The 115,343-nt window shown below is 56.0% G+C and carries 94 protein-coding genes (1 of these 94 running past the window's edge); 70 read left to right on the forward strand and 24 right to left on the reverse strand.

The genetic code is table 11. The features are described 5' to 3' along the window. The 9 genes from ACFSW5_RS04955 to gyrA all read left to right on the forward strand — a co-directional run. On the forward strand, positions 1 to 1,848 hold a 1,848-nt coding region (locus ACFSW5_RS04955; protein ID WP_379270303.1), incomplete at its 5' end, for a dynamin family protein. 481 nt (positions 1,849 to 2,329) lie between these two features. Next, positions 2,330 to 4,126 (forward strand): ABC transporter ATP-binding protein, encoded by a 1,797-nt coding sequence (locus tag ACFSW5_RS04960; protein WP_379270304.1) that lies wholly within the window; start codon positions 2,330 to 2,332, stop codon positions 4,124 to 4,126. Continuing rightward, positions 4,123 to 5,976, forward strand: a complete 1,854-nt coding sequence (locus tag ACFSW5_RS04965) for an ABC transporter ATP-binding protein (RefSeq protein ID WP_379270305.1) — start codon at positions 4,123 to 4,125, stop codon at positions 5,974 to 5,976. The genes ACFSW5_RS04960 and ACFSW5_RS04965 overlap by 4 nt, the downstream gene beginning before the upstream one ends. A gap of 137 nt (positions 5,977 to 6,113) precedes the next feature. Further along, entirely contained in the window at positions 6,114 to 7,295 is a 1,182-nt protein-coding gene (gene purT, locus ACFSW5_RS04970; RefSeq protein WP_379270306.1) for a formate-dependent phosphoribosylglycinamide formyltransferase, read from the forward strand. Positions 7,296 to 7,807: 512 nt separating this feature from the next. Next, the gene (locus ACFSW5_RS04975; RefSeq protein WP_379270307.1) at positions 7,808 to 8,659 is read left to right on the forward strand and encodes a GDSL-type esterase/lipase family protein; all 852 of its coding nucleotides are present in this window, start codon (positions 7,808 to 7,810) and stop codon (positions 8,657 to 8,659) included. Positions 8,660 to 8,667: 8 nt separating this feature from the next. Then, the gene (locus ACFSW5_RS04980; protein ID WP_379270308.1) at positions 8,668 to 9,618 is read left to right on the forward strand and encodes an ABC transporter ATP-binding protein; all 951 of its coding nucleotides are present in this window, start codon (positions 8,668 to 8,670) and stop codon (positions 9,616 to 9,618) included. A gap of 16 nt (positions 9,619 to 9,634) precedes the next feature. Further along, positions 9,635 to 10,621 (forward strand): ABC transporter permease, encoded by a 987-nt coding sequence (locus ACFSW5_RS04985; RefSeq protein ID WP_379270309.1) that lies wholly within the window; start codon positions 9,635 to 9,637, stop codon positions 10,619 to 10,621. 72 nt (positions 10,622 to 10,693) lie between these two features. Beyond that, positions 10,694 to 12,664 (forward strand): DNA topoisomerase IV subunit B, encoded by a 1,971-nt coding sequence (parE, locus tag ACFSW5_RS04990; RefSeq protein ID WP_379270310.1) that lies wholly within the window; start codon positions 10,694 to 10,696, stop codon positions 12,662 to 12,664. Positions 12,665 to 12,676: 12 nt separating this feature from the next. Next, complete coding sequence (gene gyrA / locus ACFSW5_RS04995; RefSeq protein ID WP_379270311.1) at positions 12,677 to 15,109, forward strand: DNA gyrase subunit A; 2,433 nt, start codon at positions 12,677 to 12,679, stop codon at positions 15,107 to 15,109. 6 nt (positions 15,110 to 15,115) lie between these two features. Here gyrA and ACFSW5_RS05000 read toward each other — a convergent pair whose 3' ends face one another. Then, positions 15,116 to 15,277, reverse strand: a complete 162-nt coding sequence (locus ACFSW5_RS05000; protein WP_379270312.1) for a hypothetical protein — start codon at positions 15,275 to 15,277, stop codon at positions 15,116 to 15,118. A gap of 240 nt (positions 15,278 to 15,517) precedes the next feature. Between ACFSW5_RS05000 and ACFSW5_RS05005 the strand changes: the two genes are divergently transcribed. Further along, positions 15,518 to 15,922 (forward strand): MarR family transcriptional regulator, encoded by a 405-nt coding sequence (locus ACFSW5_RS05005; RefSeq protein ID WP_379270313.1) that lies wholly within the window; start codon positions 15,518 to 15,520, stop codon positions 15,920 to 15,922. Between the two features lie 96 nt (positions 15,923 to 16,018). Here the strand turns inward: ACFSW5_RS05005 and ACFSW5_RS05010 are convergent, their stop codons facing one another. From ACFSW5_RS05010 to ACFSW5_RS05020, 3 genes are all read right to left on the reverse strand, one after another. Then, a complete protein-coding gene (locus ACFSW5_RS05010; protein WP_379270314.1) occupies positions 16,019 to 16,753 on the reverse strand; it encodes an RluA family pseudouridine synthase in 735 nt (244 codons plus the stop codon). Then, complete coding sequence (locus ACFSW5_RS05015; RefSeq protein WP_379270315.1) at positions 16,753 to 17,619, reverse strand: class I SAM-dependent methyltransferase; 867 nt, start codon at positions 17,617 to 17,619, stop codon at positions 16,753 to 16,755. The genes ACFSW5_RS05010 and ACFSW5_RS05015 overlap by 1 nt, the downstream gene beginning before the upstream one ends. A gap of 496 nt (positions 17,620 to 18,115) precedes the next feature. Beyond that, complete coding sequence (locus tag ACFSW5_RS05020) at positions 18,116 to 18,445, reverse strand: helix-turn-helix domain-containing protein (protein WP_379270316.1); 330 nt, start codon at positions 18,443 to 18,445, stop codon at positions 18,116 to 18,118. A 244-nt stretch (positions 18,446 to 18,689) separates the two neighbouring features. On the opposite strand from ACFSW5_RS05020, the gene ACFSW5_RS05025 reads away from it, so the two are divergent. Together ACFSW5_RS05025 and ACFSW5_RS05030 are read left to right on the forward strand one after the other, a co-directional pair. Next, positions 18,690 to 18,890, forward strand: coding sequence for a hypothetical protein (locus ACFSW5_RS05025; protein ID WP_379270317.1), 201 nt, complete (start codon positions 18,690 to 18,692; stop codon positions 18,888 to 18,890). A gap of 266 nt (positions 18,891 to 19,156) precedes the next feature. Then, positions 19,157 to 19,855: a type 1 glutamine amidotransferase gene (locus ACFSW5_RS05030; RefSeq protein ID WP_379270318.1), complete on the forward strand. Its 699-nt coding sequence runs from the start codon at positions 19,157 to 19,159 to the stop codon at positions 19,853 to 19,855. A gap of 95 nt (positions 19,856 to 19,950) precedes the next feature. On the opposite strand, the gene ACFSW5_RS05035 is transcribed toward ACFSW5_RS05030, so the two are convergent. Both ACFSW5_RS05035 and ACFSW5_RS05040 read right to left on the reverse strand, forming a co-directional pair. After that, positions 19,951 to 21,225 (reverse strand): MFS transporter, encoded by a 1,275-nt coding sequence (locus ACFSW5_RS05035; RefSeq protein ID WP_379270319.1) that lies wholly within the window; start codon positions 21,223 to 21,225, stop codon positions 19,951 to 19,953. Further along, the gene (locus ACFSW5_RS05040) at positions 21,225 to 21,686 is read right to left on the reverse strand and encodes a MarR family winged helix-turn-helix transcriptional regulator (protein WP_379270320.1); all 462 of its coding nucleotides are present in this window, start codon (positions 21,684 to 21,686) and stop codon (positions 21,225 to 21,227) included. The genes ACFSW5_RS05035 and ACFSW5_RS05040 overlap by 1 nt, the downstream gene beginning before the upstream one ends. Positions 21,687 to 21,869: 183 nt before the next feature. Here ACFSW5_RS05040 and ACFSW5_RS05045 point away from each other — a divergent pair, with 183 nt between their 5' ends. Both ACFSW5_RS05045 and ACFSW5_RS05050 read left to right on the forward strand, forming a co-directional pair. Next, complete coding sequence (locus tag ACFSW5_RS05045) at positions 21,870 to 22,553, forward strand: Crp/Fnr family transcriptional regulator (protein WP_379270321.1); 684 nt, start codon at positions 21,870 to 21,872, stop codon at positions 22,551 to 22,553. Between the two features lie 28 nt (positions 22,554 to 22,581). Further along, positions 22,582 to 23,736: an MFS transporter gene (locus ACFSW5_RS05050; protein WP_379270322.1), complete on the forward strand. Its 1,155-nt coding sequence runs from the start codon at positions 22,582 to 22,584 to the stop codon at positions 23,734 to 23,736. A 57-nt stretch (positions 23,737 to 23,793) separates the two neighbouring features. On the opposite strand, the gene greA is transcribed toward ACFSW5_RS05050, so the two are convergent. Next, complete coding sequence (greA, locus tag ACFSW5_RS05055; RefSeq protein WP_379270323.1) at positions 23,794 to 24,273, reverse strand: transcription elongation factor GreA; 480 nt, start codon at positions 24,271 to 24,273, stop codon at positions 23,794 to 23,796. Between the two features lie 267 nt (positions 24,274 to 24,540). On the opposite strand from greA, the gene ACFSW5_RS05060 reads away from it, so the two are divergent. Further along, positions 24,541 to 24,963, forward strand: coding sequence for a VOC family protein (locus tag ACFSW5_RS05060; protein ID WP_379270324.1), 423 nt, complete (start codon positions 24,541 to 24,543; stop codon positions 24,961 to 24,963). Positions 24,964 to 25,024: 61 nt separating this feature from the next. Here ACFSW5_RS05060 and ACFSW5_RS05065 read toward each other — a convergent pair whose 3' ends face one another. Continuing rightward, a complete protein-coding gene (locus ACFSW5_RS05065; protein ID WP_379270325.1) occupies positions 25,025 to 25,249 on the reverse strand; it encodes a sulfurtransferase TusA family protein in 225 nt (74 codons plus the stop codon). Between the two features lie 13 nt (positions 25,250 to 25,262). Then, positions 25,263 to 26,339: a YeeE/YedE thiosulfate transporter family protein gene (locus tag ACFSW5_RS05070; RefSeq protein WP_379270326.1), complete on the reverse strand. Its 1,077-nt coding sequence runs from the start codon at positions 26,337 to 26,339 to the stop codon at positions 25,263 to 25,265. A gap of 331 nt (positions 26,340 to 26,670) precedes the next feature. Between ACFSW5_RS05070 and ACFSW5_RS05075 the strand changes: the two genes are divergently transcribed. From ACFSW5_RS05075 to ACFSW5_RS05085, 3 genes are all read left to right on the forward strand, one after another. Then, positions 26,671 to 28,098 (forward strand): FAD/NAD(P)-binding protein, encoded by a 1,428-nt coding sequence (locus ACFSW5_RS05075; RefSeq protein WP_379270327.1) that lies wholly within the window; start codon positions 26,671 to 26,673, stop codon positions 28,096 to 28,098. A 151-nt stretch (positions 28,099 to 28,249) separates the two neighbouring features. Beyond that, the gene (gene ybaK, locus ACFSW5_RS05080) at positions 28,250 to 28,750 is read left to right on the forward strand and encodes a Cys-tRNA(Pro) deacylase (protein WP_379270328.1); all 501 of its coding nucleotides are present in this window, start codon (positions 28,250 to 28,252) and stop codon (positions 28,748 to 28,750) included. A gap of 91 nt (positions 28,751 to 28,841) precedes the next feature. Further along, positions 28,842 to 30,830: a GTP-binding protein gene (locus ACFSW5_RS05085; RefSeq protein WP_379270329.1), complete on the forward strand. Its 1,989-nt coding sequence runs from the start codon at positions 28,842 to 28,844 to the stop codon at positions 30,828 to 30,830. A gap of 49 nt (positions 30,831 to 30,879) precedes the next feature. Here the strand turns inward: ACFSW5_RS05085 and ACFSW5_RS05090 are convergent, their stop codons facing one another. The 3 genes from ACFSW5_RS05090 to ACFSW5_RS05100 all read right to left on the reverse strand — a co-directional run bounded on the left by ACFSW5_RS05090 (position 30,880) and on the right by ACFSW5_RS05100 (position 35,551). Further along, positions 30,880 to 30,999, reverse strand: coding sequence for a sporulation protein YjcZ (locus tag ACFSW5_RS05090; RefSeq protein ID WP_379270330.1), 120 nt, complete (start codon positions 30,997 to 30,999; stop codon positions 30,880 to 30,882). 151 nt (positions 31,000 to 31,150) lie between these two features. Further along, on the reverse strand, positions 31,151 to 34,627 hold the full coding sequence (locus ACFSW5_RS05095; RefSeq protein ID WP_379270331.1) for a glycoside hydrolase family 2 TIM barrel-domain containing protein: 3,477 nt from the start codon (positions 34,625 to 34,627) through the stop codon (positions 31,151 to 31,153). Positions 34,628 to 34,675: 48 nt separating this feature from the next. After that, positions 34,676 to 35,551 (reverse strand): helix-turn-helix transcriptional regulator, encoded by an 876-nt coding sequence (locus ACFSW5_RS05100; protein WP_379270332.1) that lies wholly within the window; start codon positions 35,549 to 35,551, stop codon positions 34,676 to 34,678. Between the two features lie 233 nt (positions 35,552 to 35,784). Between ACFSW5_RS05100 and ACFSW5_RS05105 the strand changes: the two genes are divergently transcribed. The 3 genes from ACFSW5_RS05105 (at position 35,785) to ACFSW5_RS05115 (ending at position 39,396) form a co-directional block, all read left to right on the forward strand. After that, positions 35,785 to 36,714, forward strand: a complete 930-nt coding sequence (locus ACFSW5_RS05105; protein ID WP_379270333.1) for an ABC transporter permease — start codon at positions 35,785 to 35,787, stop codon at positions 36,712 to 36,714. A gap of 66 nt (positions 36,715 to 36,780) precedes the next feature. Further along, on the forward strand, positions 36,781 to 37,602 hold the full coding sequence (locus tag ACFSW5_RS05110) for a carbohydrate ABC transporter permease (RefSeq protein WP_379271009.1): 822 nt from the start codon (positions 36,781 to 36,783) through the stop codon (positions 37,600 to 37,602). A gap of 111 nt (positions 37,603 to 37,713) precedes the next feature. Then, the gene (locus ACFSW5_RS05115; RefSeq protein ID WP_379270334.1) at positions 37,714 to 39,396 is read left to right on the forward strand and encodes an ABC transporter substrate-binding protein; all 1,683 of its coding nucleotides are present in this window, start codon (positions 37,714 to 37,716) and stop codon (positions 39,394 to 39,396) included. A 58-nt stretch (positions 39,397 to 39,454) separates the two neighbouring features. On the opposite strand, the gene ACFSW5_RS05120 is transcribed toward ACFSW5_RS05115, so the two are convergent. Continuing rightward, positions 39,455 to 40,693, reverse strand: a complete 1,239-nt coding sequence (locus ACFSW5_RS05120; RefSeq protein WP_379270335.1) for an MFS transporter — start codon at positions 40,691 to 40,693, stop codon at positions 39,455 to 39,457. A gap of 542 nt (positions 40,694 to 41,235) precedes the next feature. On the opposite strand from ACFSW5_RS05120, the gene ACFSW5_RS05125 reads away from it, so the two are divergent. Next, positions 41,236 to 45,171, forward strand: a complete 3,936-nt coding sequence (locus tag ACFSW5_RS05125) for a S8 family serine peptidase (protein ID WP_379270336.1) — start codon at positions 41,236 to 41,238, stop codon at positions 45,169 to 45,171. A gap of 113 nt (positions 45,172 to 45,284) precedes the next feature. Beyond that, positions 45,285 to 46,523, forward strand: a complete 1,239-nt coding sequence (locus ACFSW5_RS05130; RefSeq protein WP_379270337.1) for an S-layer homology domain-containing protein — start codon at positions 45,285 to 45,287, stop codon at positions 46,521 to 46,523. A gap of 119 nt (positions 46,524 to 46,642) precedes the next feature. On the opposite strand, the gene ACFSW5_RS05135 is transcribed toward ACFSW5_RS05130, so the two are convergent. After that, the gene (locus ACFSW5_RS05135) at positions 46,643 to 48,565 is read right to left on the reverse strand and encodes a glycosyl hydrolase family 18 protein (RefSeq protein ID WP_379270338.1); all 1,923 of its coding nucleotides are present in this window, start codon (positions 48,563 to 48,565) and stop codon (positions 46,643 to 46,645) included. 206 nt (positions 48,566 to 48,771) lie between these two features. Here ACFSW5_RS05135 and ACFSW5_RS05140 point away from each other — a divergent pair, with 206 nt between their 5' ends. Genes ACFSW5_RS05140 through ACFSW5_RS05155 form a run of 4 tightly spaced genes read left to right on the forward strand, consistent with a single transcriptional unit; the run spans position 48,772 to position 52,358 of the window. Further along, complete coding sequence (locus ACFSW5_RS05140; protein ID WP_379270339.1) at positions 48,772 to 49,473, forward strand: methyltransferase domain-containing protein; 702 nt, start codon at positions 48,772 to 48,774, stop codon at positions 49,471 to 49,473. Continuing rightward, the gene (locus tag ACFSW5_RS05145; protein WP_379270340.1) at positions 49,466 to 50,626 is read left to right on the forward strand and encodes an NAD(P)/FAD-dependent oxidoreductase; all 1,161 of its coding nucleotides are present in this window, start codon (positions 49,466 to 49,468) and stop codon (positions 50,624 to 50,626) included. The genes ACFSW5_RS05140 and ACFSW5_RS05145 overlap by 8 nt, the downstream gene beginning before the upstream one ends. Before the next feature lie 23 nt (positions 50,627 to 50,649). Continuing rightward, on the forward strand, positions 50,650 to 51,150 hold the full coding sequence (locus ACFSW5_RS05150) for a hypothetical protein (RefSeq protein ID WP_379270341.1): 501 nt from the start codon (positions 50,650 to 50,652) through the stop codon (positions 51,148 to 51,150). Further along, positions 51,126 to 52,358 carry a beta-ketoacyl-[acyl-carrier-protein] synthase family protein gene (locus tag ACFSW5_RS05155; protein ID WP_379270342.1) on the forward strand — a complete coding sequence of 411 codons (1,233 nt, stop codon included), beginning with the start codon at positions 51,126 to 51,128 and terminating at the stop codon, positions 52,356 to 52,358. Before ACFSW5_RS05150 ends, ACFSW5_RS05155 begins: the two co-directional genes overlap by 25 nt. A gap of 360 nt (positions 52,359 to 52,718) precedes the next feature. On the opposite strand, the gene ACFSW5_RS05160 is transcribed toward ACFSW5_RS05155, so the two are convergent. Together ACFSW5_RS05160 and ACFSW5_RS05165 are read right to left on the reverse strand one after the other, a co-directional pair. After that, the gene (locus tag ACFSW5_RS05160; RefSeq protein ID WP_379270343.1) at positions 52,719 to 52,997 is read right to left on the reverse strand and encodes a YxcD family protein; all 279 of its coding nucleotides are present in this window, start codon (positions 52,995 to 52,997) and stop codon (positions 52,719 to 52,721) included. After that, a complete protein-coding gene (locus ACFSW5_RS05165) occupies positions 52,997 to 53,410 on the reverse strand; it encodes a hypothetical protein (protein WP_379270344.1) in 414 nt (137 codons plus the stop codon). Before ACFSW5_RS05165 ends, ACFSW5_RS05160 begins: the two co-directional genes overlap by 1 nt. A 240-nt stretch (positions 53,411 to 53,650) precedes the next feature. Between ACFSW5_RS05165 and ACFSW5_RS05170 the strand changes: the two genes are divergently transcribed. After that, positions 53,651 to 54,181 carry a DUF309 domain-containing protein gene (locus ACFSW5_RS05170; RefSeq protein ID WP_379270345.1) on the forward strand — a complete coding sequence of 177 codons (531 nt, stop codon included), beginning with the start codon at positions 53,651 to 53,653 and terminating at the stop codon, positions 54,179 to 54,181. 34 nt (positions 54,182 to 54,215) lie between these two features. Here the strand turns inward: ACFSW5_RS05170 and ACFSW5_RS05175 are convergent, their stop codons facing one another. Both ACFSW5_RS05175 and ACFSW5_RS05180 read right to left on the reverse strand, forming a co-directional pair. Further along, complete coding sequence (locus tag ACFSW5_RS05175) at positions 54,216 to 54,794, reverse strand: beta-class carbonic anhydrase (RefSeq protein WP_379270346.1); 579 nt, start codon at positions 54,792 to 54,794, stop codon at positions 54,216 to 54,218. Between the two features lie 64 nt (positions 54,795 to 54,858). After that, positions 54,859 to 55,197 (reverse strand): iron-sulfur cluster biosynthesis family protein, encoded by a 339-nt coding sequence (locus tag ACFSW5_RS05180; RefSeq protein ID WP_379270347.1) that lies wholly within the window; start codon positions 55,195 to 55,197, stop codon positions 54,859 to 54,861. Positions 55,198 to 55,374: 177 nt separating this feature from the next. Here ACFSW5_RS05180 and ACFSW5_RS05185 point away from each other — a divergent pair, with 177 nt between their 5' ends. Beyond that, on the forward strand, positions 55,375 to 56,886 hold the full coding sequence (locus tag ACFSW5_RS05185) for a carboxypeptidase M32 (RefSeq protein ID WP_379270348.1): 1,512 nt from the start codon (positions 55,375 to 55,377) through the stop codon (positions 56,884 to 56,886). An 88-nt stretch (positions 56,887 to 56,974) separates the two neighbouring features. On the opposite strand, the gene ACFSW5_RS05190 is transcribed toward ACFSW5_RS05185, so the two are convergent. Beyond that, positions 56,975 to 57,916 (reverse strand): helix-turn-helix domain-containing protein, encoded by a 942-nt coding sequence (locus ACFSW5_RS05190; RefSeq protein WP_379270349.1) that lies wholly within the window; start codon positions 57,914 to 57,916, stop codon positions 56,975 to 56,977. A gap of 185 nt (positions 57,917 to 58,101) precedes the next feature. Here ACFSW5_RS05190 and ACFSW5_RS05195 point away from each other — a divergent pair, with 185 nt between their 5' ends. The 21 genes from ACFSW5_RS05195 (at position 58,102) to ACFSW5_RS05295 (ending at position 87,317) form a co-directional block, all read left to right on the forward strand. Then, entirely contained in the window at positions 58,102 to 60,216 is a 2,115-nt protein-coding gene (locus tag ACFSW5_RS05195) for a glycoside hydrolase family 52 protein (RefSeq protein WP_379270350.1), read from the forward strand. Between the two features lie 207 nt (positions 60,217 to 60,423). After that, positions 60,424 to 61,407, forward strand: a complete 984-nt coding sequence (locus ACFSW5_RS05200; RefSeq protein WP_379270351.1) for a carbohydrate ABC transporter permease — start codon at positions 60,424 to 60,426, stop codon at positions 61,405 to 61,407. Next, positions 61,404 to 62,243, forward strand: coding sequence for a carbohydrate ABC transporter permease (locus ACFSW5_RS05205; protein WP_379270352.1), 840 nt, complete (start codon positions 61,404 to 61,406; stop codon positions 62,241 to 62,243). The genes ACFSW5_RS05200 and ACFSW5_RS05205 overlap by 4 nt, the downstream gene beginning before the upstream one ends. Before the next feature lie 116 nt (positions 62,244 to 62,359). Then, positions 62,360 to 64,132: a sensor histidine kinase gene (locus ACFSW5_RS05210; protein ID WP_379270353.1), complete on the forward strand. Its 1,773-nt coding sequence runs from the start codon at positions 62,360 to 62,362 to the stop codon at positions 64,130 to 64,132. 117 nt (positions 64,133 to 64,249) lie between these two features. Beyond that, the gene (locus ACFSW5_RS05215; RefSeq protein WP_379270354.1) at positions 64,250 to 65,560 is read left to right on the forward strand and encodes an ABC transporter substrate-binding protein; all 1,311 of its coding nucleotides are present in this window, start codon (positions 64,250 to 64,252) and stop codon (positions 65,558 to 65,560) included. A 109-nt stretch (positions 65,561 to 65,669) separates the two neighbouring features. Then, positions 65,670 to 67,292: a response regulator gene (locus tag ACFSW5_RS05220; protein WP_379270355.1), complete on the forward strand. Its 1,623-nt coding sequence runs from the start codon at positions 65,670 to 65,672 to the stop codon at positions 67,290 to 67,292. 304 nt (positions 67,293 to 67,596) lie between these two features. Beyond that, on the forward strand, positions 67,597 to 68,160 hold the full coding sequence (locus ACFSW5_RS05225; protein ID WP_379270356.1) for an outer spore coat protein CotE: 564 nt from the start codon (positions 67,597 to 67,599) through the stop codon (positions 68,158 to 68,160). A gap of 167 nt (positions 68,161 to 68,327) precedes the next feature. Continuing rightward, positions 68,328 to 69,788, forward strand: coding sequence for a putative amidoligase domain-containing protein (locus ACFSW5_RS05230; protein WP_379270357.1), 1,461 nt, complete (start codon positions 68,328 to 68,330; stop codon positions 69,786 to 69,788). Between the two features lie 164 nt (positions 69,789 to 69,952). Next, positions 69,953 to 72,793, forward strand: a complete 2,841-nt coding sequence (gene mutS, locus ACFSW5_RS05235; protein WP_379270358.1) for a DNA mismatch repair protein MutS — start codon at positions 69,953 to 69,955, stop codon at positions 72,791 to 72,793. 204 nt (positions 72,794 to 72,997) lie between these two features. After that, positions 72,998 to 75,295 carry a DNA mismatch repair endonuclease MutL gene (mutL, locus tag ACFSW5_RS05240; protein ID WP_379270359.1) on the forward strand — a complete coding sequence of 766 codons (2,298 nt, stop codon included), beginning with the start codon at positions 72,998 to 73,000 and terminating at the stop codon, positions 75,293 to 75,295. After that, positions 75,292 to 76,083, forward strand: coding sequence for a class I SAM-dependent methyltransferase (locus ACFSW5_RS05245; protein ID WP_379270360.1), 792 nt, complete (start codon positions 75,292 to 75,294; stop codon positions 76,081 to 76,083). The genes mutL and ACFSW5_RS05245 overlap by 4 nt, the downstream gene beginning before the upstream one ends. Next, the gene (miaA, locus tag ACFSW5_RS05250; protein WP_379270361.1) at positions 76,067 to 77,098 is read left to right on the forward strand and encodes a tRNA (adenosine(37)-N6)-dimethylallyltransferase MiaA; all 1,032 of its coding nucleotides are present in this window, start codon (positions 76,067 to 76,069) and stop codon (positions 77,096 to 77,098) included. The genes ACFSW5_RS05245 and miaA overlap by 17 nt, the downstream gene beginning before the upstream one ends. Further along, positions 77,095 to 77,340 carry an RNA chaperone Hfq gene (hfq, locus tag ACFSW5_RS05255; protein ID WP_379270362.1) on the forward strand — a complete coding sequence of 82 codons (246 nt, stop codon included), beginning with the start codon at positions 77,095 to 77,097 and terminating at the stop codon, positions 77,338 to 77,340. The genes miaA and hfq overlap by 4 nt, the downstream gene beginning before the upstream one ends. A gap of 154 nt (positions 77,341 to 77,494) precedes the next feature. Then, positions 77,495 to 80,014 carry a PBP1A family penicillin-binding protein gene (locus ACFSW5_RS05260; RefSeq protein ID WP_379270363.1) on the forward strand — a complete coding sequence of 840 codons (2,520 nt, stop codon included), beginning with the start codon at positions 77,495 to 77,497 and terminating at the stop codon, positions 80,012 to 80,014. Positions 80,015 to 80,433: 419 nt separating this feature from the next. Next, positions 80,434 to 80,991, forward strand: a complete 558-nt coding sequence (locus tag ACFSW5_RS05265; protein ID WP_379270364.1) for a DUF402 domain-containing protein — start codon at positions 80,434 to 80,436, stop codon at positions 80,989 to 80,991. Then, positions 80,988 to 81,644, forward strand: a complete 657-nt coding sequence (locus tag ACFSW5_RS05270) for a YdcF family protein (protein ID WP_379270365.1) — start codon at positions 80,988 to 80,990, stop codon at positions 81,642 to 81,644. The genes ACFSW5_RS05265 and ACFSW5_RS05270 overlap by 4 nt, the downstream gene beginning before the upstream one ends. Positions 81,645 to 81,792: 148 nt before the next feature. Beyond that, positions 81,793 to 82,794 (forward strand): AAA family ATPase, encoded by a 1,002-nt coding sequence (locus ACFSW5_RS05275; protein ID WP_379270366.1) that lies wholly within the window; start codon positions 81,793 to 81,795, stop codon positions 82,792 to 82,794. Between the two features lie 245 nt (positions 82,795 to 83,039). Next, positions 83,040 to 84,311: a methionine gamma-lyase family protein gene (locus ACFSW5_RS05280; RefSeq protein ID WP_379270367.1), complete on the forward strand. Its 1,272-nt coding sequence runs from the start codon at positions 83,040 to 83,042 to the stop codon at positions 84,309 to 84,311. Positions 84,312 to 84,394: 83 nt separating this feature from the next. Beyond that, on the forward strand, positions 84,395 to 84,808 hold the full coding sequence (locus ACFSW5_RS05285) for a MerR family transcriptional regulator (protein ID WP_379270368.1): 414 nt from the start codon (positions 84,395 to 84,397) through the stop codon (positions 84,806 to 84,808). A gap of 194 nt (positions 84,809 to 85,002) precedes the next feature. Beyond that, complete coding sequence (gene glnA / locus ACFSW5_RS05290) at positions 85,003 to 86,331, forward strand: type I glutamate--ammonia ligase (RefSeq protein ID WP_379270369.1); 1,329 nt, start codon at positions 85,003 to 85,005, stop codon at positions 86,329 to 86,331. 791 nt (positions 86,332 to 87,122) lie between these two features. Further along, a complete protein-coding gene (locus tag ACFSW5_RS05295) occupies positions 87,123 to 87,317 on the forward strand; it encodes a hypothetical protein (protein ID WP_379270370.1) in 195 nt (64 codons plus the stop codon). Between the two features lie 167 nt (positions 87,318 to 87,484). Here ACFSW5_RS05295 and lexA read toward each other — a convergent pair whose 3' ends face one another. Then, the gene (gene lexA, locus ACFSW5_RS05300; RefSeq protein ID WP_379270371.1) at positions 87,485 to 88,105 is read right to left on the reverse strand and encodes a transcriptional repressor LexA; all 621 of its coding nucleotides are present in this window, start codon (positions 88,103 to 88,105) and stop codon (positions 87,485 to 87,487) included. Positions 88,106 to 88,263: 158 nt separating this feature from the next. Between lexA and ACFSW5_RS05305 the strand changes: the two genes are divergently transcribed. The 4 genes from ACFSW5_RS05305 to ACFSW5_RS05320 all read left to right on the forward strand — a co-directional run bounded on the left by ACFSW5_RS05305 (position 88,264) and on the right by ACFSW5_RS05320 (position 90,489). Continuing rightward, positions 88,264 to 88,632: a LysM peptidoglycan-binding domain-containing protein gene (locus ACFSW5_RS05305; protein WP_379270372.1), complete on the forward strand. Its 369-nt coding sequence runs from the start codon at positions 88,264 to 88,266 to the stop codon at positions 88,630 to 88,632. 240 nt (positions 88,633 to 88,872) lie between these two features. Further along, positions 88,873 to 89,061, forward strand: coding sequence for a DUF896 domain-containing protein (locus ACFSW5_RS05310; RefSeq protein WP_379270373.1), 189 nt, complete (start codon positions 88,873 to 88,875; stop codon positions 89,059 to 89,061). Between the two features lie 171 nt (positions 89,062 to 89,232). After that, on the forward strand, positions 89,233 to 89,661 hold the full coding sequence (locus tag ACFSW5_RS05315) for a hypothetical protein (protein ID WP_379270374.1): 429 nt from the start codon (positions 89,233 to 89,235) through the stop codon (positions 89,659 to 89,661). A gap of 39 nt (positions 89,662 to 89,700) precedes the next feature. Then, positions 89,701 to 90,489 (forward strand): HAD family hydrolase, encoded by a 789-nt coding sequence (locus ACFSW5_RS05320; RefSeq protein WP_379270375.1) that lies wholly within the window; start codon positions 89,701 to 89,703, stop codon positions 90,487 to 90,489. 97 nt (positions 90,490 to 90,586) lie between these two features. Here the strand turns inward: ACFSW5_RS05320 and ACFSW5_RS05325 are convergent, their stop codons facing one another. Further along, positions 90,587 to 91,132, reverse strand: coding sequence for a 1,2-dihydroxy-3-keto-5-methylthiopentene dioxygenase (locus ACFSW5_RS05325; RefSeq protein WP_379270376.1), 546 nt, complete (start codon positions 91,130 to 91,132; stop codon positions 90,587 to 90,589). Between the two features lie 145 nt (positions 91,133 to 91,277). Here ACFSW5_RS05325 and metH point away from each other — a divergent pair, with 145 nt between their 5' ends. Together metH and rnz are read left to right on the forward strand one after the other, a co-directional pair. Beyond that, a complete protein-coding gene (gene metH / locus ACFSW5_RS05330; RefSeq protein WP_379270377.1) occupies positions 91,278 to 94,718 on the forward strand; it encodes a methionine synthase in 3,441 nt (1,146 codons plus the stop codon). A 184-nt stretch (positions 94,719 to 94,902) separates the two neighbouring features. After that, positions 94,903 to 95,838, forward strand: a complete 936-nt coding sequence (rnz, locus tag ACFSW5_RS05335) for a ribonuclease Z (RefSeq protein ID WP_379270378.1) — start codon at positions 94,903 to 94,905, stop codon at positions 95,836 to 95,838. A gap of 81 nt (positions 95,839 to 95,919) precedes the next feature. Here rnz and ACFSW5_RS05340 read toward each other — a convergent pair whose 3' ends face one another. Further along, on the reverse strand, positions 95,920 to 96,129 hold the full coding sequence (locus ACFSW5_RS05340; RefSeq protein ID WP_379270379.1) for a small acid-soluble spore protein Tlp: 210 nt from the start codon (positions 96,127 to 96,129) through the stop codon (positions 95,920 to 95,922). A gap of 346 nt (positions 96,130 to 96,475) precedes the next feature. Here ACFSW5_RS05340 and ACFSW5_RS05345 point away from each other — a divergent pair, with 346 nt between their 5' ends. After that, positions 96,476 to 99,382 (forward strand): family 10 glycosylhydrolase, encoded by a 2,907-nt coding sequence (locus tag ACFSW5_RS05345; RefSeq protein WP_379270380.1) that lies wholly within the window; start codon positions 96,476 to 96,478, stop codon positions 99,380 to 99,382. A 165-nt stretch (positions 99,383 to 99,547) separates the two neighbouring features. On the opposite strand, the gene ACFSW5_RS05350 is transcribed toward ACFSW5_RS05345, so the two are convergent. Both ACFSW5_RS05350 and ACFSW5_RS05355 read right to left on the reverse strand, forming a co-directional pair. Next, positions 99,548 to 100,183: an SdpI family protein gene (locus tag ACFSW5_RS05350; RefSeq protein ID WP_379270381.1), complete on the reverse strand. Its 636-nt coding sequence runs from the start codon at positions 100,181 to 100,183 to the stop codon at positions 99,548 to 99,550. After that, complete coding sequence (locus tag ACFSW5_RS05355; RefSeq protein ID WP_379271011.1) at positions 100,173 to 100,460, reverse strand: autorepressor SdpR family transcription factor; 288 nt, start codon at positions 100,458 to 100,460, stop codon at positions 100,173 to 100,175. The genes ACFSW5_RS05350 and ACFSW5_RS05355 overlap by 11 nt, the downstream gene beginning before the upstream one ends. Before the next feature lie 200 nt (positions 100,461 to 100,660). On the opposite strand from ACFSW5_RS05355, the gene ACFSW5_RS05360 reads away from it, so the two are divergent. The 13 genes from ACFSW5_RS05360 to ACFSW5_RS05420 form a co-directional block, all read left to right on the forward strand. Beyond that, positions 100,661 to 102,946: a DEAD/DEAH box helicase gene (locus ACFSW5_RS05360; protein ID WP_379270382.1), complete on the forward strand. Its 2,286-nt coding sequence runs from the start codon at positions 100,661 to 100,663 to the stop codon at positions 102,944 to 102,946. Beyond that, entirely contained in the window at positions 102,943 to 104,355 is a 1,413-nt protein-coding gene (locus ACFSW5_RS05365) for a ribonuclease H-like domain-containing protein (RefSeq protein ID WP_379270383.1), read from the forward strand. The genes ACFSW5_RS05360 and ACFSW5_RS05365 overlap by 4 nt, the downstream gene beginning before the upstream one ends. 1 nt (position 104,356) lies before the next feature. Further along, complete coding sequence (locus ACFSW5_RS05370; RefSeq protein WP_379270384.1) at positions 104,357 to 105,190, forward strand: TIGR01457 family HAD-type hydrolase; 834 nt, start codon at positions 104,357 to 104,359, stop codon at positions 105,188 to 105,190. 7 nt (positions 105,191 to 105,197) lie between these two features. Then, positions 105,198 to 106,010 carry a DNA-formamidopyrimidine glycosylase gene (gene mutM, locus ACFSW5_RS05375; protein WP_379270385.1) on the forward strand — a complete coding sequence of 271 codons (813 nt, stop codon included), beginning with the start codon at positions 105,198 to 105,200 and terminating at the stop codon, positions 106,008 to 106,010. 7 nt (positions 106,011 to 106,017) lie between these two features. Beyond that, the gene (locus tag ACFSW5_RS05380; RefSeq protein WP_379270386.1) at positions 106,018 to 106,851 is read left to right on the forward strand and encodes a deoxyribonuclease IV; all 834 of its coding nucleotides are present in this window, start codon (positions 106,018 to 106,020) and stop codon (positions 106,849 to 106,851) included. Between the two features lie 3 nt (positions 106,852 to 106,854). Further along, the gene (locus tag ACFSW5_RS05385) at positions 106,855 to 107,202 is read left to right on the forward strand and encodes a cyclic-phosphate processing receiver domain-containing protein (protein WP_379270387.1); all 348 of its coding nucleotides are present in this window, start codon (positions 106,855 to 106,857) and stop codon (positions 107,200 to 107,202) included. Between the two features lie 49 nt (positions 107,203 to 107,251). Then, on the forward strand, positions 107,252 to 108,265 hold the full coding sequence (locus tag ACFSW5_RS05390; protein ID WP_379271013.1) for an SAM-dependent methyltransferase: 1,014 nt from the start codon (positions 107,252 to 107,254) through the stop codon (positions 108,263 to 108,265). A 48-nt stretch (positions 108,266 to 108,313) separates the two neighbouring features. Further along, a complete protein-coding gene (locus tag ACFSW5_RS05395; RefSeq protein ID WP_379270388.1) occupies positions 108,314 to 110,074 on the forward strand; it encodes a sensor histidine kinase in 1,761 nt (586 codons plus the stop codon). Then, positions 110,067 to 111,626: a response regulator transcription factor gene (locus ACFSW5_RS05400; RefSeq protein WP_379270389.1), complete on the forward strand. Its 1,560-nt coding sequence runs from the start codon at positions 110,067 to 110,069 to the stop codon at positions 111,624 to 111,626. Before ACFSW5_RS05395 ends, ACFSW5_RS05400 begins: the two co-directional genes overlap by 8 nt. Positions 111,627 to 111,821: 195 nt before the next feature. Beyond that, positions 111,822 to 113,135, forward strand: a complete 1,314-nt coding sequence (locus ACFSW5_RS05405; protein WP_379270390.1) for an ABC transporter substrate-binding protein — start codon at positions 111,822 to 111,824, stop codon at positions 113,133 to 113,135. A gap of 99 nt (positions 113,136 to 113,234) precedes the next feature. Further along, on the forward strand, positions 113,235 to 114,128 hold the full coding sequence (locus ACFSW5_RS05410; protein WP_379270391.1) for a carbohydrate ABC transporter permease: 894 nt from the start codon (positions 113,235 to 113,237) through the stop codon (positions 114,126 to 114,128). Between the two features lies 1 nt (position 114,129). Further along, complete coding sequence (locus ACFSW5_RS05415) at positions 114,130 to 114,966, forward strand: carbohydrate ABC transporter permease (RefSeq protein WP_379270392.1); 837 nt, start codon at positions 114,130 to 114,132, stop codon at positions 114,964 to 114,966. A 42-nt stretch (positions 114,967 to 115,008) separates the two neighbouring features. Further along, positions 115,009 to 115,343 carry the 5' portion of a glycoside hydrolase family 88/105 protein gene (locus ACFSW5_RS05420; protein ID WP_379270393.1) on the forward strand. Its footprint extends 700 nt past the window's final position, so 335 of the gene's 1,035 nt are visible here — the first part of the coding sequence; it begins with the start codon at positions 115,009 to 115,011; its stop codon lies beyond the right edge, outside the window.

The raw sequence follows: 115,343 nt of genomic DNA on the forward strand, positions 1-115,343 counted from the left end.
GCCGCGCCGTATCCGCCGCTGGCGCAAGCGGCGGCGGCGATGGCGGACAAAGCGGCTCGGCTTGCGAGCAGCCGCTTTACGATCGCGCTGTTCGGGGCGTTCAGCGCGGGCAAGTCTTCGCTCGCCAACGCCCTGATCGGCGAGCCGGTGCTGCCGGTATCGCCGAATCCGACAACGGCGGCGATCAACCGGCTTGTTCCGCCGACGGCGGAGCGGCCGCACGGAACGGCCCGCGTCGTCATGAAAAGCCGCGAAGCGATGCTTTCCGATTTACGCTATTCGCTTACGATGCTTGGCGAAGACGCGTCGGAAGCGGCCATGCCGGATACGAACGCGTTGCTGAAAGCGATCGACAAGCTGTCGCCCGACGCGATCCGCGGAAGCGGCCGGCCGCATTACAGCTTCTTGCGGGCAGCCCGGGCCGGCTGGGAAGCATGCGGTCCGCTGCTGGGCAGCGAGCTTGACGTCCAGCAGCCGGAATACGAACGGTACGTGGCCGAGGAATCGCGGTCTTGCTTCGTCGGCGAGATCGAGCTGCATTACGCGTGCCCGCTTACCGACCAAGGCATCGTGCTTGTCGATACGCCGGGCGCCGATTCGGTGAACGCGCGCCATACGGGCGTTGCTTTCAACTATATAAAAAACGCGGACGCGGTATTGTTCGTCACTTATTACAATCATGCGTTCTCGCAAGCCGACCGTCAATTTTTGTCCCAGCTTGGACGGGTGAAGGACCAGTTTGAGCTCGACAAAATGTTTTTCCTCGTCAACGCGGCCGACCTCGCCGCCGATGAAGAGGAGCTGGACGGCGTTCTGAAGCATGTGGAGCAGCAGCTGCTGCAGCACGGCATTCGGAATCCGCGGCTGTTTCCGGTTTCCAGCCTTCAGGCGCTGGACGCCAAGCTGGAAGGGAACGACGAGCGGCTTGCCGCATCCGGGGTCGCGCAATTCGAGCGCTCCTTTCTGTCGTTCGTCCATAACGACCTCGGCCGTCTGGCCGTCGATGCGGCGGAGCGGGAAATCCGCCGCGCCGCCGCCGCCGTGCGCGGCTGGCTGCAAAGCGCCGAAGGCGATGCCGCCTCGCGGCAGGCGGAAGCGGAGCGGCTGAAGGAGCAAGCCGAGGAGGCGGCCGGACTTATCCGCGAATTCGGCGCCGCCGATACGCCTGCGCAGCTGCCGCAGGAGCTTGGCGAGCTGCTTTATTATGTAGCGCAGCGGCTGCAGTACCGTTTTGGCGAAATGTACAACTTGGCCTTTAATCCTTCTTCGCTACAGGACGACGGGCGGGATTTGCGCAAAGCGGTATGGACGGCGTGGCTGGAACTTACTCGGTATATCCGCGTGGAGCTCTCCCAGGAGCTGCAGGCTACGACGCTCCGCATGGAAAAAGCTTTGCACGGCCTGCTGGCCAAGCGTCATCAAGCGGCTGCCGAGCGGATCGAAGCGTTAATCGAAGGGTACGAAGCCGCCGCGTATGCAAGCGAACCGACGGCAATGCCCGATGAAGCTCCGGAATGGACGCCGGAAACGGTCGATGCCAAATGGCTGTGGAGCCGCTTCAAGTCTCCGCGCCAGTTTTTTGAAGGAGAAGGAAAAGGAAAGCTGCGCGGCGAGCTGGAAGCGATTGTCGGCCCTTCTTTGCAGGGATGGATGTCGGAACGGATTGCGGATTGGTCGGCTTTCTACTCCGGCATATGGAGCGACGCCGTCAAGGGGGCGGCATTGAAGCTGCAAGAGGACTTGTCCGCTTACGTTGACGGGAAGCTGGCATCGTTGTCCGACTCGGCCGACAAGGAGCAGCTCAGAAGCTTGCACGAACGGTTTCAACGTCTTCTCGCCCCGCAATAAAAGCTCTCGAATGGCATAAAGCTGTATACAACCGCGAAAGCCCGAATCGGAACTCATTCCGTTTCGGGCTTTTTTTCGAGCGCCGCTCCAGATGGGAAACGGAACGAATAGTTTAGGTTGAAACGTGCAAGAACAATTCCGGGCTTGAAATGCGGAGTAGCCGAGCGGAAGGGATACATAATGGAAGGTAGCGAAAACGGAAGGAAGCCCGGGACTATGCTTGTTCTGCATAGGAAGCTTTCACAAGCATCCGTTTTTTTGTTGAAAAAAAACTTGTGTGTTTTTGTGCAAAAATGGAGCAATTGCTTGAAGAGCGAGACGATTCGGGACTATTTAAAAGGGATTGCTATTATATATTTCCAATTCGCCCAATTCGGCTGTTAGGAACGGATATTCGGGTTTATCTCCCGATTGCTAGGCGAGGGGGATGCTGATAATATTCATTCATGCTTATAAATAATGGAACGGGAGTTGGAGAAAGTTGGACGTATTTAAGCAATTGAAACCGTTTTACTGGGTCGAGCGAAAGTACATGATCACTTCGATTTTGTGCCTGATGTGCGCGACGGCGCTTGGTCTCGTCTACCCGAACTTGCTGCGCTATCTGATCGATAACGTCATCTTGATCGAAGATTTCGGCAAGGTGCCGGCCCTGGCGTTAACGGTCGTCGGCGTCGTGGCGGTGAAGGCGTCTTTGCAGTTTTTGCACGGTTTTTTTGGCGGGCGGCTCGGCAACCGCGTCGCGTTCCGGCTGCGCAACGCGCTGTATGACAAGCTGCAAACGTTATCTTTCCAATATTACGACAAGGCGAAGACGGGCGACCTGATGTCGCGGCTGACGGCCGATCTCGAAGCGATCCGCAACTTTATCGGCTTCGGGTTCGCGCAAATATTGAATATGGTGCTGATGGTCGTGTTCGGCGCCTCGATGATGCTGTCGATCCATTGGCAGCTGACGCTCATCACCTTGGTGTCCATGCCTTTCCTGATGATCGCCGCGCTCCGGTTCGAGAAGCTGATCCACCCGGCGTTTCGCGAGATGCGCCAGGCGATGAGCAATTTGACGACGGCCGTTCAGGAAAATATTACGGGCGTGCGCACCGTCAAGTCGTTCGCCCGCGAGCCGCATGAGGTGAACAAGTTCCTTGTCCGCAGCGAGCAATACAAACAGAACCAGATCGGCGCCGCGTCGCTATGGGCCAAATATTTTCCGGTCATGGAGCTGCTGGCGAACTTGTGCATGGTGATCTTGCTTGCGATTGGCGGTTACCTCGTCATCCAGGAGTCGATCAGCCTCGGCGAATTCGTCGCGTTCTTCAGCATGATCGGCTATATTATCGGACCGATGTGGGGCGTCGGCTTCCATATCAACAACTATACGCAGTCGAAGGCTTCCGGCGAACGGGTGCTGGAGCTGCTGAACGAGCATGTGCACGTGCGCAATACCGATCATCCGATCGTGCTGGACGCGCAAACGACGAAAGGTCATGTCCGGTTCGAGAACGTGACGTTCAACTACCCGGACAAGGCTCCGGCTTTATACGATATCAATATCGACGCGCCGGCCGGCAGCGTTATCGGTCTGCTGGGCGCGACCGGCTCCGGCAAATCGACGATCATTCAATTGCTGATGCATGCGTACAACGTCAAGAACGGCCGCATTACGGTCGACGGCATCGATATCCGCGAGCTGGACGTGCAAAGCTTGCGCAGCCAGATCGCGCCGGTATTCCAGGAAACGTTCCTGTTCTCCTCTTCGATCCGCAACAATATCGCTTACGGGGTCAAGGACGTGACGCAGGAGGAAATCGAATACGCGGCGAAGCTGGCCAAAGCGCATGACTTCATTATGGAGCTGCCGCAAGGCTACGACACGATCGTCGGCGAGCGGGGGCTCGGGCTTTCCGGCGGCCAGAAGCAGCGGATCGCCATTGCCCGCGCATTGATCAAAAACCCGCGCATTCTCATCCTTGACGACGCGACAAGCGCCGTGGACATGGAGACGGAGCATGAAATCCAGGCCGGCTTCAAGGAGCTGATGGCCGGACGGACGACGTTCATTATCGCGCACCGCATTTCTTCGCTCCGCCACGCGGACGTAATTATCGTTCTGGATGAAGGGCGGATCGTGCAGCGGGGCACGCACGAGCAGCTCGTCCGGATGCCGGGACCGTACCGGCAAACGTACAATATTCAGTATGCCGACCGTCCTCATGTCGAGGCCGTAGATGAGCATGAAACCGAGGATCGTACGCTGCACAGGAGGGTTAGCCGATGAACAAGGATACAAGCCGGACGCAAGGGCAGAAGGCCGGCGCAATCAATAAAGGCGAGCGTTTCATTTACCAGGATGACGACGCGATCGAAAAGCCGTTTAACTGGGCGCAAATGCGAAGATTGTTTCATTATATGGCGCCTTACAAAAAAGAACTCGTTCCGATTATCGCGGCTATGGTCGTCGGCACGCTCACGCGGCTGACCGTTCCGGCGCTGTTCATCTGGGCCATCGATACGGCTATTCGTCCGCCGGAAGGAGAAGGAGAGCCAAGCGTTCCGCTGCTGTTTACGCTCGCCGGAGCGATGGTCGTGCTGTACCTAATCCAATGGGCGGCGAACAATTACCGGATTCGGCATACGAACGTGATCGGGCAAAAGGTGATCTACGACTTGCGGAAGCATCTGTTCAGCCATATTCAGCGTCTGTCGTTCCGCTTCTACGACAAGCGGCCCGCGGGCTCCGTGCTCGTCCGGGTAACGAACGACGTCAACGCGCTGCAGGACTTGTTCACGAACGGCGTCGTCAACCTGCTCATGGATTGCGTACAGCTGGTCGGCATCGTGCTTATCCTGCTCATCTGGAACTTCCAGCTTGGTCTGGCGGTCATGATTACCGTGCCGCTTATGTTTATCGTTTCGACCTCGCTTCGCAAACGGATCCGTTTCGCCTGGCAGGACGTGCGGATGAAGCAGTCCCGCATCAACTCGCATTTGAACGAAAGCATACAGGGCATGAAAGTGACGCAGGCTTACGTGCAGGAAAAGGACAACATGCGTTTCTTCAACAACATGAACGAAGTGAACATTAAGGCGTGGAACAAGGCGTCCGCGCTGAACCAGGCGTTCGGGCCGATCATTGAGCTGACGGCCGCCGTCGGCACGCTTATTTTGTTCTGGTACGGCTCTTACCTGATTCAAGCCGGTTTTATAACCGTCGGCATCCTGGTCGGCTTCGCGAACTATATCGGCAACTTCTGGGATCCGATCAACCGGCTTGGCCAGATGTATTCCCAATTGCTTGTCGCGATGGCTTCATCGGAACGGATCTTCGAGTTTATCGACGAGCAGCCGACGGTCGGCGAAGCGAAAAACGCGGCGCCGCTGCCGAGCATTCGCGGCGACGTGAAATTCGACAACGTCGTGTTCGAATACGAGCCGGGCCGTCCCGCGCTGAAAGGCATCAGCCTGAACGTGGAAGCCGGCCAATCGATTGCGCTTGTCGGCCATACCGGCTCGGGCAAAAGCACGATCATCAACTTGCTTTGCCGGTTCTACGATCCCGTCGAAGGAAAGGTGTCGATCGACGGCGTCGATATCCGCGACGTAACGATCGACAGCCTCCGTTCGCAGGTGGGAATCGTCTTGCAGGATACGTTTATTTTCTCCGGCACGATCCGGGACAATATTCGGTACGGCCGGCTGAACGCCACCGACGAGGAAATCGTCGAAGCCGCCAAAGCGGTGCACGCGCACGATTTCATCATGAGCTTGCCGGACGGCTATGACACGCAGGTCGAGGAGCGAGGCAACGTATTGTCGATGGGGCAGCGCCAGCTGCTCTCGTTCGCCCGGGCGCTGCTCGCCGATCCGCGCGTCCTCATATTGGACGAAGCGACGGCCAGCATCGATACGGAAACGGAGCTTAAAATCCAGGACGCGCTGAAGACGCTGCTTGCCGGACGAACTTCCTTTATGATCGCTCACCGTCTGTCCACGATCCGGAACGCCGATCTGATCGTGGTGCTCGACCACGGGAAAATCGTGGAGCAAGGAACCCACGACGAGCTGATCGCAAGCGGCGGCGTATATAACGGACTTATCGAAGCGCAATACCGCTTCCTGTCGGCTTAGCTTCGCCTGATAAAGAGGCAATCCCTTGATTTTTGCCTGAAGAACCTCCACAATGGAAGAAAAAGATAGACAGCCGCTACGCCCATTCGGCAAACGGAGTTGTAAGTCTATCGCTTCCGGGAGGTTCTTATTTTTTTATGTATGGTTCCCCACTATCTAAGCAGTCCCGTAAACTGTTGCTTCTAGGCTCCGGAGAGCTGGGCAAAGAGGTTGTGCTGGAAGCGCAGCGCCTCGGCGTCGAAACCGTTGCGGTCGACCGTTACGCGGGCGCCCCGGCCATGCAGGTCGCTCACCGCTTTTATGTAACGGACATGCTGGACGGCGCGTCGATCCGCAAAATTATTGAAGAGGAACGCCCGGACTATATCGTCCCGGAGATCGAAGCGATCGCGACCGACACGCTGCTCGAGCTGGAGCGGGAAGGCTTCAACGTCATCCCGACCGCCCGCGCCGCAAAGCTGACGATGGACCGGGAAGGCATTCGCAGGCTGGCGGCGGAAACGCTTGGGCTGCCGACGGCCCCTTACCGCTTCGCCGATACGTTGGACGAGCTGAAGCAAGCGGTGAAAGAGCTTGGCCTGCCGTGTGTGATCAAGCCGATCATGAGCTCGTCGGGCAAAGGCCAAAGCGTCTGCCGCACGGAGGAGGAAATCGAAGCTTGCTGGAATTACGCGATGGAAGGCGGCCGCGCCAAAAAGCAGCGCATTATCGTGGAAGGCTTTATTTCGTTTGACTCCGAAATTACGCTGCTTACGGTCAGATCGGTGTCCGGAACGGCGTTTTGCGCGCCGATCGGGCATGTGCAGAAGGACGGCGATTACATCGAATCGTGGCAGCCGCATCACATGCCGCCGGAGCAGATCGAAGAGGCGGAGCATATCGCCCGCCGCATTACGGACGAGCTTGGCGGATACGGCCTGTACGGCGTCGAGCTGTTCCTGACAAAGGACGGCGTGTTGTTCAGCGAAGTGTCGCCGCGGCCTCACGATACGGGCATGGTTACGATGGCAACGCAAGATTTGTCGGAGTTTGCGCTGCATGTCCGCGCCATACTCGGCTATCCGATCCCGTCCGTCCGCTTGCTGTCGCCGGGCGCGTCCCATACGCTCAAGGCGGACCGCGAGAGCGGCGCTTTCCGGATCGGCGGTCTCGAGCAGGCGCTCGCCGTCCCGAATACGCAAGTTCGGCTGTTCGGCAAGCCGGAAACGAAGGTCGGACGGCGGATGGCCGTCGTCTTAAGCACGGCATCGGACGTGGAAGAGGCTCGCGAATCGGCTGCGAAAGCGGCGCAAGCTTTGTTTATTCGCTACGAGGAATAATCGGTATTGGAGCAATAGCGCACGACGTTTGGGTCATGACGATGACCCGGGCGCCGTGCGTTTTTTTTGACCTTTGACCGCGGCTGGCCACCCTCGAAGGACTTCGCTAGAAGTTTTTCTCATGAGCTCTTTGGCGGCGAGTCCTTAAGTGATTACGGTTTCTTTATCTTGTGGGCAGTATCCCCAAGTCTCAGGCGAGCGGGGAAAGAACGGCATCAGCTACGTTTCCGAGCAAATGGGATATTGCCTGTAAGAAGTAAAATCAGGGTTGGCGCAACCCTGGTTGGGGATCGTAATTCCTTGAGGTGCCTTCAGGGACGATGCTCCTTGGGGGGCCCTTACGGCAGGGGGACCTCAAGGGGATTGGAAGTCCTTTGAAGGCTCTCGTACATATTTTCGGCTGCATTGCAGAAAAATGGGAATGTGGCAATTGTTTGCTGCGGCTATTTCGGGCCGTTTACGGTAATGATGATTGTTGTTGACGGAAGCGACTACATATTGGGGGGATTTTTATGCGTCATAAACGTTCTCATTCCAGAAGCTTATGGATCTCGATAGGGGCGGTTTCCTGCTGCGCTTCGCTGCTGCTGCTATACGGCTTCGGATATGCGGCGTTTACGCTGCTATATCCGTCGCATATGACGCACAGCAGCCCGGCGGCCACTCCAGCCGGCAAGCAGCGCGAGCCGGTTTATGCGCTTGCGGGCGCCCATGAACTGCGGGTGACGGCAATCGGCGATTCGCTTACGAAAGGAACAGGCGACGCCAGCGGGGAAGGATTCGTCAAGCAGGCGATCGGAAAGCTGCAGGAGGAGACCGGCAAGCCTGTGAAGCTCGTCAATAATTTGGGCATTCGCGGCCAGCGTGCCGATCAGTTGGCGGAACGGATTCAAACGGCCGGTTACCGTTATGCGATCAAGCGGGCGAACGTCATTATGCTTTCGATCGGAGGCAACGATTTGTTCGCGGCGGCCCGCGAATCTATGAAAGGGAACGGAAGCCGCGATTCCGCCGTTTCGGCTTCGATCCCGGATCGGCTGCCGGAAGGGCTTGACGGACTGGGCCGGGTGCTGAAGGCGATCCACGAATTGAATCCCGATGCGCAGGTCGTTTATATCGGATTGTACAATCCGTTCTACGACGTCGAACGGCTGCGCGCCGGCAGCATGCGGGTGACGGAATGGAATGCCGAAGCTTACCGGATGCTCTCGCAATACGAAAATATGCAAATGATCCCGGTGTTCGATTTGTTCGAGGGCAACATAGGCTCCTATTTGTCTTCCGACCATTTTCATCCGAATCATGAAGGCTACGGCCGAATCGCCGAGCGGATCGTTCAGTCTTTGAACGCGGAAGGAGCGTAAAGACCAAGATGGATAAAGTGCTGTCTGTACGGAATTTGACGAAAAAGATTGGCGCCAGGACGATTGTCGATGGCGTCAGCTTCGATGTGCACGCGGGCGAGATTTTCGGATTTCTTGGGCCGAACGGCTCCGGCAAAACGACGACGATCCGCATGCTGGTCGACCTGATCAAGCCGACGGCCGGCGAGGTGAGCGTATGCGGATATTCTGTGCATCGTTCCCCGGAGAAGGCGTTGTCCCTTATCGGCTGCATCGTCGAAAACCCCGAGGTGTACAACTATATGACAGGTTGGGAAAACCTGGAGCACTTCGCCCGTATGCTGCCTGGCGTCGGTCCCGGCCGCATGGCCGAAGTGACGGAGCTTGTCCGCTTGACCGGCAGCATCCACGACAAAGTCAGAACGTATTCGCTTGGCATGCGCCAGCGGCTCGGCATCGCTCAAGCGCTTCTTAACCGGCCGCGCCTGCTTATATTGGACGAGCCGACGAACGGTCTCGATCCGCAAGGCATTCACGAGCTTCGGGATTTCGTCCGCAAGCTGGCCGGGGAGGGCGTCAGCTTGTTCATATCGAGCCATATGCTGAACGAAATCCAGCTCATGTGCGACCGGTACGCGATCATTCACGGCGGACGAATCAGGGCGGTCGGAAGCATGGAATCGTTCGCCGGCCGCGAGACGGGTATCGTGCTGTGGGAGCTGGACCAGCGCGATAAAGGCAAAGCGGTGCTTGCTAAAGATCCGGCGATCCGGCTGCTGGACGGACCTCCGGGCCAGGCTGCAGGCCGCTCCGCGCCGGCGTCGTTCGGCGATGCCGCGATTGCGGCGGTTATGGACTTCTCCCGCATTCCGGCCGCGGTCGAGAAGCTGGTCTATGAGCAAATCGGGGTGCTGTCGGTTCGCCCGGCGGCGCAAACGCTTGAAAATTTGTTTCTTGAAACGACTTCGGAAACGGTTTGACAGGAGGACGGGAACGATGCAAAAACTGCTGCCGCTTATACAGAACGAAACGCTTAAAATATGGAAGAAAAAACGGTTTCTCGTTATCGTTTTGATTTTGCTCGCGATTATACCGGTTTTTACATACGCGGAATTGAAAACGCTGCGCCATAACGCGTCGGTCTTCGAAAACTGGCGCAGTCAGGTGCTGCAGCAAATGACCGATATCGAGAATTCCTTGTCAAGCGACCGGATGCCGGAGGAGTGGAAGCGGCAGCGGCGCGTTCTCGTGCAGCAGCTTCAATATTATTTGGATCATGACGTCAATCCTGCCGCGCAAAGCGCGGCAACGTTTACGCGGGATTTTATGCATAACGCGGTAACGCTGCTCATCCCGGTGCTTGTGCTCGCTCTTGCCTCCGATCTCGTATCCGGGGAACGGACCGACGGAACGATCAAGCTGCTGCTCACGAAGCCGGTGCGGCGGTGGCGCATTTTGTTCAGCAAGCTTGCGGCGCTTTCGTTGTACGTGTCGCTTATCGTCGTTCTGACCGCCGTGCTCAGCTACTTCGTCTCCGGGCTTGCTTTCGGCTACGGAGGCTGGTTTATGCCGGTGTTTACCGGTTTTGTGCTGGACGGCACGGCCGTCGACGCTTCGTTCGTCCATTCCGTGCCGCAATGGCTTTATATTTTGATGGAGCTGGGGCTTGCTTGGGCATCTTCCATGACGGTAGCCGTTTTGTCGCTGATGGTTTCCATCCTGCTGCGAAGCACGTCGGCCAGCATCGTCACAATGACGTCCGTTCTTATATCGGGCACCATTTTGTCGAATATGTCCTCGTCGTGGCAAACTCCAAAATATTTATTTTCGGTCAACCTGAATCTTATGAACTATTTAAACGGATCTCCGCCCCCGGTAGAAGGGATGACATTTTCTTTTTCCGCCGCGGTGCTTGCGGTATGGGCGGCCGGAGCGCTGGCCGTGTCGTTTGCAGTCTTTACGAAACAGGATATATTGAATTAAAATATAAACTTAAGCACAAATGGCCCCGATATCGGTGTCAGGGGATGAGAGATTTAAGATTGGGGGACGCTCATGGCTGAGCAAATGGATCTGTACGCAACGCAAGCCGAAGAGAGCCGCAGCTATGAAGCCGACGACATCCAGGTTCTGGAAGGTTTGGCGGCGGTACGCAAACGGCCAGGCATGTATATAGGCAGTACAAGCAGCTCCGGTCTGCATCATTTGGTATGGGAGATTGTCGATAACGCGGTCGATGAGCATTTGGCCAAGTTTTGTACGGCGATAGACGTAACGTTGAACAAGGACGGCTCGGTAACGGTGCTGGACAACGGACGGGGCATTCCGACCGGCATGCACAAGACCGGCATCCCTACGCCGCAGGTCGTCTATACGATTCTGCACGCGGGGGGCAAATTCGGCGGCGGAGGCTACAAGAAGTCCGGCGGCTTGCACGGTGTCGGCGCGTCCGTCACGAACGCGTTGTCCGAATGGCTTGAGGTGGAAATTTTCCGCGACGGGAAAATACATAAACAACGTTACGAGTATTGGGTCGACGAGAACGGCAAGGAGCATGTCGGCGAACCGGTAACCGGGCTTGAAGTGATCGGCACGACGAACAAGACCGGCACGAAGGTGACGTTTAAGCCGGACGCTCGCGTATTCCACGCCGGTACGTCGCTGAACTACGATACGCTGGCCGAAAGGCTGCAGGAAATCGCGTTTTTGAATTCGGGCTTGAAGGTGACGATTAAGGACGAACGCCACGGCAAGCAGGAAGTATTTCATTACGACGGCGGAGCGAAGCAGTTCGTTCAGTTTTTGAACGAAGGGAAGACCGTGCTTTGCGATGCCGTCCATTTTACGGGCGAGAAAGACGAGATCGAAGTGGAAATCGCGCTTCAATATAACGACGGTTATACCGAAACGATCGCTTCTTTCGTGAACTCGATTCCGACGCGCGGCGGCGGCACGCACGAAACCGGCTTCAAAACCGCTTACACGCGCGTGATGAACGATTACGCCCGCAAAACGTCGCTGCTCAAGGAAAAGGACAAAAATTTGGAGGGCAGCGATCTTCGCGAAGGCATGATGGCCGTCATCAATATTAAAATGGCCGAGGTGGAGTTCGTCGGACAGACGAAGGACCAGCTTGGCAGCTCGTCTGCCCGCAGCGCCGTAGACGCCGTCGTGGCCGAAAAAATGCAAGTATTTCTTGAGGAAAACCCGCAAACGGCGCAAACGCTGCTGAAGAAGGCGGTGCAAGCCTCCAAAGCCCGCGAAGCGGCGCGCAAGGCGCGCGAGGAAATCCGCAGCGGGAAGAAGAAGAGCGAAGGCTCGAACCTGGGCGGCAAGCTGACGCCGGCTCAATCCAAGGACGTGTCGCGGACGGAGCTGTTTATCGTCGAAGGCGACTCCGCCGGCGGGTCGGCGAAGCAAGGGCGCGACTCCAAATATCAGGCGATCCTGCCGCTGAAGGGCAAGCCGATGAATCCGGAGAAAGCGAAGCTTGCCGACATTATGAAAAACGACGAATACCGCGCGATTATAAACGCCATCGGCGCGGGCGTCGGCTCGGAATTCGAGTGCGAGGAAAGCAATTACAGCAAGATCGTCATTATGACCGACGCCGATACGGACGGAGCGCACATTCAAGTGCTGCTGCTGACGTTTTTCTACCGGTATATGAAGCCGCTGATCGACAACGGCAAAGTGTATATCGCGCAGCCGCCGCTCTATAAAATTACCCGCAAATCCGGGAAGTTGGAGACGGTTCGTTACGCCTGGACGGACGAGCAGCTGCAGAACTACTTGAAGGAATTCGGCAAAAACTATGAGCTTCAGCGCTATAAAGGTCTTGGCGAGATGAATCCGGAACAGCTGTGGGAGACGACGATGAACCCGGAGACCCGCACCCTTCTTCAGGTTCAAATCGACGATACGGCCAAAGCGGAACGGCGCGTATCGGCGCTTATGGGCGACAAGGTCGATCCGCGGAAGCGATGGATTATGGAAAACGTCGACTTCACGGAATTTGAGGAATAGGGGGAGTAGGGCATGAGTACGATGGAATCGTTTTTGCCGGCGTTTCTGGAAGAGGTCGTCGGCGACCGTTTCGGGCGCTATTCCAAATATATTATCCAGGACCGGGCGATCCCCGATGTCCGGGACGGGCTCAAGCCGGTACAGCGGCGCATTCTGTACGCGATGTACGAGTCGGGCAATACGCCGGACAAGCCGTACCGCAAATCGGCGAAAACCGTCGGCGACGTGATGGGCAATTATCACCCTCACGGGGACTCTTCGATTTACGAAGGGATGGTCCGGATGGCGCAGCCGTGGAAGATGGGCCATGTGCTTGTCGACGGCCACGGCAACTGGGGTTCGCTTGACGACGATCCGGCGGCGGCGATGCGTTATACGGAAGCGCGGCTTTCGCCGATCGCGATGGAGCTGCTTCGCGATATCGACAAACGGACGGTGCAGTTCAAGGACAATTTCGACAATACGGCGAAGGAGCCCGTCGTGCTTCCTTCGCGTTATCCGAACCTGCTCGTGAACGGAGCGAGCGGTATTTCGGCCGGCTTCGCGACGGAAATCCCGACCCATAATTTGCGCGAGGTCATTAACGCCTGCATCGCGCTGATGGCCAATCCGAACGTGACGCTCGAAGAGCTGATGCAGATCGTAAAAGGGCCCGATTTTCCGACGGGCGGCATCATTATGGGCGGCGACGGCATCCGCGAAGCGTATGCGACGGGAAGAGGCCGGATTTATATCCGCTCCAAAACCGAAATCGAAAGCTTGCGGGGCGGCAAGCAGCAGATCGTCATTACGGAAATCCCGTACCAGGTCGTAAAAGCGCGCCTTGTTACCGCCATGGAAACGATCCGGCTGGAGAAAAAGGTGGAGGGCATCGCCGAGGTGCGCGACGAGACGGGACGGAACGGTCTCCGCATCGTCGTGGAGCTGAAGAAGGATGCCGATGCCGAAGGCATTCTCGCCTATTTGCTCAAAAAGACGGATCTTCAAGTCACCTATAACTTCAATATGGTGGCGATCGTCAATAAACAGCCGCAGCAGCTCGGCTTGAAGGCGATGCTGAACGCCTATATCATGCACCAGAAGGAAGTCGTCACGCACCGGACGCAATACGAGCTGGAGAAAGCCGAAGACCGCGCTCACGTCGTGGAGGGGCTCGTCAAGGCGTTAAACATTCTCGACGACGTTATCGCGACGATCAAAGGCTCGAAAAACCGTGCCGACGCCCAGAACAACCTGGTCGAGAAGTTCGGCTTCACGGAACGGCAAGCCGATGCGATTCTTACGTTGCAGCTGTACAGGCTGACAAGCCTCGAGATTACGTCGCTGCAAAAAGAATTGAACGAGCTCATGAAGCGGATCGGCCAATTGAAAGCGATTCTGGAGAGCGAAAAGAAGCTGCTTGGCGTCATCAAGTCGGAGCTTGAAGAAATTCGCGACAAGTACGGCATCGACCGCCGTTCGGCCATCCAGGAAGAAATCGAGGAACTAAAGGTCAACCTCGAGGTGATGATCACGCCGGAGGACGTGCTGGTGACGCTAAGCCGCGAAGGCTACATGAAGCGGACGAGCATGCTTTCGTTTACCCGTTCGGGCGGGGAGCTGGACAGCTCCGGCGTCAAGGAAGGCGACATGATCGAGCAGCTTCTCGAGGTGAACACGCTGGATAACCTGCTGCTGTTTACCCGCAAGGGCCAATATTACATGCTTCCGGTTCACCAAATTCCGGAGTTCAAATGGAAGGAAAACGGCACCGCGATCGTCAATATTATCGCTTTGCCGAAGGACGACTCGATCGTCGATATCATACCGGTCAAAGACTTTAACGACGAGGAGACGTCGCTGGTATTCGTTACGAAGCGTGGCAACGTCAAGCGGACGATGCTGAAGGATTATATGACGACCCGGTCGACGGCGATCGCGGCCTGCAAGGTGGCGGACGGCGACGAGGTCATCAGCGTGAAGCCGAGCGACGGCAAAAAACAGCTCGTTCTGGTCAGCAAGCTTGGCATGAGCATCCGTTTCGAGGAAAGCGAAGTGAACCCGATGGGCCGGGTTGCCGCGGGCGTGCGCGGCATTCAACTGAAGGAGGAGGACGAGCTGATCTCGGCCGAATTCGTTCAGGACGACGAAGGGGAATTGCTGGTCATATCCGACCTTGGTTATGCGAAGCGAAGCCTGCTGCTCGACTATCCGATTCAAGGCAGAGGCGGCAAAGGGGTTCAAACCTTCGAATTCAAGGAAGGAAAGCGGGTCAAGCCGAACGGAACGGCGCTTGTCGCAGCGTTTTATTGCCGCGAAGCCCGGGATCTGGTCGTTGCGACTTCCGCCGGCGCCACCCATTCCGTCAGCTCGGAGAAAGCGCATATCGAAGAACGCAAGTCGGTCGGCCGCATTTTCGTGCCATTGGATAAAAACGAGACGATCGACATCGTCATTGCCCGGTAAAGCGGGTTAATCGTATGGCCCATTGGGCGGTTCAAGCCGCTCGATCAATTGAATAAGCATTTCCACAATTACCCACAATGGAGTCGGATCGTCCAGACGGTCAAGCCATTGTGGGTCTTTTAGTATGCCGTAATCTTGGATTTTGCGGAGAAGTTCCGTTTTGTCCATCGCATTCATCCCCCGTCGGCGAGAATAAAAACGAATAAATCATGGAGCGGGACTGCCGGCTGCCAGGAACCGCCACCCGTGACATTCGCCTAATCAGCTTATGTCTATCTCTGTCAAAAGGTTCGAAAATAACGTCGATTAATCTCGCAAATTATTAATTGGATTAACCTTTAATTCGACATTTTCGGATGGTATAATTTAGGTAGAGAACGCAATTCGGACAAGGAGGGTGGATTGATCATGGTTTCTGACGATTTCACGAAAGTATGGTCCAAGCTTTCGCGCGATTGGAAGTTTACGCTCGAGCAAGCGCTTGCACCTCTGACGGAAGGCCAGCTTGGCGTGCTGGAGCTGCTGCTGGAGCACCAGCCGATGAAGCCTTCGGATTTGCTTCAATATTTATCGACGACGCCGGCCGCGATTACGACGCTGCTCGATCGGATGGAGCGTAACGAGTTAATTGTACGTACAAGAGACGAGCGGGATCGGAGAATCGTATGGGTAACCGTAACGGAGAAAGGGAAGAAGGAAGCAAGCCGCGGGGCGGAAATCCGTTCCAAAGTCATCGGCGATTCCTTGGACCGGATTTCGTCCCATAATCAGCAGCTGCTTGTATATTTGCTCGGCAAAGTCGCCAATCTGTAGTCCGGGCATAGGGGCCACCTTAAGCGTACATACGGCTGGAGCGCATGCGGATGGGCTCCGGCTTGCGATTCATGCCTGCCGCGATAAGCGGGCGGGTTATTTGTTTTGCGCGATATAGAAGCTGGCCGCCTGCTCCAGCTGTTCGCCGCTCCACCATTCCCACGGCTTGCCTTCCGGTACAGACCGGAACGTAAGCCGTTCTTTTGTAACCGGATGGGGAATGGTAACCGAAGTAGACCAAAGCGCGACGTCCATAGCGGCTTCGGCGGAGGCATGGCCGTATTTCCGGTCGCCGGCGAGCGGACAGCCGATATGGGCCATTTGGGCCCTTATTTGATGCGGTCTGCCGGTATGAAGCTTTACGGCGAGGAGCGAATACCGGCCGTTTACGGCGATCGTTTCGTAATCGAGTACGGCATCCTTCGCATCGGCCGCCGGCTTGTCGAACACCGTAACTTGATTGCGGCCGCTGTCTTTCCGGATATAATGCTTCAGCTGCGCCCGCGGGGTCCGGGGCGTGCCGTGAACGACGCATATATATGTTTTGCCGAAGGAACGGCTGCGTACCGCTTCCGACAAGCGGGAGGCGGCTTTCGACGTTTTGGCGAACACCATGGCCCCCCCGACGGGACGGTCCAAGCGGTGAACGAGTCCCAAAAAGACGTTGCCGGGCTTGTTATAGCGTGCTTTAATGTCCTGCTTCAGCAAGGTCAGCATATCGGGATCGCCGGAGTCGTCCTCCTGGGACGGAATGCCGGGCGGCTTCACGACGGCAAGAACGTGGTTGTCCTCGTACAAAATCGGGATGGACGGAGTCGTTTCCATCGCCATCAGTTCGACTCCCAACGGCCCAAAATGCCGCACGGCAGGTTAAGGCCGGATTTTGTAATCGGAAGGCCGATTTCGCCGCAGTTGATCATGCCGCCGTATTTGCGTTTCATCGTCAAATGAAGCAAATTGTGAAGCACGGACGGGGACAAGCCCGTCGTATACGAATTAATAAGCAGGAACAGCGGGTTATCGGATAAAATCGTGGTGCAAAATTCGACGAACGGATACAAATTTTCTTCCAGCTTCCACGTTTCGCCCTTTGGCCCCCGCCCATAAGACGGCGGATCCATGATGATCGCGTCGTATTGCCGGCCGCGGCGCTGCTCGCGCTGCACAAACTTGAATACGTCGTCCGTGATGTATCGGACCGGATGATCCTTCAGGCCGGAAAGCTCCGCGTTCTCCTTCGCCCATTGCACCATTCCTTTGGCGGCGTCGACATGGACGACTTCGGCGCCGGCCGCAGCGGCCGCAACCGTAGCGCCGCCGGAGTAGGCGAACAAATTCAGCACGCGGATCGGACGGCCCGCCGAGCGGATTTTGTCCATCATCCAGCTCCAGTTTACCGCCTGCTCGGGGAATAAGCCGGTATGCTTGAAGTTTGTCGGATGAATGTGAAACTTCAGCTCGCCGTACGATATTGTCCATCGTTCGGGGAGCTTCTGGTTGAAGTCCCAGTGGCCGCCCCCCGATGAGCTGCGGTGATAGCGGGCGTCCGCTTTAAGCCAAAGCCCGCTTTCGTTTGCGATCGGCCAAATAATTTGCGGGTCGGGACGGCGCAGGATGTAGGTCCCCCATCGCTCCAGCTTTTCGCCGCCGCCGGTATCGATAACCTCGAAGTCGGTCCATTGATCTGCTATGTACATGCTATGAAATCCTTCCTTAATGGTATAGAGTTGCGCTTCGTCCCCGGACACCGGCGACGAAGCCGTTGCTGCTTAAATTGCCGTCGGAAAGCTTAAAGTTTGGTACTGCGTTACCGTACTGATGATCTTTCCGACTGGCATGAAAAGCTGCCGCTGATGCCAGGGGCCGGTTCAACGAATTGGCTTCGGCAGAAGCTTTTCATATAATAAAGTCAACGACTATTATAACGAAGGGGACTTCCCGAATCAAACAAAACCGGCGTCCATAAGAACGCTGGCTGTCCATTACAAGGCGGAGGACCGAATGTCGAAGGGCCGAGCGGCCCGAAGGACGTAATACTGGAGGGGGGAATCGCAGGAAAGGGAAGCTTGGGGCGAAGACGGGCAGCGGTGCGGCGGGTCAAAGAATGCGTTTTCAGAAGAGGCGGCGGATCGGAGCGTCTCCCGATGCGTGACGGGGGGTGGATGCGGCAAGGGGAGCGGCCTGCCGCAACGATTAGCTGCTTTCCGGGGCGCGCAGAGCTTGCAGCATTTTGTCGATCGATTGTTTGCGCTGCTCTTCATCCATGTTATTGAGCAGCTGGACGATTTCCTTCGTGTCCGGGGTCAGATCCTCCCCCGCTTTGCGGTCTTCGCCTTCGATGATGAAGTCGATGCTTACGTTAAAAAATGCGGCGAGCTTGATGAGGGTATCGTATACAGGCTGGCGGTTATTGATTTCGTAATGGCTGTAGGCGGAGCGGGTAATGCCGATTGTCCGCGCCACCGCGTCCTGAGATAAATTCCGACTGACACGAAGCATCTTGAGGCGTTCTCCCATCGTCATTGATTTTACTCCTCACGTAATATAGCCAGTTTGAGCAGAAGGCTCCCTGTTTCCAGGTTCTCTGCTACTAGTAATGTATGATACATTTTGTATCAATGTCAAGTGATTTTTCAAAAGATAAGCTCCCCAAGGGATAAGTTAAACCTTGTAATACGGCTTATCATTCAGCGCGAAAGTGTTCATCGCTGCGAGAAGGACGACAAAGTCGTTTCAGCTTGATCCAATCGGAAAGGAAAGATGTCCTATGGCATTAACGTTTCAATGCGAGTGCGGCAACCGGACGGCGTTGTTCGCCACGGGCGATATCGACGAGCAAGGAAGGGAATATATCGAACCGGAGGACGACGAGAGAGTGACCTATATAGTGGGAGATCACGGGGTTCTGTTCCGCTGCGGGTTTTGCGGTTACACATACCGGCTTGAAAAAATGCGAACAATTGAATAAGGCGTACAACGGCTGATGGAGGAAGTCTACGGCTTCGGGGGCGGAGGCGGCAGGAGAACGTCCGCGCTAACCCGGCTGAGGCCGACCGCAGCAGCAAAGGAACGTCCTCCACCGAATTCCATGTATCATCTAGAGCTAGGAAACGAGATGCTGCTTGTTCCCGTAAACCCTTCAGTTCATGTTAATATAATTGACATGTAGTGCGATAGACCCCTACAATAATAGAATAGACGTGATTAATCGCAGCGAAGGGATGGGGGTTGACATTGCAGTTACGCGTTTTGTCGCTTAAACATTTTTCGTTTGACGACGATTCGGTTATGAAGGAATGGGCCGCAAGGAGCGGGCATCGCTATACGGTGGCGGAACCGCACCTCGGACAAGCGCTGCCTTCGCAGGACAGCTTCGACTTGCTGATCGTTTGCGGCGGACCGATGAGCGTATACGAAGAGGAGGCGAATCCGTGGCTCCGTCCGGAAAAAAGCTTCCTCAAGCAGGCGATAGCGGACGCCAAGCCGGTGCTCGGCATTTGTTTGGGAGCCCAGCTGATCGCGGAGGCGCTAGGGGCGAAAGTAAGCCGCAACCGCCACAAAGAAATCGGGTGGCACCCGATAAAACGTACCGATTCCGGACATCCGTTGTTTCGTTCGATGCCTCCGGCGTTCCACAGCTTTCAATGGCATGGCGATTGCTTTGAACTGCCGGAAGGGTGCGAACGGCTCGCCACGAACGAATGCGCGCAGAATCAGGCTTTCGCATACGGGGACCGCGTGCTCGCCCTGCAATTTCATTTGGAGCCGACGCCGGCGAGCATTGAAGCAATGGTCGGGCATTGGGCAAGCGAGCTTACGGACGGGCCGTATATCCAATCCGCGCAGCAAATCCGTTCCGGTCTAGCCAGATGCGCCGATTCCGCCCGAATGCTCGGCCTGCTGCTGGACGCTCTTGCGGATTCGCTGCGTTAGACCGGGCGCAAGCGAACCCGTCCTATCCGGATAGGCGCATGGCGATGCCAAAAAGTCGAGCCCCCCGCGACGGCGGAGGGCTCGACTTTCGGCGATTAGGCGGACAGCTCTTTTGTTCGGGCTTCAGATTGAGCCAAGGCTGTTTTTTTATTGCTTTTTGCCATTGCCGCCACGGTGACGATATACAGGATGGCAAGCAAGACCATCGCAAGCGAGCTGATGCGGTACATGGACCCGTAGCTTGTCGCCGAAGCGATGATGCCGAGCAGCATCGAGCCAATGGCTACGCCGAGGTCAAGCGCGTTGTAATACAAGCCGTTCGCCGTGCCGTGATCCTTCGGCGGCGTCATTTGCAGCATCCAGGCTTGGAGCGTCGGCTGAATCGCGCCGTAGCCGACGCCGTAGAACAACCCGGACAAAATAAGCAGAGGCAGCGATTCCGTATACGATATGAGAATTAGACCGATAAAGCTGAAAACAGCGCCGGGAACGATGACGGCGATATGGCCTTTGGCATCGAACAGCTTGCCGGAGAACGGACGGACGATAAAAGCGGCCAAAGCGTTAAACAAAAAGAACAAGGAAATATGCGCGATATTGCGCTCTTGCCCGTATAGCGCCAGAAAGCTCAGCAGTCCGCCGTACGTAATCGACAGCAGCACGTTCAAGCCGCAAGGAAGAAGCAGCAGAGCGTTAAACCGTTTGCTGCGCCCCGGCTCACCTTCGGCAGCCCGAATCACGGCGCGTTCCGGAGCGGCTTGAGCCGGAACGGTCCGTTTGGGTCCGGAACCGGTCGACAGAAGGGCGAGCGGAATCGAGACAACCGCCGCGAGCGTGCCCATCAACGCCAGCGTTTCGAAGCCGAAATCCCCCAAGACGGCAAGACCGATAATCGGCCCGACCGACATGGCGAGCGTCGTGGACATGCCGAAATAACCGATGCCTTCGCCCATGCGGCTTTTCGGTATAATCTCCGCCACGAGCGTAGGCATGACGGTGCTCGCCGCCCCGAAGCCGATACCGAACAGAACGCGCAGAACGAGCAGCACGGCTACCGAATCCGCAAACGGATATAGCGCGGTGGCTACAGCCGCAAGCAGCAGCCCGGCGTACATAATCGGCAAATTGCGGTTCAGCCTTTTCATGAGAAACGCGGTTATAAAACGGGCGGCGATCGCCGAAAAGGCGAAGACGCTGATGACGAGACTGACCGTAAAATCGCTCGGGTTAAACTTGTCTTTCACATAAGTCGGAAACGGAGAAAGCAGCATTTGCAAACATAGGAACAGCAATAAATAACTGATCGTCAATGTGATGAACGCCTTGGTCCACAGCTTTCCCGCCGAATTTTCTGGTTGTTGAACTTCCACTACTCCATCTCTCCTCTTTCTTTCTCTGTAAGCTTATCGACGGCGGCGTCAATGCGCGCAAGCAGCTCCAGTAAATACGCGTATTCGTTATCGGAAAGGCTAACCGTCGCTTCTTCGACTAGCTGCTTTTCAATCGGCGTGATGGCCGCAACCACTTCTTTGCCCGCCTCCGTTATATAGACGAGGAACGCTCTCCGGTCCTTTTCGCCCGGTTTTTTCACAATATAGCCCTTCGCCTCGAGCAAATCGAGAATGCGCGTCGTCGTGGGCTTATCCTTGCCGCTCCGCTCCGCGATTTCTTTCTGTATTAGGCCGTCCCGTTCATTAATCCGGTATAGAACCGACCATTGCTCGGGTGTCATATCGTAGCTTCGAATGCGGTGCTGCAGCAGATTGGTCAGTTTGCGGTACGAAATGCCCAGCAAGTACCCGATTGAATCATCCAATGACGTGTATTTCATGTGAGCCTGCCTCCGAATATAGTTGTTATGACAACTAATTTTAATGCAAATAATTGCACAAGTCAATATCTGAGACGATTTAGACGGCCGCTCGTTTAATCTTTTGCGCTTGGGACATATGTCCTTTATTATTTGCTGTAGGATGTATTAAATGAAATTGCGGACTTCGAAAAGGGGATAAAGATGCAGCTTATTGCCGATACCGAAATGCTTCACAGGTTGATCGACGAATATGGTCTCGGGGTTATGCTTAACGGCTTGGAAGGGGAAGAGATCAAATTATTCCGGTTTCAAAAGGGGGACTTCATCTGCAGAGGGGGCGAGCCGATTGACCGGCTGTACGTTTTGGTCCAAGGCCGGCTGCGCGTCTTTCGGACGTTGTCCAACGGCAAATCGCTTCTTCTTCGTTTCTGCAATCCGCCCGCCATGATCGGCGATTTGGAATTCGTGACCGGCCGGCAAGCCGGATCTTTTGTGGAAGCGGTGACGGGAGGGCAAGTCATCGCCATCGATTATGAGGTTTTGCGGGCGAAGCATGGCCGCAATCCGGATTTTCTGCAATTTTTGCTTCGCCACCTGGCGCATAAGCTGGATACGGTTTCCCATTCGACGAGCGTCAATCGGCTGTTCCCGCTGGAACAAAGGTTTGCCAATTATCTGATGTCCAGTCAAGCTGCGGCGAGCTCGGAATTTCACGCCTCGAATTTGCAGCATGTCGCAGAGCTGCTTGGCACGAGCTACCGGCATTTGAACCGGATTATCGCCAAGTTCGCGGCTGAAGGCGTCGTGGAGCGGAAGCGGGGCAAAATCGTCATCGTCGATAGCGAAAAGCTGCGCGCGCGGTCTTCGGACGATCTATACAAATAATTCGGAATGACGGAAGGCAGGAACGGTTGTGCAGGTCAACATTTTAAGGTTTTTCAATTTCGGCTATTTTTCCATGTTTTCGATTTTTTTATCGTTTCTGCCGCTTTATTTAGCGGACGAAGGGATATCCCGGACGCAAATCGGAGCGCTGCTGGGCGTTGGCGGCGTCGTAAGCGTGTTTGCCCAGCCGATGTGGGGGCTCGTGAGCGACTATAAAAAAACGATCAAAAAAGTGCTGCTGGTCATTATCGGCGTCTCGGTCGTTTCGGGATTTTGCCTGTTTAACGCATCGGCGCCGGCTGCAATCGTGCTGCTGGTCATCATGATGTACGTGTTCTGCATGCCGACCGACCCGCTGATCGAAAGCTTGAATTACCAGTCTGCCCAGCGGAGGGGAATTCCGTACGGCTCGATCAAAATGTTCGGCGCCCTCGGTTATGCGACCGCTTCGCTCTTAATCGGCTATATCACCGACAACGCCGGCATGGCCAGCATCGCCTTTTTGTTTCTCGGGTACGGCTTCGTTACCTTCGTGACCGGCTTTGCCCTGCAGGACGTGCAGGCGGTCAACAAGCCGCTGCGGATGAAGGATCTCGGCGGCTTCCTGTCGGAGCGGTCCACGCTCGTCTTTCTCGCGCTTGTGCTTCTGATGGCGATTCCGCACCGGACGAACGATACGTATATCGGCCTGTATATCGCCGAACTGGGTGGCGGCATGAAGCTCGTCGGTTATGCCTGGTTCATTATGACGATCTCGGAAGTCGTTTGCTTCGCCTTTGTGCACCGTTTGCTCAAGCCGGGGAGAGAGCTCGGCATTATCGCGGTTGCGGGGATTATTTACGCGATCCGGTTCGGGCTCACCGCCATCGCCGGATATCCGGTTGTCGCCGTGCTGCTCCAGGCGCTGCAAGGCGTTACGTTCGTGTTGTTCTATACGGCATCGGTCCAGTATTTGTACACGATAATTCCGGAGCAATTCAAAGCGACCGGACAAACGGTGTTGGCGGTCGTGTTCTTCGGCATATCCGGCATCTTCAGTTCCTTCGCGGGAGGATATTTGCTCGAGACGCTGGGGGGCGCCAACCTGTACGGCATCATGGCGTGTCTGTCGCTGATCGGCGCGGTCGTCTGCTTGTTCATCCGTCGGGAAGCGCGGCAGGCGGGGGAAACGTCGTTCAAGTAAGAGCACACTACAAACGCCGCGAACGATAGCGTTCGCGGCGTTTCGACAGGTGCGGAATTAAGCGCCTTTAATTTCAAGCAGTTTATACGTAATGATGCCCATCGGCGCGTCGACCTGAATGACGCTGCCGACTTTTTGGCCGAGCAGCGCTTTGCCGAGCGGGCTCTCATACGAAATTTTGTTATTGACGACATCCGCCTCGGCCGGCCCTACCAGCGTGTATTCGATCGTTTCGTCAAATTCCGTATCGTGCAGAACGACAACGGCGCCTACATTAACTTTTGAAGTGTCCATCTTTTGCGGATCGACGACGCGCGCTTTGCGGAGCATTTTTTCGATCTGGGCGATCCGCGTTTCCATGAACGCCTGCTCTTCCTTGGCGGAGTGATATTCGCTGTTCTCCTTCAAGTCGCCGTAACTGATCGCGGTTTTGATCCGTTCGGCAAGCTCCCGCCGTTTTACGACTTTAAGCTCTTCCAATTCCTGCTCCAATTTCTCAATGCCTTCTTGCGTTAAAATGACTTCTTCTTGTGACATGCATGACAACTCCTTTATCTTCATCCTACACCAAAATTGCCGTAAACGCGAGTCAAGCCCGTCTTCTTTCATTGTAAGCGTTAGCCGCCTTCGCTAACAAGCCGAACATCGGGCATCTTCCATTATTATGTCCTTTGCGGCCGGATCATGCGAATGTTCCGGCGAGCGTTTTTGTTTTTGTAGCCCGCATGTAAATATGGTACAATATGTAAGGTTTAAAGGCAGCAGGAGGCGACAACCTATCCCTATGACGAGGAGTGATTGGATTTGCCGGTCGAGGTCTATTTCAACTTTAACGGAAATTGCAGGGAAGCCATCGAGTTTTACGCCGAAACGTTTGGTGTGGACAAGCCTCAAATTATGACGTTCGGAGAAGGACCGCAAAGCCCCGAGTTTACATTGCCCGAAGAGGCTAAAAATCTGGTCATGCATGCCCGTCTTTCGATTTGGGGAAGCAACGTTATGTTTTCGGACGTCTTTCCGGGGATGCCGTTTCAAACCGGCAACAATATTACGCTTGCCCTGCTGACGGATAATGCCGAGGACGTCCGTGCGGCTTTCGACAAGCTGAAGGAAGGCGGCACCGTCGCCATGGAGCTCCAAGAGACGTTCTGGAGCAAGCTTTACGGCCAAGTGACCGATAAGTTCGGCGTCCAATGGCAATTGAATTTGAACAGCGAGCCGATGTAAATCGAAAGCGAGAGCCTATAAAAAACGGCCGTCCCGCAAGCGGGAACGGCCGTTTTTGCTATTATTTCTTTTGAACCGTAATCGTCCACGACGCGTCGTCGACCTGCTCGAAATTGGTGACGGCGTGGCCGGCTTCGGCCGCCCAACGCGGAATCGCTTCGGTCGCTTGCGTGCAGTCGAAATCGATGACGAGCTCGTCGCCGCTGTTCAGCTTCTCCATCGCTTCTTTCGCTTCGATCAGCGGGAACGGGCATACCATTCCGATCACTTCAAGTTTATGCTTCATAGTCGGGTCCTCCTTATGCGGTCGCTGCCGCGCTGGCGGCAGAACGATTTTGTTTCGCTTTGGCGCGAGGGCGGACGTAAACGAAATAAGCGGCCGTCCACGTGCCGAGAATCATAAAGATCAATGAAATCCAGCCCTGCCAAGTCATCATGGCGGTCATGACAAGACCGTTGCCGATGGAGCAGCCGCCGGCCCAGCTTGCGCCGAAGCCCATCAGCAGGCCGCCGGCAAAGCTCGATACGGCCGTTTTCGCGTCCGGCGCGCGGAAGCGGAATTCCCGGCTCCCTTTGGCCGCTGCGAACGAGCCAAGGAAGATGCCGAGCACGAGGAACACGCCCCAGTTGATATACTTATCTCCATCTCCCGTAACCAAATATTGCAGAATGTTGGCCGAAGGCGTCGTGATGCCAAGACCGGACATTCTTCCGGTAGCTTCGCTGAGCGGCCAAGCGAGCAGCGCGATCAGCCCGACGAGCACCGCCGTGACGAACGGGTGCCAGCGTTTTTCGAACAACAGATGGTTAAGTCCTTTCCGTTTCGGCTTCATGGCCGGAATAGCCACTTTCGGCTTGCGCAGCGTTTTAACGACAAGCCCCGCCGTAATAAGAGCCAGCAGCGCAATGAACGGCCACGCCGAAATGCCGAACGTCTCCGGAATGGAATTGACCGGTACGGCGACTTCCTTAATCCCGTCGTTAACCGGCACAAGCGCACCCGATTTCATCATGGCCGCCATCGCCATATAACCGAACAAGGCGATCCAGCTGCCGATCAGCCCTTCGCCCGCCCGGTACCACGTGCCGGTTGCGCAGCCGCCTGCCAATATGATGCCGATGCCGAAAATAAAGGAGCCCAATACGGTGGCGAGCCATGGGAAATCTCCGGCGTTAAATTGAATCAGTCCGAGCCGGATAAGGGCGAATACGCCGACGCTTTGGACGGTTATGGCGATCAACAGCGCATAAAACATGCGGTTATCCTTCGCTATATACATATCCCGGAAGCCGCCGGTCAGGCAAAACCGGCCCCGCTGCATGACGAAGCCAAGCAATCCGCCGCACAGCAACCCGGTGACGATCATTTGCAGCATGTTCAACCTCTCTCGTTTGTAATGTTTAGTATGTCACTTGGTTTTAAAGCATTTTTGATGATAACATATTTCGTCTTCACGTCAAGAGTCCATTATTTTCCTATCTCCCGCCGTCTGTTGAGCGTGAACAATTCGGCGGCGAGTTTTTAGGCGGGATTACAAATCGTCGGCTTAAGGGTTTAAACCGGAATCGGATCTCTATATGATAAAAGAAATGTTGTGTCAGGAAACATTACATTGGAACCGGCGATTGGATGGTCCGGCATAGCTTTTGCTGTCTGCTCGGGATTCGCAGGCTGAATGGAAGTCAACGTTGAAAGGTATGATGATCATGAGTTTAGAAGCTTTGAACGAACGAGTGAAAACCGATCTGTCCTATTTGGCGTTCGGCGGCCCGGATTGGCTGCAGCCGGTTAGCCGTCCGGAGGGCCATGTATACGATGTCGCGATCGTCGGAGGCGGCCAGTGCGGCCTTAGCATCGCATTCGGCTTGATGCGCGAGAGAATTTCCAATATTATCGTCATCGACGAAAATCCGGAAGGGACGGAGGGCCCGTGGGAAACGTATGCGCGTATGGTCACGCTGCGCACGCCGAAGCATCTGACTTCCGTCGATCTCGGCATACCGTCTCTTACGTTCCGTTCCTGGTGGGAAGCGCAATACGGGCCGGAAGCTTGGGAGGCGCTCGGCAAAATTCCGAGAGGCGAATGGATGAACTATTTGCGCTGGTATCGCCGGGTGCTGGGCTTGCCGGTCGTCAACGAAGTAAAGCTGGAGCTCATCGAGCCTGCCGCGCGCGGACTGCACCGCCTCCATATTTCGGGAGCGGGGGCGGCAAGCGAATCGCTGCTTGCGCGCAAAGTCGTATTGGCTACGGGGATTCAAGGCGGCGGGGAATGGCATGTGCCGGAGATGATCAAACGGAAGCTGCCGTCTTCGCTCTACGCCCATACCTCGGAAGCGATCGATTTCGCGGCGCTGCAAGGCAAAAGGGTAGCGGTGCTGGGCGGCGGGGCATCGGCGTTCGACAACGCGAATTACGCCCTTTCCGCAGGGGTCGCCGAAGCGCATGTGTTCGTCAGGCGCAAGGAGCTGCCCCGGATTAACCCGATCCGCCAAATGGAAGGCTCCGGCTTGATCGAACGGTATGCGGCGCTGTCCGATGCGGATAAATACGAAGTGATGGCGCATTTCTTCAAGCACAACCAGCCGCCGACCAACGATACGTTCGAGCGCGCCGCTTCGTGGCCGGGCTTCCGGCTCCATCTGGGCGCACCTTGGCTCGATGTCGAAGCGGCGGAAGAAGGGGCTGTCGTGACGACGCCGCAAGGCAAGCACGTTTTCGATTATTTGATCGTCAGCACGGGGCTGCTTACCGATCCCGCGTTAAGGCCGGAGCTGAAGCTCGTGGAGAAGCACATCGCCCGTTGGGGCGACCGGTACAAAGCGCCCGATCGAGTCGCGAACAAGCTGCTGGACGCACACCCGTATTTGACGCCGGGGTTTGCTTTTACGAGCCGGGACGAGGAAGGCGAGAAGCTGCTGCACGGCATCTTTACATTCAGCTATTCGGCGCTCGTCAGCTGCGGCGTTTCCGCTTCGGCGCTGTCGGGCATTCGTTTTGCGGTGCCGAAGGTCGTATCGGCCGTGGCCGACCAATTGTTCCTCGACGACCGGGAACGCATCTTAAGCCGGTTCTATGCTTACGACGAAAAAGAATTTGTAGGCGAGTGGCCTATAGCCGAAGCCGCGAAGTAACGGCCTTATAGGAAAAGAAGCAGACGAATCCGCCGGAAGGCGGGCTCGTCTTTTTTTGCGCCGCGCTTGCGGAAGAACGGGGACAAGCTTGCATTCGCCGGGCCTCCTGTTATCATCAATAATAAAAAGATACAAGGACGGAGATGACATGATGGCTGAACATAAAACGAACGCGATGCGGCTATTGGATAAGGCCGGAATCCGCTATCGCGTATGGAATTACGACCCCGGGGACGGCAATATACACGGGACTGCGGTGGCGGCGAAGATCGGCAAACCGCCCGAAACGGTATTCAAAACGTTGGTTGCGCATCAAGGCGCAAGCTTGTTCGTATATGTCATTCCGGTCGGCTCGGAGCTCGATCTGAAACAGGCGGCCAAAGCGGCCGGAGCCAAAAAAATCGAAATGCTCCCTGTTAAAGATTTGCTTAAGCATACCGGTTATATAAGAGGAGGCTGCTCGCCCGTCGGCATGAAGAAGCTGTATCCGACCTATATCGACGACAGCGCCATGAAGCTGGAAACGATCCTGGTCAGCGCGGGCAAAATCGGCCTGCAGGTGGAGCTTGAACCGGCGAGCCTGGCCGCGCAAGTTTCGGCTAAGTACGCACCGCTTGCCAAACGCGGCGCCGGCGAAGCGGCTTCGAATTAACCTTAGGGTATTGCCGGATCGTGAAGCCGTTATATAATGAGGGTTGACGATAACGGCGCTTGCCGATCACGATACAGGACGTGAAAAAAGAATGATGAACATAACGATCGGGCTGCTGGCGCATGTCGATGCGGGCAAGACGACTTTCGCCGAGCAGCTGCTTTACCATACGGACAGCATTCGCAGCCGTGGCCGAGTGGACCATCGGAACGCTTTTCTGGACAGCCATGAGCTGGAGCGGGCCCGGGGCATTACGATATTTGCCGATCAGGCGGTCATGGCCGGCCGCAGCGCAACCTTTTATTTGATCGACACCCCGGGCCATGTCGACTTTTCCGCAGAGATGGAACGGGTATTGCAAGTGATGGACTACGCGGTCGTCATCGTCAGCGCGGTGGAAGGGGTCGAGAGCCATACCGAAACGGTGTGGCGTCTCATTAAAGAACGGCGGATTCCGGCGTTTTTTTTCATCAACAAAACGGACCGAGAAGGCGCCGACGCCGACGCCGTGCTGGCGCAAATCCGGCGGGAGCTTACGCCCGACGCGGTGCCGCTGCAAGGTTCCTTGGCGGATGGAGTAGCCGAGGAAACGGCCGTTATGGCGGCCGAGCGGGACGAAGAGCTGCTGGAGGCTTATATGGAAGGAAAGGCAGACGAGCCCATGTTCGTCAAGACGCTTGCCAAGCTTGTGAAGGAAGCCGCCCTTTATCCGGTCATGAGCGGTTCGGCGCTGCTCGATGAAGGGATTACGGCTTTTCTCGCCAATCTGGAGCTGCTGGCGCATACGGCGTACGACGCTTCCTCTCCTTTCGCGGCGCGGGTTTATAAAATCAGGCATGACCGGCAGGGCACGCGACTAACCTATTTGAAGTTGCTGCAGGGGAAGCTGGCGGTCAGGGACGAGATCGCGTATAAGGACGAGAGCGGGGAACTTATTCGGGAGAAAGTTACGTCCATCCGCATTTGCAACGGCGATAAATTTGCGGCGGCAAACGAAGCGGAAGCGGGGCAGCTGGTAGCGGTAACGGGGCTCTCGGCCGCCGCGGCCGGCGACGGGCTTGGAGCTCTTGAAGAGCGGCTTCGCTATGAGCTTGAGCCGGCGCTTAAATCGAAGGTGATCTTCGATCCGTCGTATCCGCTGCGGGACGTTCTTCGCTGTTTCCGGATGCTGGACGCGGAAGATCCTTCGCTTGGCGTCGAATGGGAGGAGACGCTGCAGGAGCTGCATGTTCGCGTGATGGGGGCGATCCAGCTTGAAGTGCTGGAGGAGGTTGTCAAGGAGCGGTTCGGTATGGCGGTAACGTTCGGCCAACCGGAAATTTTGTACAAGGAAACGATAACGCAAGGGACGGTCGGCTATGGGCATTTCGAACCGCTTGGCCATTATGCCGAGGTGCATTTGCGGATCGAACCGGCGCCGAGAGGCAGCGGCGTCACATTCGTGAACGACTGTCATGCCGACGATCTGAGCACCGGCTATCAGAATTTGATCGGGCAGCATGTGTTGGAGAAGCCGCATCGCGGCTTGCTTGCCGGGGCGCCGCTTACGGACGTCGTCGTCACTTTGTTGACCGGACGAGCCCATAACAAGCATACAAGCGGCGGCGATTTCCGGGAAGCGACGCTTCGGGCGCTCAGGCAAGGGCTGGAGAAGACGCCAGGCATGCTGCTGGAGCCGGTGTACGAATTCAAAATTAAGGCGGGAATCGATCATATCGGCAAAATCATGAGCGACGTTCAGACGGCGTCCGGCCGTTTCGACCCGCCGGAAGTTCAAGGCGATACCGCGTATATGACCGGACGCGTTCCGGTCGCCAGGTTTATGAATTACCAGACGGAGCTGGCCGCCTATACAAGCGGGAAAGGGTCCGTCAGCCTGAAGCTGTCCGGGTACGAGCCGTGCCACGACGCGGAAGCGGTGATCGAGGGGAAGGGGTATAACAAAGACGCCGACCCGCAATATCCGTCGTCGTCCATTTTTTGCGCCAAAGGAAAAGGGTTCACGGTTCCTTGGGAAGACGTGCCCGCCTATTTGCACATTCCGGCTGAGGATGAAACGGCCACGGGCGAAACCGAATAATATGGCAAAAAGGCCTGCGGCATAACGCCGCAGACCTTTTTTGTCTGGATTACCAGCCGAAACCGCCGCCGAAGAAACCGCAGCTGCAAGCAATAATCACCAACAGAATAAACAATACAAGGATAAAACCGAAGGAACCCGTGCCGCAACCGTAACCGAATCCGGACATTCTAACTAGCACCTCCTTGCGATGGAGTACTCTTTAAAGTATGTCGTTTCGGCCGGGATGGCTTGGGTATCCGTCAGGCAGACAAATAACCATATTCGTCCGTCCCCCTGATCCAACCGGATTGCGGCGGGGTCATTGGCCGCCGATGTCGTTAGCCCTCCACGAATTGAAACCATTTGAAGTCGAATTGGCTGCCCGGCAAAAAGATAAACGTTACCGTCCGGGGGCCGGCGATCCGCTCAAGCGCGAATTCCCGCTCGCAGTAGCCTTCGGAATACGGAAACTCGACGATTTGTCTCGTTTCGCCGTCCGGACCGCCGAACTGGATATGAATCGTATTGTTGTCGATCGGAGAGTGCCCGCACATTATAAGCTTCGCGCTTCCCGTTTCCCCGAAATCCATCCCGTTAAACACCAGCGACACATTGTTGCCGATGTTCTCGATCGCCCCGTCCGCGAGCGTAAAGGAATCGCCGTAAATATAGTCGCGGTCGAGCGCGTTAATCGGTTCGTACGCCTTTGCCGTTTGTTTGAACCGGAAGCCCTTCAGATGGATTTTGCGCCGCAAAACGAAGGACAGCGAGACGACGCCCTTGAGCTTTTTAGGCAGCCGGTACGTTTCTTCCTGGTACACGTTCCAGCGGGACGGCTTCTGGTAAGTTATCTCCGTCAGCATTGCCGCGCCTTCTTCTCCCGGAACCCCTTCCCATATTTCGATCGGAAACCGTTCGCTGTCCAAGGAGAATATCGGCAGCGTCATTTCGCTCGAGCCGTACCTTCCGAAATCGACGTTGTCGAAGCAGATCCGGCTTTCGCCGTCCCTTGCCGTGGCGACGCCCCGCTCGTTGCCGTTCGTCAGGTTAACGCTGGTTTCCTTGTTGCAGAAACCGGCCGAGACAAAGTCGTACGGGTTCAAATACGCTTGCCCCATGCCGGAGATATGCAGCTCCATCTGCGAATACAGCCGAATTCCGTCCGCGCCGTTCGTCGTCCCGCACCGGACGTAAAGCTCCCCGTCGCCCAAAGCGGTAATAACGGCTTCGTGCCCGTTCGGCTCAAGCGTGGCGATATTGGCGTCGATCCCGGCCGCGTTCGCAATTCGCCATTGCACGTCCCGGTACGTGGCATTGTCCGGGTGAATGATTGCACGCACACGAATCGATTTACGTTCGGGGGAGAGCCGGGTGCCTTCCGGGCATACGATTTCCAGCTTGCGCACGGGGATGTCGGCGGTTTCCTCTCCCGATCGATCCTGTCCGTGCTTCTTCATGTTCATAAGCGCCAAGTCATAAAGCGGATATTCGTCGTCGCCCGGCCGTTCAGGGGCGGCGGCGGACAACGTCAGCTCGCCGGCAGCCAATCCGCCGGATACGGCCCGTACCGTTACCGTACCGGTGTCAAGCGTAGCCGCGATCACGGCAAGCAGCTTGCCGCTGAACATACGGCGGCTTGTCCCTTTATAGCAATCGTAGTCGGTGCTGTCGCCGTTATCGAGCCCGACGAGCCGTCCCGGCCCTTCCACGGCGACATCGACCCGGTTATTGGCGTTTTCGACCGGGCGGCCTTCTTGATCGACAGCCGAAATCTCCACGAATACGAGGTCGGAGCCGTCCGCCGCGAACGTCGTTTTGTCCGGCGTCAATACGAGCGCGGCCGCGTCTCCGAACGACGCTTTCGTATCCTCCGCAATCGCGGTGCCGTGCTCGTCGTACGCGACCGCCCGGAGCACGCCTTTGCGGTACGGCAGCCGCCAATCGCCCACAAGCTTGTCCCCGCGGGCATGGTCGATCTCAAAGGCGCCCAACGATTCGCCGTCCAAGAACAATTCGATCCTCGGCGCGTTGGAGCACACCCGCACGTCGATCATCTGCCCTTCGGAAAAATCCCAATACGGGAATATATGGACCATCGGCTTCGTTCTATAATCCGTCCATTCCGCTTGGTAAATATAATACGAATCTTTTTTGAAGCCCGCGGTATCGAGCTGTCCGAAATACGAGTTTTTCGTATGGTACGGCGTCGGCTCTCCGATGTAGTCGAAGCCGCTCCACAGAAATTGTCCGAGCGAATATGGCGCGTCGCGGTCGGCGATAATGCAGCTTTCCGCGCTCTTAGCCCCCCAGCTGGTCGAACTGTTGCCGAGCGACGAGCATTGCTCGTCGTCGTCCGCCAGAACGGACTCAGACAACGGAAAATGATAAATACCTCTGCTTTGCACGGTCGAGCACGTCTCGCTCCCGTAGATGTGCCAGTCCGGATGCTTGGCGTGATGCTCGCCGTAATATTTCTCCCCGTAGTTATAGCCGGCGAACTTGACGAGATCGGCGCATTTTTGGGCGTTTTCCCAAGCCATATAATTGGAGCCGATCGTCACGGCGGCGTTGCTCTTCGGATCGTGCAGCTTCACCGCATCGCGCAGCATAGCCGTCAATTCTTGCCCGCGCGGCCCGGCGTGCGTATCGTAAATTTCGTTGCCGATGCTCCACATCAGCATGCTCGGGCGGTTCCGGTCGCGGCGTACCCAGCTGGCGACGTCCTTCTCCCACCATTCAGGGAAAAACCTCGCGTAATCGTAAGCCGTTTTCTTTCGCTCCCACATATCGAACGCTTCCGAAACGATCAGCACGCCCATTTCGTCCGCCAGCTCCATCAGCTCGACGGCCGGCATATTGTGGGCGGTGCGGATGGCGTTAACGCCCATTTCCTGCAGAAGCGCGATTTGCCTCCGCAGCGCAGCCTTGTTTACGGCGGCTCCCAGGCAGCCCAAATCGTGATGCTGGCATACCCCTTTCAGCTTGACGCGGCGGCCGTTCAGGAAGAAGCCTTGTTCGGTATCGAATCCGATTGTGCGGAAGCCGAACGTTTGCGTCTCTTCGTCGATCGGCGCGCCGTTCGCGAGCAATTCCGTTCGGAGCGTATATAATTTGGGATGCTCGATATCCCACAGCTCCGGCTCGTTTACGGTCAGCCGGCAATTGACGGCCGCGGTTGCGCCCGCATCGCCGGGGAAGGAGGATTCGCCCGCAGCGATCGTCGTCCTAGACGAGTCCAGAATACGATGACGGAGCTTGTATTGGACTGTTCCGTCCGGGCCGCCGCCGAACCGGACCTCGGTATCGACGTCGACGGTCCAGAAGCTGCCGGTTTGACGGGCGGCGATATAAATGCCGTCCGCGACGAGATGGGTGTCGGGATACGTTTTAAGCCACACCGAACGATAAATGCCCGCGCCGGAATACCAGCGCGAATTGGGCGATTCGTGGACGACCCGGACGGCAATTAGGTTTGGCCCCGGCTTCACATGCGGCGTAATGTCGAATTCGAAGGTCGAATAACCGTATTTCCATTCGCCGGCCGGCTGTCCGTTAACATAAAGCGAGCAATCCATGTAGACGCCTTCGAACCGGATCGAGACGCGGGTGCCGGGAGATTCTTCGTCCCAAACGAACGTTTTGCTGTACCAGCCTTCGCCGGTTTCGTACAGACTCTTGGAATCGTAGATCAGCCAGTCATGCGGCAGCGTGACGGGCATCCAGTCCGTATGGCCGTTCATAACGGAATCGTAATCGGAGTGAAGAGGCTGCTTGGCGAACAACCAGCCGCTGTTGAACTTTCGTTTCCGGCTCATCGATTAATTTCTCCTTTATTAGAACGAAATGACGTTAGGCGCGAAACGTTAACGCCTAAGGCCGTAGCCGCCGTAAAGGTGCTTGTATTCCGTCGGCGTGCATTTTTTATAGTTTTTAAAGACGCGGTTGAAGGTGGCGAGACTGCCGAAGCCGGAGCGCATGGCGATTTCCGTAATCGACAAATTCGGGTCGATCAGCAGCTTCTCCGCATGCTTGACCCGGTTCTGGTTGAGATAATTGTAGTAAGATGTACCCACATATTGTTTGAACAGACGCGCAAAATGGAACTTGCTGAAGCCGGCAAGCCCGGCAAGGTCGTCCACCCGGATATCCTCGGTGCAATGCTCGCTTATATAGCTGCACACCTGCACGAAGCTGTCGATATATTTATGCTGCTTATGGCTTTTGGTCCGGCAATGCTCGCGCCGTTCGTCGCGCAAATTGCGTCCGAGATGGACGAAAAACTGGATCAACAGGGCGTAGGAGGAAGCTTCCTTCAGCGTGGAATCGCCGAAATATTCGTTCATCATGCCGATGAGGAGCGGCTTGAGAGATGCATGCAGCTCGCCGTGGCGCTCGGGCGTGACGACGAGGCAGGGGCGCAGCAGATGAAACGTGGATTCGAACCCGCTCAACGCATAAAGCAGGGAGCAGTCGAATTGCATAATGAGCCGTTTTCCGGAATCGGGAGCGATCAGCTGGTGCAGCTCCCCTGAAGGAATGATAAAGATATCGTCGGGGCGGAGAATGTGCGTCGCATCGCCTACGATGGCCGTATAGCGGTTTTCCAGAGGCATGATGATTTCCGCCGCGGTATGCCAATGGAGCGGATAGTTTTCCGCTTCAACGTTCAGGTACATCCGGATGCCAAAATGTTCGCGAAACGATACCGTTTCTTTTACGCCTTCCAGCATTTCGATCATTGTGAACCCAATCCTTTCCCCCGTAATCTCGTTTGGAACATTCTCTTGCAAAAATCGCAATATTTGAGAAGTCGAAAGCTATAATCACGAAGAGCGAAAGCAGATGCAGCCGATATAATGAGTCTTGATGAAACCGCATTCATAACGAACCGGAACTCGTGTAAGGAAACGGTTTCATCCGTGGCAATGATGATCATAACACGGATAAGATTGCAAGGAAAGCGGTGATGACGATGGCAGCGCGAAGCAAGACGGCGGATGCCGGCCCATTATGGAAGCACGTCAGAAAGGAGTGGAAGCTGTATTCTTTTCTGATCATACCCGTCATTTATTTTCTCATCTTCAAATACGCGCCGATGCTGGGCAACATAATCGCTTTCCGCAAGTACAGGGGAGGACCCAATCTATTCGGCACGGAATGGGTCGGCTTTCAATACTTCGAGATGTTTATGAAAGATCCGACCTTCTGGAGAGCCTTCTTCAACGATTTACAGTTGAGCGTTACCTATTTAATCGTTCGTTTTCCTCTAACTTTGGGCTTTGCTCTATTGCTGAACGAGCTTCGCAAATTAACCGTCAAGAAATTCGTCCAGACCGTTTCGTATTTGCCTCATTTTATATCCATGGTTATCGTGGCGGGCATGATCAAGGAAGTCGTTTCCATAAACGGCCCGATAAACAATCTGATTGCAAATTTGGGTTACGATAGGATTGAATTTATCTCCTTGCCGGAATGGTTTCCGACGATTTATGTTTCCTCCGGCATTTGGCAAGGTCTCGGTTGGGGTACGATCCTGTATCTCGCTGCGATGACCGGGATTAATACCGAGCTGTACGAAGCGGCAAAAATCGACGGCGCGAATCGTTTTCGGCTGATGCGGCATGTGACAATACCGGGCATATTGCCGACCATCATGACGCTTTTGGTTTTGGATATCGGCGGTATTTTGGGCTCGAATTTCGAGAAGATTTTGCTTCTGTACAATCCTTTAACGTATGAGACGGCCGATGTCATCTCCACTTACGTGTACAGAATGGGTATTACCGGCGCGAATTTCAGCTATGCAACCGCCGTCGGTTTGTTCGAAGGCGTAATCGGCTTGATCTTAGTGACGACAGCGAACCAAATTTCCAAGAAAACCACCAAATCAAGCTTATGGTAGAAAGGGGAAGATGGCGTGAAGGCGTCCGTTTCTGACCGCGTATTTCAAGTGGTTAACGGATTCATTATGACTCTTGTCGTGGTGATGACGTTACATCCGTTTCTTTATCTGGTCGCGCAATCGCTTAGCTCGGAAGCCGCTATCTATGCGGGGAAAGTAAACTTGTTTCCGGTCGATTTTACGACGCAAACTTACGAGGTCATATTGAGCAAGCCGGACTTTTTCCGGTATTACGGCAATACCGTCCTCTATTCCGTGCTAGGCACGCTGATCTCGGTAGCGGCGACGGCTGTTCTGGCCTATCCGCTTTCCAAAGATAAGCTGCGCTTGAATAAATTTTTTATCCCGTTTGTGCTCTTTACGATGTATTTTGGCGGCGGACTGATCCCGAACTACATTTTGGTCGCCAAAACGCTGGGCATGCGCGATACGATCTGGGCGATTATTATCCCCGGAGCGATCAGCGCCTTTAATGTCATTCTGATGAAAACCTTTTTTGCCAGTTTGCCGAATGAAGTCGAAGAATCGGCCAAGGTGGACGGTCTCGACGTTTACGGGATCTTTACGAGAATTACGCTGCCTCTGTCCAAACCGATTTTGGCCACGATGGTGCTGTTCGTAATCGTAGGCATCTGGAACAATTGGTTCGGTCCGTCGCTTTACCTGCAGACGAAGGAGAAGTGGCCGATCGCCTTGTATTTGCGCCAGCTCATTGACAGCGCCATCAGTCCTACCGAAGTAGGGGCGACCGATGCGACAGCCAATCAGATTGCGGCTACCGTCAAGTCTGCCGCTATGGTACTGACTTCATTGCCGATCATTTGCATCTACCCGTTTGTCCAGAAGTATTTCGTGCAAGGGATGATGATCGGCGCCGTTAAGGGGTAAATCTAACCGCGATATATTATGGATTGCTGCGCTCGTTGCCCTATCTTCAAAGGTAGAGGTGCTGCAGCAATCACTGATATATAAAAGAAGGAATGAAAAGGGAGGTAAAATATGAAAAAATTTAGAAAGACAATCGGGGTCATCCTGACGGCTGTACTGGCAGTAGGTATGACGGCGGCATGTTCAAGCAGCGAAAGTAACGGAGGAAGCACCAATGCGCCGCCTTCGGCGAACGCTTCGTCCGGCGCAGCCGAGACGGCGGACGCTTTGGATTACACCTTCGGCGAAGGGCAAACGTTCCATTCCAACGAGCCTGTCACCTACTCCATGATGTACAGCGATCATGAAGGCTACCCTTATCAAGAAAGCTGGAGGCTTTGGAGCGCCATTCAGGAAAAAACGAACGTAACCTTCGACTTGTCCATCATAGCCAGGACGGAATACGAGAACCAAAAGTCGTTGCTCGTCAACAGCGGCGACGCTCCTTATATCATTCCAAAAACTTATTCCGAAGCCGCTTTCATCCCAAGCGGTCAAATTGTGCCGATCAGCGAATGGGTGCAGTATATGCCTAACTATATGAAGGCTGTGAAAGATTGGGGAATGGAAGAAGATCTGAAAGTCAAAATGCAGGCCGACGGCAAATATTATGTACTGCCGGGCCTTTGGGAAGTGGCAGGCGGCGGTTACTCCTACATTATCCGCAAAGACGTTTTTGAAGCGGCGGGCATCGATGTCGAAGCGGAAGAAGCGAATTGGACTTATGAAACGTTCTATGAAGCGCTCAAAAAAGTGAAAGAGCATACCGGTGCGAAATATGTATGGTCGGACCGCTTCAAGGGCGATTCCACGCTTAACATTGCCGCAGTCGAGTATGGCGTAACCGGCGGCTGGGGGCTGTCCAACGGCTTGACGTTCGACCACGATAAGCAGGAGTTCCAATTCGCCGATACGTCGGACAATTTCAAACAATACGTCTCTTATTTCAACAAGCTGATTAAAGAGGAGATTTTGGATCCGGAATCCTTCACGCAAGACGACGACACCGCGCTTGCCAAGTTCTATAAAGGCGATACTTTTGTCATTAACGGAAATTATCAGAATTTGGCGGATATGATGACGAAAATGCAGGTGCCGAACAGCGAACTTTATATGATCGTTCAACCCGGCGGACCGGCAGGCCAGCTGCAGATCGAAGCATCGAGGCTGGAGAACGGCATTATGATCAGTCAGAACGCTCTCAAAGATTTGGGCGAGGAAGGTTTCATCAAGATGCTTCGTTTTGTCGATTGGCTCTGGTATTCCGACGAAGGGCAAACGCTCAGCTTGTGGGGCGTAGAAGGAGAAACTTATACCAAGGACGCGAACGGCAATATTGTGCTGAAAGAGGATATTACGTTTAACGGACTTAATCCGACGGCAACGAAGAAATTGAATGTCGATTACGGCTTCGGCGGAGGGGTGTTTGCCTATGGCGGCTCCGCGAAACTGAAGATGTCCAAGATGACGGAAGGCGAGAAGGATTACAACGACCGTATCTTGAAGTACCGGGAAACCCGTAAGCTTGCGCCGCCGATTATGGCGTCCGCCGACGAAAGCGAGCAATTGAACTTGATCTCGACGCCGTTAATGGATTATGTCAAAACGATGACCTTAAAGTTCATCACCGGCCAGGCCGATATTGAAAAGGAATGGGCCTCCTACGTAGCTCAAGCCGAAGCAAACGGCAGCACCCGGTATACGCAAATGGCCAATGAAATTTTTGCAAAAACGAAAAGCGTGCTAGGTTACTAAGCGAAACAAGAGCAAAGCCCGATATGCCGCACGGTGCGGCATATCGGGCTTTGCGTGCTTAATTGCCCCGATCCAGCACGGGATTCGGCACCGCGGCAAGCCGATTGGCGTTGCCCGATTTTGCAAACAGGAACAAGGCGCCTCCGATAAGCAGCATCAACCCGGACAGATAGAACCCCGACTCGACGCTTCCGGTGATATCCGCCAAGTAGCCCGTAATATACGGCGCGAAGATGGAGGACAACATGCCGATAAAGTTAAAAAAGCTGAATGCTCTGGAATACATATGCGACGGCGTGTTGTCGGCCACGAACGAAATGAGGATCGGGTCGAGCGCTAGCTTGCCGCAAAATCCGTAAATGACGAGTCCGACCAGCATCAAGGAGTAATTTTCCGTGTAGGGAATGACGAATTGGCACACGGATCCGGCAAGAACGAGCAGCATAATGAGCGGCTTTTTGTTTTTGGACCGGTCGGAAATATACGCAAACAATAAAGCGCCGGGTATCGAAGCCCAAGGGACGAGCGACGCGATGATGCCGGTTTCCGAGCCGTCGAGCCCTCTTGCCGTCTGCAAGTAATAAGGAAGCCATGTCAGCATGCCGAAAAATCCGTACAGCGAGCAGAAAATAAGAATATACGTCACGATGTGATTTCGGGTAAACAGCGCTTTCCAGGATACGGGGAGGGCGGTTTCGCCGCCGCTTTGGCGTTGTTCCGCTTCAGCCGAACGGTCGTCCTTGACGAATGCGGCGATCAGAATCGCCACGATGACCGTAAGAACGCCAAACAGGTAAAACGTCGTTTGCCAGCTCCATTCAAGCGTGAACGTCAAATAGCTGGAAGCGATAAAGCCGAGAGAGATGCCGACCGCCATGCCGCTATTGATCAAAGCCGAGGAGACGCCGCGATATTTTTGCGGCACGGAGTTGGACGATATCGCGTAAACCGGTCCGTAATAAGTCCCTTCGCCGAGACCGGTAATGGCCCTTACGAGCAAAAAGACGAGAAAGCCCGGCGCAAGTCCGCTTAAGATCGTCCCGACGCCGAACAAAATATAGCCCGCCGCAAGCACCTTTACCCGACCGAAACGGTCGGCCAATATCCCCGCAGGAATCTGCATGGCGGCGTATGTAATGAAAAATACGGTCGACATCAGGCCAAGCTGTCCTTTCGACAACCCCCACTCTTCCCCGATGACGCTCATCACCGGCGATAAAATGTTGCGGTCCGCATACATGAACACCCAACCGAGCGAAAACATGACGATGACGAGAATAGGATTGTTTTTTTTCATCGGAACTCACCCTCTCCAGATTAATGTCATATTAAGTGACACTTTTCTCCTGAAACGTAGATAGAAAAGGAGGGATATCGCAAATTTGTTTATTCCCCGCAATTTTCGTGTCACTTTATATGACATATTTAAAGTAGCACCATAAACGCTTGACGTCAACGATTATTTTGGCAAAAAGAAATAGTTTTTATGGTTTAACTTTCATTAACGGAAGTTAAAATCGGAAAAAAATTTCGAAACGAAACTTTAATTACAAAGAATTAAACATTGTGAAAGAGTGCCGGGCGAAAGCGTTGCTCCGGCTTACGTTTGGAAACCACGTCCCATTCTGTCGAAAGAATTATGAAATCGGACAGAAAATTCAACAAAATATTTTCTAGCAATCTATTAAACTAAAAATGGCATCCAGCATATGGGAAAAGTTCTTGGCTTTGTGAACATTGCAACGATTTTGGAGAGGGAGGGGTGCTTGTTTTGCGGTTTAACCGCACTTCTGGATATGCAGACGAGTTTGAAGAATCGAACGCAGGAGGGATTTGAAGTTGGACGGATTATTTCGCAGAAAGTGGTTTAGTATTGTCGTATTATTCGCGTTGCTGTTCTCGCTTGTCGCTTCCCCGGTTTACGGCGCGGAACAGGAGGGCACGCCGCTTGATGAGAACGCCGTTGGCGCCGAGCTGGAATCGGCTATCGAAACGCCTTCCCTATCCTTGCCGGAAGATTTGCAGCTGGACGGCGACGAAAAGAAGAAGGCTTTGGAGGAAGCGGGAGGAAGCCTAAACTTCGAATCGAAGGCGGAGCTTCATGCAGCCGGCGGCTCGGCCGCGCTTGCCGCGCCCGCCGCTCCGCAAAATTTCGTCCCGGCTTCGGACAGCGCCAAGACGATTACGGTTATCGTCGAGCTGACGACGCAGCCGCTTGCCGTGCAGAAAGCCGCTTCCGCGCAAGGGCTTCTGAAAAGCGCCGTATCCGGCGAGAAGCTGCTGGAGAAGGAGCAAGCTGCGTTTGCCGCCGAAGCGCAAGCGAAGAAAGGGCTGAAGCTTGGCCGCAAATACAATCAGGCGTTTAACGGCTACGCCGTTCAAATCGCCGCGAACGAAGTCGAATCGCTGCTGTCGCTGCCAGGCGTCAAAGCGGTTTATCCGAGCACCACGTTCAAGGCGGTTCCGGTCGACAGCGTGACGCCCAATATGAACGAAAGCGCGCCTTACATCGGCTCCCGGCAGCTGTGGGATTTGGGCTTCAACGGCGAAGGAATCAAAGTGGGCGTGCTCGACACGGGCATCGATTTCAATCATCCGAGCTTGCGGGATGCTTACAAAGGCGGATACGACTTCGTGGACGACGATAACGTCCCGAACGAAACGCCGGTCGATCCTAACGATCCCGAAGCGGCTACGTCCCACGGCACGCACGTGTCCGGGACCATTGCCGGCAGAGGCAATCCGGACGTCGAGAACGATCCGAACGGGTGGGTGAAAGGCGTCGCCTACGGGGCGGACCTTTACGTATACCGCGTGCTCGGGCCCGGCGGTACGGGAGATACGGAAGACGTGATGGCGGCCATCGACCGAGCGGTCAAGGACGGTCTGGACGTCATCAACTTGTCGCTCGGCAACAGCGGCAACTATGAAGCAAGCGCGGAATCGATCGCGCTGAACAACGCGGCGATTGCCGGCGTCGTGCCGGTCGTGGCGAACGGCAACGACGGCCCGGCCGGTTACACGATGGGCAATCCGGCAACATCGGAGATGGCGATATCCGTAGGCGCCTCCTATCCTCCGCTGAACGTTCCGGAAATTACGGGCGAAGGAATCGGTCATGTGCTGGGCAGCTTGATGACGTTCTCCCCCGGGCTCGGCAGCCTGGAAGGAAGCTCGGCTGTCTTCGTTAACGCGGGTCTCGGCACCGCTGCCGACTTCGCCAATGTCGATGCGGAGGGGAAGGTGGCGGTCATCTCGCGCGGGTCGATTTCTTTCGCGGAGAAATCGCTCAACGCCAAAGCGGCGGGTGCGGTCGCGGCCGTTATTTACAATAACGCCCCGGGTAACTTCGGCGGAACGCTCGGCGAAGAGGGAGACTACATCCCGACGCTCAGCATTTCGCAGGAGAACGGCGAGGTGCTCGTCAATGCGATCGAAGCGGCAGGCGAGTATACCGCCACGTTCGGCATTACGATGGTCGAGGACTTGATCGCCGATTTCAGCTCGCGCGGACCAAGCATTCCGTCTCTGGACATCAAGCCGGACATCGCCGCCCCGGGGGTCGGGATCCGCTCCTCCGTGCCCGCATCGGACGGGAATTACGCGGACGCTTATGAAGACAATCAAGGCACCAGCATGGCGGCGCCCCATATCGCCGGAGCTGCGGCGCTCCTGCTCCAGAAAGACCCGGAGCTTACGCCGGAGCTGGTGAAAGGCTTGCTGATGAACAACGCGGTCGAGCTGGATGACGAGAACGGCAATACGTATTCGCATATGGCGCAAGGCGCCGGACGCGTCGACTTGGCGAAAACGATCGAAGCGAAAGCCGTCGCTCTCGTTCAGGAATCGACGACGGCGGTTACGGACAGCGTCTATACGCCGTATTATACGGGAAGCTTGTCGTTCGGCCAGACGCCTGCCGGATCGCAATTGACGAAGACGGTTACGGTTAAAGATATCGCAGGCAGCGTATCCTCGTATTCGGTCGACGCCGAATGGACGGGGGAAGCGGCCGGATCTTTCGACTGGAGCGCAAGCGAGGTTCGCGTCGAGGCGGGAAGCGGCGCTTCCTTCGACATCACGCTTAACGTCGGGGCCGATACGCCGGACGGCTATTACGAAGGCAATGTGACGTTGACGTCGGACGAAGGGCATGAGCTTCATTTGCCGTTTGCCGTTTATGTCGGCGAAGTGCAGGATTTGCCGGCGCCGGTTTCCGGCGTTTCGATTACGCCTGCCATATACTCGCCTAACGGCGACGAGGCGTACGATACGGCTGACATCGAGTTCAGCGTCAATTTGGTGAACGAGTATTTTTCGCTTGATGTTTTTGACTACGAGACGCTGGAGTGGCTCGGGACGATCGAAGAGGACGCCGAAGGCATCGAGCCCGGGGATTACATTATTCCCGGCTGGGACGGGACGGTCTTCCATCCGGAGATCGGCGAATATTCATTGGCCGATAACGGAGACCGTTATTATCTGCTCGTTCCGTTCTATAACTTCGACGTTTATGAGGATGAAATTACTCCGTTCATTATCGACGTGAACAAGCCCGAATCTTCCGAAGCAAGCATTTCCGTCGAAAACGGCGCCGGAATAATAACCGGCCAAATCAAGCGCGATTTTCTCGTTGACTTCTTCGGGGATTACAGCGCAATCGGCGTGGCGGCGATTGAAGGCGAAGAGCAGTATGACGGCTTCATCCATGAGGACGGCACGTATGAGATCGAAGTGCCGATCGACTACGGCCTGAATACGTTTGACGTATACGTCTACGATCTGGCGGGCAACGGCATGATCGTTCCCGCGGATACCGTCTCGTACGAAGAGACGAACGAGTCGCCTGCCCAAGCTGCGGTGAACGTTAGCACGGAAACGGCCGAGCCCGGCGAAAGCTTTAGCGTCAGCATCGACGTCTACGGCGCGGACGATGTGTATTCGGCGCAGTTCAGCCTTACGTATGATGCCGATCTTGTCAGAGGATCGGTCGAGCCGAGCGTGCAACTGGACGTTTACCAGCAGAACGAAAATCCGGGCGTTCCGCTTATTATCGACGAGACACAGGTTGAAGTCGGCGGCGGCAAAATCCGTTCGGACTACATTGTGTCCCTCGCCGGAGACATAGGCGGATATACGGGAGGAGACGACTTGTCGCTGGCGCTGTATCATTTTGCCGCCGAAGAGGAAGGGGAATATCAGTTTGAATTGTCCGACGTCCGGCTGCTGAACAGCAATACCGAAGATATCGGCATCGGACGGTTGACGAACGGATCCGTCTCGGTTGAAGAAGATCCTGTCGGCACGAATTATACGATCAGCGGTAAGCTTAAGGCAGAGGCGTTCGGCGAAGGCGTCGATTACAGCGAGGTATGGTACCAAGGCAGCGACGGAACGCATAAAGTCGTCGTCGAGGCTATAGACGGCAAAGGCGAGGTGGCCGGCATCGCCAAAGTAAGCGAAGACGGCTCGTATTCGATAGCCGTACCTGCAGGAACGTATACCGTTCGGGCGATCGTGCCGGGCCATATTCAAGAAGCCGAGCAAGTCGATGTAAACGGCGACGTGACGCATGACTTCGGTCCGCTTGCGGCCGGCGACGTGAACGGCGACGGAAAAGTCGATCTGGCCGACCTGCAGCTGGCGGCGAAACAATTCGGCAAGGAAAGAAACGGCTCCTGGCCGTCGGCCGCAACAAGCGCAGCCGACATTAACCGCGACGACGCGATCGACCTGCTCGACATTTCCTTCGTCTTGGAAAACTATTCGTTCTAATCGGAAAACTATTCGTGCTTAGGCTTTAAATCGGATCGTTATTATAGGCGTTGCGGGAGGATAGGCTTACTCGGCTATTCTCCCTCCCGCCTTCATGGACAGGGGATGGGAACATGAATGGAACGAAACGGCACAAGCGGGCATACCGCGCTTTTCCGATCGTCATCTGCATGCTGGCATACGTTTTGTTCGGGCTCCAGCCTGCCGCTATCGCCGCCGGGCAAGAAGCCAAGCTGCCGCAAGTCCGCATCGTTACGTCTGCCGCGCAGGCGCAAGTCGGGGACGTATTTGAGGTTGCCGTCTGGCTGCAAGGCTTTACCGGCGATTACGCCGACATTCAAGGCTATGAGGTGCATCTTGCGTTTGACGCTTCGCTTGTTCAGCCCGTTGCGGAGATCGGCGACCCCGCGCTAAAGCCGGCGGTCTTTCAGGCTGCGGCAGGCCCGATGACGCTGGTGAACAGCATCGATGCCGAATCCGGCACGGTAAAGGTTTCGCAAATTACGACGAAAAAAGGAAGCCTGTTGTTCGCGGGGTACGGCAAAATCGGAACGGTGACGTTTAAAGCGGCGTCGCCCGGCGTCGTCCGGTTCAGTCAAACCAAATCGATCGTCATCAAAGCGGACAACCCCGGCGTTAATGTCATACATACAATCAATTCGGCTTCGGTCGAAATCGTCCCGGCCGGAGGGGCCGCGGCGGGCGGAGCTGCGGAGACGCAGGAGCAAATCGGCGAAGCGCCGTCCGAATCCGGCTCCGGCGTCACGGACGAGCAGGCGCTGCAGGCGTTTAAAGATTACGGCGATGTGGCGGCGCTGAGCTGGGCGAAGGATGCGATCGGGGCATTCGCCCGATCAAAGGTGCTGCAAGGCAGCCCAAGCGGATATTTCGAGCCGCGCAGAAGCATGACCCGGGCCGAATTCGCCAAAACCGCCGTCGTTGCGCTCGGCCTCGATATGAAGCAACAGCTGAAGCCGACGTTCGCGGACGTGCCGAAGACGGCGTGGCATTACGATTATGTGGAGACGGCCGCGCAATACGGTCTCGTACAAGGGACGCCGCTTGGGGCGGCGAAATATTTCAAGCCTAACGATCCGATAACAAGAGCGGAGATCGCCGCGATTGTCGCCAGGGTGCTGCGCGAACTGGAAGGGGATGCGGCGGGCGAGACGGTGCGGCTGCCGTTCGCCGACGTGCCGGCCGCCCACTGGGCTTACGAGGATATACGGCTGCTGTACGGGCTTAAGCTGCTGGAAGGGAAGTCCGACCGGCAATTCGCGCCCGGCGACAAGGCCAGCCGCGCGGAAATGGCGGTGCTGCTCGATCGGGTGCTGACCCGTTTGAACGGCTGACGCAATAGCAAAAACCCGGCACCTTGGGATAAGGTGACCGGGTTTTTCCTTTGTCCGCCGGTGCCGGCGGACTTTTTGTAATAGGATACGAACGATTGGATAGATAAGATCATGCCGAATTATTTCATTTGCAGCATCATGGTCCATAGGGAAGCGTCCTCGTAGCCCAGCCGCCACGCCGCGACGCCCGCCAGATCGTATTTTTTGGCGATGTTGACCCGGGCCGCCGTCGTCTCCGGCGTTTCCGCCCAGAATTGGTACGTGTAGCCGTTCTGCTTATACGTATATTTCATCTGGCCGGATTCCGCGTCCTTGACGCCCGCAGCCCCCGTTTCCGAGATTAGCCGGCCGATGTCCTTCATATAAACGGCACGGCTGCCGACCAGCTTCCCGCTGCCGTCGAGCTGCCAGACCCGAACGTAGAACGGAATGCCGAGCATCAGCTTGCCGCGCGGAATGCCGTACGAGAGAAACTGCCGCACCCCTTCCTCGGTCCAGGCAAGCCCCGCTACGGAACCCGGTTCTTTGCTGCCCGTCCAATGCTCGTCATAGGCCATTATAATCATCGTGTCCACGACGTTCGCAAGCGCGGCGTGATCGTAGGCGGTAAGATGATTCCATTTGACGTCGCCGCGGGGAAGGTCGATCGAGAGCTTCATTCCTTTCGCATGTACGGCCGAGGCAAGCGCCGTAACGAATTTCGTAAATGCAGACCTGTCGTCCTTGCTCACGTTTTCGAAATCGAGATTGACGCCGGATACGTTCAGCTCCGCCAGCTTGCCTACGAGACCCGATATAAACGTTTTCTGGGCGGCGTCGCTCGCGAGAAACCGCGTCGTCAATTGTTGGTCGAACTGATTGTGAACGAGCGGCATGACCTCGATGCCGGCTTCGGCAAGCGTCCGGACGACGGACGCGTCGGAAGTGTCCTTCAGCGTGCCGCCGTCGTCCGCCAGCTCGAACCAGGTCGGCGAATCGACGGACAGTCCTTGCGTATTGGCGACTTGGCCCAGCACGTCCGCGCTTGTCGTTTCGCCGTTCCATGCCAGGTAGACGAGCCTTTTGGCGTTGCTCCACAGCGTTCTTCCGTCGGCGTTTTTGACGGCGCTGCCGGCATAACCTTTGGCATAGCGGACAGCGGCCGTTACCGTATGGAACGACTTGAGCTTTTTGTCGCCTTGATATACCGTCAAATACGGCACGCTTGTCCACCAGGTTTCCCCGTTATAGACGACGCTTGCGTTCGCGTAGCCTTTGGCGAACTGAACGGCCTTGCTGAGGCTTATGAAAGACCCGAGCGTTGTGCCGCTCTGCAGCACTTCGTACGCGCGGACGTTCGAATGAACGACGGCTCCCGTCGAGGTATTCACGACATTCGTGTCGCCAAGCGCCGCCGACGCTTGGATCGCGTCGTATAGATAGCCGTAAGTTCGATCGGAGGCGCTCGTGCCGTCCGGCGAAACGATCGCGTATATCGCTTTGCCGGCCCGCTGGGTAGCTTCCTGCAAAGCGTTCAAGTTATCCCATGCCCATGTGTTCGACGACAGCTCGATAATGTGGGCGTTCGCCCATTTTTTCGCTTCTTTTTTCGCGGCGTCCAGCGTTGCAAACGTCCAGCCGCTTTTTGTTTTCTCCCCTTGGAACAGTCTGTAATTCGCATAAGACTGATACACCCAGCCCGGCTGCTCCAGATCGCGAATATGTACGTTGTTCAATTGCTTGGCCGCTGCAAGCGCTTCCGCGTACGTGCGAAATTCCCACCCTGCCTTCGACATGCCGCCTTGGTAGATTTTGAAGCGGGGGAAGTTGTCCCACATCCAGGCGCGGTCGGCGATTTTCTCGACATGGCTGTAAGCGAACCGTTTCGCGTAAGCTACGGCCTGCTTTTCTGTCGCAAACTCCCGCAGCGGCTTGTCGTTTTGGTAGACGCGGTAGTTGGTCATCGCAGCCGCTGCGGCCGCGGCGGGAGCGGTACCCGCGATCGTTCCGGCAAGCGGCAAGGCGATAAGCACCGAAAGCCAGATCTTCAGTTGTCGCAGCATAATCGTTCTATCACTCTCCTACTTTCGATTCAATCGTTAGACGCGGTTAATAGAGAGAGGTTGCGATATATTCGACAAATTCCCTTCAAAACTCGCATTTGCCCCGGCTTCGGATAGTTCGGAGCGCAATGGATAAAAATAAAGGAAAAGAATAACAATACAGGAAACGAGCTGCGAATCCCTCGGGTAAAAGGAGCTGATTTCGCATGAAAAGAGCAATGTCCAAGGAATTGCTGGACGAAGGCGAGATCGATCTGCAGGAGCTGGAGAGGAGCCTTCGGGAAGTGTGGCATGTCAACCGATATTTGGGGGGCAACCCCGCATTGTTTCGGCATTTGGGCAAAATGCTCGCCGATCCCCGGGCGGCGGACCGGGGCGGAATCCGGCTGCTGGACGTCGCCGCGGGTATCGGCGACATTCCTCTTGCGCTGCTGCGGTGGCGGAAGATGAACGGTCTTGACGTCACCATCTCCTGCATCGACATCCATCCGGGGATGGTTGAGCTGGCGGCCAGACGGACCGCTTCTTCTGACAAGATTACGGCAATGGTGGCCGACGCGACGGCAATGCCGTTCGAAGACGACAGCTTCGATATCGCCTTTTGCAATTTGGCTCTGCATCATATGGACGAGGAGCAGGCGGTTCAACTGATCCGCGAGCTGGATCGGGTATCGCGCATCGGCTGGGTCGTGACCGATCTCGAGCGAAGAAGGCTGGCGTATTGGTCCGCCATGCTTCTTGCAGGCGTCGTATGGCGCAGTCCCGTTACGAAGCACGATGGCCCGTTGTCGGTTCGGCGCTCTTATACGGCTGCCGAAGCAAGGGAGCTGCTGAACCGCGCGGGAATCGAAGGAGCCGTCGTACGGCGGCATTTTCCGTTCCGTCTGGCACTGGTCCGCCATGGATGACGTGGTCGTCATCGGAGCCGGTCCCGCCGGCAGCGTCGTCGCGAGGCTGCTTGCGCTTCGCGGATTGAAAGTCCGCCTGCTGGAACGAGCGGCGTTCCCGAAGCGGAAGCCTTGCGGCGAATCGCTTAATCCGGGCGCGGTAGCTGCTCTGGCGCGGGTCGGAACGCCGGCGGAAAGCTTGCTGGCGGACGGCGCGGGGGAGCTTGACGGCGGAATCGTTCGCGGCTGGCGGCTCGCGAATAACCGATTGCGGCTTGAAGCTTCTTACCCTCCGGGGCGGTACGGCATCGGCTGCCGGCGGGAGCTGCTGGACGAGAGGCTTGTCCGCGAAGCTTGCCGGGCGGGCGTCCTTTTGGACGAACATATGCATGTCGAAGGCATCGTATGGAACGAGCTGGGGCATGCCGCCGGCGTTTACGGCCGATCGGCCGCGACCGGCAAGCCGTTCCGCCTTCCGGCGCGGCTTGTCGTCGGCGCAGACGGCCTTCGCTCCGCCATTGCGCGAAGCGCGGGATTGGCAAGCCGGCCGGGACGGCTTCGGAAAGCGGCGTTCACCGCGCGTCTTATCGGGGTGGAAGCGCTGGAGGATGCGGTCGAGCTCCATACGGAGCCGGACCTTGTCGTCGGCGTGGCGCCGCTTGGCGGAGGGCTGGCGAACTTGACGCTTGCGCTGCAGGGCGCGGCCGCCGCATCGGCGGCAAAGGACAAAGCCGGCTTCATGCTGGAAGCGGCCCGCCGCCAGCCTTGGCTGGCGGAACGGCTGGCCGGAGCGGCGCTCGCCGGCGAGGTTCTGGCAAGCGGGCCGTTCGACCGGCCCGTGCGGGCTGCGGCGCTGCCGGGGCTTGTCCTTGTCGGCGACGCCGCCGGCTATTACGACCCGCTGACGGGCCAAGGCATTTACCGCGCGATTCGAAGCGCGGAATTGGCGGCCCCGCGGGTCGCGGAATCGCTGGCAAGCGGCAGCTTCCGGCCGCTTGCGCAATACGAGCGGGAGCGGCGGAAAGAATTCGCTCCCGGCGTGCGGCTCCAGCGGCTCATCGAATGGAGCAGCCGCCAGCCGCCGGTCTGGAACGCGGCGCTGCGCGGACTAAGCGCTTCGCCGCGGCTTAAGGAAGCGCTGGCCGGACGGATCGGTGACTGCCGGGTACCGTAAACCAATAAGGAGGGAGGCTTTGCATGTACACCTATAACGAGGAATGGTTCGACTGTACGCCTCAAGCGGCTTTTGAGCTGGCGAACCAGGTGGAGCTATGGCCGAAGCGGCTGTCTCATTACCGGACGATCCGCTTTCGGGAAGGCAGCAGCAACGCGATGGGAGGCATTGTCGAGATGGCGGCCGTCCGTTCGTTTCGCCGTCTTCATTGGCCCGTCCGGTGGGTCAGCGATATGAAAGCGGATCCGGCCGCGCTTCTTATTCAGTACAGGCATGTGGAAGGCGTCACTAGAGGGATGGACGTGGAATGGCGCTTCGAAGCTTGGGGCGCCGGAACGAAGGTCAGCATCGTGCACCGCTGGGACAAGCCGCCGATCGGGAGAAGGCTGGCGGCGGATCGGATCGGGAAGCATTTCGTGCATTTTATTGCCGGCCAAACCTTGCAAGGGTTGAAAACAGCCGCGGAATCAACAATCAGTCGGGAGGCGGGTTATACGCGATGGGCGAGCATCGGGCAGTTGTAACAGGCATTGGGGCCGTTACGCCGATCGGAATCGGCGTTGAGCAAATGTGGGAGGGCGTGCGCAGAGGACAAAGCGCGGTGAAGCCGATCAGCCGCTTCGAGCCGGTCGGGCTGAGAAGCAGAATCGCGGCTCAGATCGAAAGCTTCGACCCGCTCCACTATATCCATAAAAAAAGGGCTCATCGCATGGACCGTTATTCGCAGCTTGCCGTTTCCGCCGGCATGCTGGCGATGCGGGACGCGGCTCTTCAGCCGTCGTCGCTGGAGCCGGAGCGCGTCGGCATCTTTATGGGCAGCGCCCTGGGCGGCATTTCCTTCGCCGAGGAGCAATGCGGCAACTATTACAGCGGCGGCTACCGGTCCGTTTCGCCGACGCTTGGCTTCTCCGTGTTCGGCGGGGCCGCTTCCTGCAATATGGCGATGGAATTCGGGTTTACCGGTCCGAACGAGACGAACGCGATGTCTTGCGCTTCCGGAGCCGTCGCCATCGGAAGAGGGATGCAGGCGATTCGGCGGGGCGAAGCGGACGTCGTGATCGCCGGCGGGGCGGAGGCGCCTCTTGCGCCGCTGTCCTTCGGCGCCTTCGATATGCTGCGGGCGATGTCGACCCGCAACGATACGCCGTCAAGCGCCAGCCGGCCGTTTGACCGGAACCGCGACGGCTTTGTGATGGGAGAGGGCGCGGCCGTGCTTGTCATCGAATCCGAGAGCCACGCCAAAGCGCGGGGAGCGCGCATATACGGCGAAATCGCCGGATTCGGCTTGACGAACGACGCGTTCCATATGAGCGCGCCGCTCCCGACCGGAGCAGAGGCCGCGCGGGCGATCCGGCTGGCGCTTGCGTCGGCGGACATGTCTGCCGACGATATCGGGTACATTAACGCTCACGGCTCGTCCACCTTGTTGAACGACGTGACCGAATCGCAAGTGATCCGTTCGGTATTCGGCGAACGGCCGGTGGCGGTCAGCGGCACGAAGGGGCTTTACGGCCATCCGTTAGGGGCTTCGGGGGCGATTGAAGCCGCGATTACGCTGCTGTCGCTGGCGGAAGGCTGGCTGCCGCCCACAACCAATTTGACCGAGCCGGACCCGGAGGCGGCGATCGATCTCGTAGCCGGCAAGCCGCGCCACGTCAAAGCCGAAGCCGCCGTCTCGAACTCGTACGGCTTCGGCGGCGTCAACGCCGTGCTTGTCATCCGGCGGGCATAGCTGAAAATTAACCCCGAAACCGCGTCGGCTACCGCCCTCCCGCCAAGACGGATGTGCCGGCGGTGTTCAGCCCTTTAAGCTTTAACGCCCCGAGCCGGACGTAAACGACACCTTCGAATTCGAACAAGTCAACGCCCGTATAGTAGCGGTTTGACGCATGAAGGACAACGGGATTCCGTCCCGGTAGACGGAACGTCCACGATTGACCGTCCACGGCATAATGGCCGAGAAACGTCGAAACCGTAGAAGTACCTATACTCTCGCCGCTGCCATAACGGCATAAAAATACACCCCTTGAAATTCACCGGGTCTGCATATCCGATGTTTATTCCAAGGGGTGCATTCTATGACTTTGCGCGATTAATCCCGAATATCCGCCCAAAAATCGTCTTCCGCGTCGATCGTAATATCGGAAGGAAATACGCGCCGATTGTAATGCTTGTACATGTACTGCACGATCGCTTCGATCAGGTTCGCTTCGATTAAATATTGGCTGCGTCCCCCGACCCACACTTCGGCGGTAAAGCCGTATTCCTCTTCCCAGGAAAGCTGGACTTCGACATCCGTAGGCTTGACGCCTTTGCGGTCGGCCATATGAAGGCAGACCGCGTTAATGATCTCGTCCGTGTAAATCCGCATTAGTAAGGTCTCCGCGTATCCGGCGTGCGCTTGTTGCGGAAGTATACGTAAATGGCGCGGATAATCATAATGACGGCCAGTATCGCGATGACGTTGATGAGCAGTCCCATCATTTGGCCGAAGAATCCGGTTCCGAACATGCTGCCGAACAGAAGGCCGGCCAAACCGCCGAACAGCATCCCTTTCATGAAGCTGCCGCCGAAACCGCTCGTTTTGGGCGCCGTCGCCCCGCCGGTTGTCGTTTTCGTTCCGGTGTTCGTTTGCGCTGCGCCGCTATCCGATTTGCTCGGCGTTTGCGTAAAGCTTTGCTTCGGCGACTTCAGGCTGCCCCGAGGTTTAGCGTCAACCGCTTGTCCGAACCCCAATGTCAGGAAAAGCGTAAAGGCCATCATGATCATAATCCCTTTTTTCATGCGTTTCGACTCCTTTGTCTGTTGTCATGCTAAAGTTGCTTTATATAGAGGTTTACGTCTATGATGGATGGAGGTTTCATTTTTCATGAGAAAAACTTCTATCGAAGTCCTTCGAGGATGCGCGACCGCGTTTCAGCGGTCGTTGTTATCTCCAATCAGTAGTGAGTTTTCGAGTCCGATAACTTATACTTTCTGATTGGTTAACAATATGTTTGCCGTCAGCTGGGAGGAGCAATGTAAATGACCCCGGAATATCCTGCCTCTTATATTGCATATTTGGTCGAATTTCATGCTACCCGCGATTATTTTGAATGCCATGAACTATTGGAGGAATATTGGAAAGAGCATCCGCACGACGGTCTTGGGGCGCTGTGGGTCGGTCTGATTCAAGTCGCGGTCGGCAGCTATCACGAACGGCGGGGCAACCGGCGAGGCGCCCTCATGATGTATAAGCAGGCACTTAGCCGCCTGACGCATGCGCTTCTCGAAAAAGCCGGTCTGCAAGGGGAGACGATTACGGCGGAGCTTGCGGCTAGGGCGGACAGGCTGTCGGCAGGCGAGAGCGGGACGTTTGCCGATATGAATCTGGCGATAGCCGACGAACGGCTGCTTCGGTTGTGCCTCAAGCTCTGCGAGGAGCGGGGCGTTGTCTGGGGACAGCCAAGCGATATGGGGGACGAGCAGCTCGTCCATCGCCATACGCTTCGCGATCGAAGCGGCGTCATTGCCGCGAGGGCGCAAGCGGCCGCACAAAGAAAAAGACCGGAATAAGCGCGTTCCGGTCTTTTTTGTGCTGTTGTGGATGCTATTGCTGTCCGGCCTCTTCCCCGTAGCCTGAAGTCACAAGCTCCAGTTCGCCGGTTTCGGGATGGATCACAAGCCCGTGAACCGGAATGCCCGGAGGAAGAAGAGGATGGTTGCGGACAATGCTTACGCTGTTTTCGACGCTTTTGCGGACGTCTTGAATGCCGGCGAGCCAGCGCATCATATCGATGCCCGAATGCTGCAGCGTCGCAATGGTGTCTTCCGACACGCCGCGCTTGATCATATTGCCGACGACGCGTTCGGGGTCAAGGCCGCTCATTCCGCAGCCGTGGTGGCCGATGATAAACACCTCATAGGCTTGCAGCTCGTAAATCGCGACAAGCACGCTTCGCATAATGTTGCCGAACGGCTGCGTAATGATGCCGCCTGCGTTTTTAATGATTTTGGCGTCGCCGTTGCCGATATTCATCGCCCGATGCAGCAGCTCGGTCAGACGGGTGTCCATGCAGGTGACGATGACCATTTTGCGATCCGGGAACTTGTCCGTCAAATATTGCTCGTATTTCTTGCCTTCGACGAATTCGCGGTTATGTTTTAAAATTTGATCCAAGTTACGCATGATAAAACCTTCTTTCCTTAGGATAAAAATGATATCGAAGCCTTTAAACTTCAATAAAAACAGCCTAACCCGAAGAGGCTGCGGCTGGTTGAACAAGTTTTACGTTCGTGGAATAAATTTGCCCGTCGCTCGTCAGCGTAAAGCTGCCGCCTGCCGGATCGAAGCCGATTCTCATGTTCGGCTCGTAATAGATTTCGTGCCGCGGCTCGTACAAGAAATCAAACGGTTCTCCGGAAGCGATCCGGTCGTCCGGGCCGCTTTCGCGAACCAAATGCAGGGCGGGAACGCCGCTTACGACGCAGCCGCATCCTTCCGTATCGTGAACAAATTTGAGCCGCAGTTTCCCGTCTGCCAAATAAGGCCGCAGCTTGTCCGCGGCGGCTTCCGAAAATTGAATGTGCATACCGGCCTCCGCTTTCCCATGTTGTGCAGAATCGTTCCTAAACGCTCGGCCGCGGCAAAGCCGTTGATCGAGCCGCCAAGCCGTTTTCGATTATATTGATTATACGAGCTTCAAGCGGTAATATCAAGATTGGAGGCCGATAGAAGGTCTTAAATCGAATGGAGAGGCGGGATTAATATGACCACGTCCGTGCAGGCGCTGCCGGGATTTAAGGAAACGGTTCGCAAAATTAAAAGCTACGAAGAAGCGCTCGGCGTATTGTATTGGGATTTGCGCACGGGAGCTCCGCGGGGAGGGGTGGATGCCCGTTCGGAGGCTATCGGCGTGTTGTCGGCCGAGATGTTCCGTTTGACGACTTCGGAGGAGCTTGGCGAGCAGTTGAAGGAGCTGGAGCGACCGGAATCGCTGGCTCAGCTGTCGGAGATCGACCGCCGGCTGGTCGAGGAGCGGCGCAAGGAGTATGACCGCTATGTGAAGATCCCGCCGAAGCTGTACCAGGAATACGTCGTGCTGACGTCGCAAGCCGAATCGAAGTGGGAAGAGTCGAAGGAAAACGACGATTTTGCCGGGTTCGAGCCGTATTTGGATAAAATTATCGCCTATCAGCAGCAATTTGTCGATTTGCTTGGTGCGAAGGAAACCCGTTACGATACGCTGCTCGATCTGTATGAGCCGGGGATGACGACGTCGGAGCTCGACCGGGTATTCGGGGAGCTTCGCGGGGAGCTCGTGCCTCTAGCCGCGGCGATCGCCGAATCGGCGAATAAGCCGGACAGGTCGTTCCTGAAACAGAAGTTTCCGATTGAAGCCCAGAGACGTCTTGGCGATTACATATTGAAGGAAATGGGATTCAGTTTCGAGAAAGGGCGCATCGACGAAAGCGTGCACCCGTTCGCCACCGGCCTGAACCCGGGCGACGTTCGCATCACAACCCATTATTACGAGGACGACGTAACGAACGCCTTGTTCAGCTCGTTGCACGAGGGCGGCCATGCCCTGTACGAGCAGAACATCATGAGCGAGCTGACCGGCACGACGTTATGCCAGGGCACGTCGATGGGCATTCACGAGTCGCAATCGCGCTTCTGGGAAAATATGATCGGACGAAGCAAGCCGTTCTGGACACGTTATTACCGCGAGCTGCAATCGTTTTTCCCGGGGCAGCTGAATGTTCCGGCGGACGATTTCTACCGGGCGATCAACGTCGTGGAGCCCTCCTTGATTCGCATCGATGCGGATGAGCTGACTTACAACCTTCATATTATCATCCGTTACGAAATCGAAAAAATGATTTTCAACGAAGGCGTAAAAGCGTCGGAGCTGCCGGCGATCTGGAACGACAAATATAAGCAGTATCTCGGCATCGTGCCGCCGAATAACGCAAAAGGCGTGCTGCAGGACGTTCATTGGTCCGGCGGGATGTTCGGCTACTTCCCGTCCTATTCGCTGGGCAACATGTACGCCGCCCAGTTCGCGGACATGATGGAGCGGGAGCTTCCGGACATGTGGCGGCTGGTGGAAGAAGGCAGCTTGCTCCCGATCAAGGAGTGGCTGACCGGGAAAATTTACAAGTACGGCAAGTCGAAAACGCCTTCCGAGCTTATCGAGGGCGTGACGGGCAAGCCGCTTGACCCGCAATATCTCGTTCGTTATTTGAAAGGAAAGTATACGGAAATTTATAAGCTGTAAACCTGAAAATACGCGGGCCGGCGCCGATGACGCCAGCCCGCGTATTTGTAGCTCGCTCATCTTCGAAAGACTTCGGCAGAAGTTTATCTCATTGTTCCGGCGGGAGCGGCATATTGCGGTGCGTTCCGTTTGGCTGCGCTTCCTTGCGGAAATCGCTTGGAGACATGCCGGTCCAGCGCTTGAACTGGCGGCTGAAATGGGCAATATCGCGATATCCGAGAAGGGTGGCGATCGCCTGCACCGAATATTTCGGATCCGCCAGCAGCAGCTTTGATTCATGGAGCGTAATCTCCGACCAGTAGGAACGGGGAGACTTCCCGTATACTTCGCGGAATACCCGATTGCAGTAAGAGACGCTAATGCCGAGCTGAGCTGCGATATCGCCGATGCCCATTCGTTCCTCCTCGAATTTTCCGTGGCGGAACGTTTGGCTCGCGACCGCCTGCAGCCGTCCCGCGATTTCGTGCGCCAGCTCGACTTTGCCGTACGTTTGCGTGGAGAGATGCATCGTTTCTTCGGAAATGGCATCCCACAGCTGCGCGAACAGCTCGAATACGGTCGCCTGCAGCCTCATTCGGCCCGCCATTCCGGCATAAGCGTCGGCGTCCTGCTCCAGAAGCTTGCGGAGAACGGGCCGAATTTTGCGGGTTACGGCCGAGGATTCCGAAAATAGAACCTGTTCCATGCGGCCGAGCAAGGAGAGGAAAAGCCGGTCGTCCAGGTCGAAATGGATGCAGAAATAATCGAACGGCTTATAGTCGCCGCTTTTGCTGGAGTGCACGTCGCCCGGACGCAGCAGAATGAGGTCTCCGGCGCGCTGTTCGTATTCTTTCCCGTTCACCGTCATCAGCTGCCGCCCGTGCAGCACGTAGTTGATTTCGTATTGAGGATGATGGTGGGAAGGATAAAACCAATCGCCTGGCACCCTTCGTTGGTGAATGCCGAACAGGTTCAACGTCGTCTTGACGTCGGGAAACATTCTCTCGTTGCCGCGGGATCGGCCGTCGGACCGGCTGCAAGCCGTGTTCATTCCGAATCTCTCCTTTTGCCTGTTTGCGAAGCCGTCTTTTATAATCGCAGGAGGCTTTGAATCGTTTCGGCTTGAGTATACCGTATTAGGCGCGAAAAGGGTAAATATTCGTCTCTTTTGGAAATAGCCCGCTTCCGGATGCCGTGATAGTATGAAGCTATCAGACGGAAGAAAGGGGTTTCACTATGGCCGTTCGCAATATTTTTTATAATGCGCATCATGCGCCGATCGGAGCTTTCGCCAGTTTTACGCTTGGCTTTCGGGGAGCGAAAGGAGGACTGGGGCTTGAACTCGGCAAGCCGGCCGACCAGAATGTATATATCGGCCTGCAGTCGCGCGATGGAGAACGTTATGAGGCGCTCCCGTTTTACGGAGCCGCGGGCGACGATGCTTCCCGATACGATGTGGAAAAAAAGGATAAGAAACAAGCTTCGCGCCTCGTTTCCTTCGAGCTTGCTTCCATTTCGCGCGAGTTCCGCGCCGGCGTCGATTCCTGGAGCGCAGGCGATCTGACGTTTCGCATTTATTCGCCGGTCCGTCCGGTGCCGGATCCTGCGGCGGGCGACGATGAAGCGCTTAAAGCTGCGCTTGTGCCGGCGGTGCTTGCGGAGCTGACGGTCGACAATAGGGAAGGCGGCATAACGCGGCGCGCTTTCTTCGGGTATGAGGGCAACGACCCGTACAGCTCGATGAGGCGTCTCGGAGAAGCGGGAGAAGAACCGTTCGTCGGCATCGGCCAAGGCTTGAATACGGCGATCGTCGCGGCGAAGGGAAGCGCTGCGGCGGGCCAAGGCTTTTCGATCGAGAGGATTCTGGAACCGAAGCATCCGCAGAATGTGACGATGGGGCTTGGCGGTACGGCGGCGCTGCTTTTGGAGGTGCCTGCCGGAGAGAAGCGGACGTTCCGCTTCGCGATCGTATTCCACCGCAGCGGGATCGTAACGACCGGCATCGAAGCTTCTTATTACTATACGCGTTATTTTCCTCGCCTCGAAGACGCGGCGGAATACGCGCTTGCGAATTTCGCGGAGCTCGCCGCTTCCGCCGTAGCGGCGGATACGTGGACCGGAACCGGCAAGCTGTCCGACGATCAAGCGTTTATGCTCAGCCACGCGATTCAAAGCTATTATGGCAGCACGCAGCTGCTTGACGCCGGGGGAGAGCCGATCTGGATCGTAAACGAAGGCGAGTACCGGATGATGAACACGCTGGACCTGACCGCGGACCAACTGTTCTACGAGCTTCGGATGAACCCGTGGACAGTGCGCAACGAGCTGGAGCTCTTCCTGAAGCGCTATAGCTATACGGACAATGTGCGGTTTCCCGGAGAGACCCGCGAGTATCCGGGGGGATTGTCGTTCACGCATGACATGGGCGTTGCGAACTCGTTCTCGCGGCCCGGACATTCGGCCTACGAGCTGGCCGGGATCGACGGCTGCTTCTCCTACATGACCCATGAGGAGCTGGTCAACTGGCTGTGCTGCGCAACCGTCTATATCGAGCAGACGCAGGACCGCGATTTCCTGCGGCGCATGCTGCCGACGCTTCGCGACGGCTTCCAAAGCATGCTGAATCGGGATCATCCGAATCCGTCGGAGAGGAACGGCCTGATGGGACTTGACAGCAGCCGGACGGAAGGCGGAGCGGAAATTACGACGTATGACAGTCTCGACGTTTCGCTGGGACAATCGCGCAACAATATTTACATGGCGGGCAAATGCTGGGCGGTTTATGTCGCCCTCGAGAAGCTGTTTGCGGCCGAAGGGCTGCCGGAGCTTGCTGGCGAAGCCGGCTTGCAGTCGGAGCGCTGCGCGGCTTCGATTGCGGCGCAATTGAACGACAAGGGCTACATTCCGGCCGTTATCGGCGAGAATAACGATTCGCGCATCATTCCGGCGATTGAAGGGCTGATCTTCCCTTATTTTACCGGAAATCGGGAAGCGCTGGATCCGGAAGGCCGGTTCTCGGACTATTTGCAGGCGCTTCGTACCCACCTGGACACCGTGCTTGTTCCGGGAACCTGCCTGTTCGAGGACGGCGGCTGGAAGCTGTCGTCGACAAGCAACAATTCGTGGCTCAGCAAAATTTACCTCTGTCAATTCATCGCCAGAGCCATTATGGGCTTGCCGTGGGACGAGCGCGGGCGCGCGGCGGATGCCGCCCACGCGGCTTGGCTTACGCACCGGGAGCTGTCTTATTGGTGCTGGAGCGACCAGATTCTCAGCGGAGAAATTATCGGAAGCAAATATTATCCTCGCGGCGTTACGGCGATTTTGTGGCTGTACGAGAATGCCGGCTGAGGAAGGGACAGCAAACGGCAAAGGCCGTCCCCGAGGCGTTAGCGCTTCGGGGACGGCTTATTATTTTGCCTATCGATTCCGGCTTATTTGCACAGATGCGACGGTTTCGTATTTTTTAAAAGAATTCGTGCATTTCTCTTCTACAAGTCATGCGGCGGTATTTTCTATAATTGATTTACAAATAGAACCACAAGAGGTGATCCAACCGTGAGTCGTACCGCATCCGCCGCAACGAACGCAGACGATAGCCGGACCGGTCTTGCAACCGGTTCCAAGAAACGAAGCCGCTTTTGGAGCAGATGGGAAACGCCCGGCATCGGCTATCTGTTCATTTCTCCTTGGCTGCTCGGTTTCCTGCTGTTGACGCTGTATCCCATGCTCCTGTCCTTATATTATTCGTTTACGAACTATACGCTGATGAAGCCGATCGAATGGGTCGGACTCCAAAATTATGAACGGATTTTCACGGCTGACGATAAATTCGTGAAGTCGCTTAAGGTAACGTTCCTGTATGTGCTTGGTTCGGTGCCGCTTAAACTGATTGCGGCGCTTTTGGTCGCCGTGGTGCTGGCCAAGGCCGTCAAGGGCATTTCGGCGTACCGCATTGCGATCTACTTCCCGTCGCTGATCGGCGGCAGCATCGCCGTTTCCATGCTGTGGCGAAACATTTTTGGCGTTGACGGTTCATTTAACAGCCTGCTCGGCCTGTTCGGCATCGAAGGGACCGGCTGGATCAGCAACCCGAGCACGGCGTTATGGACGCTTATCGTGCTGACCGTCTGGCAGTTCGGCTCCTCGATGGTTATTTTCCTTGCGGGATTGAAGCAAATTCCGCGCGACCTGTACGAGGCTTCGAGCGTGGACGGGGCTAACCGCTTCGTGCAGTTTTTCAAGATTACGCTGCCGATGCTGTCTCCTACGCTTTACTTTAACTTGATTATGGGCGTCATCAACGCCTTCCAGATGTTTACTTCGGCTTATGTCATTACAAACGGCGGACCGATGAATTCGACGCTTGTTTACGCCGTCTATTTATACGAGCGCGCCTTCAGCCGTTATCAGCTGGGCTACGCCTCCGCGCTGGCCTGGATCATGCTAGTCCTGATCGGCATCGTTGCCGGCTTGATCGCCTTGACTTCGAAATATTGGGTATTCTACGAAGCCGACGCCGGAAGGGGGAAACGCAAATGACTTTGCTTAGAAAAGGCGGTATTCGCCACATCGGCTTAATCGTTCTGAGCGTCATCATGATCTATCCCGTGATCTGGTGGGTCGGGGCGTCGTTAAAGTCGAACGGAGAGCTCGCTTCGGCCAACCTGTTTCCGTCCAAGCCGCTCTGGAGCAACTTCTCGGAAGGCTGGCATTCGATTCCCGGCCATCCGTTCAGCGATTTTTATATCAATACGTTCGGGCTCGAGATTGCGGTTATCGTTACGACGATCCTCTCCTGCACGATTGTGGCGTTCGGGTTCGCAAGACTTGACTTTCCGCTTAAAAATTTCTGGTTCAGCATTCTGATGCTGACGCTTATGCTGCCTGCGCAAGTGATCATCATTCCCCAGTACGCGATGTTTCACCAGTTTGGCTGGATCAACACGTATTGGCCGTTTATCGTACCGCATTTGCTTGCTTCCGGGGCGGGCGGCACCTTCTTCGTCTTTCTGCTTATCCAGTTCATTCGGGGCGTTCCCCGCGAGCTGGACGAGTCGGCGAAGATTGACGGCTGCTCCTGGTTCGGCATTTACTTAAGAATCGTGATGCCGCTTACAAAGCCGGCGATCGTGACCGTTACGATCTTCTGCTTCCTTTGGAACTGGGATGACTTCCTCGGTCATTTGTTGTATATTAATTCAGTCGATAAATATACCGTCGGTCTGGCGCTTAAGATGATCAACGATACGCAGTCCGGCGCGGAATGGGGACAAGTTCTGGCTATGTCGCTCGTCTCCATCGTACCTGCCACCATCGTGTTCGCCTTCGCGCAGAAGCAGCTCGTGGAAGGCATCGCGACAACAGGCATTAAATAAGCGCGGGCGGAGGGAGACATTTGGCTCCCTTATCGCGCGCATATAGAATGGAAGGCGAAAAAAGCAATGGTTTCTCGTTGCTTTTTTCGTCGTTCTATAGAGAAACGGAGGAGCTTATGCGCAATCCCTTTAAACGGTACCGGATCGATTATTTGTTTTTCGGCGGCTTCGGGATGCTCCTTGCCGTCATTCTCGGCTGTACGATCTGGACAACTTACGAGCTGTCGTCAAAAGAGATGGCCAAGGCCACATCCGTCAATCAGCAGAAGCTGCTCGACCAATTAAACAGCGAGATTACGTCCAGGCTGGTGACGCTGGAGCAAATCTCGCTTTCGACTTCGAGAGACAATACCCTTACCGAATTTTTGAGCAAAAACCATTCCGAGGATCCGTTCGCGCGGCTGCAACAATATAAAGAAGTGAAACAATCGCTGGCGAATCTGACCTACTCGATCCCGCTTATTCTCGGGATGGAGCTGTATATGGAAAATCCGTTCCAAGCGGAGGCGGACAGCTACATCCAGTTTCGCGACATCGGCGGCGCTTCCTCCCAAAGCTGGTACGAAGCGATTCAGAAAAACGATTTTTTATGGGCCGGCAAACAAACGATCCGTACGTCGCAAGGAGAAGCGGACGTGATCAGCTTCGTCCGGTCGGTCGAATATAACAACCGCCATTTGGGTTATCTCGTGCTGCACGCCAAAGCGTCGATGCTGGAGGATATGCTGGCCGGTCCTTCCGGGGACGGAAACCGGATGATGCTCGACGCTTCCGGAGAGCCGCTCATCTCCATCGGCGACGTGCCGGACGAGAAGCTGTGGTCGTCCTGGAAAAGCAAGCTTAGCGACAGCTCGGGCTTGCTGCGGGAGGAATGGGAGGATGGCGGGGGAGACGCCCTTATCGTTTATTCGAGGATGAAGGAGTCGGATTGGACGATGGTCGAAGTGACGCCCTGGTCGTCCATTACGCGAGGCAGCCTCCGCTTGGCGGAGACGATCGCTCTGATCGGCGTAGCGGCGATCGTCCTGACATTGCTGCTGGCGCTGCTGCTCAGCAGGCAGTTCACCTCCCCGATTCTGCGGCTGGTATCCGCCATGAAGCGGTATACGGTAACGGGAGTAAAAGAGGAGCTCCCGGAGGATTACCGCAACGAATTCGGGTATCTGTTTACGGGTTACCGCAAGCTGATGGAAAGGATCGAGGAGCTGTACCAATCGCTTGAAATCCGCCACGCCGAATTAAGGAAGGCGGAGATTGAGTCCTTGCAGGCGAACATCAATCCTCATTTTCTGTATAATACGCTTGACCAGCTGAATTGGATGGCGATCGCGAACGGCCAGCCGGAGATGAGCCGGATTCTCGAACTGATGGGCCGGATGTTCCGCATCGGCCTCTCGGGCGGGGAGAGCTTTATTACGGTCTCCGACGAGCTTAAGCATGTAGAGTATTACTTGGAAATCCAAAGACTGCGATTGGGAGACGGCTTGCATTACGAAATCGAAGCGGACGAGGAGACGCGAAAGCTTTATACGTTAAAGATGGTGCTGCAGCCGTTTGTCGAAAATGCGGTCATTCACGGATTCCATTCCACCGGCCGGGGGACCGTTTGGATTCGAATCCGCACGGAAGGCGAACGTCTGCTTGCCGAGATCGAAGACAACGGCATCGGCCTCCAAGGCGACCCGAATCTAAGGAAGAAACGGAAAACCGGCGGTTATGGGGTGCGGAACGTCAGCGAGCGGGTCCGGGCGCACTTCGGCGAGCTCTACGGGGTAGAGCTGACGAGGCGGCCGGCGGGCGGGACGAAGGCGGTCGTAACGCTGCCGGTTCAGGAGAGACGGCCGGGAACGGAAACGGAAAAGACAGCGGAAGAAAAACCGGAAGAATAAGAAACAGATTTTTTTGAAAGAATTTGTGCATCTTTCTTCTACAAACGGGGGAATCGGATTGGTACGATTAGTCATGGATTTAAGCATTCGCATTTCATACAGGGGAGATGAATGTAAATGGTTTTTTGGAAGCGCTTAGCAGGGGTGTCGACTTCGCTGTTATTGGCAGGCGCGCTTGCTGCCTGCGGCTCCGGGGGCGGCGGAGGCAATAATGTGTCGGCCGATTCGCCTACCGATGCGGCAGACGGCGGACAAGTCAAGCTTCGGATCATGTGGTGGGGAGCCGAAACGCGGCACCAGGCTACGCTTAACGCACTGGAGGAATATACGAAACTAAATCCGAACGTCACGTTCGAGCCCGAATATTCGGGTATGGAAGGCTATCTGGATAAGCTGTCCACGCAAGCCGCGGCGAACAATGCGCCCGACATTATCCAGATCGACCCGAGCTGGGTCGCCGACTGGGCGTCCCGCAGTCAACTGGCCGATTTGACGAATAGCGTCGACTTGTCTAATGTAGATGAGAAGCTGGCTAACGGCGGCAAATACGACGGCAAACAGGTTGCCATTCCGCTTGGCTCTACCGCTTACGGAATGGTATATGACAAAGCGTCATTAGAGAAAATGGGCTTGACGGCTCCTCAGAACGACTGGACTTGGGACGATTTCTTCGCTCTGGCGAAGGAGTCGAAAGGAAAGCTCGCTTCCGGTCAATATTTCACGAAGGACTACGCGGGCGACTACTTCGCTTACAGCGCTTACCAATATGCCGCCGGCAAAGGCCTTCTCGTAACGGAAGACGGCAAATTCAACATCGACAAAGACACTTTCCTGAAGTGGACGAAGCAATTCGAAGAGCTGCGCAAGGAAGGCATCGTGCCTCCCGCCGACGTCAACGCGTCGGACAAGGAGTTCGATCCGACCGGAGATTTGATGGTGAAGGGAACCGTCCTGTTCCGTCTGGGCTTCTCCAGCAACTTCGCGTCCTGGGATAGCCTGAAGCCCGGCGCCTTCGCGATGGTGAAGATGCCCCGCGGCGTGGAAGCGGGCGGCTGGTTGAAACCGTCCTTGTTCTTCGCCGTATCGCAAAGCTCCGCTCATCAGGAGGAAGCAGCGAAGTTCCTCGATTGGTTCACCAACAGCGAGGAAGCGGTTAAGATACTCGGAACGTCGCGCGGCAATCCGGTCAACAGCAAAGTGGCCGAGCAGCTGATCGGAAGCTTCAGCGAACCCGAAAAGGTCGGCATGGAAATGTACAACGCTACGGCGGTCGACGGTCAGCAATGGACGGCCGGCGCAAGCGGCTGGACCAACTGGGTCGACAAGGACTGGATTCTCGTCCGCGACGAGCTGAGCTTCGGCAAAAAGACGCCTGAAGAAGCGTTTGAAGAATTGAAGAGCACCGCGCAAGAGTACGAAAATCAATAATAATGGAATGATGCCCGGAAGGCGAGCTTTCGTCTTTCGGGCTTCTTCCCGCTCCGCAAGATGAACCGGATGGGAGCCGAAGTTTGATGGAAAGGAGAGAAGCGCGCGCATGTGGAAGATCGCCATTATCGACGACGACCGGCAAGTGCTGCAAGGGATGAAGCTGGCTATCCCGTGGGAAGAGCTGAACGCGGAATGGGCCGGCGAAGCGATGAACGGCCGCGACGGTCTGGAGATGATCCGCGCCGCCAAGCCCGATATCGTCATTACCGACATCTATATGCCCGTTATGAACGGACTCGACATGATCGAAAAGCTAAGAGGCGAAAAATTCGGCGGCCGCATTGTCATTCTAAGCGGTTATTCGGATTTCGAATACGCCCGCCAAGCGCTTCGGCTGAACGTGGCCGATTATTTGTCGAAGCCGATCAGCATACCGACGCTTAAGGACGTACTAGGGAAAGCGATCGCCGATCTCGCCGAGGAGGAAGAACGGCTGCTCAAGCAGGACGAGCTCCAGCAGCGGCTGATGCTTTACAAGCCTTTTGTCGAGAAGGAGTGGATTAAGGCGGCCGTTTCCGGCACGTTCGCGGATATGGACATGCAAGGAGATGCCGTGCCTCTTCCTTATCATTATTGGCGGCAGGCGTCCCATGCGGTCATCGGCATCGACATCGTGCGGGACCGACGCGTCGGCGGGGTATCCCTGTCCGACTTGAACCTGTTTCGCTTCGCGGTGAGAAATATCGTTTGCGAAGTGACGGAGGAGCGCTTCGCGCAGTTCGAATATACGGAGCTTCACGGCACGCATTCCGCTTTGCTGGTGCACCCCGCGCCGGATACGGAGCGCGGACTCGCGGAATCGCAGCTGGCCGAGCTCGGCTCGATCATCATTGACGCGGTAGGCAGCTGCTTGAAGCTGAATCTTCAGGTCGGAATCGGGGGGATCAAGCAGAGCTGGCGGGAGATCCCCGACTCGACCGAGGAGGCGTTCCGGGCCATCGACTGGAAGGGGCGCCGGCTCGCGCCGGGCTATGAATTGTTTGGCGTCGCGGACAGTCCGGAAGGCAAGAAGCAGGTTCATCCGATTCGACCGGTAAAGTTTTACCAGGAGCTTGCATCCGCCATGAAGTCGAGCCAGGAGACGCTCGCCCACCAGATCGTGGATCACTTTGCCGCTCAGCTGTCCGGCAGGGAGGAAGCGGCGGCGGATTATTTGCGGATGCTCGCGGGGGAAATCTGGACCATACTCGCCTACAGCATGTACGACATCGGCATGGTGCTCGACGAGATTTATCCGATCGATGCCGTGCGCCTGGAATGGGACCGTTTCACGGACGCGGAACAATGGGCAGGTTGGCTGAAGGATAAAATATCGGGCATCTGCAACAGCCGCCAATGGAGAGGTAACGGAAAGCACCGTCAGGCGGTAGACTTCATGATCCAGTACATTCACGACAACTACGCGAAGGACATCACGCTTGCGGATCTCGCCGACAAGGTGTTTATCTCTCGAAATTACTTGTCCCATATATTTAAAAATATAACGGGAGATTCGTTCAATACTTACCTGACCCGCGTTCGGATGGAGAAGGCCAAGGAGCTGCTTATGGAGCACAAGATGCTTGTCTACGAGGTTGCCGAGAAGGTCGGTTATCAGAACGTTCCCTACTTCAGCACGTTATTCAAGAAATACAGCGGCATGAACCCGACGGACCTTGTGAAGTCATAGCGGTTATTGCAAAAAAGGCAATGCAAAGACCTCGATTAGAGGGGTATGGCGTTGCCTTTTTCCCGTCGTTCCGGTTGTATCGGTTTATGTATTAGTTGAATTTAAACCTTGTTATAGCTTTTACGCTTCGTTTTGTTCTATGCAATTTTCGTTTGTATCCTCTATAAGATCTGTCATGATGAACGAGCGCCTGCCATAAAATAGTAAGGGAAAATTCGTAGCGGCGCGGGAAAAGAAACAGTCACCCTAGACGAATGTCCTGCATACACTTTAAGTGAATGATTGTATGGAGGAGGTTAAATCAATGACTATTGCAGATAAACAGCTCCAGTACAGAGAAATAATAACGAAAGCTGTCTGCGGTAAAGGTCGTAAGTTTTCCACTGTAACCCATACCGTTACGCCGCCTCATGTTCCATCCAGCATTTTGGGCGCTTGGATTATTAACCATCAATACGAGGCGGTTCGGTCGGGCGACGGAATTGAGGTTATCGGTACTTACGACATCAACATCTGGTATTCGTACAGTAAAAATTCGCAAACGGACGTAGCCAAGGAATCGGTCCACTATGTGGAGCAAATTCCTTTGTCGTATCTGGATCCGAAGCATAGAAGCGCCACCGAGGAAGTCGCGGCCGAATGCGTTCAAGAGCCGAATTGCATCGAAGCCAACACCTCTTCTAACGGCTCGGATGTCATCGTGCGGGTAGAGCGCGAATTCGCGGTCGAAATGGTCGCCGAGACGAAGGTTTGCGTTGCGGTGCTGCCAGGCGGATGCGACGGTCTGGACGGCAAGGAATTCGAGTTCGGGCTCGGCGACGGCGATTACGAGGATCTGGATCCGGAGCTTCTGGACGACGAGCTGTAAGTTGCGCCGCTCTTATCTTTAAGTTATTTTATGCCGGGGAACCGGCAAATTCGAGGGCGAGAGCCCTCTTCTTTGTTGATGGGCTTGAACGAACGCGCCCGGATTGGAAAACCCGCTATAAATGGCTGACTCAAGCGTCGATGATATCATGAAAACAGGTGACGGATATGTCGGTAACTTGGATTTGGCATGGCGATTATGAGCGGCTTGAGCGCGTGATGCCGGACAGCGGCGCGGCGGTGTCCGCGAGGCGGAAAGACGGAGATGCGGTTAAGCCTTTCGGGCATTGGAGCGAAGTGAACGCCGGGGATGCGGTTTTTGCGCTGTCCGAACACCGGCATCCGGATATGGCGAAGTTCCGGGGAGCATGGCTGCTGAACGCCGGCGCCGCGAGAGCGGCCGCCATGGACGACGAAGAACGCGGCCGCATCTGGCAGCGCGCCGGCTTGCAGTCCACCCATTGGGGTTACGTCCGGCTGTATCTGGTCAAAATCGTTCATCTCGATCCGCTTGAAATCTTGCGTCTCGATAGCGCCGGCAATCCCGTCAGCGGCATTCAACCGATCGGCAAACAAGGGCGGGGGGATAACGGAAATGACGATCCCGGCGCGTTATGGCCGTCTGATGCCGCCGTCCGCCGCGTCGTCCGTACGGCCGTTCGGGCGTTGTACGCGCTCCGGCTCGATATCGGCGAAGCCGTCGTTGCGCTGGGAGAAGACGGCCGGACATCCGTTCGCAAGGTGAGTCCGCTGACGGACGTGCAGCTTCGGCGAGCCGGCTTGCAGCGTTTCGCGCGCTGGTACGCGTCCTTGCGGAACGACGAGGGGACAGGAGCTGGGCAGCGCCGTCTGATGATCGGCGCCGACCCGGAATTTCTGCTGCTGAAGCCCGACGGGAAAGTCGCCTCGGCGGCGCGTTATTTGGGCGAAAGCACCGGGGCTGCCGCCGGAACGGACGTGCTGCGGGTTGGCCGCAGGCTGCTTTACCCCGTAGCCGAGCTCCGTCCCGAGCCGGCGGACAATCCGGCGGCGCTTGCGGCCAATGTCCGGCAGCTGCTGATGCGCGCGGCCAAACGGATCGGCGGCGGATATTCGCTTCGCTGGGCGGCGGGTGCGATGCCGGCGCGCGGCATCGGTCTGGGCGGCCATATCCATTTCAGCGGCGCTCCGCTGACGAGCCTGCTGCTGCGGCAGCTGGACAGCTACGCCGCATTTCCCCTTGCGCTCGTAGAGGACCCGGCCGGCCGGGGCAGACGTCCCCGCTACGGGTCGCTCGGCGACTTCCGCTTGCAGCCGCACGGCTTCGAGTACCGGACGCTGCCCAGCTGGCTTGTGTCGCCCGCGGCGGCCAAAGCCGCGTTTGCGCTTGCTTTGCTCTGCGCCAAGGAGACATGGTCTCTGTCGTATTTGCCGTCCGCGGAAGAACGTTACATAACCGCGTATTATGCCGGCGACCGGACGGCATTGTCCGCGTGCCTCGACGAGCTGTCCGCCGCGCTGGCCGCAACCCCGTCTTATGCGCAATACGAAGCCTATATCGAGCCGGTGCTCGAGGCCGCCCGGCGCGGCACGGTATGGAACGAAGGGGCCGATATACGCATCAAATGGCGTATTCCGCCCATGGTATGAGCTCTCCGCGGCCGGAGCGGGGAAACAGCCTTATAGCATCCTCCTTTCCCGCTTGTTATAATAATAGAATGGCGCAAGCGGAAATGGCAGAAAGCGTCCATGTCTTAAGGACGAACCGCTTCGGCGTTAGAAGATATCAACCGAGAATGGATAGGAGGGGCGGAATGGCTGGCTACACCCCGATGATACAGCAATATCTTGCGATCAAAGAGCAGGCGAAGGACGCGTTTTTGTTTTTTCGGCTCGGCGATTTTTACGAAATGTTTTTTGAGGACGCGGTTACGGCCGCGCGCGAACTGGAAATTACGCTAACCGGCAGGGACGGAGGCGGTTCGGAAAAAATTCCGATGTGCGGCGTTCCGTATCATTCGGCCGACAATTACATAGCGAAATTGGTAGATAAAGGATATAAGGTGGCGATTTGCGAGCAGGTGGAGGACCCCGGCGCGGCCAAAGGCGTCGTGCGCCGCGAGATCGTCCGGGTCATTACGCCCGGTACGGTCATGGAGACGAAGTCGCTGCCCGATAGCAGCAACAACTTTATCGTTGCGCTTGCGGCCGGCGACGGCAGCGGTTACGGGCTTGCGGCGTGCGACCTGTCGACGGGCGAGCTTTACGTCACGTCTGTTGCGGCCTCTCTTGAGGCGCTGCTCGACGAGGCCAACGTGTACCGGCCGTCGGAGCTGATAGGGCCCGCCAAGCTGCTTGAGCAGATCCGGCGGATCGCTTCGTGGAACCGGCCGGTGCTTCTGACGCCTCGCGAACATACGGCGGCGGACAAGCTGGAGGAGCAGTTCGGAAGCGGACAGCTTGCGGAGCTGTCCGCGGACAGGCTTGCGGCGGTCGGCATCTTGACGGGGTATCTGGAGGAGACGCAAAAACGGTCGCTCGGTCACGTGCGCGCCGTCCGCAGTTACGAGACCCATCAATATATGGTTCTCGACCATTATACGCGGCGCAACCTGGAGCTGACGGAAACGGTACGGGACCGCAGCAAGAAAGGCTCGCTCCTGTGGCTGCTTGACCGCACGCAGACGTCGATGGGCGCAAGGCTGCTCCGACGCTGGATCGACAAGCCGCTGCTGGACGCCGCGGCTATCGAAGCCCGGCTGGAAGCGGTGGACACGTTGTACCGCAACCTGATTTTGCGCGACGATATGCGCGCCGAGCTGAAGCAAATCTACGATCTGGAGCGTCTGGTCGGCCGGGTTGCCTTCGGCAGCGCGAACGGGCGCGATCTGAACGCGCTCAAAAGCTCGCTGGAGCGGGTGCCGCAGCTGAGTGCGCTTGCGGCGGCGTCCGGCTCGGCCACGATGGAAAGGCTGGTCGCCGGCGTGGACGGCTGCGCCGATCTGGCGGAGGCGATCGCTACCGTCATCGTGGACGAGCCCCCCGTATCGATCCGCGAAGGCGGCTTGATCCGCAGCGGCTACGACTCTTATCTGGACCAGCTGCGGGAAGCGAGCACGAACGGGAAAAAATGGCTGGCCGAGCTCGAGCGCAAGGAGCGGGAGGCGACGGGGATCAAGTCGCTGAAGATCGGTTACAACAAAGTGTTCGGCTATTATCTGGAAGTGACGAAGGCGAATCTGCACATGCTTCCCGAAGGCCGCTACGAGCGGAAGCAGACGCTGGCCAGCGCCGAGCGTTTCGTAACGCCGGAGCTGAAAGAGAAAGAACGGCTCATTCTCGAAGCGGAAGAGAAGATGGTCGATATCGAATACGAGAAATTCGTCGAGCTTCGGGAGTATATCGCCGGGCATTTGCATCGGCTGCAGAAGCTGGCCGAGACGATTGCCGAGCTTGACGTGTACCAGTCGCTCGCGCTCGTCAGCGCCGAACGCCGGTACGTACGGCCGTCCGTCAGCGGCGGGTACGACCTGCACATACAGGACGGCCGCCATCCGGTCGTGGAAGCGGTCATGGACGGAACGCCGTTTATCGCGAACGGCGCCTCGCTAACGAAAGACGGCCGTTCCATGCTGCTCATCACCGGTCCGAACATGGCCGGCAAAAGCACGTATATGCGCCAGGTGGCGCTTATCGTCATCATGGCGCAGATCGGCTGCTTCGTCCCGGCCAAATCGGCGGAGATTCCGCTGGTGGACCGGATCTTCACCCGGATCGGGGCGGCGGACGACTTGATCGGCGGCCAAAGCACGTTTATGGTCGAAATGAAGGACATTCAGCTTATGACGGAGCGGGCGACGCGGAACAGCCTGGTCATTATCGACGAGCTTGGACGCGGCACCTCGACGTCCGAAGGCATGGCGATCGCGCAGGCGGTTATCGAGCATGTGCATCATCACATCGGCTGCAAAGCGCTGGTGTCCACCCACTTCCACGAGCTGTCGCATTTGGAGGAGTCGCTCCCGTCGCTGGCGAACGTCTGCATGGCGGTGGAGGAAAGCGGGGACAACGTCACGTTCCTCCGCAAGCTTATTCCGGGTGCGGCGAGCACAAGCTACGGCATTTATTGCGCGCGTCTCGCCGGCCTGCCGGATTCGGTAATCGGACGGGCTTACGAGCTGCTCGAGGGACTGGAACAATCCGCAAACGCGCTGCAGAAGCCGGGAAGCGCCGCGCCGCAAGACGCGCGCTCCGGCGAAGTCTCCGGGGAACCGGCCGCCCGCGAAAGCGCGGCATCCGCCGCGGTCCGGGAGAGCTCGGCGCCTAGCGGCTCGGCGGACCGGCAGGCGGATTCTGCCGGCTATACGTTGTACGCCCCGATCGACGCGGAGCGCGAAGCGGCCGCGTCGGCGGCGATGGAAGAGCCGGCCGTTCCGGTTCAATTGTCCATCTTCGACGATCCCGCGCCGAAGCCGTCGCCGGCCGCAGCCGCATCGTCGCCGGCGCTTGTCCAAGCGCTGCGCAAGGCGGAGATGAAGGCCGAAAGGCTGAGCGGCCAGCTTGCGGCGCTGCGCGACCTGGATTTGTTCAATATGACGCCGCTTGAAGCGATGCAATGGTTGAACGAAATGAAACGCACGTTAAAAGATCTATAAAGGTTTAAGGCTTGAATCGGCGATAGGCGATAAATGCTCTGTCGAAGGAAGCGCGGTCGATCGGACTCAAACGTTGCAAAGCGAATTCGCTTTGCAGGCAGCAGGCCGTTTTTATCGCCTCACCGAATTCATTCGTTTTTCCGGCCGCCTTGGAAATTATACATTCCATTGAGGTCAAGTAGCTTGGAAGGGAGGCTTTTGTCTATGGGAAACATTCGGGTACTGGACGATCAGCTGGCGAACCAGATCGCCGCCGGCGAGGTGGTCGAACGTCCGTCTTCGGTCGTCAAGGAGCTTGTGGAAAACGCCATCGACGCGGGCAGCACCGCGATCGATATCGCGATCGAGGAGGGCGGTCTGACGCTGATCCGGGTGACCGACAACGGCTCGGGGATCGATCCGGACGACATCGAAACGGCCTTCCAACGTCACGCAACGAGCAAAATAAGCTCGGCCAGCGATTTGTTCCGCATCGCGAGCCTAGGCTTCCGCGGCGAAGCGCTGCCGAGCATCGCGGCCGTGTCGCGCCTTACGGCCGTCTCTTCTCCGGAGACGACGGGGCTGGGCCGGCGGCTTGCCATCGAAGGCGGCGCGGTAACGGCGAACGAGCCGGCAAATTGTCCGCAAGGGACGGATATGACGGTGAAGGATTTGTTTTACAATACGCCCGCCCGCTTGAAATATATGAAGTCCATTCAGACGGAATTGGGACATATTTCCGATTATGTAAACCGGATCGCGTTGGCCCATCCGGGCATCGCCTTTACGCTGACGCATAACGGCAACAGCTTGCTGCGGACGCTCGGGACGGGAGACCGGCTTCAGGTAATTGCGGCCGTATACGGCTCGAGCGCGGCCAAATCGATGCTGTCCGTCGAGGCCGAAAACGCCGATTTCGAGCTGCGCGGCTTTATTTCCAAACCGGAGCTGACGCGTGCCAACCGGAACGGCATGACGACGATCGTAAACGGCCGCTACATCCGGAGCTATGCGCTGAACCAGGCGATCGTTCAGGCGTATCATACGCTGCTGCCGATCAACCGGTTTCCGCTCGTCGTGCTGGAAGTAGGCATGCATCCGAGCCTGCTGGACGTTAACGTTCATCCGTCGAAGATGGAGGTCCGGTTCAGCAAGGAGGCGGAGCTGAAGGAGCTTGTCGAGAAAGCCGTCCGCGAGGCGCTCCGCAGCGAGCGTTATATTCCCGGGCCCGAATCGGTCTCCAAGCCGCAGCGTTCGGGTCCGGTTTACGTGCAGGAAGCGATCGCCTTCCATCGGCCGCCGAATTTCGACACGACCGATTCGCCGTCTTTCGCATCTTCAGGCGACGAATCGACTTCTTTCGCCATCGGGTCGAATAGTGCGCCTTCAGGCGGCGGGCGGGCGGGGTCTCCTTCCGCTCCGGCCGCAAACGGCATCTCAGGCGGGGCGGCGGAAGGCAAGCGGGCGTTCGGCGGCGGCTCGCCGCAGACGTTCCGGAACGGCATGAGCCGCAGCGAGCCGTACGTGCCGAAGGATGCGACCGAAAGGCTGTACGCCCCGCCGCGGGGCGTGGCGAGCCGCCGAGACGATTTCTCGGCTTCATCGCCGGATTATGCGGCGGAGCGCGGTCCGGGGCTTCAAGAAGCTGCCCGCGAGACTGCGGCGGCCTATGACGCGGCCGTTTCCGAAGCGGCGTCTGCGGTTGAAGCCGCAAGCGGAACGAAAGCGCCGGCGGCGGAAGCGGCGGCAGCCGCGGGGCGCGGCGATTATGGTTTCGACGAAGGCGGAACGGCCGCGAGCGCCGATTCCGCGTCCGATATGCGGAAGGAAGGAACGGGGCGCGTAGAAATACGGAGCGATGCCGCCGATGCCGGCTTTGTGCCGAAGCGTCCCTGGACTCCGGACGCGGGCCAAGACGCGGCCAAGACGTCGGCCGCTTTTCCCGAACTGACTTGGATCGGGCAGATGCACGGCACCTACATGATCGCGCAATCCGAGGACGGGCTTTATTTGATCGACCAGCACGCCGCTCACGAAAGAATCAACTATGAATACTATTTTCATAAATTTGGAAACCCTATAGCTGCAAGCCAGCAGCTTCTCATCCCGCTGACGCTGGAATTGACGGCCGGTGAGGCGGCGCAATTGCAGGACAGGCTTCATTTGTTCCGCGAAGCGGGCGTCGAGGTCGAAGCGTTCGGGCCGCAAACGTTTCTGGTCCGGGCTTATCCGGAATGGTTCCCGAAAGGCGAGGAGCAGGCGATCGTCGAGGAGATGGCGGAGCTGATCATTGCCGAGCGCAAATCGATCGACATTGCGCGGCTGCGGGAGAAGGCGGCCATCATGTGTTCCTGCAAGGCGTCGATTAAAGCGAACGACCGCAAGACAAGAGAAGAGGGCGAGGCGCTCATCGCCCGCCTTGCGGCGTGCGAACAGCCTTATACTTGTCCGCACGGCCGCCCGATTATCGTTCATATATCCAATTATCAGCTGGAAAAAATGTTTAAGCGGGTGATGTCATGATCGTAACGACGTCGGACCGCCCGAAGCCGGAGGCGCTGTCCAAAGCGGCCGCCCTGGCGAAGGAGTTGTCGGCGCGGCTCGCGCCGCGCAACAATCGGACGCTGGGCAAACTGTCCGAACAGCTGCGGGACGACAAGCTGATGGTCGTAACCGACCGCGAGCTGCGGTATTATTACGCGGGCCCGAAGAATGCCCCGCTTTATTTTCACCCGAGCATGGCTTATGTCCGCGTGAAACGGCTGCGCGCCGGCGAGTCCGATCCGCTTGTCGCCGTGTCCCGCTGCGTGCCCGGGGATTCCGTACTGGATTGCACGGCCGGGCTTGGCGCTGACGCGCTCGTATTCTCGTATGCGGTCGGTCCGGGCGGCTCGGTGACGGCGCTGGAAAGCCAGCTGCCGCTTTACGTCGTCGTCCGCGAAGGGCTTGCGACATACAAGTCGGACCTTGCCGACGCGGACGAAGCGATGCGCCGAATCCGGATGGTGAACGCAAGCCATTTGGATTATTTGCGGCGGCAGCCCGACCGCAGCGTCGACATCGTCTATTTCGACCCGATGTTTCGCGAGCCCATTCACGAATCGAGCGCCCTCGAGCCGCTGCGCGGGCTCGCGAACGAAGACGCGCTTTCGCCCGAGGCGGTAGCCCACGCCGTTCGCGTCGCGCGAAAAAGCGTCGTCATGAAGGAACACAAGGATAGCGGCGAGTTCGAGCGCCTCGGGTTTGAACGGCGCCATGCGAACACGTCGAAAATAGCTTATGGAGTGATTGATGTTGACGGCAACAACTAGCAAGGCGGAGTCCGCGGCACGTCCCGGCGAAGCCAAGCCGCCGCTGCTTGTATTGGTCGGCCCGACGGCCGTCGGCAAGACGAAGCTGAGCATCGAGCTGGCCAAAGCATGGAACGCGGAAATCATTAGCGGCGATTCGATGCAAGTATACCGCGGAATGGATATCGGCACGGCCAAAATAACGCCGGAAGAGCAGCAAGGCATCCCGCATCACCTGATCGACATATGCGATCCGGATACGCCGTTTTCGGTCGCGGATTTTCAGGAGCGCTGCAACGAAGCGATCGCCGGCATCCATGCCAGGGGCAAACTGCCGTTTATCGTCGGCGGGACGGGGCTGTACGTCGAATCGGTCTGCTACGGCTACGAATTCGCGGATTACGGATCCGACGAGGCGTTTCGCGAGGAGCAGCACCGCTACGCCGAACAATACGGCGCGGAGGCGCTTCACAGGCGGCTTGCGGAAGTCGATCCGGCTTCGGCGGAGAAGCTTCATCCGAACGACCGGAGGCGGATTATCCGCGCGCTCGAGGTTTACCATTTGACCGGGGAGACGTTGTCCTCCCAGACGGCGAAGCAGCGCAAAGTGTCTCCTTACGAGCTGTGCATCATCGGCTTGACGATGGAGCGGGAGGAGCTTTATCGAAGAATCGAGCGGCGGGTCGACCTGATGATGGAGCAGGGGCTCGTCGATGAGGTCAGGCGGCTGATTAACGGCGGAACGCCTCCGCATGCGGTCGCCATGCAAGGGCTCGGCTACAAGGAGATCGCCTCCTACCTGAGAGGCGAGTGCACGCTGGAGGCGGCCGTGGAGCTGCTGAAGCGGGATACGCGCAGGTTTGCCAAACGGCAGCTTTCCTGGTTCAGGCATATGAGTGACATTCATTGGATTGACGCTGGAGCAAATTTTAACAACAATTTGGCGGCGATCCATGGTATAATAGAAGGAAAGTTTCAAGTCCATCTTGAATATACTTCTAATCAATCTTTTTTAGACGGGGGTAACGTCCAATGAATAAATCCATTAATATTCAAGATACGTTCTTGAACCAGTTGCGTAAAGATAGCATTCCGGTTACCGTGTTTCTGATGAACGGGTTTCAAATTCGCGGCACGATCAAGGCCTTTGATAATTTCACAATCATTATCGACAGCGACGGTCGTCAACAAATGGTTTACAAGCACGCCATTTCGACGTTTACCCCGCAACGCAACGTATCGCTTGTTCAAGACAACAATAACCAATCGGAAGGTTAATGGGGACTGAAACTTTCTGCTCTGCCGAGCGTTTAATTTAAATAGCGGTATGCAAAGGGCAACCCGCATTCGTGGGTTGTTCTTGCATTTCCGGGGCAAATTACAACAAGACAGGCTTAACGGCTGGCGTTGTGTTACAGGAGGGGAGCTATACATGGTTGCAGATAAACCAGGCAGTAGAAGCAATAGCAGAAACACCGGCAAGAAGAAAAAGAAACGATCGCCGAGGAAATGGTTTTTCGGTTTGTTTTTTACGGTCGTTATCGCGATTATATGCGGGATTATCGGTTACTTGCTCATCATTTTGAACGGGGAACGCATCTTGTCCGAGAATGCGGAGAAGTTCGTCATCGGCGAGCCGTCCGTCATTTATGACGCCAACGGCGTTGAGGTCGCCCAGCTAGTCGACCAGCAGAACAACCGCGACAGCGCGGATTATTCGGAGATTCCGAAGCAGCTGATCGAGGCGGTCGTCGCGACGGAGGACCAGCGGTTTTACGAGCATTCCGGGATCGACCTGTGGGCGATCGGCCGGGCGCTCGTCAAAGACGTTATCGCCCGCAGCGCCGTCGAAGGCGGTTCTACCATTACGCAGCAGCTGGCGAAAAATATGTTTTTGACTTCCGACAAGACGTTTTTCCGGAAGGCGACCGAAGCTTCCATCGCGGTTGCGCTCGAGAACAAAATGTCGAAGGAAGAAATCATTACGATGTACTTGAACCGGATTTATATGGGGAAAGGCGTCTACGGCGTGAAGGCGGCCGCAAAGCTGTATTTCGACAAAGACCTTCAAGATTTGGAGCTGTGGGAAATGGCGACGCTGGCCGGCATGCCGAAGGCGCCGAGCCGGTACAACCCGCTTAGCAATCCGGAGCTTTCGAAGGAGCGCCGCGGCGTCGTGCTGCAGCTGATGTACGATCAAGGCCTCATTACGCAAAGCGAGATGGAAGAAGCGAAGGCGGTAGACTATGTTGCGCCCGACAATATCGAAGAGACCGACAATAACGCTTATCCCGCCTTTATCGATTATGTCGTGGACGAGGCGCTCAAAGTGATGCCGGACATTACGGAAGACGAGCTGCGCATCGGCGGCTACTCGATTTATACGACGCTGAACCAGCAGGCGCAAAAAGCCGTCGAAGAAGAGTTCGCGGACGATTCCAACTTCGAGAGCAGCGTCGACGACCAGAAGGTTCAAGGCGCGATGGTTATTATGGATCATAGCGACGGCGCCATTCAGGCGATTGCCGGCGGCCGCGATTACGTGCGCAAAGGGTTGAACCGCGCTCAAGTGCAGCGCCAGCCGGGTTCGGCGTTCAAGCCGATCGTTTCGTACGGGCCTGCGCTGGAATCGGGAGATTATACCCCGTCGACCGTGCTCGAGAACGATCAAAGATGCTTCGGTTCCTATTGTCCGAAAGACGCGCACGGGGCGACGCCGGTCACGATGCTGAAGGCCGTCGAGGAATCGCGCAACTTGCCGGCGGTATGGATGCTGAACCAAATCGGCTTGTCGACCGGGATGAAGTTCGCCGAGAAGCTCGGATTCGAATTTGAGGATCAGGACAAAAACTTGACCATCGCGCTTGGCGGCATGACGAAAGGAGTTACGCCGCTGCAGATGGCAACGGCGTACAGCGCTTTTGCGAACGACGGCGTCTCCGTTGAAGCGCACGCGATCGTCAAAATCGAAAACCGCGCCAAAAACGCGGTCTATAAATTTAAAGGCTCCAAGGGCGAGCGGGTCATGAAGGAATCTACCGCAAGCTACATGACGGAAATGCTGCAGGCCGTCGTGCAGTCGGGAACGGGCAAAAAAGCGGCGATGAACAGACCGGTCGCCGGCAAAACCGGGACGACGCAGCACGGGCTTCAAGGCTTTGATTCCAGCGCCAACCGCGACGTATGGTTTGTCGGCTACACGCCGCAATGGACGGCGGCGGTATGGATGGGATACGACAAAACCGACGAGCAGCACGTGTTGAAAAATAGCAGCGGCCAAGCGGCCGCCATGTTCTCCAAAGTGATGACGAAAGCGATGGAAGGGATGGAGAAGGGAAGCTTCAGCCAAGCGCCGTCGACCCCGGAGCCGACTCCGACCCCAACGAAGCTTGCGGAGGTAAACGGCTTTACGGCGAACTTCTTGCCGGAGGAAATGAAGGTACAGCTGTCCTGGAACGCCGCCCCCGGCGAAGGGATAACGTACCAGATTTTCCGGAAGGAAGCGGAAGCCGCGTCGTTTGAGCCGTTCCTTGATTCGGTGTCGGGAACGACGGCGGAAGACATCAACATTTCGCTGGGCATGACTTATCAATATTACGTCGTCGCTTACGACCCGGCCACGAACAGCACGAGCGATCCTTCGGCCACCGTCACGGTCGAAATACCGGAAGCGGAGCTCGAATTCCCCGAAGTGACGCCGGAACCGACTCCGACGCCGGGAGATACGGTCGAGCCGGAAATTCCTCCGGTCGTGACCGAGCCGCCGGTCGAAACGCCTGTCGAGACGCCGGGAGAAGGCACCGAGACGCCGCCGCCAGGCACCGATTCCGAAGAACAACCGGATCAGGGTGATGCCGATAACGGCAGCGATCCGGCTGCAGGCTCCGAGATCGGCGTCGGCGAAGGAGACGGAATCGGCATCGATACGAATCAAGGCGTCGCCGTTCCGTAAACGGGAAGGCTTCGATTCATAATAATAAACGACAAAGCGCCGCCCGATGCTCGGGGCGGCGTTTTTTAATTTGCGCGATGGATTACGATTGCCGATTCATTGCGGCGTTTGTAGCGTTTTTTTACTTTTCGGAGCGGCCGGCTTGGTTTATTTTGCAAGTTGGCTGGAGATAGCCCCTAAGTTATGGTAATCTTTTTTGTAAAGAGAATACATATATGTAGAAGGGATTTTTCTCGTTATAAGAAAAACCGCTATCGAAGTCCTTCGAGGATGAGCGACCGCGCTTAAGCGGCAGTATTGATCGCCAATAAGAATTCGAGTATCGGAGTGGCTGAACAATTTATAAAAATTCTTATGTGGGAAAAAACGATCCGGCACGCCTCTTCAAGAGGTTATCTCAGCGGAAAGGTACGTTCCGTATGAAACGAAAATTTTCAGACAGGGCCAATTGGCGGCGGATATTGCGCAAAAGCTTTTCCAGCCTGGCATTGGACAGCGACGAGTTTAGAGGGCTAGTTACGTTTTACCGCATTCATGAGCTTCGGGAGCCTTTATGGAAAGAATACAACGGCAAGCGTTTGTGCGTGGCGGACCGCGGATATTTATGGATGCAGCATTTTCCGAGAGGGGAGCATTTCGTCGTTACGACGATGTTTGACGACAAGGGACGCGTCGTGCAGTGGTATATCGACGTCTGCAAGACGCAGGGGCTTACCGACCAGCAGGTTCCGTGGTTTGACGATTTATATTTGGACGTCGTCGTGCTGCCGAGCGGCGAGGTGTTCCTGCTAGACGAGGATGAACTGGAGGAAGCGGTCGCCGTCGGCGACGTCACGGGCAAGGAGGCGGCCTTGGCCCGCAAAACGGCCGGCAAGCTGCTGTCAAGCATCAAGGGCGGAAGGTTCCGTTATTTTACGATGAGCTTGAAGCATCGCAAGACGCTGCTGGAGCGAATGGGAGAGGTAAGCGAATCATGAAACCGAACAATCGCAGAGGGAGCAGCTCGCGGAAGCGGAAATCCGCCCGCCCGTGGCTGCTTCTGTTTCGTTTAATGAGCTGGTGCATCGTGGCGGGTGTATTCTGGTGCGGGTATTTATTGTATCTTATTAACGGCTACGATTATTCAAGGGACGCGCCCAAGGCGGATGCGGCGATCGTGCTGGGAGCGGCCTTGTGGAACGACATGCCCAGTCCGGCGTTAAAGGAGAGGCTTGATTCTGCCTACGGGCTGTACAAGGAGGGCAAGGTCGGGAAACTGATCTTGACCGGCGGACTGGACGGCAACGGCTCCAAGCTGACGGAGGCGGAAGGCATGCGAAACTATTTGGTCGCGCTCGGCGTTCCGGAGGACAAGCTCTTGCTGGAGCTGAAAGCACGGAGCACTTACGAGAATTTGCTGTTCAGCAAGCCGATTGCCGAAGCGTACGATTTGGACCGGCTGCTTATCGTGACGCATGATTACCACGCGTCGAGAGCGGACGAGATCGCCGGTTTTTTGGATTACTCGAATTATACGATGGCGGCTTTTCCGTCCGAAGTATTGAATCCGGTAAAAAACGAGTCCCGCGAGGTGCTGGCTTACACGAAATGGAAGCTGGACGAACTGTTGCTGAGCTTGGGAGCCGGATAACAAACGAGCATCCGTTCCAAAACTGTTAATATGACCGATTCCGCTAGAATACATTTGTAATGCGGGATATGCCTTGCGCGTGCTGCGAACGGGGCGTAAAGAGGCAGGCCGCAATCCATGACGGTGCGAAGGATAGGTGATGCAACAGATGAACGGACACTCCATTTCGGGAATGAAGAACGGTACGAGACCGTCCCGTCAGATTAACGTCGTGTTAAGAGGGTATGATACGAATCAGGCTTCCGCTCCTGCGCATCAGCCGGAAAGCGAGGCTTTGCCAGCCGTAAAGCCGCTGCCGCCGTCCGATCATTTCGCGGAAATCCAGAAGGAGCTGGATCCGATGATCGGAATGGAAAACGTGAAGGCGCTCGTGTACGAAATTTATGCGCTGCTGTATATTTCGCGCATGCGTTCGGAGGCGGGGCTGCATGGCGGCTCCCAGGTATATCATATGATTTTCAGAGGAAACCCCGGCACCGGCAAAACGACGATCGCGCGCATTATCGCCAAGCTGTTCCAGAAGATGGGCGTGTTGTCCAAAGGGCATCTGATCGAAGTGGAGCGCGCAGATCTCGTGGGCGAATATATCGGCCATACGGCTCAAAAAACGAGAGATTTGGTCCGCAAAGCGCTGGGAGGCGTATTGTTCGTCGACGAAGCCTACAGCCTTGCAAGAGGCGGGGAAAAAGATTTCGGCAAAGAAGCGATCGATACGCTCGTCAAAGCGATGGAGGATCACCGGAACCAGTTTATTTTGATTTTGGCCGGTTATCCGCTGGAAATCGAGCAATTTCTGCTTACGAACCCGGGATTGCCTTCGCGTTTCCCGATTCAGATCGACTTCCCGGACTATTCGATCGATCAGCTGATCCAGATTGCGGAACTGATGGCCAAGGACCGCGACTACGTTCTGATGCCGCAGTCCGTTTTTAAGCTGAGGCAGCATTTGATGACGGAGAAGATGAACGACATGTTCTCTTTCAGCAATGCGAGATATGTACGGAACGTCATCGAGAAGTCGATCCGCCATCAGGCGGTAAGGCTGCTCAATCAGTACGCCAGCGGCGTGCCTCCCAAGCAGGAGCTGATGACGATCCGGCCGGAAGACATGAAATGGCAAGCGGAATCGGCTTCGTCATCCAAGTTATAAGGACGAACCGTTTCGGCGAGAAAGATAGCCCATCAATAAGGAACGAACTTGTATTTTTTTATTTTTGAAGCAAAGCCGGTTTATCGCCGGCTTTTTTGCACTTTCTGCAGTACCTTTTGCACTTTTTGCAGAACCTTGTATAATTGAGGAGGGCCGCACGACAAGGCGTTTACGCCGGAGAGGCGGCTGCAACTTTCGACTGACGTTTGGCGTCTTGATCGCATAAGGGAGAGAATATACGAAACATGATACGGCAGCAAGAACAACAAGCCGCCTGGGAGAAGCTGGAGAAGCTGGCGGCCGAGGCGGAGCGGCTGGCGGACGAGCAGCTGCGGCATCGCGATTACATAGCGGAACGCAATCAATGGAAAGTGATTCGCGCGTTCCAGAAACATCAGGTCAGCGACTTTCATTTTGCGGGTTCGACCGGTTACGGTTACAATGACCGCGGCCGGGAGGTGCTGGACGAGGTATATGCGGACGTATTCGGAGCCGAGGCGGCGCTAGTACGGCCGCATTTCGTGTCCGGGACGCATACGATCGGCACCGCCTTGTTCGGCGTTCTGCGCCCGGGGGACGAGCTGTTATATATAACGGGGAAGCCGTACGATACGCTTCATAAAGTAATCGGAAAGCCGGGCGACGGCAAGGGCTCGCTGCAGGATTGGGGAGTCGGCTACAACGAGGTGCCGCTTTTGGAAGACGGCGGCTTGGATTGGGAGCGCATCGAGGCTTCCATTCATGAACGGACGAAAGTTGTCGGCATACAGCGGTCCCGCGGATACAGCTGGAGATCGTCGTTTACCGTCGGGCAAATCGGCGAGATGGTCCGAAAGGTGAAAGCGATCAAGCCCGACGTCCTCGTGTTCGTGGACAATTGCTACGGCGAATTTACAGAGCTGCTCGAGCCGACCGAGGTTGGCGTCGACTTGATGGCGGGCTCTCTGATCAAAAACCCGGGCGGCGGGCTTGCCGAAACAGGAGGCTACATCGCCGGAACGGCGAAAGCGGTTGAAGCGGCCGCCTACCGGTTAACCGCGCCGGGCATCGGCGGCGAAGTGGGCGCGATGCTCGGGACGCTGCGCTCGATTTACCAAGGGCTATTCCTTGCGCCCCATCTTGTCGGACAAGCCGTTAAGGGCAGCATATTGGCCGCGGCGCTGTTCGAGAAACTGGGCTTCGAAACGAATCCGCGCTGGGACGCGCCGAGGACCGATCTGATTCAAGCCGTGCGCTTCGGCAGTCCGGAGCATCTGGTCGCGTTCGTGCAAGGCATCCAGCAGGCGGCCGCCGTCGATGCGCATGTCGTTCCCGAACCGTGGGACATGCCGGGTTACGAGCATCCGGTCATTATGGCGGCCGGCACCTTTATTCAAGGCGGCAGCCTGGAGCTGTCGGCCGACGCGCCGATCCGCGAGCCGTATATCGCTTATATGCAAGGCGGATTAACGTATGCGCACGCGAAATATGGCGTTTTGACAGCTTTGCACAAAATGGTCGGCAGCGGATTATTGTAATTAAACCTAACACAACTTGACACGTTTTTGGCAGGACGTTACAATGGACGTATATATCAGATCTACTGGAAGGTTGATGCGATATGGGTGATGAAATTCGCAGAAATATGGCGTTATTTCCGATCGGCATCGTAATGAAGCTGACGGATTTGACCGCCCGGCAAATTCGCTATTACGAGCAGCATGAACTGATTGTTCCGGCAAGAACGTCCGGCAATCAGCGGCTTTTCTCTTTTAATGACGTCGAACGCTTGCTGGAGATTAAATCGTTAATCGAGAAGGGCGTCAACATTGCGGGCATCAAGCAAGTTATGTATCCGGTTTCGAAGGAATCCGAGGATGCGACGGTTGTCAGCGAGCAATCCGAAGTGAAGCGTCGGGAGCTTACGGACGCGCAGCTTCACCGAATGCTCAAGCAGCAGCTGCTCGAGAAGCGTCCGGGCCAGGCATCGCTTATTCAAGGCCAATTGACGCGTTTCCTGAACAACAAGCGATAGGCTGCTTCGGGCGGCGCGGCCGAAACCGGCAAGGCGGGTCCGTGCGAGGGATGACGCGGTACGTAAGAGCTTCTTGCGCAAGGCGGAAGGTTGTTCTTTCTAACTTGTATGACAGGATTTGGCTATGGGATTAGCATAAGAAGGATTAGCCGTGCAAACGAAAAAAGTTGCAGCTGAATAAGGAGATGAAAAAAATGGGTTACACGAAAGAAGACATTAAACGGATCGCGGAAGAGCAAAACGTAAGATTTATCCGGCTTCAGTTCACCGATTTGCTGGGCACGATCAAAAACGTGGAGATTCCGGTCAGTCAGCTCGACAAGGCGCTTGACAACAAAATGATGTTCGACGGCTCCTCGATCGAAGGTTATGTGCGCATCGAAGAGTCCGACATGTATCTGTATCCCGATCTCGATACATGGGTCGTATTCCCGTGGGTATCGCAGGATCGTGTAGCGCGGCTGATTTGCGACGTGTACATGCCGGACGGCACGCCGTTTGCCGGCGACCCGCGCGGTATTTTGAAGCGCGTGTTGAAAGAAGCGGAAGAAATGGGCTTTTCGGCGATGAACGTCGGTCCGGAACCGGAGTTTTTCCTGTTCAAGACGGACGACCGCGGCGAGCCTACGACGGAGCTGAACGATCAGGGCGGTTACTTCGACCTGGCGCCTATGGATCTCGGCGAGAACTGCCGCCGCGAGATCGTGCTGACGCTTGAGGAGATGGGCTTTGAAATCGAAGCTTCCCACCACGAGGTAGCCCCTGGCCAACACGAAATCGACTTTAAATATGCGGACGCCGTTCGCGCCGCGGACCAGATTCAGACGTTCAAGCTCGTCGTCAAGACGATTGCGAGACAACACGGCCTGCACGCGACGTTTATGCCTAAGCCGCTGTTTGGCGTAAACGGTTCGGGCATGCACTGCCACCAATCGCTGTTCCAGGACGGCAAGAACGTGTTTTACGACGAAAACGACAAGCTGGGCCTTAGCGCGACGGCCCGTCAATACATGGCAGGCATTTTGCGCCACGCCCGGGCGATGGCGGCCATTACGAACCCGACGATCAACTCCTACAAGCGTCTGGTTCCGGGATATGAAGCGCCTAGCTACGTCGCATGGTCGGCGAGCAACCGTTCTCCGATGATCCGCATCCCGGCATCCCGCGGGTTGAGCACCCGCATCGAGGTGCGCAACCCGGACCCTGCGGCAAACCCGTATTTGGCGCTTGCCGTTATGCTGAAAGCAGGCTTGTCCGGCATCCGGAACAAAATGCAGCTGCCTGCGCCGGTTGACCGCAACATTTACATCATGTCGCAGGAAGAACTGGCCGATGCCGGCATCCAAAGCTTGCCTGTCGATTTGAAGGAAGCGCTCGACGAGCTGCTGCGCGACGAAGTCATTTGCGACGCGCTTGGCGATCACGCGCTCGCGCATTTCTACGAGCTGAAAGAAATCGAGTGGGATATGTATAGAACGCAAGTCCATCAATGGGAACGCGATCAATATTTGACGCTGTATTAATCGCATCGCAATAGCATATCAAAATTTCTGAAGCGGTTGAACGAGGTTTGGGGGCATTTTCGTGTGGCATGCAATGAATCCATTGCAGCCCCGTGATGCCCCCAAATGTTTAGATGCCGCCGGTTCATGCATTCTTAATAGATATATTGGTCTGGTTACTCCATGTGGAAATGGATTTGCTGCAAAGCATTTGGAGAAATAGATTTAACTTCACCACGTCAACTGGTCGTGCGGGCGAGAGAGGGGTCACAATGAACTGGTTGGTTCGTTTATCTTATATTCTCGGTGCTTTATCTCTTTTAACGATCTTTCTCTCCACCGTGTTTAGCATTACTATATCTCTTGTATCCATCATCCTTGGAATATTGTCAGTCATCATTGTTAAAAATAAACATGCCATAGCTTCATTAGTTTTAAATCTAATTTGGTTTTGTTTAATCATGTTGTTCTTGTTTTTTGTAATTATTAATTTTTCAACTTTGGAGTAGTTTATCCGTACGGCGGCGAACCCTCTTGAAATTTTTGAGAAGCCGTTCGCGTTCGAACCTTCGGCTCTTGAATTCTCCATGAATAACCTCAGTTGCGACACATCCACACTTTCCTGGCTATTCCGCTGCTTCTGTTTTGCTTTACAGCCTTACAATAGTCCAAATAGATTTCAACGACAAAGGTGTTTTTTTGTTCACTTATAGGAGTGACGTCTGAAGCGAACTGGCGTTTTCTTCTTGTTGCATACAGAACATGTGTTTGGTGTATAATAAGAACAAACGTTCTTGTATGGAGTGATCGGAGTGGAGAACTATATCGGCAAGGTCGTACAGCTTATTTATGTCGACCGGAAACAACAGGTGAGCATCCGGGATGTAAAAGTGATTTCGGTCAAGGAAGGCCGTTTTAAAGCATACTGTTTCTCGGCGAAAGCCATTCGCATATTTAATATGTCCGGGGTGGTCGATATGGAGCTGATAACAAAGAAGCGGGCATGAGAGGTAAGGCGGCGGAGGGGACGAGGAGGTCTTCCCGAAGTAAAGCTATAAGTTCAAAGGAGATAATCGATTGGGGAATGGTTGCGGCGAACGGAGTATCCGTTAATAGGCTGGCACGTGAAACGGTTCGTCCCGGAGAAAGACGAACCGTTGTAGCGTTGAATCGATTAGTGAATGTCGCGGAACAGGCCGATGACTTTGCCGAGTATCGTGACGTTCTTCAAGCGGAGCGGTTCCATGGATGAGTTCTGCGGCTGAAGCCGGATATGATCCTTTTCTTTATAAAACGTCTTGACCGTCGCCTCGTCTTCTTCGGTCATCGCGACGACGATATCGCCGTTCGATGCGGTGCTTTGCTGGCGGACGATGACGTAATCGCCGTCATGGATGCCGGCTTCGATCATGCTTTCGCCGACGACGTTCAGGATGAAGACGTCGTCATCGCCGACAAAATGCGCAGGCAGCGGGAAATATTCTTCGATGTTCTCCGTAGCGGTAATCGGCACCCCGGCCGTTACTTTCCCCACAATCGGCACTTGCGAAACGGGCGTCCGGATCGCTTCGATCGGATCGTCCTGATCCAAAATTTCGATTGCCCGCGGCTTCGTCGGGTCGCGACGGATCAGCCCTTTCTTCTCCAACCGGTCCAGGTGGCCGTGAACGGTTGAGCTTGAAGCGAGGCCAACCGCTTCGCCGATCTCGCGAACGGAAGGAGGGTATCCTTTATCTCGAACTTCGTTCTTGATAAAATCAAGAATCGCGTGCTGTCGGTTGGAAAGCTTGGACAATGAAATCACTCCATTAGTATATTGATAAGAAAATTATAGCATAGAACCGGAGTTCGTACAAACATAAGTTCTTGGGCACAAAAGTTCGCATCGCCTATTGACCCAAACATTTGTTCGTGATATTCTCATATCAGAACAAATGTTTGGGGTGCATATAAATGATTATGAATCCATCGTTTTATCGTACAATACATAATGAGAAGCAGGCGAATAATCGCGTCAAATCGCCATGGTTGTCGTCCGGGAACCGGCTTATCCGGATTGTCGTCATCGCGCTGACGGCCGCTTTATTATTTACAAGTTTCCTTTTGATTACAACGAACGCCGCGAGCGGAACGGTTGAGGAAGCGAGCGTGTCGGAAACGGTCGTCGTCGTGACGGCCGGCGATACGTTGTGGGACATCGCATCTCATTATAGCGACGGTCATAAGGACATCGGCAAGCTCGTGTTCCTTCTAAAGGAGCGCAATGGGCTTGAGACGGCCGACATACGACCGGGGCAAACGATCGTTATTCCGGAATGGTAAACGACGAAGAGCCAAGCGTTCCGAAAGGTTGACGTTCATAATGGCATACGGCATCGGCGGCAGCTGTTCTCTCACCGGAAGGATGTGAGAACAGCTGCCGTTTTTGTTTTTCGGTGTAAGGTATTCGCCCTGTCATCGCCTTGACAATTAAGCTCGCATGAAGTCAAAATAGACAATAGTATTTTATTAAAGAGACAAGGCAGCAAAGCTGTTCTTAACACCATGGAGAGGAGCGTAAGAGTGGAGCAAATTATCGCACGAATCAACGAGCTGTCGCGCAAGCATAAGACGGTTGGGCTTAGCGAAGCCGAGCTGGCGGAGCGCGACGTGCTTAGAAAAAAATACCTCGAAAACTTCCGCCGCAATTTCCGTCAGCAATTGGACGCCATCGAATTCGTTGACGACCGGGACGGAAATTCGAAGTCCTAAACGACGCGTAATCGGTTTTCGAACGGCGGAGGGAGCTGGCGAAACGGTTATGACGCCGTCAAACGGCAATTTAGATAAACAGTAGGGGGATGTCCATTGTCAAGATCGTGGGAACGTAAAGTCCAAAAAAATATGTCGGCTTTAAACAAACAGCGAAAGAAGCAAGGCAAGATGCACATTGCGACCGGGGCGGCCAAGGTTGACCGTTATGTCGGCAGAAGCTATCTGCTGCCGCTGTTTTTGCTGTTCTTTATCGGTCTCTATGTCATCCTGTCGATGATGACGTTGAAGGAGTTCAATACGATGGAGTGGGTTACTGTCGCCGCTTATATCGTGCTTGCGTTGTTTTTCTTCCTTCGCCGCCCTTACCTCGCGGTAGGCAAAGATTATGTCCAAACGAGAAAAATGAGCAGAGACAGAGTGCTTAGAGCGGCGGACATCAAGACGATCACGTTGTCCCAAGGCACGATTATGATCGAGCCGTCGAAAGGCGCCAATTGGATATTCAGCAAGTGGATGAACCGCTATCCGACGGAGGAAATCGCCTCGCGGATGAGGGAGTTTGCGAATGCGAACCACATCAAGCTGCTTGAGAAATAAATTCGATATTAACAGCATAAATGGGAGAGTTGCGGAACTATGGCGAAGCAGGCGATTTTATTCGATTTGGACGATACGTTGTTATGGGATGAACGCAGCGTGAAGGAGGCGTTTGCCGCCACCTGCAACGCCGCCTCCGAAGCGACGGGCGTCGATCCGTTGAAGCTGGAGGAAGCGGTCCGGGCGGAAGCGCGCAGTCTATACGAAGCGTTTGAAGCTTTTCCGTTTACGAAAATGATCGGCATCAATCCGTTTGAAGGATTGTGGGCACGGTTTAAAAAAGGCGAGCATGAGCAATTCCGCAAGCTCGAGCAATTTGCGCCGACCTATCGCAAGGAAGCGTGGACACGAGGCTTGAAGGCTCTCGGCATCGATAACCCGGAGCTGGGGGGGCGGCTTGCGGAGCAATTCCCCGCCGAAAGGCGTTCCCGTCCGCTTGTATATGAAGAAACGTTCCGCGTGCTGGACGCGCTGAAAGGAGAATATAAGCTGCTGCTGCTTACGAACGGTTCCCCGGATTTGCAGCAGGAGAAGCTGGACGGCGTTCCCGAATTGGCGCCTTATTTCGACCACATCGTCATTTCCGGCAACTTCGGCGAAGGGAAGCCGGCTTCGTCCATTTTCCGTCATGCGCTGGAGAAGCTTGGCATTGAACCGGAGCATGGAATGATGGTAGGGGATAAGCTGACGACCGACATTAAAGGGTCAAACTCGATCGGCATGACCTCGGTATGGATCAACCGTCATGGAGCGCCGGCCGACCCGGAGATCGTTCCGACGCATGAAATTAAACATTTGGAAGAGCTGCTCACGCTGCTCGACAGGTAGACAGGCTAACGGCAGGCTGTATACGGAACAACAACAAAAAACGGTATCGCCTCTTGTTCCAAGAGGCGATACCGTTTCTTATTTTTCGCATCATCGATTATTTCGAGCTGACGAATTCCGGATCTTCGAACGGCGTCGCGATCCAGCCTTCTTTTTCGATAAACAGGCGGACGGCCACAATTTTGCGGTTATCCATCAGCGTAAAGAAGTGAGGCGTGCTTTCCGGAACGGAAATGACGTCGCCGGCTTCGAGCTCGACGTCGAAATAGCCTACGTCCTCGGAGCCTTTAATAATAAAGATTCCTTTGCCGGCCGTAATCGCGCGGATTTCGTCTTCGGTATGGGTGTGCACCGCTTCAAATTTCTGGAGCAGCTCCTCCAGGTTCGGGGTTGCTTCGGACAGCGTAATAACGTCCCAGATTTGGTAGCCGCGGCGGCTTGCCAAGTCCTTGATTTCGGCGTCGTAAGTTGCGAGAATTTGCTGTTTCTCTTCGTCGCTAAGCACGAACTTTTCTTTCAGCTCGACAGGGAGCTTGGACATGTCCCAATGCTCGTAAAGAACGTTCTGATTGTTGAGGAAGGACAACACTTCCTGTTCGTCTTCGATGCGTACGCCGGTGTTGCGGATTCGGATTTGCGCCATCTTTATTCCCTCTTTTCCAATAGGATTTAAATTTTATTGTTGTTAATTATAGCTCACTCTTGTAATATTGTCGATGGTTTACCTTTTCACGTCAAGTTTATTCTGATAAACTGATTGTTAACGATTTTGCGGAAGGGTGTACGCCTTGTCTAAACCGACGATTCAAGAAGCAATGAAAGAACGGATTCTTATATTGGACGGCGCCATGGGAACGATGATCCAGCAAGCGGGTCTTACGGCCGACGATTTCGGCGGGGAAGAGCTGGACGGCTGCAACGAGATGCTTGTCTTGACGAGACCCGACGTCATCAAACGGATCCATGAGCAATATTTGGAAGCGGGCGCCGATATTCTGGAAACCAATACATTCGGGGCGACGAGCGTCGTGCTCGCCGAATACGATATTCCGGAGAAAGCGCGAGAAATTAATCTGGCTGCGGCGAAGCTCGCTGTCGAAGCGGCGGAGGCTTATTCGACGCCCGAAAAGCCGCGTTATGTCGCAGGCGCTCTTGGTCCGACGACCAAAACGCTGTCGGTTACGGGCGGCGTTACGTTCGACGAGCTGGTCGACAGCTATTACGAGCAAGCTCTTGCGTTAATCGAAGCAGGCGTGGACGCCTTGCTTCTGGAAACGTCCCAGGATACGCTGAACGTAAAAGCCGGCAGCATCGGCATTCGCAAAGCGTTTGAGACGAGCGGCAAGGAGCTGCCGATCATGATCTCGGGTACGATCGAGCCGATGGGCACGACGCTTGCGGGACAAGCCATCGACTCGTTTTATGTGTCGCTGGAGCATTTGAATCCGATTTCGATCGGACTGAACTGCGCGACGGGACCGGAATTTATGCGCGACCATATCCGGACTTTGAGCGATATCGCCCGGACTTCGATCAGCTGTTATCCGAATGCGGGGCTGCCCGACGAGAACGGGCATTACCACGAATCGCCGGAATCGCTGGCCCGCAAGATGGAGGCTTTCGCCCAGCAGGGCTGGCTGAACATCGCGGGCGGCTGCTGCGGAACGACGCCGGAGCATATCCGGGCGCTCAGCGAGACGATGGCGAAATATCCGCCGCGCCGGGCGCAAGGGGAGCATCCGCCGGCCGTATCCGGCATCGACGCCGTCTACATCGAGCCGGAGAACCGGCCTTACATGGTCGGCGAGAGAACGAACGTTCTCGGTTCGCGCAAATTTAAACGGCTGATCGCCGAAGGCAAATACGAAGAGGCGGCGGAAATCGCGAGGGCCCAAGTGAAAAACGGCGCCCACGTCATCGACGTCTGCCTGCAGGATCCCGACCGCGAGGAATCGGAAGATATGCGCCGGTTTCTCGAGCTCGTCGTCAAGAAAGTGAAGGTGCCTCTCGTCATCGACACGACGGATCCGAAGGTTATCGAGCTCGCGCTCAAATATTCGCAAGGCAAAGCCATAATCAATTCGATCAATCTGGAGGACGGGGAAGAGAAGTTCGAACGCGTCGTTCCTCTCATTCATCAATACGGCGCAGCGGCCGTCGTCGGCACGATCGACGAGCGCGGCCAAGCGATCACCAGGGAAGACAAGCTGGAAGTCGCATTGCGCTCCCACGATTTGCTCGTTCACAAATACGGCATGCAGCCCGAGGATATTATTTTCGATCCGCTCGTATTTCCGGTCGGGACGGGCGATGAGCAGTATATCGGGTCGGCGAAGGAGACGATCGAAGGCATTCGTCTCATCAAGGAGAAGCTGCCGCAATGCCAGACGATTCTCGGCATCAGCAACATTTCGTTCGGCTTGCCGGAAGCGGGCCGCGAAGTGCTGAACTCGGTCTTTTTGTACGAATGCACGAAGGCGGGGCTCGATTACGCGATCGTCAATACGGAGAAGCTTGAGCGCTACGCTTCGATTCCGGAGGAGGAGCGCAGATTGTCCGAAGCGCTTCTGTACGATACGAACGACGAGACGCTTGCCGCGTTCGTCGCCGCCTTCCGCGACAAGAAGGTTACCAAGAAAGAGAAAGCGTCCAATCTGACGTTGGAGGAGCGGCTCGCTTCCTATGTCGTCGAAGGAACGAAGGAAGGGCTCATTCCCGATCTGGACGAGGCGCTCGCCAAATACGCGCCGCTCGACATCATTAACGGCCCGCTCATGAAAGGGATGGAGGAGGTCGGCCGCCTCTTCAACAATAACGAGCTGATCGTAGCCGAGGTGCTGCAAAGCGCGGAGGTCATGAAAGCGTCCGTCGCCTATCTGGAGCAGTTCATGGAGAAAAACGAGTCGTCCGTCAAAGGCAAAATTATGCTGGCCACGGTAAAGGGCGACGTTCACGATATCGGCAAAAACCTCGTCGAAATCATTTTGGCGAACAACGGCTACGAAATCGTCAATCTCGGGATCAAGGTTCCGCCCGAGCAACTGATCGAAGCTTACCGCAAGGAGAAAGCCGACGTGATCGGCTTGTCCGGCTTGCTCGTTAAATCGGCGCAGCAGATGGTGGTGACGGCTCAGGACTTGCGGAATGCGGGCATCGACGCGCCGATTATGGTCGGCGGGGCCGCCTTGACGCGGAAGTTCACCAAAACCCGCATCGCTCCGGAATACGAAGGGCTTGTATTGTATGCAAAAGACGCTATGGAAGGGCTGGATCTTGCGAACAAGCTGATGAATCCGGATTACCGCAAGGAAATGGAGGAGGAGCTTGCCGCTTTTAAAGCGAACGGGCCGGCTGCCGAGGACGAAGCGAAACCGATGCCGGCGCTTACCCGCGCCGTACGATCCGAAATTTCGCAGGACGCGCCGGTGTATATGCCGCCGGATCTGGACCGGCATGTGCTCCGAAACGTGCCGATCGCTCAGGTTGTGCCGTACGTCAATATGCAGATGCTGCTTGGCCATCATCTCGGCCTGAAAGGGAACGTCGAGCAATTGCTGAAGGAAGGCAACGACAAGGCGGTTCACTTGAAAGAAACGGTGGATGCCATTCTGAAGGAAGCGGCCGCAACGGGCATATTGCAGGTTCACGGTATGTACCGGTTTTTCCCGGCGCAATCTTCGGGCAACGATATTCTCATTTACGACCCGGTTCATCGGACGGAAGTAATCAAACGTTTCTCGTTCCCGCGCCAGCAGGTCGAACCGTATTTGTGCCTGGCCGATTATTTGAAGCCGGTCGAAAGCGGCGTGATGGATTATGTGGGCTTCCTCGTCGTGACGGCGGGCCAAGGGGTCCGCGAGCTTGCGAACAAATGGAAGGACCAAGGCGATTATTTGCGGTCGCACGCGCTGCAGGCGGTGGCGCTTGAGGTGGCCGAAGGGATGGCGGAGCGCGTCCATCATATGATGCGCGACATTTGCGGCTATCCGGATCCGCCGGAGATGACGATGAAGCAGCGTTTCGGCGCGAGATACCAAGGCATTCGCGTATCGTTCGGCTACCCGGCTTGTCCGAATCTGGAAGACCAGGGGCCGCTCTTCGAGCTGATGAAGCCGGAGGATATCGGCGTCGAGCTGACGGAAGGCTTTATGATGGAACCGGAAGCGTCCGTATCGGCGATGGTGTTCGCCCATCCGCAGGCGCAATATTTTAACGTCGACAAAGCCTAACCGGCGTTGGGATCGATCCCAATCCAATGTTGAAGCCGGGCCCCTTCATCGAATAGGCTTCGGCAGAAGCTTTTCTCTTAGAGAGCCTCTTGCGGCTTGGCTGCAGGACGCTCTCTATTTTCTCCCCGTCTTGAAAGTTAAGGAAAATATTCGGACATCCTATTACATAAAGGAGGCTGGAACGATGGACTTATGGTTTCTCGGAACAGGCGCCGGCCGTCCGACGAAGGAGCGGAACGTGACATCGATCGCCTTGAAGCTTCCCGAGCCTTGCGGAGAGCTGTGGCTGTTCGACGCGGGAGAAGGAACGCAGCATCGGCTTCTCCATACGCCGTTGAAATTGAGCAAGCTGTCGGCGATCTTTATTACGCACTTGCACGGAGACCATACGTTTGGTTTGCCGGGCCTCCTCAGCAGCCGTTCGTATTTCGAGACGGAGCAGCCGCTTAAGCTGTTCGGACCGCCGGGAATCCGCAAGATGGTAACGACCGCGCTGGACATAAGCGGATCCCGGCTTGAATATGAGCTTATCGTCGAGGAAATTTCGGAGGGCACCGTTTACGAGGATGGACTATATAAGGTCGAGGCAGCGCTGCTGGACCATCGGATCGACAGCTACGGCTATCGGATCACGGAGCGGGACCGGCCCGGGAAGCTGGACAGCGCCAAGCTGCGTGAGCTGGGCGTTCCGAGCGGCCCGTTGTACGGCGTATTAAAGGGCGGCGGCGATGTTACGCTGGATGACGGAAGAGTGATTCGCGCTTCCGACGTCGTCGGGCCCCCTGTTAAGGGGAGAGTCGTAACGATACTCGGAGATACGAGACCGTGCGGCAATACGCTGAAGCTTGCGGCGGGGGCCGATGTCCTCGTGCATGAGGCGACATTTGCGGCGGGCCAAGAGGAGAAGGCGTTCGATTACGGTCATTCCACGACGCTGCAGGCGGCTGCCGAAGCGAAAAAGGCGGGGGTCGGACGTCTCGTAATGACCCATTTCAGCTCCCGTTTCCGGCTTGAGGACTTGCCGGAGCTGGAGCGGGAGGCGCAAAGCGTATTCCCGGAATCCGTCGCCGCCTACGATCTTTACCAGCTGAGCGTTCCGCAGCCGGCGCGCTCCGAATAGCCGGCTCGATTGCGAATCGGGACATACGTGAAAGCCCCTGTCCGTGCAACGGACAGGGGCTTTTCCCCGATTGCGGGCGCTTTAGGACTCGTCTTCGATTTCGTTTTCGAACGACTCCATGCTTTTGCGGCGGTTCCGGTTTTTCTCGATGACGTCGTTAAGCTCTTTCGGAGAGATTTCGTCGGCATGCTCGTCCAAATACTGTTCCGCTTCGCGCAAATTTTCGGCCGTATTTTTGAGCGCTTTTTTCAGATGCGGAACGTTGTCCGCGCGGTTATCCGGTTTTGCCATTGTCGATCTCCTTTGCTTATGCATAGTCGTTTAGACGGTCAGCCGAACTGCCGTCGGTGGAGTAGGATGGCCTTATTGCGTTCCTCTTATTCAATCCGCTTGCATGTCCGGCAAAAGCGGTTTTGAAAACGCTTTATTCGATTTGGTTCGGAAAGCCCTTTACGGCATTCTTTGGCATTTTATATAATGATGAATAATAATTCCGTAATTTTATTCCATGACGAAATAAAATTACGGAAGGAGGAAAGGAGAGTTGCCGCCCATATTCCGCAAGACCCCTCGTTTGAAAGCGGGTTTGAAAGGCTTGTTCCTCATAACGGGAGAGAGGAAAGGATGGGATACCGGAATGCAATTGGTCAGATGGCGGATGTTTACGGCTCGCGCCGCGCTTGCGGCAATCATGCTTGCAAATGTTATATTCCCCGCATTGCCGGCTTCGGTTCACGGAGCGGGAACGGAAGGAGAGGCGTCCGGCGAAACGCCGGCCGCAACTACGGGACCGGAATGGCGGCAAGTCATCGAGGACTTCGAGGAAATCGGCGATTTGCGCGTAACCTCGGTCAGGGCCAATTCGGCCGAATTGACGACCGCAGAGCGTCCGTACCCGGTTCAATACGGACTGTCATCCGGAAGGCTCGACTACGATTTTACCGGCAATGAGGGGACTTCCGCGGCGTACATCCGATTCCGCAGTCCGGCCGGCCCGGACGGACGCGACCTGCCCGGCAATCCGCGCAAAATCGGCTTTTGGCTCTATGGCGAGGATAAGGCTCACTGGATTCGCGGACAAATTCAAGGCGCCGGCGGGACAACCTATGTGCTCGATTTTACCGGAAGCGGCGAAAGGGTAAACGGCTGGAAATATGTTTCCGCTTCCATTCCGGCGGGCGCTTCGGCCCCGTATAAGCTGAATTATATTTACGTCGTGGAGACCGGGACGAAAACGGCCGGCACGATCTATGTGGATCAGGTAAGCTTGATTTACGAGGAGACGGACATTTACAACGTGGAATGGTCCGGAATCCGCCCGCTTGCAGTCGGCGAATCGGTCTACGCCGATATTCTGGTTACCCGGAAAGGAGACGCCGAACCGGAATCGGCTGACGGCGAAGCGGTCTATTCGAGCAGCGACGAAAGTGTGGCGACGATAGAAGCGGACGGTAAAGTGACGGCGGTCGGCCCCGGCACGGCCGAATTGAAAGCGGTCTATCGGGGGGAATATGAAGAAATATACCGGTTAGACGTTACCGAGGAGCCGCCGCAGCCGGATTTTATTCAAATCGAAGGCCCGCTTTCGTTAGTCGTCACAGAAACGGCGCCGCTCAAGGCTTATGCCGTATTTGACGGCGGGGAACCTGCAGAGGTTACGGCGGAAACCCGCTTTGAAGTGTCTCCGGATGAGGTTGCGGAGCTTGTCCGGGGCGAGCTTCGTGCGGTCGCGCCCGGCTCGGCGGAAATCAAGGCCTCGTTCCGGGGGAGCGAGTTCGGTTATACGGTGGAGGTGAAATCCGGAGAGTTGAAAAGCATCGAAATCGCGAACGTGTTCTCGGCCATCGTCGGCGGAGAGCCGGTGCAGGCCAAAGTAATCGGAGATTATAAAGTCGAAGGCAAAAAAGAAATAACGGAGGGTGTCCGCTTCTCCAGCAGCGATCCGCTAGTCGCCTCGATTGACGAGACGACGGGCGTCATTACGGCGGCCGGGCCGGGGACGGCAATGGTAACGGCGGAGGCCGATGGGAAAACCGCCCGGCAGATGATCGTGGTGACAAGCGCTGCCGCTCCCGTAAAGCGCGAGCTGCGCGGCGCCTGGATTTCTACGGTCGAGAATATCGATTGGCCGGCGAAAGGCGATACCGATCCCGAGCGGCAGCGGCAAGATTTCGTTTCGCTGCTCGACCGGTTGGCCGAGACCGGCATCAATGCCGTATTCGTACAAATCCGCCCGACAAGCGATTCCTTTTATCCGTCGGAATATTTTCCGTGGTCGCATTGGTTGACGGGCGAGCAGGGACAGCCTCCTTCTGACGGCTACGACCCGCTTGCGTTCATGATCGAAGAAACGCATAAGCGCAATATCGAGTTCCACGCCTGGATCAATCCGTACCGCGTCAGCATGCAGGCCGACCCGAACGCTCTTTCTCCCGATCATCCCGCGCGGCTCCATCCCGATTGGATCGTGGCGAACGGAGGCAAGCTTTATTTCAATCCCGGCGTGCCCGAGGCCAAAAACTACATCATCGGCGGCGTGAAAGAAATTGTCGAGAATTACGATATCGACGGCATTCATATGGACGATTATTTTTATCCTTATCCGGGGAACGAGCCGTTCGACGATGGCAAGCAATACGATGCTTACCGGGCAGGCGGAGGGACGCTCGGGCTCGCCGATTGGCGCAGGGCGAACGTAAACTCGATCGTCGAAGGGCTTCACGATGCAATCAAGGAGGCGAAGCCGTACGTCAAATTCGGCATCAGCCCGTTCGGCATATGGCGGAACAAAAGCACCGACCCTACCGGCTCTGACACGAACGGCCAGCAAAACTACGACGGCCTGTACGCCGATACTCGAACGTGGATCAAGGAGGGCTGGATCGATTATATCGCGCCTCAAATCTATTGGCATTTCGGGTATTCCGCGGCCGCTTACGAGAAGCTGATCGATTGGTGGACCAAAGAAATCAACGGGGAAAACGACGGGTCCGGCCCGCATCCGGTCCATCTGTACATCGGTCAAGCCGCCTACCGGGTGGGCGAAGCGAACTGGACGCAGCCCGATCAGCTGCCGGCCCAGCTCAGGTTCAACCGCGATCAGGACGGCCGAGTTGCGGGGAGCATCTTCTTCAGCTCGTCCCATCTGCTCGCGAATCCTCTGTCGGTCCGGGACCGGATTGCGGACATGTACCGGACGCCCGCGCTTGTGCCGGATATGCCTTGGCTGCCGGGAGAGACGCCCGGCTCCCCGAATTTGATTCAAGCGAAAAGCGTCAACGGCCAAGCGGAGCTGAAATGGAAGGAGCACGGCAACGAGAAATCGGCTTATTACGCGATTTACCGGACGGAAGGCGACCGCAAGCCAGACCCGGACGACGCTGCGCAGCTGATCGCAACCGTGCGCGCGGTTGACGGTCCGATCCAAACCTTTACCGATACCGAAGCGCTCGAGGGCCGGACTTATACGTATGCCGTAACGGCGGTAAGCCGGCTGCACCGCGAAAGCGAGCTCAGCGACTCCATCGCGGTACGGATCGACTGAAAAGCGAAACGCCCGATCCGCTTGCAAGCGGGCCGGGCGTTTGTTATTCATATGCGGAGGCTGTCAGCCGAAGCGCGATACGAACGTTAGCGGGCTTGAGATGGGCGGGAGGGGGCCGGTTCCGCGCCTGCCGTCGAAGCGGCGGCGAAAGCCTGCACGTCCGTTTTAAGGCTTGGGAGCATTGCCGGCCTTCAGTCTGGCGTAAAGCTGCGACAACGCAGTCAGTACGATCAAGACCGGCAGCACGTTCGTCTGCAGCTGGGTCGGAAGCGCCAGCGTCAGCAGCATCAGCGCGCCGCCCGCCGCAAACAGCATGCCCCCGAGCCGGTTCGCCTTGCGCCACGCATCGGGATTCGACAGCGTATAAGGCGTACGGATGCCGACAAAACGGTTCGGGCGCAGCCTCGGCATATAATTGCCAGTCACAATAAAAATCAGTCCCAGCACGATGGCCATTACCTTGCTAATGGGGAGCTGGCCGCCATAGCCGAAATAAATGACATAGGCTTGAAGCAGCATGAGCCCGAGGACGACAATGTTTCGGATGATGTACATATTGGGGAGATTGGCTTCTCCGTGCTTCCTGCGCGCTTCCAATCCGGCCGATACCTCCATAAAAAGGGAGAGCAGAAGCGCGATTCCCGGGAGGAGGAACAAGCCGGCCGTCTTGTCCGCGAAGCGGTCCGCCTCTCCGCTTATCCCCCAATGGACGGGAAGCCGGTCCGGCATGTCCGGGTAAACGATCAGACCGGCCGCGATGCCGGCCGCCAGCATGATCCAGGTCCACCATTTAGTTTTCATTCGAATCCATCCTTTCCTTTTTCGATTGCTGCAGCGACGCGATCCATTTGAGCAGCTCCTGAAATACGGTCGTATTTAAAGAATAGACGATATGCTGCCCCCGCCGTTCGTCCCATACCAGCTCCGCCTGCTTCAGCAGGTTCAGATGGTGGGAGATGCTGGGCTTCGTCATTTGAAAATGGTCGGCGATTTCGCCGGCGGTCATGTCCCCTTCCTTGAGCAAATCCAATATTTGGCGCCGGGTCGGGTCCGACAGCGCCTTGAATGCTTGATTGATCGACATGAACGAGTATTCCTCTCCAATATTTGATATTTAGATAATTATCTAAATGTTTAATAACAGTATAGCGGCTTGCTGGGGAGGCTGTCAACTTCAAGCGGAAGGAAAATAAACCATTTGCGGTACGAACATGTATTCTGTAGAATGAGTATTACAATCAGGTACATATTTGGTTAAGCAAGAAGGGGAGAGAGGCCGTGAACCGCTGGACGGGGAAAGCTTCCGGACTGGAAGAGTGGCTCGAGCTGCTCAAGCAGGACCCGGAGATCATGGATAACGTTACATATTGGAGAACGATCGAAGCGAAGGAAGCGCGTTATGCCGACATGCCTGCGGACATGCACCCGAAGCTGAAGGAAGCGCTGGCTTCACGAGGCATTAACCGGATGTATACGCATCAAGGGGAAGCGTATGCCGCCGTCAGGGAAGGCAGGCACGTCGTGGCGGTGACGCCGACGGCTTCCGGGAAGACGATGTGCTACAATCTGCCCGTGCTGCAGTCGTTGCTTGAAAACGGAGAGGGCAGGGCGCTTTATTTGTTTCCGACCAAGGCGCTGGCGCAGGATCAGGTCGCGGAGCTACAAGAGCTTGCGGACGCGATGGACGTCGACATCAAGACGCATACCTATGACGGCGATACGCCGCCGACCGTCCGGCAGGTGATCCGGAACGCGGGGCATATCGTGGTCACGAACCCGGATATGCTGCATTCGGCCATTTTGCCGCATCATACGAAATGGGTCAAGCTGTTCGAGAACTTGAAATATATTGTCATTGACGAGCTTCATTCCTACCGGGGCGTGTTCGGAAGCCATGTCGCTAACGTGCTTCGCCGGTTGAAGCGAATTTGCCGTTTCTACGGCTCGAGTCCGCAATTTATTTGCGCTTCTGCGACGATCGACAATCCGAAGGAGCATGCGGAGAGGCTGATCGGCGAATCCGTCCGGCTCGTGGACAATAACGGCGCGCCGATGGGGGAGAAGCATTTTGTTTTTTACAACCCGCCCGTCGTCAACAAGCAGCTCGGCATCCGCCGCAGCAGCGTCCTGGAGACGAGGAAGCTGGCGGCCATGCTGCTTAAGCAGGGCATTCAGACGATCGTGTTCGCGCGCAGCCGCGTCCGCGTCGAGCTGCTGCTCACCTATTTGCAGGAGCTGATCAAGGACAAGCTGGAGGCGCCGACGATTCGGGGTTACCGGGGCGGTTATTTGCCGAAGCTTCGGCGCGAGATCGAAAGAGGACTGCGGAGCGGGCAAATCCGCGGCGTCGTCAGCACGAACGCGCTTGAGCTCGGTATCGACATCGGACAGCTTCAGGCTTGCGTGCTCAACGGTTATCCGGGAACGATCGCGAGCACCTGGCAGCAGGCGGGCCGGGCCGGGCGGAGGCAGGGCAGCTCCGTGACGTTCCTGGTCGCCAGCAGCAATCCGCTTGACCAATATATCATTCAGAATCCGGACTTTTTCTTCAACCGGCCGGCCGAGCGGGCGCTTATCCATCCGGATAATCTTCTTATACTGATCGATCATGTCAAATGCGCGGCGTACGAGCTGCCGTTCGAAGCGGGCGAAACGTTCGGCGGCGAAAGGCTGGAGGACATGATGGAGTTTCTCGTCGAGGAGAAAGTGCTGCATAAAGCGGGCAACCGCTGGTTCTGGATGGAGCAGTCGTTCCCGGCCCACAACATTTCGCTCCGCTCCGCCGCACAGGAGAATTTTATCATTATCGATATATCGAACGGCAGCCGGGTTCTGGGCGAGGTCGACCGCTTCGGCGCGCCGACGTTAATCCACGAGGAAGCGATCTATATCCACGAGGGCGTCCAATATCAGGTGGAGAAGCTTGACTATCCGGAGAAGAAAGCGTACGTCCGGGAGGTCAACGTCGATTATTATACGGACGCGAATCTGGCCGTGGAGCTGAAGGTGCTCCATGTGGACAAAGAAGCGGTGACCGGCGCGCTGCATCGTCAATACGGCGAAGTTACCGTCAACTCGAAGCCTACGATTTTCAAAAAAATCCGGCTCCGCACGCACGAGAACATCGGAAGCGGCCCGATCCATCTCCCCGAGGAGGAGCTTCATACGAGCAGCTATTGGTTTTCTTTCAGCGACGAAGCGGCGGAAGGCAGAAGCAAAAACGAGATGCAATTCGCGCTGCTCGGCATCGCCAACGTGCTTGTCCATATCGCGCCGCTTTATCTGATGTGCGATCCGTTCGACATTCGGGTCGTGCCGCAGGTGAAAGCCGTGCATACGCAGAAGCCTACCATCTTTTTCTACGACCGGTATCCGGGCGGCATCGGGCTGAGCGAACGGCTGTACGAGGTGCACGACGAGCTGCTGAACCAAGCGAAATCGCTGATCCGCACGTGCACATGCCTTAGCGGCTGTCCGGCTTGCGTCGGCCCGATCGAAGAAGTCGGGCTGCTCGGCAAGCAGCAGGCGCTCGCCCTGCTCGAAGAGGCGGGAGGGGCGCGATGAGCGGGCTGCGGGAGCGGATGGGGCGGCTTCGCGGCTCCGGCGGCGGGAATGCCGATCGCGGGACGACGGATGCCGGCGGGCAGGCTATGCCCGATCCGTCGGCATTAGGCGACGGGAAATCGGATGTGCCCGGCGCCGGGACCGGCCCAGGCACGGATGAGGCACGGAAGGTTCGTCAGGCTGCAGAGCAAAGTCTTGGCCCGGAATGGGAGCGCCTTGGCGTAAAGCTTGTCCGGAGCGAGGCCGGGGAGTTTTTGCTGCGGCGCATCGTTTATCCACCGTCTTTCCGGCACGGGACGCATCGCCTTGCGGAGCTGTCGGAGACGGCCGGCCATTTGGCCGCTTTTCATCCCGGCGAGACGGTGGAAGCGGAACAAATCTTGTTTCTCGATTTGGAAACGACGGGGCTTGGCGTCGGTACCGGCAACGTGCCATTTATGGTTGGCATCGCCTACTGGCGGCAGGACGGCTTTACCGTCGAACAAGCGCTTATCCGGCATCCCGCCGAGGAGTACGCGATGCTGTTCTATTTGCGGGAACTGTTCGAATCGTTCCGCTATCTGGCGACCTACAACGGGAGAACGTTCGACTGGCCGGTCGTGCAGAACCGGCTTATTTTAAACGGTTACCGTAATCGGATGTGGGAGCCGCTGCACCTCGATTTCTTGCATCCGGCGCGCAGCATTTGGCGCAACACGCTTCCGTCCTGCAAGCTTAGCCGTGTCGAGGAGGAACGGCTTGGCATCGTAAGAGAGGACGACGTGCCCGGATCGCTCGCGCCGCAGCTTTATTTTCAATTTCTGGCCGACGGCAATCCGCTGACGGTGGAAGGCGTATTCCGCCATAACGAAACGGATATGCTGTCGCTTGCTTGCCTTGCCGTCCGGTTCGGCTATTTGCTTGCCGGAGACGGCGGCAGCGGCTTGCCGCTGCCCGAAGAAGGGGAGGAGCTTGTCCGCACCGGCCTATGGCTGGAGCGAATGGGCAGGGCGGAGAACGCCGAAGCGATGTTCGCCGCCGCCGAACGCTCCGGGCGGATCGATTCCGGCGCTTTGCTGCTTCTTGCGGCACGGGACAAGAAAGCTGGAAATTGGCAGCGGGCTGTGTTATTGTGGCAGAAGGCCATCCATTGCGAATCGAGGCTTGGAACGACGTTTTACGAAGCGTACACGGAGCTTGCGATGTATTACGAGCACAAAGCCAAAAATATAGAGCTCGCGCTTCATTATACGAAAGAAGCGCTGGAACTTGCTCTCAGCCATCCGCTTGCGGGCAAGCGCAACCCGAAGCGCCGGGCCGAGCTCGACGCGCTCCGCAAACGGCTTGACCGGCTGCACCGCAAAAACGGCAAGCTTGCGCCGGGCGCGGACGGCAAGGGGGCCGGGGCGGCATTGCAAGGGGGAGCATAAGATGATAAATGAGAATAAAGCCCGGATGCGCGGGCTGTTGATCGACTTGGACGGGACATTGTACCACGGGAATATCCGAATCGAAGGAGCGGATCGCCTGGTGAACGCGCTTCGCGCCGCCGGACTGCCGTTCCGGTTCGTGACGAACAATTCGACGGCCGCGCCGGAGACGGTCGCCGCCAGATTGAACGGCATGGGAGTCGAGGCGCTGCCGTCCGAGGTGTGCACGTCCGCGCAAGCGTCCGCGGAATATATATCGAAAGAGAAGCCGGGAGCGTCGGTGTTCGTCGTCGGCGAAGCGGGGCTCAGGCAAGCGGTGCGCGAAGCCGGATTGCGGCTGACGGAGGAGAAGCCCGACTATGTGCTGCAAGGCATCGACCGGGAGCTGACCTATGCCCGTATCGCTTCGGCCGTTCGCTATATACGGGAAGGGGCAAGCTACGTGATGACGAATCCCGACCTGCTGCTTCCGTCGGAGGGAGGACTTCTTCCGGGAGCGGGGACGATCGGAGCCATGCTGCGCGCCGCGACGGGACGGGAACCGGTCGTGATCGGCAAGCCTTCCCCCGTATTGATGAATTTTGCGCTGGAGCAGCTGGGGCTGCGGGCGGAAGAGACCTGGGTCGTCGGCGACAATATGGCAACGGACATCGCCGCCGGCATAGCGGCTGGCTGCGGAACGGCTCTTGTGCTCACGGGATTGACGACCAAGGATAATTACGAACGCTACGCAAAGGAAGCGGGCTGCGAGCCCGATCTCGTTTGTCATGATTTGGATGAGCTGCAATCGTACATAATGGCTTATATCGAGAGTATGAAGCAACGGAAGGAATGAACATGGCATGCCGGAATTGCCGGAAATGGAAACGTATCGAAAACTGTTGAACGAGCAAATTGCCGGAACGGTCATCACCGGCACGGAAGTGACGAGGGAAAAATCGATAAACGTATCTCCCGAAGCTTTCAATGAGCAATTGACGGGCAGGACGGTATGGTACGTCGAACGCCGCGGGAAGCACTTGATTTTCCATCTGGACAACGGGAAGCGGCTGGAGCTTCACTTGATGCTCGGCGGATTTTTGTTTTTCGGCCGGGAAGAGGACAAGCCCGACCGCACGGCCCAAGTGACGCTCCGGTTCGACAAGGGCAATCTGTACTTCATGGGGCTGCGTTTGGGTCATCTCCATCTGCTCAGCGTGAAGGAAGTGGAAGGAGCGCTGTCGAAGCTTGGGCCCGACCCGTTCGATAAGCGGCTTACGAGCGAGAAATTCGCGGCGTTGTTCGACAAGAAGCGCGGTTCGCTGAAGGCGTCGCTTGTCGATCAGCATGTCATTGCAGGCATCGGCAATTGCTATGCCGACGAAATCGCCTACACCGCGTCCATCCGCCCCGACGCCAAAATTCCTTTGCTGCGGGATGAGGATTGGGAACGTTTACATCGTTCCATGCATAGTGTGCTAAAGGAAGCGATTTCAAGAGGCGGATACATGGACCAGCCGCTGACGGCGACGGACGTATTGACCGGAGGCTACGAATCGGTATTCCAGGTGTACGAGCGGGCCGGCGAGACGTGCGGCCGCTGCGGCGGTACGATCGAGCAGATCGAAGTGGCTTCCCGCAAGGCGTATCTGTGCCCGGGCTGCCAGAAGGAGTAGGCTGCCGATGCGCCCGTTCGGTTACCATGTCAGCATACGGGGCGGTTATGCGCAGGCGGCGCAAGCGGCGGCCGCGGCAGGATTGACGGCGTTTCAATATTTTCCGAAAAACCCGAGAAGCCTTGCGATCAAATCGTTCGACAAGCGGGATGCGGCCAAATGCGGGGCGATCTGCAAGGAGCTTGGCCTCGTATCGGTCGCCCATACGCCTTATCCGACGAACTTGGCGTCGTCGGACAAAGACCGGCGGGACCGGGTCGTCCCGTCGTTGCTGAACGATTTGGACATTGCGGAGCATTGCGGGTCCGTTGGCGTCGTCGTCCATTTCGGCGTTTACAAAGGACCGGATCCGCTTGACGGCTATAAGCGGATCATCGCTTGCCTCAATAGCGTAACCGAACAGTGGGACGGGAAAGCGAAGCTGTTAATCGAAATCCAGTCGGGCGAGCATACGTTCATGGGGACGACGATCGAGGAGCTTGCCCAAATCCGCCGGCTATGCGACGATCCGGGGAAGCTAAGCTTTTGCCTCGATACATGCCATATGTTCGCCAGCGGACTGTGGCAAGGGGACACCGGGGCGGCTTGGCTCGATAAAGCGAAATCGCTGGGCGTGCTCGAACGTGTCGCCGTTATTCATTATAACGACAGTTTGTTTCCGTGCGGGCAAAAGCGGGACCGGCATGCCGAGATCGGAAAAGGGCACATCGGCGAAAGCGGCTTGAAATGGCTCCTTTCCGTACCGGAGCTGCGGCATGTGCCGTTCATTCTGGAAACGCCGCCTGGCCGGGACGGCACATACGGCGAACAGTTGACATTCATGCGGAGATGGGGGGACTAAGGCATGATCCATGTATATTTGGACGATTACCGGAGATGTCCCAAAGGCTTTGTGCTTGCGCGCACGGCGGAGGAATGCAAGCTGCTGCTCGATTCCGAAGAAATCGGCATATTGTCGCTCGATTTTGACTTGGGCTGGGGAGAGCCGACGGGATTGGAGGTTGCCCGGCATATTGCGGAGACGGGCAAATATCCGCGCCAAATTTACATGCATTCCTCCAGCGCGCAGGGCAGGATGCAAATGTACGCCATGCTGGCCGCCGGCGCTCCGCTCGACGTGAAGCTGTCGAACGGCATGATCCCCGACCCGCTGCTGCTCGAAATCGCAAACGGCGTCCAACAGGAACGCTGATCGGACATGAATCTTACGGCTTGAACTTATTGGGAGGTACAGAATATTGATGCGCTGGATTGGTACGGCTAACCGCGGCTATTCGCCGTACGCGATAGAGGAGTTAAGGAGGCTGCTGGACGGCGGGACATTCTCGCAGCTTGCCGCCGGCGAGACGTTTCTGTTCGAAGCGGCGTCGGACAAGCAAGACGTACGGGAGCTTATAGCGGCCAAGCCGCCTATTTTTTTGCGGCATGTGCAGCCTGTCGAACAGGAATTGGAAATAAAAGGGGACGAATCCGACTTGTCCGGCTTGGCCGCCATCGTTTACGATAACAAGGAAAGGCTCGCCGGCAAAAATGTGTCCGTCCATGTGCGGAAAGGTCCGGTCTCGAACTTCGTTTATACCCCGGCTGAAACGAAAGACGCCCTTCGGCCTTCGTTTGAAGCGCTGGATTCGGAGCTTGTGCTGCAGCAGCCCGAACTTATATTCGCCGTTTATGCAGCAGCGGACAAGCTGTATGCCGGAATCGGGACGCCGGATGAGATGCTGTCGGACTGGCCGGGCGGCGCGATCCGGTTTCAACGCGAGGAAGGTCAAATTTCCCGGGCGAAATTCAAGCTTCTCGAAGCGGAGAAGACGTTTGGGCTGGACTTGTCCGCCTACCGCTCCGCACTGGATATCGGGGCTGCGCCGGGCGGCTGGACTTCGCTTCTGCTGGAACGCGGGCTGCAGGTGACGGCGATCGATCCGGCGGAGCTTCATGAATCGCTGAAAGGGCACCCGAAGCTGGCCTATTTGAAGCGGAACGCTTCGGAAGTCAAATTCGGGTCGAACGCGTTCGATCTGCTCGTATGCGATATGAGCTGGAGCCCGATGCAGATGGTCAAGCTCGTGCTGGAATTGCAGCAATCGCTTATGCCGCAAGCGACGGCGATCATTACGATCAAGCTGATGCACCGCAAGCCGCTGCAGACGATCAGGGAAGTGATCGCGAAGCTCGAAGCCTGTTTTAAGGTGGAGCGGGCGAAGCAGCTGTTTCATAACCGGGAGGAAATTACTTTGTTTTTAATCAAGAAATAGTGATTTCAAGTTGCCCGGCAGACCGACAGGCAGGGGGAGAGATCGCAAGTGAAAGCTGGCCGTTTATGGTCGTTGTTCTCCAATATGAAGATCAAATACAAAATCTTTTTCCTGATCGCGGCTTTGATGGCGGTCGTGGCGATTATTACGAATTTGATTCAGCAATACGCGTTCGATACGTACGACAAGCTCGTTTATCAGCAATCGTCCAAGGCGCTCGGAACGTCGTCGCTGGGCATGGAGAACGAGCTGAAAAAAATCGCGTCTCTCTCTTATTCGGTCGTAACCGATCCGAATATCCAGAACAATCTATGGAATATCCGCACGGCGAATACCGATTACGTCAGCTACGTCACGTTCACGAAAATTACGGATCGTATGGTCGATCTTGGAGCGCTCGACAAATACGTGCTGTCCATGCAGCTTTACGACGTCAACGATAAGGAATACGCCGTCGGAGCGCGGGCGGTTACGTTAAATCGGGAAAGGCTCGAACGCTTGGAAATGGAAGCGGTTGCGCAAAAAGGGGGCGTAGCCTGGCTGGCGCCCGACGAAAACGACAAGACGTTAACCGTCGCCCGCAATATACGTCGTTATCATAATTTATCGTTGGAAAACTTGGGCACGCTCGCCATTCGAATAGATGTCAATCGCCTGTTTGCCGATTACGGCAGCGGGCTCGACGACGAAGATGCGCAATTTATCATTTTGAAGGATAACGAAATGGTTTATCCCGAACAAACGGACTTCGATTTGAAAACGCTTGCCGAATTAAAAAGCGGAAAACAGGGCTATAAAATCGTCCGCGATGCAGGAAAGTCGTATTATATAACCTATTTATCGTCGGCCTATATGGATTGGACTTATTATACCGTTATCCCTTACGACGATATTTTTGAAAGCACAGTCAGTGTGAAAAACACGGTCATCATCGTTTACGTTCTGCTGTTCGTGGCCGCCGTCCTTGTCGCTTTGCAAATTTCGCGCACAATTACGGTTCCGCTCGAGAAGCTTTCGGTCAAAATGAAACGGGTGCAGCTCGGAAATTTCGATTACGGGGAAGGGGACAACGAGCGGCTTCCGATGGACGAGGTCGGGCAAATGCAGCGCAATTTCCGCATCATGGTGGAGCGCATCAACGAGCTGATCCAGGAAAATTACGTAAAGCAGCTTGTGATCAAGGATACGCAGTTTAAAGCGCTGCAGGCGCAAATCAACCCGCATTTTCTGTACAATACGCTGGAAACGATCAATTGGACGGCCAAAATGAACAAACAGGCGCGCATCTCCCAGATGGTGGAATCGCTTGGCGCGCTGCTGCGGCTGTCCATTAATGTGAAAGATCCAATCATTTCGCTTAGCCGGGAGCTGGAAATAATCAACCATTATATTACGATTCAAAAGTTCCGGTTCGAGGAAAGGCTTGATTTCCGAATCGAGGTGCCTTCCCACCTGCATTACTGCAGCGTACCGAAGCTGTCGCTGCAGCCGCTGGTCGAGAACGCCGTCAATTATGCGCTGGAACAAATGGTGGAGACGTGCGTCATCCGGCTGACCGCTTCGGCGGACGCGAGCCGGCTGCTCATTTCCGTGGAGGATAACGGGCCGGGCATGGCGAAAGAGTTGGTTGATAGCTTGCGAAGAGGGGAAGTGAAGCCGAAGGGGACCGGCCTCGGGCTCCAAAACATTGAAGAGCGAATCAAAATTTTGTACGGCGACGAATACGGGCTAATGATCGACAGCGCACCGGGAGAAGGAACGAAGGTAACGCTCGTGTTGCCGTATACGGTGAGGGATGAACATGTATAACGTGCTGCTTGTTGACGATGAACGGATTATTCTGGAAGGGATCTCCAGCATGGTCGATTGGGAGGAGCATGGCGCCCGGTTGACCGGCACGGCCCGGAACGGAATCGAAGCGCTTGATTTTATCGAGAAGCATAAGCCCGATATCGTGATATCCGACATAAAAATGCCGGGAATGGACGGTCTTCAGCTGGTCGAAAAGGCAATGCACGCGGCACCGGAAACGGCGTTCATTCTGCTGTCCGGATACAGCGAATTCGATTATGCGCGCAAAGCGATGCAGTTCGGCGTCAAGCATTATTTGCTTAAGCCGTGCAACGAGAACGCGATCATCGACGCGCTGCGGGAAGCGATGGACGAGCTGGAAGGGGAGCGCAATCGGGCGGAGGTCATGCATAATATCCAGACGGAGCTTGCCAAGGTGCTGCCTCACGCCAAGGAGCAGTTTCTGAAGGAGCTCGTCACGAATAAGACGTACGGCCAGCGGGATTGGGACGACTATCGCAGGCTGTTCCGCATATCCGAAGAGACCGATAACGTACAGCTCATCTTGTTTCAGATCGAAGGCGGAGAATACGAATACGAGCATTTGTTCGCGATCAAGAACATCGCGGAGGACGTATTGGGCCGATCGATCGTGCTGCTCGGAACGACAATCGGCAGACATGCGCTGCTGTTGCTGAAAGAAAATTACAAACAGGAATGGCTGTTCGAACAGCTGGCGGACATCAAAAGGACGTTCAGGGATTTCTACAAGCTGGACGCGACGATCGCCGTCAGCGATCCGTCCAATATTACGGATGCGCGGCGCATGTACCGCGATACGCTCGATTGCTTGAACTTCCGGTTTTATCTGGGCGAAGGGACGATCGTATCGAAAAAGGACATCGCCGATCTGATCAGCGACGCTCCTTCGTTTGATTACGACGACGAGCGGCTCGCCATGTTTATCAAGTCAGGCGACTGGACCGGCGCGGAGCAGGAGCTGGACCGCTATTTCCGGGAGCTCGGAAGCTGCAGGATGGATTCCGTCCTGACCAAATCGTACGCGATCACGCTTCTCGTCTCGATCGCCCGGTTAAGTCCGCCGGCCCAATTAAGCCAATATATGCAATCGATCGCCAAGCTGGACGAGCTTCATACGCTGCGGGCGATCGAGCAGTATATCGCCGGAGTGGCCAGAGAGATTACGCTCGCCCATCATCAATCGCAGAAAACGAAGCATTCTTCGATCATTAACCGCATGCTGGAAGTGGTGCGCAACAATCTCGGCGAGTCCGCTTTGTCGCTGAGTTGGGTCGCCAGCGAAATTTTATATATGAACGCCGACTATTTAGGGAAGCTGTTCAAGAAAGAAACCGGCGAGAAGTTTTCGAATTACGTTATGCGGCTGAGGATCGAAAAGGCCGTCGAAATGATCGAAGCGTCGGAGGACGCTAAGGTGTTCGAGCTGGCCGAAGCGCTTGGCTTCGGCGACAATCCGCAATATTTCAGTCAGGTGTTCAAGAAATATACGGGCCAGACGCCTTCCGATTACCGCAAGTCTCCGACATGATTCGCTTCGAAACATGCAATCGTTCGATAAAATGTGCATCTTTCCAAGGAATGCCCCGAATCCGTTCGCGGGCATTCTCTGTTTTTTTAACAAAGAAAGCGGTTTTTTAAATTCCTGTTCCGACAGGGCAAAAATATAATAAGAACCATAGAGTAATAGATTAAGCAGCTTTGCGTAGGAGAGGACGGATCAACCATGAAGGCAAAAAGAAAAATGCTGTCGATGGCGGCGGCAGCGGCATTGGTGTTTGTTGCGGCTTGCGGCGGAGGGGGTTCGAACGGTGCGGGGTCCAGCGGTTCCGGCTCCGGCTCCGGCGCCGATAACGGGCAAGTTACGATCCGGATGGCTTGGTGGGGCGGCGACGCCCGCCACGAGTATACGAAGAAAGTGATCGAATTATACGAATCGCAAAACCCGAATGTAAACATCGAGATCGAGTACGCGAATTACGACGATTACTGGAAAAAAATCGCGCCGCAAGCGGCGGCGGGCGAGCTTCCCGACGTTATTCAAGTCGATACGAGCTATTACTCGCAATATGCCGGCAAAAAACAGTTCGCGGACTTGACGCCTTTTCTCGGCAAAGAAATCGATACGGCAAGCATCAGCCAGGATACGCTGGAGAGCGGCCGTTATGGAGACGGCTTGTACGGCATAAGCGCCGGGGTCAACGCCCTCGGCTTCCAATACGATCCCGAGATGCTGAAGAAAGCGGGCGTCGACAGCATTCCCGAGAACTGGACCTGGGACGATTACGTATCGATCGCGGCCAAAGCGAAAGAAAACGGCATCTATATCGACGACGGCATGCGCCCGGAAATTTTCTTCGGATATTATCTCCGCACGAAAGGCGAAACGCTTTACAACGCGGAAGGGAACGCGCTTGGCTACGAAGACGACTCGCTCTTCGTCGATTACTTCGGCATGATCGCCGATCTGGTCAAAAGCGGAGCGTCGCCGACGGCGGACGCGAAAGCGCAAATTAAAGGCTTCGAAGACAACTTCCTGACGAAAGGCAAGCAGATCGGCGTATGGCAGTGGTCGAACCAATACGTGGCGCTGCAGCAGGCGGTTAACCGGCCGATGGAAATCGCGCCGATGGTCGGGCCGGACATGGAGAAAGGCTTGTACTTGAAGCCGAGCATGTTCTGGTCGATCGCGGAAAGCTCCAAAGTGAAAGCGGAAGCGGCCAAGCTGATCAACTTCATGATCAACGACGTGGAAGCGAACAAGCTCATATTGGGAGAGCGCGGCGTTCCGATCTCGTCGGCGGTGCAAGAGGCGATCAAGCCGCTGCTGCCGGAAACGCAAAAGCAGGTTTTCGATTACGTCGCATGGGCAGGCGAGAACAGCTCCCCGATGGACCCGGTCGACCCGGTCGGCTCGGCGGAAATTTTCGACAAGCTGAAATCGCTCTCCGAACAACTGGAATACGGACAAATTTCGATTGAGGACGCGGCCGCAAACTTCCGCGCCGAAGCGAATTCCATTCTGGGCAAAAACAAATAAGGGCAAGACCGTTATCCCGGATTGAAGGCGTTAGCTCCGGGAATCGCGCCCCAAGCCGGGATAACGGATAAGACAGACTTCGCATAGGAGTTGGATCCCATGAAATTATCGCTCAAAAACAATTTGATCGGCTACACGTTTATTTCGCCCTTTGTAATCGGTTTCCTCATTTTTACGTTATATCCGACGTTCATGTCGCTTTATTATTCCTTTACGGATTACGATTTGCTCATGCCTGCGACTTGGGCCGGGCTGGACAATTATTCGGCGATGTTCGAGGACAAGCGGTATCTGCATTCGCTTAAAGTGACGCTCTTTTACGTTTTCGCCGGCGTTCCGCTTCGTTTGGCGTTTGCGCTGTTCGTGGCCATGATTCTGAATAATGCTTCCAAGGCCGTCGGACTTTACCGCACCGTTTACTATTTGCCGTCCATTATCGGCGGCAGCGTAGCCGTGTCGATCATGTGGCGCAACGTGTTCGGAGATGAAGGAATCGTCAACGGCTTGCTCAATTTTCTCGGATTTGAAAGCGTTCGCTTTTTCGGCGACCCGCAAGCGGCCTTGTTTATGCTGATCTCGCTGTCGGTTTGGCAGTTCGGTTCTTCCATGCTCATCTTCCTTGCCGGACTCAAAAATATTCCGGGCGAGCTGTATGAAGCGGCAAGCGTCGACGGCGCGGGATTCTTCCGCAGGTTCTTCAGCATTACGATTCCGATGCTGACGCCGATCATCCTGTTTAACTTGATTATGCAGCTGATCAGCGCGTTCATGACGTTCGTGCCGGCTTACATTATTTCCAAGGGCGAAGGCGGCCCGCTCGACGGCACGCTTCTGTACTCCTTGTACCTGTTCAAGCAGGCGTTCGTTTACTTCGACATGGGCTTCGCATCGGCAATGGCGTGGGTAATGCTCATCATCGTCGGCATCTTGACGGCGTTAGTGTTCGCGTCGTCGAGACTATGGGTGCATTACGAATCGGAAGGAGGCCGCTAATATGACGCTCAGAAAAATGAAGTGGCCGATTTACCACTTGTTTGTTGGGCTGCTTGCCATCGTGATGATTTATCCGGTGCTGTGGTTGTTTATCAGCTCGTTTAAGAAAAGCAACACGATTTTTACCACTTCGACGTCGCTTATCCCGGATCCGTGGGTATGGGAAAATTACAAGCTCGGCTGGAGCGGTCTGTCGGATATATCGTTTGGAACGTTCATTTACAATTCCCTGGAGATCGTCATTATTTCCACGATCGGCGCCGTATTGTCTTCCGCTTTTGTCGCGTTTGGCTTTGCTCGGCTGAAGTTTTTCGGACGCGGGTTCTGGTTCTCGATCATGATGGTGACGCTCATGCTGCCGCATGACGTCGTGCTTGTCCCGCAATATATTTTGTTTTCGGATTTGGGGTGGATCGGCTCGATTAAACCGATCGTCGTTCCGCAGTTTTTGGGCACGCCTTTCTTTATCTTTCTGATGGTTCAGTTCATCCGTTCCATTCCGCGCGAGCTGGATGAAGCGGCAACGATCGACGGAGTCGGCAAGTTCGGCCTGTTCTTCCGGATCATTGTTCCGCTTATCATTCCTTCTCTGGCGACGGCGGCGATCTTCTCGTTCTATTGGCGCTGGGAGGATCTGATGGGACCGCTGCTTTACTTGAACAAACCAAGCTCTTATACCGTTTCCTTAGGCTTGAAGATGTTCCTCGACAGCGAAGGGTTGTCCAACTGGGGCGCGATGTTCGCGATGTCGGTCGTAAGTTTGATTCCGGTCCTTCTTGTGTTCTTCCTGTTCCAGAAATATATCGTGGAAGGAATTAGCACAAGCGGCTTGAAATAACAATAGGAGACTTTGACGAAGACGATGGAGGAGACGATTGACATGCCACAATTGCAATTTGACGAGAACGAAATTCGCGAGATCATCGACCGTGTCGTAGACCGCACGTTCCGGATGGATTTTACGTGGGATTGGCCGGGAGGCGTAGCTTTCTACGGCGTTGCGGAAGCGTACGAGGCGACCGGCAATGCCAGCTACATCGACAGGCTTAAGGAATGGGTCGACGAAAAGCTGGAAGACGGGCTGCCGAAGCTTTCCGTCAACGGCGTTTCGGTCGGGCATTGCCTGATTACGCTGTATAAAGCAACGGACGACGAGAAATATTTAAACATCGCCAAGCAGATGGCCGAATATTTGCGCCACGAAGCGGTGCGCTT

It is taken from the genome of Paenibacillus thailandensis, assembly GCF_042685365.1.
Taxonomy (GTDB): Bacteria; Bacillota; Bacilli; order Paenibacillales; family Paenibacillaceae; genus Paenibacillus_AP; species Paenibacillus_AP thailandensis.

Excerpts from the sequence above, each read along its gene's own strand:
- ACFSW5_RS05040 (WP_379270320.1), bottom strand. The coding sequence starts at position 21,686 with ATGAAATACACGTCATTGGATGATTCAATCGGGTACTTGCTGGGCATT.
- ACFSW5_RS05165 (WP_379270344.1), bottom strand. The coding sequence starts at position 53,410 with ATGAAAAAAGGGATTATGATCATGATGGCCTTTACGCTTTTCCTGACA.
- hfq (WP_379270362.1), top strand. The coding sequence starts at position 77,095 with ATGAATAAATCCATTAATATTCAAGATACGTTCTTGAACCAGTTGCGT.
- ACFSW5_RS05110 (WP_379271009.1), top strand. The coding sequence starts at position 36,781 with ATGACTCTTGTCGTGGTGATGACGTTACATCCGTTTCTTTATCTGGTC.
- ACFSW5_RS05085 (WP_379270329.1), top strand. The coding sequence starts at position 28,842 with ATGATGAACATAACGATCGGGCTGCTGGCGCATGTCGATGCGGGCAAG.
- gyrA (WP_379270311.1), top strand. The coding sequence starts at position 12,677 with ATGAGTACGATGGAATCGTTTTTGCCGGCGTTTCTGGAAGAGGTCGTC.
- ACFSW5_RS05340 (WP_379270379.1), bottom strand. The coding sequence starts at position 96,129 with ATGGCAAAACCGGATAACCGCGCGGACAACGTTCCGCATCTGAAAAAA.
- ACFSW5_RS04975 (WP_379270307.1), top strand. The coding sequence starts at position 7,808 with ATGCGTCATAAACGTTCTCATTCCAGAAGCTTATGGATCTCGATAGGG.
- ACFSW5_RS05175 (WP_379270346.1), bottom strand. The coding sequence starts at position 54,794 with ATGCGTAACTTGGATCAAATTTTAAAACATAACCGCGAATTCGTCGAA.
- ACFSW5_RS05145 (WP_379270340.1), top strand. The coding sequence starts at position 49,466 with ATGGATGACGTGGTCGTCATCGGAGCCGGTCCCGCCGGCAGCGTCGTC.
- ACFSW5_RS05410 (WP_379270391.1), top strand. The coding sequence starts at position 113,235 with ATGAAATTATCGCTCAAAAACAATTTGATCGGCTACACGTTTATTTCG.
- ACFSW5_RS05305 (WP_379270372.1), top strand. The coding sequence starts at position 88,264 with ATGATTATGAATCCATCGTTTTATCGTACAATACATAATGAGAAGCAG.
- mutS (WP_379270358.1), top strand. The coding sequence starts at position 69,953 with ATGGCTGGCTACACCCCGATGATACAGCAATATCTTGCGATCAAAGAG.
- ybaK (WP_379270328.1), top strand. The coding sequence starts at position 28,250 with ATGGCTGAACATAAAACGAACGCGATGCGGCTATTGGATAAGGCCGGA.
- ACFSW5_RS05115 (WP_379270334.1), top strand. The coding sequence starts at position 37,714 with ATGAAAAAATTTAGAAAGACAATCGGGGTCATCCTGACGGCTGTACTG.
- glnA (WP_379270369.1), top strand. The coding sequence starts at position 85,003 with ATGGGTTACACGAAAGAAGACATTAAACGGATCGCGGAAGAGCAAAAC.
- ACFSW5_RS05160 (WP_379270343.1), bottom strand. The coding sequence starts at position 52,997 with ATGCGGATTTACACGGACGAGATCATTAACGCGGTCTGCCTTCATATG.
- ACFSW5_RS05390 (WP_379271013.1), top strand. The coding sequence starts at position 107,252 with ATGCGCTGGATTGGTACGGCTAACCGCGGCTATTCGCCGTACGCGATA.
- purT (WP_379270306.1), top strand. The coding sequence starts at position 6,114 with ATGTATGGTTCCCCACTATCTAAGCAGTCCCGTAAACTGTTGCTTCTA.
- ACFSW5_RS05275 (WP_379270366.1), top strand. The coding sequence starts at position 81,793 with ATGAACGGACACTCCATTTCGGGAATGAAGAACGGTACGAGACCGTCC.
- ACFSW5_RS04965 (WP_379270305.1), top strand. The coding sequence starts at position 4,123 with ATGAACAAGGATACAAGCCGGACGCAAGGGCAGAAGGCCGGCGCAATC.
- ACFSW5_RS05195 (WP_379270350.1), top strand. The coding sequence starts at position 58,102 with ATGGCCGTTCGCAATATTTTTTATAATGCGCATCATGCGCCGATCGGA.
- rnz (WP_379270378.1), top strand. The coding sequence starts at position 94,903 with ATGGACTTATGGTTTCTCGGAACAGGCGCCGGCCGTCCGACGAAGGAG.
- ACFSW5_RS05025 (WP_379270317.1), top strand. The coding sequence starts at position 18,690 with ATGGCATTAACGTTTCAATGCGAGTGCGGCAACCGGACGGCGTTGTTC.
- ACFSW5_RS05095 (WP_379270331.1), bottom strand. The coding sequence starts at position 34,627 with ATGAGCCGGAAACGAAAGTTCAACAGCGGCTGGTTGTTCGCCAAGCAG.
- ACFSW5_RS05385 (WP_379270387.1), top strand. The coding sequence starts at position 106,855 with ATGATCCATGTATATTTGGACGATTACCGGAGATGTCCCAAAGGCTTT.
- ACFSW5_RS05380 (WP_379270386.1), top strand. The coding sequence starts at position 106,018 with ATGCGCCCGTTCGGTTACCATGTCAGCATACGGGGCGGTTATGCGCAG.
- ACFSW5_RS05345 (WP_379270380.1), top strand. The coding sequence starts at position 96,476 with ATGCAATTGGTCAGATGGCGGATGTTTACGGCTCGCGCCGCGCTTGCG.
- ACFSW5_RS05120 (WP_379270335.1), bottom strand. The coding sequence starts at position 40,693 with ATGAAAAAAAACAATCCTATTCTCGTCATCGTCATGTTTTCGCTCGGT.
- ACFSW5_RS05155 (WP_379270342.1), top strand. The coding sequence starts at position 51,126 with ATGGGCGAGCATCGGGCAGTTGTAACAGGCATTGGGGCCGTTACGCCG.
- greA (WP_379270323.1), bottom strand. The coding sequence starts at position 24,273 with ATGTCACAAGAAGAAGTCATTTTAACGCAAGAAGGCATTGAGAAATTG.
- ACFSW5_RS05005 (WP_379270313.1), top strand. The coding sequence starts at position 15,518 with ATGGTTTCTGACGATTTCACGAAAGTATGGTCCAAGCTTTCGCGCGAT.
- ACFSW5_RS05015 (WP_379270315.1), bottom strand. The coding sequence starts at position 17,619 with ATGTACATAGCAGATCAATGGACCGACTTCGAGGTTATCGATACCGGC.
- ACFSW5_RS05230 (WP_379270357.1), top strand. The coding sequence starts at position 68,328 with ATGTCGGTAACTTGGATTTGGCATGGCGATTATGAGCGGCTTGAGCGC.
- ACFSW5_RS05065 (WP_379270325.1), bottom strand. The coding sequence starts at position 25,249 with ATGAAGCATAAACTTGAAGTGATCGGAATGGTATGCCCGTTCCCGCTG.
- parE (WP_379270310.1), top strand. The coding sequence starts at position 10,694 with ATGGCTGAGCAAATGGATCTGTACGCAACGCAAGCCGAAGAGAGCCGC.
- ACFSW5_RS05105 (WP_379270333.1), top strand. The coding sequence starts at position 35,785 with ATGGCAGCGCGAAGCAAGACGGCGGATGCCGGCCCATTATGGAAGCAC.
- ACFSW5_RS05205 (WP_379270352.1), top strand. The coding sequence starts at position 61,404 with ATGACTTTGCTTAGAAAAGGCGGTATTCGCCACATCGGCTTAATCGTT.
- ACFSW5_RS05315 (WP_379270374.1), top strand. The coding sequence starts at position 89,233 with ATGCACATTGCGACCGGGGCGGCCAAGGTTGACCGTTATGTCGGCAGA.
- ACFSW5_RS05280 (WP_379270367.1), top strand. The coding sequence starts at position 83,040 with ATGATACGGCAGCAAGAACAACAAGCCGCCTGGGAGAAGCTGGAGAAG.
- ACFSW5_RS05150 (WP_379270341.1), top strand. The coding sequence starts at position 50,650 with ATGTACACCTATAACGAGGAATGGTTCGACTGTACGCCTCAAGCGGCT.
- ACFSW5_RS05075 (WP_379270327.1), top strand. The coding sequence starts at position 26,671 with ATGAGTTTAGAAGCTTTGAACGAACGAGTGAAAACCGATCTGTCCTAT.
- ACFSW5_RS05415 (WP_379270392.1), top strand. The coding sequence starts at position 114,130 with ATGACGCTCAGAAAAATGAAGTGGCCGATTTACCACTTGTTTGTTGGG.
- ACFSW5_RS04985 (WP_379270309.1), top strand. The coding sequence starts at position 9,635 with ATGCAAAAACTGCTGCCGCTTATACAGAACGAAACGCTTAAAATATGG.
- ACFSW5_RS05350 (WP_379270381.1), bottom strand. The coding sequence starts at position 100,183 with ATGAAAACTAAATGGTGGACCTGGATCATGCTGGCGGCCGGCATCGCG.
- ACFSW5_RS05000 (WP_379270312.1), bottom strand. The coding sequence starts at position 15,277 with ATGGACAAAACGGAACTTCTCCGCAAAATCCAAGATTACGGCATACTA.
- ACFSW5_RS05370 (WP_379270384.1), top strand. The coding sequence starts at position 104,357 with ATGATAAATGAGAATAAAGCCCGGATGCGCGGGCTGTTGATCGACTTG.
- ACFSW5_RS05215 (WP_379270354.1), top strand. The coding sequence starts at position 64,250 with ATGGTTTTTTGGAAGCGCTTAGCAGGGGTGTCGACTTCGCTGTTATTG.
- ACFSW5_RS05010 (WP_379270314.1), bottom strand. The coding sequence starts at position 16,753 with ATGGCGATGGAAACGACTCCGTCCATCCCGATTTTGTACGAGGACAAC.
- ACFSW5_RS05225 (WP_379270356.1), top strand. The coding sequence starts at position 67,597 with ATGACTATTGCAGATAAACAGCTCCAGTACAGAGAAATAATAACGAAA.
- ACFSW5_RS05185 (WP_379270348.1), top strand. The coding sequence starts at position 55,375 with ATGACCACGTCCGTGCAGGCGCTGCCGGGATTTAAGGAAACGGTTCGC.
- ACFSW5_RS05090 (WP_379270330.1), bottom strand. The coding sequence starts at position 30,999 with ATGTCCGGATTCGGTTACGGTTGCGGCACGGGTTCCTTCGGTTTTATC.
- ACFSW5_RS05325 (WP_379270376.1), bottom strand. The coding sequence starts at position 91,132 with ATGGCGCAAATCCGAATCCGCAACACCGGCGTACGCATCGAAGACGAA.
- ACFSW5_RS05020 (WP_379270316.1), bottom strand. The coding sequence starts at position 18,445 with ATGACGATGGGAGAACGCCTCAAGATGCTTCGTGTCAGTCGGAATTTA.
- ACFSW5_RS05130 (WP_379270337.1), top strand. The coding sequence starts at position 45,285 with ATGAATGGAACGAAACGGCACAAGCGGGCATACCGCGCTTTTCCGATC.
- ACFSW5_RS05405 (WP_379270390.1), top strand. The coding sequence starts at position 111,822 with ATGAAGGCAAAAAGAAAAATGCTGTCGATGGCGGCGGCAGCGGCATTG.
- ACFSW5_RS05190 (WP_379270349.1), bottom strand. The coding sequence starts at position 57,916 with ATGAACACGGCTTGCAGCCGGTCCGACGGCCGATCCCGCGGCAACGAG.
- ACFSW5_RS05135 (WP_379270338.1), bottom strand. The coding sequence starts at position 48,565 with ATGCTGCGACAACTGAAGATCTGGCTTTCGGTGCTTATCGCCTTGCCG.
- ACFSW5_RS05140 (WP_379270339.1), top strand. The coding sequence starts at position 48,772 with ATGAAAAGAGCAATGTCCAAGGAATTGCTGGACGAAGGCGAGATCGAT.
- ACFSW5_RS05320 (WP_379270375.1), top strand. The coding sequence starts at position 89,701 with ATGGCGAAGCAGGCGATTTTATTCGATTTGGACGATACGTTGTTATGG.
- ACFSW5_RS05100 (WP_379270332.1), bottom strand. The coding sequence starts at position 35,551 with ATGATCGAAATGCTGGAAGGCGTAAAAGAAACGGTATCGTTTCGCGAA.
- ACFSW5_RS05070 (WP_379270326.1), bottom strand. The coding sequence starts at position 26,339 with ATGCTGCAAATGATCGTCACCGGGTTGCTGTGCGGCGGATTGCTTGGC.
- mutM (WP_379270385.1), top strand. The coding sequence starts at position 105,198 with ATGCCGGAATTGCCGGAAATGGAAACGTATCGAAAACTGTTGAACGAG.
- ACFSW5_RS05210 (WP_379270353.1), top strand. The coding sequence starts at position 62,360 with ATGCGCAATCCCTTTAAACGGTACCGGATCGATTATTTGTTTTTCGGC.
- mutL (WP_379270359.1), top strand. The coding sequence starts at position 72,998 with ATGGGAAACATTCGGGTACTGGACGATCAGCTGGCGAACCAGATCGCC.
- ACFSW5_RS05265 (WP_379270364.1), top strand. The coding sequence starts at position 80,434 with ATGAAACGAAAATTTTCAGACAGGGCCAATTGGCGGCGGATATTGCGC.
- ACFSW5_RS05245 (WP_379270360.1), top strand. The coding sequence starts at position 75,292 with ATGATCGTAACGACGTCGGACCGCCCGAAGCCGGAGGCGCTGTCCAAA.
- ACFSW5_RS05365 (WP_379270383.1), top strand. The coding sequence starts at position 102,943 with ATGAGCGGGCTGCGGGAGCGGATGGGGCGGCTTCGCGGCTCCGGCGGC.
- ACFSW5_RS05285 (WP_379270368.1), top strand. The coding sequence starts at position 84,395 with ATGGGTGATGAAATTCGCAGAAATATGGCGTTATTTCCGATCGGCATC.
- ACFSW5_RS05400 (WP_379270389.1), top strand. The coding sequence starts at position 110,067 with ATGTATAACGTGCTGCTTGTTGACGATGAACGGATTATTCTGGAAGGG.
- ACFSW5_RS05045 (WP_379270321.1), top strand. The coding sequence starts at position 21,870 with ATGCAGCTTATTGCCGATACCGAAATGCTTCACAGGTTGATCGACGAA.
- ACFSW5_RS05260 (WP_379270363.1), top strand. The coding sequence starts at position 77,495 with ATGGTTGCAGATAAACCAGGCAGTAGAAGCAATAGCAGAAACACCGGC.
- ACFSW5_RS05270 (WP_379270365.1), top strand. The coding sequence starts at position 80,988 with ATGAAACCGAACAATCGCAGAGGGAGCAGCTCGCGGAAGCGGAAATCC.
- ACFSW5_RS04980 (WP_379270308.1), top strand. The coding sequence starts at position 8,668 with ATGGATAAAGTGCTGTCTGTACGGAATTTGACGAAAAAGATTGGCGCC.
- ACFSW5_RS05180 (WP_379270347.1), bottom strand. The coding sequence starts at position 55,197 with ATGCACATTCAATTTTCGGAAGCCGCCGCGGACAAGCTGCGGCCTTAT.
- ACFSW5_RS05170 (WP_379270345.1), top strand. The coding sequence starts at position 53,651 with ATGACCCCGGAATATCCTGCCTCTTATATTGCATATTTGGTCGAATTT.
- ACFSW5_RS05220 (WP_379270355.1), top strand. The coding sequence starts at position 65,670 with ATGTGGAAGATCGCCATTATCGACGACGACCGGCAAGTGCTGCAAGGG.